The sequence below is a fragment of the Burkholderia sp. LS-044 genome, from assembly GCF_004803625.1.
In the GTDB taxonomy this organism is placed as follows: domain Bacteria; phylum Pseudomonadota; class Gammaproteobacteria; order Burkholderiales; family Burkholderiaceae; genus Burkholderia; species Burkholderia cepacia.
On record NZ_SSWO01000011.1, the window covers coordinates 1 to 114,890 of the forward strand.

Below are 114,890 nucleotides of genomic sequence, written 5' to 3' on the forward strand. Positions count from 1 at the left end.
ACGTGCTCACCCGACTGCCCACGCATCGTGCCAACGACATCGCGTCGCTGCTTCCGCATCGCTGGACGCTCGCCGTGGCTTGATCAGCGGCACCTCCCGAGCCTCGGTGCCTTTACCGGGTGCTTACTCCTTAGTGCTGTATTACCAGAGAAAATTGTATCGACATCTCGATTTTTTGCCAGCGAAGGTAAAAGCGTTGGAGTGTCGAGGGCGCGGTCGTTACTTTCAATGTACTCATTGCCGCTGCTACTGGTCGAGGATGCAGACACATTGGACACAGCTACGACACTTGAGCGTATTGACTTCGTGCGACAGAGCCTATCTTTGGCATCCAGAGGGGCAAAGTTTGATGTTGCCGTTATTGTTCCGGAGCTGGAGGTGATGTTTTTTCAGACCATCGATGTGGCGCGTAAGATTTTTGGGAAAAAAGTAGACGAGAGATTCATCGTGCAAGGTCAGCTGCAACCCAAAGCAACAATGCTAGCAGAGCGTATATCGACTTCTCAGCTAATGCGTAAGAGAAAGGGAACTCTCCGCGAAATCCTGGGAGTCACCCCATTGGTAAAAAGCATAGTCGACCAGATAGCAGTTATTGATGATTAATCTAGGCTTTGAGGCTGAATTGGAGTCTCCTGTGCGTAGTTTTTCTGCTTTAATTATTGCCGTATTTTTTTGAGACTGGGATGGTTAATATGGTTGTGTTCTCGGCTGTAGCGGCCCTCCGCGCTTGATTTTCGAGTATCAGCGTTTCGTTGATGCTGGCTAGCTTTGCAATTTGCCGCCGCATCTCCGCAAGTTCTTTGCGCAGCACCTTATTCGATTCGCGAATTTGTTTGAGTTTCTCGTGCTTCGCATCTCTCTGCTGACGGCTCGAAGCCCCAAGTCTAAGGCGAATCTCCTCCGCGATATCGGGGTAGTGATTGTGGATGAGGGAGGGCGAAACGCCTGCTTCCCTTGCTACCGCGGAGATGCTGAGCTTGTCGGTTTTTGTCTGTGCTCGCCCACGCTCGATGCGCAAAATTGCAAGCCGAAGCTGTTTGATGCGATTGTCCGAGTTCTGGCGCTGGCGTTTCATGTGCGTCTTCCGATAGGGGAATATCCAAGTAACTCCAGGACTTTGGAGCAACGGTCTAAGTCGCGCTGGACTCGAGCTGCGCCGCCTCTGCCGATGTCATCGCAGTCTCTTAATGTTGCGAGTTGGTCGTATAGACCTTGGTAAATCGCGGCATGCTGTCGGCCAATCACCGCATTGTTGCACCCGCCGGCACATCGGGTCCGCTCCAAAGTGTTGCCTACACATAGGGTGTCGTCTGCTGTACACCATGCATGGCCGTTGCTTCTAATCGCCGTGCTTTGAGCAATTGACTTCACCATATGAGCATGGTTCTTGAATATGACGATGCTTTCTGACCGGGCTCGCCAGTCCATGATGCTTCGACCGTACCCTCCCGCCAAGGGCGCGGACGAGTCAAGCCAATTTGTAACAACGGATTCCTTGATATCATCAAATTCATTCTCGATTTCAATGTATAAGCTCATTTCTTGCGACTCGTTAAGAGCATAGCCGAGCGTCATATCCATAGACCAGTGCTTAAAGTGCTCTTTGAGGTAGCGCAGGTCTCCGAATTTGCTGCGGGCTGCATAGTTCGCGAATTTTCGACGGAACTGGTGAGACGCCAAATCCCATTCAAGACCACAGTTTTTGGAGAATGCCCGCAACTGCCCGTTTAATTGCTTAACTGATAGAGTCCTTACCCGGTTTGAATGCTTGCCATCGATGCCGACGAACAACGCATCCAGATGCTCCTCGGCCTCGGCAATCCGGAAGTCTAGTGGGTCATGTGCACGAAGCATCTCTATTTCTTGGCGCAACATTGCTTGGTAAGGTGCAGACCAGCGCTCCATGACTTTTAGGGCGGGTATTGCCGCCTCTGGAATCATCCACTCCGTATTGCCCTCATAGGTCTTTGTAGACTTGGAGCGCATCCACCAATAACGCTCGCCCTCGTCATCTTCGGTGCTGTAGTATGAGTTGGTGCGCAGATACGCGAGTTCGTGATTGCGGCAGCCGCTAACGCTGGCGATGACAATATACGCTGCGCACCTAATTTCTAAGAGCGAGCTGTTGAGTTGTGCTATGCCACCTTCGAATTCAAGTTCACGAAGTCGGTCATTTCTCCACTTCTTCGAGGTTGTTCGAGTAACGTGTGCGCTTCTCGCGGTGATGTATGACATTTCGTCGCGTAATGTCAGAAGTCTGTCCGCTCCTTGTACAACATTCCACGCTCTCATGAAGAGAGATGTGAAAATATTGTCTGGTATCAATGGCGTTTTAATTTTGCTGTAATGATTTCCTATGTTACGTGTCTGGTCAAACCATGGGTACGCCGGCATTGGAGAATCAGTGTATTGGCTTAGTTCATAAATAGCTTCAACTGCTAACAATCGTTTGCGAAGAGTCTCACCGGCGACGGGGCGTCCAGAGCGGGTCTTGCAGGTCTGCGAGTAATTTGCGCACACGAGTTGGGACACTTCCGTTAGGCTTGATATTTTCAGATTCGTTAGATACTCAATAAAGAGGCGAACTGACCACATGCTCGTGCTTAGAGAGACCGCATTCGGCACCCTTCGCCCGGCGCGTCCGCGCCTCATGAGACGATACATCATGGCCTTAGTTACATCCCGAAACGCATCAGGTATTGTTCTGAAGTCGAGCTTTGTATCAGCCTTTTGAGTATTTGTGGTCGCCCCAGTCAGCCACCAGATAGCGTCGCCGTAACGGCTAACAATAACCCAAGTACCATTGACCTTCCGCATAGAGACAATCAATCGATTGCGCTCGTCTACGGTCAGGCCTCTGACGTCACTCGCTTGTTCGAGCATCGAACCCTGAGAGGATAGCTTGGCTTCAGAAGTAGTCATACATTTGTGCCTGCTAATTCCGAAATAATGGTTTCGCTTTGCCAAAACGTATGGGGACTGTGTCGTGCCCGCTCGCGTTCCCTCTCCACAAGGTCCTTTTCGAACACACCTTTTGCCAGGCCGGCGTCAATCACATCTCGGTCAATAAGCCGAACAATGTGATTAAATTGACGATGCCACTGTTTTTTAGGCATACGCGTCCGCTCAGACATAATTCGCCAGTAAAAACTGAAAACGCGGTAAAGGTCATCCCCTGTGACGACATAATTTCTGCAGCGGATGCAGTTGAGGAAACTCATGCATATCGTCCCGTCTCGCTTCGGGGCATGTTCACCGTGTACAGGGTCGGAGCAACGACCCATAGGGGTGCGTTCGGTAGCGCCTATTGTTGCTGTCAATAGTTCAGTCACCAAGGCGATGCCCATGAACTTCCAGTTCTTACGGGCCAATTCCCCCGGTCGAAGATAGTGGACGTCCGTTATAGCAACGCTATCGCCGGCCGCGACTGCAGTTGACACGATGTCTCCATCGAGAATTTCGTATATTCTGTTGACAAACGTCTTGCGCAGCCGACTGACATTGAGGCGCAGCGGCGAACCATCTGTGTCGACCAGTGCGTATCGTTTCACCAATAACTTTATGGCCCTTTCTAGTGTTGAAGTGGTTAGGGCGGTAATCATGCCGGTGTAACCGACTCCACCACCTGGACTGCGCATTTGATACAACCAAAGTCGATTTCGCGCATGTTCGGGAGCGCCGTCGAGCAGAGGTTCGGTAAGTTGTAGCACACGTCTGATTAAACGAGCGACGCTTGGGCGAACAGTAGGCATGGAGCCGATGCTCAAGTCCGAATCGTCCTCAGCCCGTAGCGGGACCTTATTGGTTGAATGCCCTCTGCGTTTGTAGAGAACTAGGAAAAGCATACCGTCCCTCGGGTGCGGGTGCAGGCAATCTCTGCCGAGCTCCAACAGTGGCCAAGTGTTACGACCGGTGTGCAGTGCAATGCATAGCAGTGCATATGCTAGCAATTCAGAAGTTGGCGCGATGTTGTCTGAGAATAGAGGCATCGTCGCTGCCCGGATTGCGGCTACAAACGCTTGTCGCTGAGCCTTGGGTAGCGGACGCTCGCCCTTTATCCCTTTGTGCACCCCTGGAAACGGATTTCTTGGAAACGTCGCCGCATCTCCGGTGCGGACTTCCTGAATAACACCTCGACTGCACAAAGCTTTCAGCACGGACTTTGTGTTGGAATACTGGTCTTTCTGCGCGCGCCTTGAAATTCCAGTGTCTCGCAAAGCCATCAGATAACCGTCGATGGTCTCCCGACAGATATCCGTCAAGGTGAGGTCCCGGTTGAGTGCGATAGCAAGTTGCATCAAATAATCAAGGAAACCGGCCAACCCAGATTGACATAGGGTGCGAATCGTCAAATCAGTTAGCTCCTTGTCCTGACCGTCGAGAAATCGTTCAATCTGGCGTTGGCAGGAGTAAGCGACCGAGTCGATGCCTGCCCCATACCATCGCCGAAAGTCGAATCGCTTCGAGCCGCCACCAACCCCGCGATGGAATTCGACTTCAGTCTCCGCCGGCGGGATAACGTCGGGTGGCACCATTGCCGCACCGGCCGAGTCGCGTATGTACCCAATGACAGGTGTCGTAAGGTCGGTCTTTATGAACGATTTACGTTTGCCCATCAGCCTTGTTGTTCCATCCAATCGTTGAGCTCGTCGTCGTAGGCGAGCACGGCATCGTCTGCACGCTCATCAACGATGTGCAGGTACTCCATGGTTGTTGCCATGGAGGTATGCCCAAGTTGCAACTTGAGGAAAACCAAAGGCTCTATGCGGTTATCGCCTCGGTGTCGCTGCATAGCCATGAGCGTGTGGGTTGCGTAGGTGTGCCTCAGCATGTGCGGGTAAGTCTTGATACCGACCTTCGCCCCAATCTTCCGCACAACAGCTTCGATACCTTTTCCGTCGTTGGCCCATGGCTGTCCGAACTGATTGAGGAAAAGCGGTGCTAGCTCGTCGGGCGCTTGTGAGGCACGCTCGCCTCGCCAATGCATGGCGTATCGATAAAGCTCCTTCATGAACCTGCGACTCATGGTGATAACACGCGCCTTACTGCCTTTTGTCCTCATCCCCGAACCATCGGTCGGGTCCAGGGTCACTTGGATGTTCCTCCCAGTTGCTCCCGCCTTATCCGGGTCGAAGACATACGCAAGTGGGAACGTGGCCAATTCCTCGCGCCGCAGGCCGGTGTGCAAGGCGAGGCGTATGAGCATTAGATGGTGCGGGTTGTCGGTCGCCGCGAGGAGCGTTTTCACCTGCTCCTTACTTAGGAACTTCTTCAGCGTACGATGCCGACGTGGCATTACTGACGGCGCGGAAACGACACGGCCCGAATTAGTAGGGTTTGCTAAATAACTGTCAGCTGGTGAAGCCGCCATTCTTTCTTCGTATTCGAAGGGAAGGTTCGGGACCCAACCGCGACGCGTCGCGAACTTGTAGAACTCGCACACATAGAGCAGACGCTGCCTCACCGTGTTGCGCTTGAGCTTTGCAACTTCAAAGCAGTAGTCACGGTATGCTGCTATGAGACCTTTCTCTTCGCCACGGTTCGTATCGGTCCAGGAGAGTTCATGCGCTTCGAGAAAGCCGAAATAGTCGTAGAGAGCCTGGCCTGTTTGTCCCCATGATTTTCGAGAGCCAATCGCACCCCGCGTAAGGTAGTAGCGGAGGAATGCGTTTGCCGGTTCGCAGCTGAGCATGTTTTCCCAGAGAATGATGGGAAACCCTTGAACCGACCGAGCCGTGAGTACGAAGTCCTCGGTGGAGGAAATGAGGTGCATTCAATGTCCCCTCGAGTGAAGGAGGGTGGTCGCCCGACTAAAAGCCGCGCCATCGTCCACTCTGTACATGTTGGTTGCGTAAAGCCCCTCGCAGTTGCTTCGCGTACCAGCGCGCTGGGCGAGGACGGTCGAACCGATTACGCTCCAAGAGGCAAAGGCAGGATAGGTGCGGGTCTCGAATAGGCGGGGGGACGAACGACCGGTTCCAGCCGAGTCAACGGGACGCCACACATGCCGGTTCTCGGTCAGCAAACTTAATATGGAGCGGCCGAGCCGGCATGCCAACAACCGGACCAGCCAGTGGGTTTGTTCGGCCGTCAAGCGGCAACCCTCGCTTGATGCCGCCCTATTTAAACCGCTCCGCCGCGCGCATAATGGACCAATGTCGGTCCTCAGGGAGCAAATCAAGTATTTCGGTTCGTACTGCATCGCATCCTCGCCAACGTACCCTCTCATAAATAGGCGAGGCGGGCCTGGTGATGGGGCCGTATGGCATCGTTGAGTGCGATATGGGTCAACCGGGCGTTGCGCCCGATTCTGAATCTAGCAAATGCGCTGCTCCCGTTCAAGTATTTCGCTCGCTCCTTCTAAATGAGCCTGCAATACGGAGCACCTTGGGCCAAGGCAATCAATCTACTTGCGAATTACGCAATAAGAGTTATACATTTTGCAAAACTAAACGATAACTAGATGCTGTGTGCTACGCCAGATTGAACTGCCCCGCCACCTGCTGCTAGTGCCAATGTGTTTCTTGAGTCACCGCGCGCATCAGTGGTGCAGGCACTCGGACGGGGCGGACCAGACAAGATAGTGCGCCGACGAGACAATTCAATCCGTCTGGAGCACGGGGCCTGCTATCCGACTCTAGACGCATGCCAGATAGCATGACGGGCTCCAGTTTCTGCTACGTTCGCTGGCTAAAGAATTCCTCTTGGCAGCCGTTATTTCAGAAAGGCGATGGTTTGCCAATGGTGCAAGGGGAAAGCTTCTTTCTTTGCATTACCGTGTGCCATTTCAACTTGGTGAGGAAATACGGTGACGAGAACCAACATTCTTGCGTGTGGAATCGAGACGATTGGCTTCAGTTTCGGCCGCCTGATGTCCGGTGTCCTTTCGCTCGGACACAAAGTAGTGGGCCGCGTGCTGGACTGGTGGATTTCTACCCCTGTGCAGCGGGTGGCATTCATGGGTTTCGCGCGCGTGAACGCTCTTTACGTCACGCTTGCCTGTATGGCGACCTCTAGCGTATTTGCGTGGCTGAACCCCAGAAGCGACCTTGCAACAGCCCTGCTGCTGGTGACCTTCTTGCCGCTGCAAAGCATGTATTTCCGGCTGCACCCTCGCAAGGCGTCGATGATTGTGACGTCCTGCTATGGTCGCGAGTTGCGCGTGCATCTGCCCGATACGAGCTTGCAGCCCCGCGACGTCGCGGCACTTCGGGCTCAGGTCGACGAGCTGATGCACATCGCCTCGGTTTGCCATGCGCGTACGTTGACCTTCAATTCGCCGCTTCTGGCAGCGAGGTCCACGAGCGCGCTCCTGGCCCGCGCCCTGGCGCGCGCTGCGCAGAGCGTGAACGCGAAGGTGTGTATCGAAGTCGAGGAGCCGAAGGAAGTCGACGCGGTCTCAAACGGAAACCTGTCCATCTATCGGAGCCGGTACGGGTTGCTACGTGATGGTCGCCTCGTGGCAGGCTCACGTGGTCGGCTGATGAGCCGCAAGGTACAGGTCAAATTCCGGTAGTTTTCGAAGCGTTGTCTCAACCCGGACCTTCTCTGAAGGTTGTGTTTTTCATTGCCGCAATGGATGACTACGACGCCGGCTGAGAGTCCACGCTGAATCCGCATTGCCGACGCGGCGAGTAAAATCGGCCCGTGAATTAACGTCCGCACAGTATTCTTGAAAAATCACTACGCGAATCCTATGCCGCTTACAACCGTCTGTGGTCGGTAACACTGCTCATAGAAGCTTCTGTCGCAGGTTTGGCTTTCGACGAATAGTCTTGCGCGGCGGAGTCAGGCGTCTTTTGACTCCGCCCCTTCGGTTTGTCGCCTAGCGTCCACCCATACAAGGCCTACGCTTCGCTATTCTTTTAACCGCGGAGTTGCCCGTTTCGTCGGGGGACGGCCGTCGCAACATAGCCGGAGCGGCATAGCTGGCGGAAGTGATGCGGTAGAATTCTGAAGTGGCGTAACGACCAAGCAAGAAAAATACGACGATAAGAGGCAAATAGATGAAGGACGCCGTAGCAAACCGGCTTCGGGGAGCAGCGCAAAGCCCGACTAGATTCAAACGTACACTTGGGGAAATCCGTGCAAGCATTCCCCCTAGTCGTTACCAGGACCTAATCGCCAAAGCCAGACGGATATATAGCCGGCCAGGGAACGGCTTGATTCCGGGGCGTCCTCAAAGCTGGCAGAACTTACAGGCAACGGGCCTCATGCACCGAGTCGGCGTCGAGCATGAGATTTACTGGGCTGCCTTGCAATTGGTTCCTCTGAGTGTTCAGATAGAAGCACATTTGGAATCAATCGGCAAGCTGACTGCGTTGTTTAATGTCGGCTCCTACGACGCGGCGTTGGATGTGATTGACGACCACCTTAACACGCATGGGCCGTCTCTCTGGAACCTCGAAGCCAAAATCGCGTGCCTATCTAAAATTGCCCCGGATAGCAACATTCTCCCGGACCTAGTGGCTCAGCTTCGTGATGAGGGGGCAGGGCTCGTTTGGTATGTGGGCCATAAATTTTGCGACTTGTACGAGCAGAATTCGACACTCGCAGGCTTCGCCAAGCGTGCGCAGCCTGAGATTGACTCATTCGAAGACACTCCCGCCCTGTGCAACTATCTTCGCGTAAAGTTGCTCGGGAACCACGCCTCTCCCGAAGCCGTATCTGATTTCTTGCGCCGCGAAAGTGCATTCAGCTACATCGACGCTTTCGAAGGTGTATTGGTCGCATTGTACGGTTTGGCTAAATGGCCCCAGTTTGGCCCGGAAAATACGATACTGCGTAATGCAATTGGAATTCTTGGCACAATTCCGAGCGCCAGCATCGAGGCACTGAGAAAGGCATTCGGCTCGCCAAGCAACAGCGCTGTACCTTATCGACTGATTGGAAGCCCGAGGCCGCGATTCGGCGCTGTGACTCTCCGTTGCCTGCACAGACTCTTCCCTGATGAGACATTGTTCCGAAAATCCGATGCTGGACCTTTATCGCTTACAGAACAGCAAATAGAGGCAGAGACGCTGCGTATCCTCACTGGGCAAACGTCTGCGATGCAGTCCCTTTACAATTTGCGGACCTTCGCTGCAAAGCACCAGTTTCTGCCGTGGGCAACTGCATTGGATGCGTGGCTCCAAGGGTTGGTCGTTACCGATGTTGCCGAACGAGGATTTGCGCGATGGGAGGCGGCGTACTACGAGCCTGAGAAAGAGCATGAAAGTGGGGTTGATGCTATGGATGCGGCGTATCCGTGGTTGCAACTCTACGAGCCGGCATCTCGCGAGTACGCGCTCTATAAGACGGCGGTCCAATTAGCTCAGGAGGAACGGTACGAACAAGCGCTCGGGCCGCTTAATGATTTCCTGCAGACATCAGACCAGCTCAATTTGGGGCTGCAAATCCTACGCGTTTCCATTGCTGAGCGCTCGTTCGACGAAAGCGCGGCGCTTCGCGCGAGCGTCGAAGTAGTGCTTAGGTGGCCGGGATTCGCAGAAATCCTGCCTTTCGATAGCCTTGTCGGTAATGAGCGAAGTTGGTCCGATTTGCAGGATTTTGACCTGTTGGACCTTGCTATTGGCCTTCATTACACATCCCGAGGAGAGCGAGAATCCAAGACAAAATTTAATCTTGAGCTGGTTTGCAAAAAGCTGCTTGCTCATTTCAAATGTGAATCACTCGCTGAATTGCTTGAGCGGATACCGGGAGGGGACCGAAGAGTCAGCTTTATCCTATGGCGTGTAATGGTTCCGAAGAATCTGAGGCTCGTTGGTTTTTTGAAGACCTCAGATGCTGTCGATACAGCGCGACTGCAAGTATGCCAAGCCCTGTTAGATGTCGCTGGCACAAACAAAGATGAAATAGTCGCCGAGATTCGCCGAATTACCGAGGGGCAATTTGCTCGCAAGGTAGAGCGCGAGATTGAGACAGCACGAATATTTGCGGATAAGGACGGCCTTCGGCGCTGGGCAGAAAGAGAGTGTCGGGAACAATTCCTTCGTCTGAAAACGAGTCGTGTCGCATTATTGGCGCCGTCGATTGCTCAGATTAAGGCCTCATTGACGGAGGCGCGGTCCGGGTCCGGTAATTCGAGCGATTCCATCGAGCAACATATGAAAGACCCGCTTTTCGCTTTGGGAGCATCGATATTCAGCGAGTGCTTTTGGAAGCAGGACGACGGTCTCGACCACTTTCTCAGTCTTCGTATTCGTCACGGCTCGCTGTCGGGCTATCTGCGAGCGCCGCTAGAGCGAGGGCGGCTAGTGTCGCAAGGAGCTTTCGCGGGTAGCGTGCTCGAAACAGAGTGGAAGGCGACACTAAAGAGCTCGACAACTGAGTCCGTGAATCAATTGCTGACTCATTTGACTCTTTTCCAAGAGCAATTCGATGCGTCTCTTGAGGCACTGCGCAAAGAGTATGTTCAGATAAGGAGCAAGGACAAGCCAAAGGGGATATTCGCAATCGGCATGACCAAGCCTGCCTGGGATGTCTATTACCATCAATGGGAGGGCGCTGAAACATTTGAGCAATTCTTCGAGGCCTGTTGGGCGGCGTTCGAGGACGTACTCGACGTTTCACTGGAAGACGTCAGGAAATTTCTGAGGGGGCAGTTTACTCAAGATTGCGAGAAACTATTTGATACGTTGCGTAGAGCTTTGGACCAGTGCGGATTGGATGCACAAGATAGGGCGAACCTGGTGACATGCATCAACAATAGCGTTAGGGGACTGCAAGATGCGGTTGCTGTCGTAGCAAACTGGTTCGTGCCCTTCGAGCCGCTGCGTGACGAAGTGGAGCTTCGTTTTGAGCAGGTCTTGGAAGTAGCGTTGCGTGTATTTAAGAATGCAAGGCCTGGGTTCACTCTCGATGTCGAACAGCATGGCGAATCGGATGCGGACGTTTTCATCAGTTCCCATTTGCTCCCGCGTATGAGCGACGCGCTCTTCATCATCTTCGATAACGTGTATAGGCACTCTGGGCATGTCAGTGGTGCCAAGGTCAAAATCGTTTGGGCATGGACATTCGAAATCGGAAACCGTGTGACGCTGAACATGCGTGTCGAAAACACGATTGCAGAGACGAAATCCGTTGACGCGGTCCGCGCAGGCTTCGAAGAAGCACGAGCGAAGATTTCAAGCGAGCGTTCAGGCGACGCGCTTGTCGGCGAGGGCGGAACTGGGTTGGTTAAACTGGTTCGCATCGCTCAGTCGGATACTGGGCAGTTCCGCGGCGGAAGAGTGGCTTTTGATATATCGAATGATGGAGTGGTTTCCATCGAATGTGCTCTTACCTTTCTGATAAACACCCTTCGGATGGCGGAGTTGGCAGATGAATCTTAATGTTCTCCTAGTCGAAGATGACGAATACAAGCGCCGGCAAATCGTTTCATTCCTTAACGACGAGGGGTGGTGCGCAGACGTTGTGATAGCGAGCTCGGTCGTGGGAGGAATCAACAAAATTGACGAGCAATCTTTTGACCTAGTGATTCTTGATATGGCTCTTCCAAACTATGATGGCGGGGCAGACGCGGCACAGGGGCTGGGAGGAATCGCTGTGTTTCGATATCTGCAGCAACTTAGTCCCGCGACGCCCGTTCTCGTACTCACACAGTTTGAAGCATTAAGAGAGGGGTCGGCGCTGGTTGATATCAAGACGCTGGACGACCGACTAAAAGCCGAATTTGGCGCCCAATTTGCGGCGCTTGCGCAGTACACGGTGGCGTCTGATGAGTGGCGAAAACAAGTGCGGGAAGTTGCGAATAAGGTGAGAAATTGCGAATAATTGTCCTTGAAGATAGTGACGACAAGTTCGAACGTGTTGCGCGCGTCATTGAAGAAGAAGGACTTCGTCATGAGGATATTGTACGGGCGAAGAATGTCGCTGCCGCAAGAGCATTGATGTCGGACGAGCAATTCGCTTTGCTTGTCTTGGATGTCCAGGTTCCAATGCGGGACGGTGAAAGCGAGAATAGCGACGGAGGAGTCTATCTTCTTAAAGAAATTCTTTTGGATGACGCCTGTAAGCGACCATCATACGTGGTTGGCCTGACCGGCGTTCCTGAAGTGTACGGGAACCAGTCGGCGCTTTTCCAGCGCCAGGGATGGGCCCTTCTTGAATATTCTGCCAGTTCAAACCAGTGGTCTCAGTCGTTACGGGATTTTCTGCGGCACATCCGTAGAGTGGCTCCTGACGTCACACCGTTAGAGACAGCTGATGTGGTCCTACTCACTGCGCTGGCGGACCCAGAATTTACCGCTTTGCGCAGAGTATTTCCGGAGCTGAGCGGACCCCATCCGATAGATGGGCGCACTTTGTCTTGGCGTGGTGATGTGCAATTCAATGGGCGGACCCTTAGGGTCGTGGCTGGATACTCATGGCAGATGGGGCTGACTGCCGCAGGGATTCTCGCGGAGCGATTTATCGCGCGGTTTCGACCGAAGATTCTTGCGATGAGTGGCATTTGTGCCGGGCGGCGCGACAAAGTTGGTCTCGGGGATGTTATCGTCGGCACCCAGAGTTGGGAGTGGCAAGGTGGAAAGATTGCTGAGTCCGACGGAGCCGCAGAATTGCTTCACGCCCCTGAACCGTGTCGAGCCGCGGCCGACTTGGTGTTGTCAACCCGGAATCTGATAGCTAAGCCAGCGTGGCGGGCGCAATTGGATGAGAAGTACATGCAATCTTCTGGGACAGCATGGAACGTTCATCTCGGGCCAATGTTGTCCGGACTAAGCGTAGTAGCGAACGGCGATGTTATGAATTCCATCGTTCGCCAGCATCGCAATGTACTTGGCTTGGAGATGGAGGCGTATGCCATATATGCTGCTGCTACATTCGCCTCGACAGACTGCAAAGCGCTGGTCGTGAAGGGCGTGTGTGATTTTGGTGATGCCGGAAAAGATGATTCAGTTCAGCAAGTCGCCGCGGTCCGGAGCGCTATGGTGCTTCGTGCGATTCTGGAGGAGCATACAGCGAGTTTTGGTTAATGACTCACGCTGTAGTTTCAGAGTCTTGTTTCCGCGTCTAATGTGGTAGGAGCGATTCCGCCGATTGGACGCGGAGCCAAATCTTTACATTTGCACTACGACTAATGACGACTAGTACGAGGTGTAAATGTCTGTATGTCCTTCATCGCAGTGCTAATTCTGCCAGCTCACCGCGGAAGGGGTGACTATCACTTCGACCGTGGTCGGGAACGCAAGATGGGGCTCGGTACCCTTGCGAGCGTGTCGGTCTGGCGCAATAAGTTGGCCCGCAAACGGCTACCAATTGCCGTATCGAGGCGGAACATTGTCCACGGTATCCCAGTAGGAATCGACGGTCGGGTCTAGCCAGTCGGCCGCCCGCAGTATCCACGCTGCATCTACGACATCGCCCATCGCTGTCAGCTTTTTTGACTCGAACTCGGAAGCAAGTGCTCGCAGACGGTTGGCTCGGTCGAGCTTCAATGCCCATTCCTCTACCTGCTTCAAACGGTCCAGCTCTATCCGGCGAATTTCTTCAAGTCTTGCACGTTCCGCCTCCTTGGCCTCCGCAATGACTCGTTGTTCGGCAGCTATCTCTGCATTGACGGAAGCTCGAATGACCAGACAACGCAGCTTGCCAACGAATGCCTGAATCTTTGTCTCAATTGGAGCGCTTCGTGTATCAGCAGTGCTTGCTTCGGCGTAGCTGTGTCCGGGACGGAATACTGATATTTCAAGTTCGTTCGTGGGGTGATAGATGGAGCGCTGGCTGTGCCAGTTGTATCCGAGCCGTTTGTTCTCAGCCGCTTGCTCTCGTGTGAGGGGAGCCTTCTCCTGCCGACTCCGCTCCTTTACGCGGAACGTTAGCTTGGCATCCAAGACAGAAACATAAGCGGAGTCCTCCTCGTTGCCCGCTGTAGAAAGTCGATAGCCTGCCGCCGACAATGTCTCCAGTAGCTGGTTTAGCACGAGGAGCGCGCGCAATGAGTTTTGCTCCGAAACGGAGATACGCATGAGCCCGGCGCCGTCGCAATAGGGCCAGTCTCGAGAATCTCGCTGTTTGCCCCCAAGCTTTTTCGCCATACGCTTGATGAGCGGCAGGCAATCATCGACCGAGGTACGAGGTGCGACAACCGGTACTTCGGGGGCGTGAGCGGCATCCTCATCAATCCTAGCCTGAGTGCGCGTCGAACGTTCATCGTCGAGCGTGTCTTTATATATGGTGCGCTGGTACGTTGTCGGCCCTTTCGTCGGCGCCAAGGATGGCTTCTTAACAATCTGACCGGCGGCGACTTTTGCCCAGTAACCCACGGGGGGAACAGGTATGTTGAGGTTGACGCATATCTTTCGAAGACCGACGTCGGAGATTTGATACCTCTTCGCCACCTTGCTGACAGGTTCGGACCAGATTTCCTCGTAGAGCTTTGCACGTTCGAAGTTTTGCGTTTCAGATGGCATGCCAGTCCCTCAATGTCATTCGGAAAACCGGGCGTCAAGGCCTCTTGCGGAGTGCATCCCCGGACGGTACAAGGAAGGCTACCGGCGTACCCCGTTCACGGCCCTCCCAAACGGCACAGTCCGGCGTCGGCACCGGCCTGCGACTCTGGCCGAGAGGCTTCCGTCGCCCTGCGGGTGTTGACCGTCCTGGCGGACGGGTAGGACCTCGACATTGCTCTGAACGTTCGCGCGTGACGCGATTGAGAGATGGCGTTGCGTTACCCTCGGAACGGCGCGAACTCGCCAGTATGGGGCATTGTGAAAGTTCGTCAATTCGCTGGCAAGTAGGCCTGTGCATGCGGTCGTCTGATGGACAAACCTATTCTTCTGACCTAATAATTCGCGTGGCAGCCACGACGTAGAGAGACGTCTTGATAACCCAAACATCAAAAAGCGATTTTTCGCCCGGGCAGGTGTTTTTCCCTGAGCCATTCCTGTATCTGGTGGCGAACTATGAGCCTCGTCCGGACAATCCGAATTGGGTCAACGTGTTGTGCGAACGGCACGATGGGGGCGACGCAATCTGCGCATACCTCTCGCCGGTGGATGCCATGCTCGACGCAATCTTCGCCTCGAAGCAAGGCAAACGCTACTACGCAATTCCCGCTAGCGGATTCGTTCCGACGACATTCATTGACGACAACAACGGTCGTCTTGCGCTCGACGTGCACCTGGGCTGGCCGGCGCGGAACGGCCAGTTGATTGCCCGGCGCAACGGCAAGCCTGTCTCCTGCGCTTCGCATCACGAGATGCAGGTTCCACCCGAGCACGCTCATCACATCGCGTTCAGACTTGAACAGGGCCCCTCGGCAGTTCTCGACGAGCTATATATGAGCGCCGGCCTGTTTGCGTACCGAGAGACGTTCAACACGATGATGGGCTGGCCTGAAACGCGCCGCAACCGAGTCGTTACGGCGGCCGTGCAAAAGATGGGCGGCCTCGCGCCGGCGGAGAGCGAGTACAACCAGATGGCGCTCTACGACGCTGAGTTCGAGCAGTGGCATTTTGTATCCCCCGCGCCACTGGCAAAGCTTTGACTCGACGACTGAAGTTGTTGGTTTCCCGGCAAGAACGGATTTGCGGGAAGCCAGGATGGTTCTACGGCCACTAGCCTGTTCAACGTTTTTAAAGGTATCACCAGCATGAGGCGCAGCTACTTGATGGTGGGCGACAAGTCGTCTGCCAACGGAACGGTGATTGAAGGGGTGCCTATGACGACCCATCACGGCACCGAACCGACCTTTCTCGGTGCGCAGGTGACTTGTCCGGCCTGCAAATCCGTCGGCCGTATTGTCCCGACGGGGCCACGCTGGCCGGGTTCAATGATGGGTAAGGAGCCAGCGCTGGAAGGTGACATCTGCGCCTGTAAATGCGACCCGCCCCCGGTGATGATTGCCTCTCAAACCGACATGTACATGACCTTCGAGAGTAATCATTTGGCCGACCTCGGTTTTGCGCCAAGCGGCGAGCTGATTGAGCACGCGTTCAAGACGCACGACCAGCACTTTCGGATTATCAACAGCGACGGGGAGCCAGTGGAAGGGTTGCCTTACATGCTCAAGAGCGCGGATGGAAAAACCGTGCAAGGCATTACATCAGCGAACGGGAAAACCGAACTCATCTCGGCCGACCAAGCGCATGATGTCCAGTTCTTTCTTCACTTGGCGGGAGGGAGTGAGTAATGCAACTGGCCAACGCGCTGATGACCCCCAAGGACGAACGTAAGGCCGTCACGGTTCAACACAAAATCTACTGGATTCACCGGCATGAATGGAATGCCCAGTGGATAGCTCAATACCATGCTGCAGTACCCGCACTGGCCAAGGAAATACAGGCTCGAAAGGTCGATATGTCGAAGCTGGAGAGCGAACCCATCGACGGGTCACCTACCGGTGGAAATGACACGAACCGATTTACCTGTGAGGATTTCGCCTTCGAAATTCTCATTGAGTTTGCCTCCCGCAACAAGTTGCCCTTGAAAATCAAGACCGGCTCCGCGGTCTTTAAAAACATCGACATGGACTATCAGTCCGGAAACAAGACGGCTCCGCCGACACCGGCTGGATTTGCTCTTGATGTTGCTTATGCCAGCGGGGCGCCCGACGTGCTGAAAAACTCGCTTCCCGTAGCTGACAGCAACCTGTTGCCGGGCGACCTCTTCGTCGAATTTAACGGCGGGCATATCCAGGTCGTAACCGGGGTGGGTCCAGGGCACGTAGAAATCATGCAGGGCAACTTCCCTGGACCGGGCGAGACACCTCGCCGAAAGTGGACAAGCTATCTGGAACTCGGTCCCTGGATTCGCGCGACGAATACTGGCAACCGGGAAAGCTCGAACTACCTGGGCTCCCCTGTTCAGAATGCCGTGTACGAGCAGCGCAATGGCAAGTGGATGTATCAGCGTCTCTACGGCGACTATCGAGACTGGGACGCCGATGTCTGGAGAGGCATGAACAAGCACGTGCGCTGGAACTTCGCCGAGTTCAACAACCTATGAAACTGAGACTTACCATCGCGGTGCTTGCTGCGCTCATGCTGTGCTACGTCGTAGCTGGTGCCCCCTCTATCGGATTGCTCTTTAAGCCTTCCGTAATAGGAGGGGGCCTCGCATTGAAGCCAATCACCTATCACTGGGCTAACCGACTGGACCGCGCGATACCCGACGCGGAACTGCTGGCGAGCCGTTTTTATGTCTTGGTGTTGGCCGCCATCAGCTTGGCAGCGGGTGGATTGGTGTTCCGCGGCGCGCGCGACGGCAAGGGCTTCGCATTTGTGCTCGGGTGGGCCGTTGCATTGCTCGTCATCCTGCTCTATGCGCAAACCGAAGCTTTCTATACGGTCGGCTAACCTATGAAGAAGTGGACGCAAATCGTGCTTGCGACAGCGGCATCCATTCTCTCCCTGACGGGCATGGTCTTCAGCGTTGGTGCGCTGCTCTCCCTCAAGAGCGTGGACCAACTCCATCGCCTACTGAGCTACGACTACCTCAGCTTTGTGGATGGTCAGACCGCCGGCGGCCTGGCGACCGACTTCTTCACGGGTATCGCGTTGGTGCTCATCGGGAGCATTCTGTTCACCAAAACGCAGCGGGCCGGCGACGTGGGCAAGGCGGTAGCCACCTTCCTGCTCGTGTTCATTGCCTGTACTCTCATCTACGCCTGCCTGAACCCTCGCATCGGTGTTCGGCCGTATTGAGGGGGCTGATACTGCGTTCGCGTCATTCTCGCGTTTATAGCGTGATGCCTACTGACGCCCGTGATACGACGTGTTGTCACGGCCACGGGGAGCCACGACAGCAACGTTGTGTTCACTCGCCTTCGGGAAATGGCCATAGAAGAGGAAGTACCACTGAATGGTGTGGACGACGACGGCGCGCTGTTGTGGACCGATGCGAGCGGCTCAAAAAAGAAGCTGACCAGAAGGGCACTGGCGGAACGCCTGCGCTCTCTGAGCAAGCGGGGTAAGGCAGGTTAGGGCAGGCTAAGGCAGGGCTGGGCAGGCTGAGGCAGGCGTCTATCGGAAAACGCAGCGACATGCAAAAAAATCCGTATCACCTTCAACAAGCGCCAAGAGGCGGGACTGTGATACGAGATGAGCGAGCAGCAACCGAGGGGTAGTTCGGTAAAGGCGGTGCGGGGAGCGTGCCCAATACGACGGCGTATGTTCTCTGTCATGGAAATCGCAGCGCTCATCGACGCGTGCAGCAACTTTATTGCGCAGCTCGACGCGCACCGGTGCGGTGCCGCTATCGTCCTGGCGACCGTCGGCGTGGCAATCGTTGCAGTAGCAGTAACGCTGTGCGAAGGACGGTCATGTCGGCAAAGGCGGTCAAATTTTTCCTCGGAAACACGCCGGAAGCGGCGATAGACTGAGGCATCCGCATGCGACCCGAGAGCCGCGTATGACCGCGGATGCCTGCGCCGGCTGGTCCTGCGTCTCCGTGCGCGGCACGCTATGATTAGCGCCCAGGTTACAAGCTCGATTGGCTTTGTCTGTCTTCCCCTAGCGGAGCACGCAGTGACTCGCCACAAGAAGAAACGTACGGCGCCTCAACCTCTCAAACTCGCCAGGCCGGTAAACGAGCGGGGCGCGACAAGCGAAACCTCGATTACCGTCGATGAGTTCACCCGGGAAGCAGAACTGCGGCGCAGTGAGGGCAACTGGGCGGGGTTGCTCGAGCTGGGGGCGATGCCGATTTCGGCCTTTGCCGGGCAAGACCAGGAGCATGCGCATGTGCCGCTGCTTCTTTGCAAACTGCGTGGGCTGACCCAGCAGAAGGAATGGTATTCGGTCAGTCGGGACGTTTCGCCAGTCGAGTTGCTCGAGATACTGGAAGAACTGCGGCGACGTGTGCCGGACTTCCACCTGAAGCCCGAATTCGAGTTCTACTATAGCCTTGACCCGTATGAGGTGAAGGGGTTGACCCGGGCGCTGGATGTCACGGTGCAGGCCTTTGCGCGGCACCCGAGTGCAACCTTGCTGCGGCATCTGCGGCGAGTGGTATTGCGCCTGCACGCAATGCAGGGCGATGACTGGGAGCAGGACTACACCGAAGAGGAGCGGGTCGCGCTTGACGGGGTGCCGGCTTTACTGCCGATTTTTCAAGACGCCTGTCGCGTGCTCGAGCAAACTGGCACGTCCGAGGAGGCTTTGCTTGCCCGGATATACCGACTCGATGCGACGTCGCTGGATGTGGCGCCCGACGAAGTCGAAGCCCTTGTCGCGGAAATCCGTGCGCTTCCAACGCCGGAAATTGCACGGCTCGATGCGCCGCACATGGATTCCGGCCCAAACGGCTCGCTCACGGCGCTCGCGTGGGCCTTTCTGGTTGACCTAGCTCATACCGGACGAGACGGCTGGGGCGGGTTGGATGCCCGCTATCCGGATAGATTGGGCTTCGGTCTGTGCGACGGCCTGAAACTGTTGGTCAAGGCTGCCATTTCCACTGGGGAGGAAGCTGACCGGTTGTTGATTGCGGGCGTAACGCGGCTCTGTGCACAACCGGATGACATCCGGGACGAAAGCGTTCCCCCGTACTTGTACGTCTCGGGCGACGCCACCGAGGTGCTCGAGTGTGGCTTCAGCCTCGCGTCGATTCCCGACTTTGTTCTCCGGCTTATCGAGCACGCCCCTGCTACATTGCAACGCGGCGACGCGCTCTTGACGCTTTATCACGTACTGGTGGCGAATAATCAGTACTCGCTCATTGGCGAATATGCAGACACCCCTTTCGCGCTACCCGAGCTGGACTGGTTGGCAGAGCAGTCGTCGTCCTTTGCCTGCTTGCTGGCCAGCGTCGCGCCGACTGACGGCCAGCGCGCGTTTTTCGCCGTCCAGTCGTTGCGTCGGTATATCGAGCGCGGTGAAGCCTATCCAAGGCCTCCGGTGCTTGACTGGAAAACCACCGAACGCGAGCTGTCGGTCGACGAGCCTTCCGCCAACCAGATTCTCGCGGAGATGGAACGCGTGCTTGAATTGCGCGCGCTGATGGATGACAGTCACCGCAAGCGCTGGCACGACCTCATGGCACCGGTGCTTGCCGCGGCGGCCGAAGCCTACGCAGACCTAGGTGCCTCACCTGCGTACCAGGTGGCCCAGGCGTTGCGCGATGACCTGCTCGATACGGCTCCTCTAGTGCTGGCCCAGCTCGAATACAAGGTGGGTGACACCGCCCAGGCCTTCATGTCGTATGGCAGCTGTTTTGGTGGCCCGAATCAGGCAACCGCTGCTTCCGCCATGCAGGCGTTGATACAACAGGCGACGACGTCTGAGTCGTTGCGCCACTTCCAGTCAGTGCTCACGGAAGGGCCTTGGGCGAGCACATATGCGGCCGCAACGGCGCCGCTCGTGCAGAGCGTTCGCACGCGGTTGAGCGAAAGCGAGAAGCAGGAGCAATTCGAAAAGACGGCGCTGGCGCGCTGGCCGGCGCTGAGTCCCCAGGCCCGCAAAGTCCTCGCCGTGCTCGATACAGTCAACAGCTTTGCGAACTTCGAAGAGCTGGGCACCTATGCGGGCATGAGCGGGGAATGGGCGGGCCGTCACTACCGCCGGCTGCTTGCCGATGGCATGATATTCGAGACTGGCAACAGCTACCGCCTCAATCTGCATATCCGGCCGCTTGTTGCGCAGGAATCCCGGCACACCGTCATTTCGAAAATTATCCGGTCGGGTGGGACCAGCGCGGCCGTCAAGCAGGTGTTCAACAGCGAACGCGAGCACACCATCTATCGGGCCATGGTACAACTGTGCCCCAACCATCTGGTGTTCCCGAACTGCTCGCTGCAGAGCATTTTCAGCTACGAGCGGATGAAGGAGATGGTCACCTCCGAGGAGTTCTCGTACTACCTGATGGCCAGCGTTGACCTGGTCGTGGTGTCGACCACTACCTACCTGCCGCTGCTCGCTATCGAAGTGGACGGCATCTATCACGACACCGAGAAGCAGCTCGAGCGCGACGGCAAGAAGGACCGCATCTTTGAAGCGGGCGGCGTACCGCTCATGCGTCTCAGGCCGGTGGGCAGCCCGTCGGCCGACACCATTCGCAGTCAGGTGGCCGAACATATGGAGGAGCTGGTGCGAAGCGTCCGGCGGGATATGCCCGGCTACCAGCAGGCCGTTGCGTTGCTGGAGGACCTGACGGGCCTGGGGATTGGCGGTTAGCCGCCCGCGTTAGGCGCCGACGCGCAGCAGCGAATCAGCACGGAGAAAGCACAATGCTGGAAAACAGACCAAAGATTCTCGTCTACAAAAGAACGCACACGGGCGACCCCAACGAAAGCGGCCTCTTTGGATGCAATGATTGCATGGGACAGGTACGGAACTGGAGCTTCGACCATGTAATCGGTATTGGAGGAACGAGCCCCTGGCGTGGCGACGAAGGAATAGCGAAGAAAGTGAATTGGGTTGGGATGGGCAGGAAAGCTTACGACGTCACTCCAAACGGGCATGCAATATGGGCCTTTGAGCATTTCATTCTGCTCAACGAGAACGGGCCATTGCTTCAGTCAGACTACCCACTGCTTTACGAGCATATGCTGGAAACAAATCGACGCGTCATCAAATCTGACAGCGTGTTCGAAGATATGTTTGCGGAATTAATGACTATCTTGCATCTTGCGAGTGGCGCTCCACCATCGCCGGTGCTTGGTAAGGGAAAAATCGCGACAAAGCAATCTCATTGCCCTCCCCAGGTTCCCTCAACAAAATGCCAGAAGCCAAAATTCTCTTCCTGCGGGTAGGAATCGACCGTGGCTGCGGCGGTCGGCTATCTCCCGTCGAAGCCGACGGCAAATTTGAATACGTGCCTATTCCGGAAGGTGCGCCGGTACACAATGCCCTGAGATACGCCGACATTCCGTCGCGCCGGGGCGGCACTCTCGCGCAAGTTATAGGCATGGATGCATCGGTTGACGCGCCCAATCCGATGAGTGGACAAAGAGTCGCGGCCCAGGACAGCTAAGGCGGCCTACCTTCTGACAGTCGGACATAGCAGAGGGGAGGCCGGGCCGTTGCACCGCGGTCCACGTGTAGCAAGCATCTGACCCGATGTGACGCGCAGCTGAGGGATTGGATTTGGGAACCCAAGTGGGGGCTCCGTCGACTGCGCGGGCATAGTGATACCTACCTGCGTGTGTTTATGGAGAAAGCGGTCGCGCCAAGACGGCCAGCCAGCCGGCGAGGCTCGAGCATGCGTGTTCAATTTGGGGAAGGTCGTCTCGATGCAAAGTTAGCTTTTTGAGCCGGAGAGCGAGAATGAACTCGGGCGCTGCGCTACCCGCTGGCGATTTGTGCAGCTCGATGAATTTGGCAATCAGACGTGCCATATCACGGCTGGCTGCTCTATCAGCTGCGTAATCCAATTCTGACGGGTAGGCGGCGCGCAACAATGCGGACTGAATGGCCCCATCGTTGAAACGAGTGAATGTTCCCGGCTCAATCAGTGTTTGCTGAAACACACCGCTCCGAAGCGATGTTTCCGGGTCGCCCGAGCGGGCACGCCGCGAAGCCTCAAGAAATGTGGCGACTGTAAGCAGAACGCCCGCACCAAAGTTGCTTCCTTCCTGCGGATGGTCAACCTCCCACAGTAAAAAGCCGGCCGAAAGCGGCTGCGGTTCCCCGCCCGCTGATGGCATGAATGCCAATTCGTCCGACAGTCCGTTTGGCGCGCGCATCGCCTCTATGCGTTCGAGCAATCGCGGAGGGACATCAACATTCTCGGATTCGCAGGACTCGATGAATTCGTCAAGCAGTGCGGTCTCCTTGTCCCACTTGACGGCCTTGTCAATACGACCAACCGGCAAGGTGAAACCGTGCTTAAACCGGTAAGCGCTGTCGGCAGAATTGGACCCTATGTCGCTGGCAAGCTCCTTCAGCCTCGCGTCCGACTCTGGCAGTACAGCTAGGGCGATATATAGCCGGGGTCCGGAGCGCTGTACGATGCGGAGCATGGCACTTATCTGCTTGAAGACGAAACCATCGGAGACGATGGGGCTTGCGACAATCGCTGCCGCATTTCCCAGGAACGCGCGGAGGTCTTCGTCAGGGTTCTCCAATTTCATGTGGTCGACAACCCGAGTGTCAGTTCCCGGCGCACGCTCTTTCAACAATTCATCAATGCGCTTCGCTAAACGCTCATTGTGACGTTCCCCGCTCCCCAAGTCCTCTGGGTAGATGATGACAGTCGGTCCGGGCGCTGCATAGTTGCATATCCATTCTCGGAGTTTGCAACTGCCGTCGGCGCCCGGTGCTGCGTAGCGAGCAATCAATGCGGGAATGTTCAGTGATAACGACCACCATTTGCTACCAACAGCCTTTCGACGTCCGGCCAGTACGATGTGGGCGTCCGCGAGTTCAGCCAGGGTGCGCTTGTCCTTCTGAGCAAGCGACTTATGGGCCATGCGGACCACCTTCGGTCTGTTGTTGTGGCTCAGAAATCGCTCACCAATTACTCGAACGCTCTCCGCCCCGGCAGGCAAGCTTTTGACGTCCGGCTGAAAATCCGCGCGGAGGCCGTCAAGCGTGGGCTCACCAACGAGTTGTCGCGGTACACGGAACAGACAGGTCGACTGGGATTCGTCGGCGATACACTCGTCAACTTGACCATCGGATTGCAAGCCTATGAGGGTGACGACTGGAACCTTCTTTGATAGACCGAGCTTCGTTCGTACCTTTGTTTCGAGTCCGCCCGAAGTCGACGCCGAGATGAGAACGAATGCCGCATCTGGGAGTGGTTCCCATTCGGCTAGCCCTTCGTATCCGTGAAAGCTTTCGATTGAATATCTTCGGACGCCAGTCGCCGTTGTGCAATGCAGCTGCGTAAGCATTTGCGCCACGGGCCAAATCGCCATCGAATCGATGAAGATGCGGACGGTGGGTGAAGACTGCTCCTGCTCGCAGAAGCTAGAAAACTTCGGCAGAATGGCCATCGAAAGCAGTTCAATTTCGCTCGTACCGCTTAGCAAGGACTCTGCGCGCAGGAAGTGGCTTGCATAGCGCTCGGATTGTTTAGCGAAGAAGAACCCTGGCGGCGCCGCGACCACAACATCTCCACGTTGGCTTGCTTGCCTCATAAACTCTTCGGTTGCGCAAGCAAAGCATGAAGTTAGGTCGAGTCCATCGCCGGTATCGTCTTCTCCTGCTTCGACAATGCGCCCGGAGCAATCGAATCCAGCGATTGTTAGCTTTCCTTTGGCGAGAATGTCGGTATGGCCCGTTGCGGTTTTGTCCTTGACGGCCTTCCAAAGGGATTGTGCATGAGCACGCGACGCGACCAGCAACGTGCGAGGAAGCACGACGTTCGACTTGGACCAATCGCTGAACTTCGAACTTATTTCTGGCCAATTAGCCAGCTCTTGGCCAAGAAAGATGAGAACGCAATGCCGAAAAGCGCCCGCATAGCGCGCGCCAGAAAATGGAAAAATCAGCATCGTCGTTCCCCTTCAGGCCGGCAAGAGGATTGAGAAAGATGTGCCCTCGACGGCGCCGAGGGCTTCCTCAGTCCATGGTCGGAGGAAGAACAGCATTTTGCCGTCCTCCAAAAAGACGTGCGTCTTGTCTTCAAGCTGGAGATACGGCAACGAGATGTCCTTTTTTTCGGAAGTTAGCCTTCGCTCGATGTCTGAAATTGCTGAGCGCGTGCCGAACAGGAAGGAAAGTCTGCCAGTGCGCAATCGCATGAAGCCGTTGCGCTTGCGCAGCAAGCGGGCAACGGCGAAGAGACCTACTCCGCGATTCGTGTCGCCTGACGATGTTGCCCACTTGCGAAAGCAGGCGACGACGGCCTCTTCTTCCTCTGAGATGGGCAGCTTTCGAACGTCGGAAACCTCCCGTCTATCTTTTGCTCCGCTAGATAGCCAGCGGCGGGCGAGGCCGGGCCCTGAGTCAACAATCGAAAGCTCGACAAACGACAGTACGCGAAGGTCCTGCTTCCTGTCGCTACCTATGGCCGGGTGACGAACCGAGTCTTCGGCGAGGCTTTGGTGCAGGTAATTTCTGACATGAGTGTTGTCGCCGGAGAACCGCTCAACGCCGTCATCGTCTATGTCAACGTGGCGAAATGTGATTGCTCGGATGCCCTTCGAATAAAACACGCCACGTTCGTCAGTCCGCGCCCACCAGTCGGAGTTCTCGACAAGTTCGCGAGTGAGCTGAGTTGCCGCCTCAGAGATGTCGAGAAGCTTTCTTGCGGACCAGTCCTGTGCGATATGAGCGAGCGCAGCCTGGACGACAACACGAACTTCACCGAACTGCCGAAGCTTTCGGTCGCCATCGCTGCCTTCGTACAGTGGACGGATGAATTCTCGCGATGAGCCTTGCACGCAGAGCAAGTTGACACCCCCGCTCGAAGGATGAGTCCGCGGGAAATCGAACTCGTCCATCGCATCGAGATAGCTGCTGTAGACCTTCCCTTCGGAGCGTCCCATCCGCTGCCCATTGGTGTCGAGCAGTAGCTTTGCCATAACCCACGCGGCGAGTGCATATGGCCTTCCCAGGAGTTTTTCCAGGTTAGCTTTGAAGCCCGGTGCTTTGCAGTCGATGTCATCGAAGGTGGCTTTGCTGCCTGCACTTCTTCTCGCCCAAGTGATGACCAACTGCAGTAGGCCGGCGTCGGCAAAGAAGGACATGAAGGCGGCGGGTGCGGGTACTCGAAGTTCGTCCGCGTCCGGGCCGGCCAACTTCCGTATGGCTGCTTCTATGTTTTCAACGGTTGCTTCAGGAATTTCCATTTCAACCGCTCTCGCTCGTTGGACTGCGATGCGCCGTGCAAAGACCTCACCCGTCCAGGGTAACGCCACGATTGACTCAAGGTGCTACAGATTCGACGAGCGCCATTGCAAGTCGCCATTCTGGCATGTATTTTTACGTCACCGAACATGCGCGTCCCTTGCAACTTTTACCACGTTTCCTTAACGAGCCCAGACGAAGGGCGTGAGGCGAGAAAACACGTTGCGACTGTAGCTAGATTTCTGCATTGCGGACTGGCCGAATTTACCGTATGTTGTAATTTCTTTCTGGCGGCAAGTCAAATCGCACTACATGCTGACAGCTTATGCATGTAAAGCGTGAGAACGAATACGGGCTAGGGGGGCGTCTCAATGCGACCTCCATAGAATGAGAAAGGTAGCGCACGTCGAGCGTGTCGTATTCTCAGAGACCACCATGCCGATGGATTACGGGCGGTATCAGGAAGAAGTAAGGGCAGACATTGCGAATGTGCTGAAGCTTGCGGGCTGTCAGCCAATACTGTTTGTCGGGTCTGGGTTTTCGCGGCGATACGCCGACGCGCCGACTTGGAACGAGCTCCTGAAGAAGCTGGCCGAGAACTGTCCGAGAATTGACCATCCTTACGCTTACTACAAGCAGAAATTCCAGGACCAACCGCGTATCGCGAGCATGTTCGCGGAGGCATATCGGGACTGGGCGTGGGACAAGGGGCGCGCGAACTTCCCTCCGAAATATTTCAACGAGGCGTTCCCGACGGAAGTGTTCTTGAAGCATGCGACAGCCGCTATGCTTCACAACCTCAAACCGGTGCACGCGAGCCTAAAGGCGGAGCTCAGGGCGCTGCAGGCGATTAATCCGCACGCTATCGTTACGACTAACTACGACGAGTTGCTGGAACCGCTGTTTCCACAGTACGAGGCGGTCGTCGGCCAGACGATTCTGAAGCAGCCGTATCTTTCCATCGGCGAAATCTTCAAGATTCATGGCTCGGTCGCGGACCCGCTTTCGCTTGTGCTAACGCACGAGGATTACGAAGCCTTCGAAACGGACAAGAAATACCTGAGCGCGAAGCTGCTGACGTACTTCGCAGAGCATCCGCTGCTGTTTATTGGCTACGGCGCGAGCGACCCTAATATCCGCAGCGTGCTCTACGACGTTGACCGGATGATTCGCGCGGATTTCGCACTCGTCCCGAACATCTACATTCTCGAGTGGGACCCCGCAATTGACGAAAACTCATACCCTGCGCGAGACAGGGTGCTCGCGGTCGGCGAGAACCGGGAGATTCGGATTAAGAGTATCTCCGCGTCGTCGTTCGAGTGGGTCTACGAGGCATTCAGCAGCGGTGGCGCGCTCGAGAAGGTGAACATGAAGCTGCTGCGGTCACTGCTCGCACGCACGATTGACCTAGTCCGCAAGGACGTGCCGACCAAGAAGGTGGAAATCGATTTCCAGACGCTCGAACACAAGCTACAGGAAGGCGAGGGTGTTGCGACGTTGCTCGGCATTACAGCAATCGGGGACCCGGCGAAGGTCAACCTGCAGTTTCCGTTCACGCTGACCGAAGTTGCCGAGCAACTCGGTTTTAAGGGCTGGAATGCAGCACATCGCCTTATAGCGCTGGTGGACGAGCAGACAGGCTTCGACCTGAAGTCCTCCGACAACACGTATCACATCACGATGCGGACGGGGAAATCGAGCAGCACAAACAAGTATTCGCAGGCATGTGTCGACTTGTTGAGAGCAGTGCTAAACGGAGAGCCATATAAGCTGGCGGAGGATTGCGTCGTGGCGGCACAGAAGGCGGCATAGGCGGTTGTTGCCCGCGTACCAGTGGGCTCGGTCAGCGTGATTCCGGAGGCGCCCGTCAGCGTCGTTGACGGCTCGTGCACGTTGCTCCGCACGAGGTCAGGGTTGCAGGTGTTGTAGAGCAGTTCTCATGTTCAAAACCACAAGGAGCGCTACCATGAAGCAACCAGGGCTCGATGGTCGCCATCGTGACAAGGATGGGAAGATTGACCTGAAGCATGGCAACACGATGAACAAGAACTTGCCGAATCCCATTCCGGGCTTCGGGCCGAATACGACCCTGAAGGTGATGCGCGACAAGACTGGCAAGGTCAGCGAGAAGGACATCAGGGCGGTTATGGCGAAGAAGCGCGGGGGATGATAGAGCACGTCACGCGGCGGTCTGCCGTACGCGTAGCTTGTGATGACATGCATGCGCTCAGTGCCGTCGTGCACATAGCTGCGCCACGGCTTGGTGCTGGGGGTCGGGCCGACTACACGCGGACGCAATTCGGGTGGCAGATAGCTGATGACCGCTCGTCTGGCAATTGGCTCGCCCACGATGTCGTGGCCACCATCTCCACATCGGGGTAAGGTGCGAGCAACTCTGCTAATAGTAGCGCGAACTCCAGTAACGGGCGGCTAGTGTCGAGCATTATTTCGTCATCCTCGCCGATGTATGTGTTGCCGACGTGGAGCGTTCCGTCGAAATCGACGAATAGTGTCGGCGCCAAGTTGTTCATGACCAATTGAACGGGTACTTCGGTCAACCAGTCCCGAATCCGCTGGTGTGCTTCTGCATCAGCAATACTTCGCTGGTCGTCGAGCAAGATGAGATGTGGCTCGAGGTTGAGAACGCTCATGTTCAGTTGACACAGGCCGTAAGTCGAATCTCTAATCGCTTGCCAGTTATCGAGACGTTGCCCTGCTTCATTTCCGAGGGGCAGACCGTCGCAGCGATTTGCGGAATTTTCTTTCGGACCGTGGGCCGCCTGCGAGCGCGTCCTTGAGTCTCTTCTCTGCGTCATCCGACATGGCCAGCTGGCCGTGCTCTGCGTGACTGCGGTCGATGCTGTCGTCCCCGGTCATCACGCGAAGTATTGAGGAGTTCGCATGAGCGAGATGCTCCTTTTCCACGTTGTACCCATATAGCCGATGAAGTCCGAGTGCTACGGCGCACGACCGCGAGTAGCCGCCCTCACAGTGAACGACGATTGCGTTGATTTCGTCCGGCAGGCATTCGACGAATGAGCGAATCATGTCAGCGTGTCCGGGGGTGAATGCATGAGTGAGGCTCTTTGTTGCCTTTCTGGATAGGTCTGGTTTCAGGAAGTCCACGTCAGCGAAGCTCAGGCGTAGCACGTGGCCGAAGCCGTCGAGATTGGCTGTCGAGCGTTCCGGAGCGGTGATTGAGATGACGGCCACCGACGGTAGACGGGGCAGTCTTTCCGCTTCGCTTCGCGACACCGCGAATACCTGACGTGCGTGGTCCACTGGTGACCGATACAGCTTACTAACGACGTCCTGAAGGCGTTGCGTCATACCACTTCCCGAGAAGTTGATTCAGTGCAATGCAGCGGCGTCGGGCGAGTCAACTCGCAGCGAACTGCAGCATTACCCAGGTTCTCGAGCGACCGCAATTTCCTTCGAGAGTCCAGTGGCGCCGGTGCGTCACCGTTGAGGAGCGGCCCAGATTCCCGGCAATGCTGCGGCTGATATCTCGAGGTCGATGTCCAGCGGATAGTGCCGGAGGAGTAATAGCGCGGCGTCCCTAACTGTGTCGCGCGTGGCGGTACCGGTGGGGGAGCCAAGCAGTTGCAGAAGCTCTCGCGTTTCGATGACTGCTTTCGTGCGCTCATACGCTGTAGTCATGGAAGATTGCTCCATTTATGTTGTCGTCGTGTGCAGTTAGCCATCTCGCGCGGAATGCGCTTCGGTAAGCCACCTTGCAACACGGCGCAGTGCTTTGCTGTCGCTGATTCCACTGGACGAATCGAGCAGCAGGAAGTGGTCCACGAGTTCACCTGGCTCACGGCCGAACCGCGCGGTGCCGAATACTGCGTCGTCGATAGCGAGCCAGTGCCTGAGCCGCTTTCCATAGGCGTAGCTGCTGATGACGTAGGTGCGCTCGGTGCCGTCCTGCACATAGCTGAGCCGGGGTTTGATATCCCGGGTGGTTCCGACGACGCGCCGGCGCAGTTCGGGCGGCAGGTACTCGATGACGCGCTCCTCGGGCAACCGCCGCACCCACGACGTCGTGAGGACAATTTCTACATTGGGATATGGCTCCAGAAGCTCGGCGAGTATGGGCGCGAACTCCAGCAGAGGACGGCCGGTATCGAGTGTTATTTCTTCATCTTCGTCGATGTAAGCATTGCCAATGTGGAGCGTCCCGTCGAAGTCGACGAATAGCGTTGGAGTGGCGCAGTCAAGAATATAGGGAGCAGGCGGGGGCCGTTCTCGCCGAGGCGAACGCTGCTCCAACACTTTATGCCAGTTGACTGTGTGGCCCACTGCCTTGAGTGCGTCGCCAGCGTTATCCCTTTTCATAACGAGCATCTCTAGTCCGAACCCAGCGAGTACCTTGAACAGGGGCTCGGTATCGACGGACAATCCATCTTCGATGCGGCTCAATTCAGCGACCTCGACGTAGAGATAGTCGGCGGCGTCGAGGAGGCTGAGTTCGCATTGTTGCCGGTGGTAACTAATCAGGTGGCCGAGCGCCCGAAGGTCCGGTACCAGTGGGCTGAGTGTCGGGTTCGGCGTGGATGAGGCTGGAGACATTTGGTCGATAGAGGGTGGGGAAAGGTGCGTTAAATCATCAGGAACGCCGGAATACTGAGAGGTTGTCTGCATTCCTGGCTCGCTCAATCGCACGACTCCCCTTGCCCCAGGTTGCCCTTCGGCGTGATGCAGACATCGCAATAGACGCGGCGCCAATAGGCTTCCCGAAACTTACCCTGATTGCCGCAGCTCTCGCAGATGCATTGAGCACTCGCCTCTGCAATTTCAACGTACGCGCGGATGCGCGCCCACGCATCTGTGGGACACATATTCCCGTGCACGAGCGAGATGACGAGTTTGCCTGCAACTTGTCCGATGTCGGTGCAGATGGGAAGAATCGGGTATGTGGCGCGGCCCGACACCAGCGCGCTATCCAGTTCTGCGAGTTTCTCCGGAAACTGGAGCTGCTCGTGCCACAACGTTCGTAGCTCAAGCTCAACGTCGCGTGCCAGCGCTTCAATGATGGGGTACCAACCGACTCCGCATTGAATGCCGAAGTGCGAGATGTTCGCAGGGTATGAATCGGGATGATGCACCGCGCGAAAGAAGAGCGGGAACCGCGAGAACAGGTCGTTTTGCCAAGCGTTCAGCATCCACAAGCGCGGCTTGGGATGCAACTCGGTGTCCACGGGTTGAACCAACTTGACCTGTCGGCGCACTGCCGGCGAGTTTTCAACCAACCGCGTACGACGCTGGGCTCGAGGAGCAGTCACCAATAATTCTCCGTCATCGACCTGCGGCGGGACGAGCATGCCCTTCGCAACGAGCGACTGTGAAAGTGAAGTTTGCCACCTGCACTTGACGTTGACATTCAACGGTAGCGCGGCATACCAACGGGCTCGCCGGCCCGCTGCGCGTGCGCTAAGTCGTGAAAATATGACAACGGCGTTGACGACCATTGCGGCCTTCACGGGCACGGCCAATTCTACGAATTACGTAGAGAAACAACAAGCGAATTCTACGACATTCGTAGAATGAAAAAGAAGTCATCAACCTTGTTCGGCCGTCGCTTGCGGGAAGCGCGCTTACGCTTCGGAATTCCGCAAGACAAGCTAGGCGTACGAATTGGCCTCGATGAACATACTGCAAGCGCGCGGATAAGCAGGTACGAAACCGGCGAGAACGAGCCGCCGTTTGGTACGGCAGTGAACTTGGCGGAGGTTCTTTGCTTGCCGGCGGCGTATTTCTACTGTGAGGACGATGAACTTGCGGAACTGGTACTCGCGTGGCCGCATTTGTCGCCGGCAGTGCGGAAAAAAATTAAAGCGCTGATTCCGACCGGTCTAGTAGACCAGTGATACACATCGCTCACTCGCACGCGGAATGAGCGAGACAGTAACTGGGGTCCGAGCATCCAAACTTCTGTTCGAGCTTTGCCGCCAGGCTGCCCCCCGAATTCCCGTGTGCACAACTCTGCTGTCCACACCACACGGGTGTGGACAGCCGCCCTGCGGGCGGTACCAGAGTTGCACACACTCGAACGTCTGACGCGCCGGCTTTGCCGGCTTGCCCCATTTAATAATGAACGGCAAAGCACACGTTGCCCCTAATTCCCCGCCGAGAATCGACCACAGTCACAGAACCACCTCCGTGTGCAGGTAACTCACTTGACCCTACTATGGTCAGCTCCTAACAGATAACAGGCACCTAAACGAACCGCCCCGACTCCTTCGGCAGGTCGGCCGGCGCGAGGTTGACGGTGATGCGGCGCACGGGGAATTCGAAACCGCAGTTCTGCAGCGCGGCACGCACGCGCTCGCGGCTTTCGCGGACCTCGAGATCGGGCAGGCCGACGATCGAGAACGACGGCAGCCCGTTGGCGAGATGGACTTCGACGGTGACGTCCGGCGCACGGCCGGAGGCGGGCGCGCGACTGCGCACCACGGCGAGCGACATGGCGAGGCTCCTGTAAACAAGACGGACGGGCGACGGCCGTTCGTGGCCGCATGCCGCGGGAATCGGAGGAATCGGTGCGCGCTTGCCGGCGTGGCGCGGGAAAAGAGCGAGAGACTGCGAAGAACGGGGTGCTGCGAAGAGCGAGGGGCAGCGAAGAGCGAGGGACAGCGAAGAGCGAGGGACAGCGAAGAGCGGTGGGCTGCGGAGAACGACTTACGACGAAGCGCGGTAGCGCGACTTCAGGGTTTCAGGTTTTCGGGGCTGGCGGGCGCGGGCCGCACGAGGCGGCCCGCGCCCGGACCTTGAGGCCGGGTGGGGCGTCAGGCTTACGGCGCGGCGAGCTTCTGCTCGAGTTCGGCGACGCGCTTTTCGAGTTCCTCGAGGCGCACGCGGGTGCGGGCGAGCACTTGCGCCTGCGTGTCGAATTCCTCGCGCGTGACGAGGTCGAGTTTCGAAAAGCCTTGCGACAGCATGGCCTTCACGTTGCGCTCGACGTCCTTGGCCGGCGAGTTTTTCAGCAGATCGCTGACGCGCGACTGCAGATCGTTGAAAACGTCGCTGGGTTGCTTCATGTGATTCCCCTTCTTTGCACAAAAAATGTGCATCTTCAGTTGCGTACGTGCCCATGATGCACGCATGACCGGAAATGGTGCGCCGGGGGCGCGAATTCCGGGCATGGCGCCGGCATGGGTGAATGGCCCGGTGACCCGGGACGTGCGTGCACTCTAGCAACGTTCCTTTCGCCGCGCCAGCAAAGCGGCCCGCGTTGGCCATTCGGCCGGGCTTGCGCACCTTACATCGCGGGATGCGACCCCTTGATGAAGCCCTTCGAAACGGTGCTCGAACCGACATGGCATGCGAGTTGCTGAGGAGAGTCCGTTACAACATTCCAACCAATTCGACGGGACAACTCAGCGAGAGGACTTCATGAAACTCATTACCGCAATCATCAAGCCGTTCAAGCTCGATGAGACGCGCGAGGCGCTGTCGGCGCTTGGCGTCTCGGGAATCACGGTGACCGAGGTAAAAGGGTTCGGCCGCCAGAAGGGGCACACCGAGCTGTATCGCGGCGCCGAATACGTGGTCGATTTCCTGCCGAAGATGAAGATCGAGGCAGCGGTGTCCGACGATCTCGTCGACCAGGCGGTCGAGGCGATCGAGCGGGCCGCGCGCACCGGCAAGATCGGCGACGGCAAGATCTTCGTCACGGCGATCGAACAGGTGATCCGGATTCGCACCGGGGAGACGGGCGCAGACGCGCTGTAACAGAACAGACAAGACAAGCGACAAGAGGAAACCCAAGATGCGCAAACTTCTGATGTCCCTGCTGATGGCCGGCTCGCTGATCGCGGCAGGCGTCGGCTCCGCGCTCGCCGACGACGCGGCGTCCGCCGCCGCTGCGTCCGCGCCCGCCGCAACGGCTTCCGACGCCTCGGCTGCCGCCGCGCCGGCCGCTTCGGCACCGGCTGCAACCGATGCATCTGCACCGGCCGCTGCCGCCGCACCGGCTTCGGGCGCCGCCGACGCATCGGCCGCCGCCGCCGCGTCCGCGCCGGCCGCACCGGCTGCGCCGACCGCACCGTTCTCGGTCGATTCGTCGAAGATCAGCGCGGGCGACACCGCGTGGATGCTGACGTCGACCGCGCTCGTGCTGTTCATGACGATCCCGGGCCTCGCGCTGTTCTACGCGGGCATGGTCCGCAAGAAGAACGTGCTCGCGACCGTGATGCAGAGCTTCGCGATCACCGCGGTGATCACGGTGCTGTGGACGGTGGTCGGCTACAGCCTCGCGTTCACGCCGGGCAACGGCTTCATCGGCGGCCTGTCGCGCGCATTCCTGCACGGCATGAACTACATCAAGGGCGACAAGGCGACGACGCTGACCGTCAGCCATCTCGCGACGACGATTCCGGAATCGGTCTACTTCGTCTACCAGATGACGTTCGCGATCATCACGCCGGCGCTGATCTGCGGCGCGTTCGCGGATCGCATGAAGTTCTCGGCGATGCTCGTGTTCATGACGCTCTGGTCGCTGATCGTCTACGTGCCGGTCGCGCACATGGTGTGGGAGCCGACCGGCTGGCTGTCGGCCGACGGCGTACTCGACTTCGCGGGCGGCACGGTGGTGCACATCAACGCCGGTATCGCGGGCCTCGTGTCGTGCCTCGTGCTCGGCAAGCGCGTCGGCTACGGCCGCGAATCGATGGCGCCGCACAACCTCGTGCTGACGATGATCGGCGGCTCGATGCTGTGGGTCGGCTGGTTCGGCTTCAACGCGGGCTCCGCGGTCGCCGCTGACGGCCGTGCCGGCTTCGCGATGCTGACCACGCAAGTGGCGACCGCCTGCGCGGCGCTCGGCTGGATGTTTGCCGAGTGGATCGCGAAGGGCAAGCCGTCGGTGCTCGGCATCGTGTCGGGTGCGGTCGCGGGTCTCGTGGCGATCACGCCGGCTGCCGGTTTCGTCGGCGTGGCGGGTGCACTGGTGATCGGCATCGCCGCCGGCGTCGTCTGCTTCTGGTCGGCGACCTGGCTCAAGTCGAAGCTCGGCTACGACGATTCGCTCGACGCGTTCGGCGTGCACGGCATCGGCGGGATTCTCGGCGCGCTGCTGACGGGTGTGTTCGCGGTCAAGGACATCGGCGGCGCCGACGGCAGCCTGCTGCTGCAGGCGAAGGGCGTGCTGATCACGCTGGTCTACAGCGGCGTGCTGAGCTTCGTGCTGCTGAAGCTGATCGACCTGACGATGGGCCTGCGCGTGACCGAAGAGGAAGAGCGCGAAGGTCTCGACGTGATCCTGCACGGCGAGCACGTGGAATAAGTCACACGAATCAACGGCGGGCCGCCGCGACGACGGCGCCCGCCCCGAATGAGCGCAGCGACTTCGGCCCGCCTACCCGGCGGGCTTTTTTTCTCCTGTCACGCACTGACGTAGCGGATAACCCTTCACTCTATCGGGTCAATAGCCGAAAACTTCCTGCATATCCTTGTGAAGCCGGGAACAATCCCCAAATGGGCAAGGCAATTGCTCTACAATCTTCATTCTCCCGCTCGCGAGTGATTCATGGTTCCCCACCTCGTTACGGCGTTGAACGGTCCGCTGCTCGAACTCGAGCAGAAGATCCTCGACGCGACGCCTGCGATCGAACGCTGGTTCAGGCTCGAATGGCAGGAACACACCCCGCCGTTCTATTGTTCGGTGGACCTGCGCAATGCCGGCTTCAAGCTGGCGCCCGTCGACGCGAACCTGTTTCCCGGCGCGTTCAACAACCTGCCGTCCGAAGTGCTGCCGCTCGCCGTGCAGGCCGCGATGGCCGCGATCGAGAAGATCTGCCCGGACGCGAAGAACCTGCTCGTGATTCCCGAGCTGCCGACCCGCAACGCGTTCTACCTCGAAAACGTCGCGCGCCTCGCGACGATCATGCGCCAGGCCGGCCTGAACGTGCGCTTCGGCTCGCTCGACCCGAGCATCACCGACATGACGCCGATCACGCTGGCCGACGGCCAGAAGATCGTGCTCGAACCGCTCGAGCGTTCGCAGCGCCGCCTCGGCCTGAAGAATTTCGACCCGTGCTCGATCCTGCTGAACAACGACCTGTCGGCCGGCATCCCGGCCGTGCTGGAAAACCTGCACGAGCAGTACCTGCTGCCGCCGCTGCACGCGGGCTGGGCCGTGCGCCGCAAGTCGACGCACTTCTCGTGCTACGACGACGTCGCGAAGAAGTTCGCGAAGATGGTCGGCGTCGATCCGTGGATGGTGAATCCGTATTTCGCGCACGTGGAAGGCGTCGACTGGCAGGCGCATGAAGGCGAGCAGGCGCTCGCCGACGCGATCGACGGCGTGCTGAAGAAGATCGCGCGCAAGTACCGCGAATACGGGATCAGCGAGAAGCCGTACGTCGTCGTGAAAGCCGACGCGGGCACGGCGGGGCGCGGCGTGATGACCGTGCACGACGCGGCCGAGATCGGCCGGATGTCGAAGGCCGAGCGCGCGCAGATGGCCGAGTCGAAGGCCGGCCTCGCGGTGCGCGACGTGATCGTGCAGGAAGGCGTGTATACGTTCGAGCGCGTCGGCGACGAAGTGGCCGAGCCCGTTGTATACATGATCGACCGCTACGTGGTCGGCGGCTTCTACCGCACGCACGCCGGCCGCGAGCGCGACCAGAACCTGAACGCGCCCGGCATGCACTACGTGCCGCTCGGCTTCGAGCACACCGCGCTGCCGGATGCCGGCGCGAAGCCGGGTGCCGCGCCGCCGAACCGTTTCTACATGTACGGCGTCGTCGCGCGGCTGTCGCTGATCGCGTCGTCGATCGAACTGGAAAAGACCGACCCCGAAGCCATCCAGGTATAACGGACCTTCGCCAAGTACAGGACCTCATGGACATTCTCTTTATCGCCGACCCGCTCGAGCGCTTCAAGATCTACAAGGATTCGACCTACGCGATGATGGCCGAGGCCGCGCGGCGCGGGCATGCGGTGTACGCGTGCCAGCCGCACCAGCTCGCATGGACGGGGAGCGGTGTCGAGGCGGACGTGCAGCGCGTGACGATCGTCGGCGACACGGCCGACCTGCACCGCGAACCGTGGTACGAGGCGGCCGCTCACGAGTCGCGTGCGCTGACGTCGTTCGGCGCGGTGCTGATGCGCAAGGATCCGCCGTTCGACATGGAATACGTAACGGCCACGTGGATGCTCGAGCTTGCCGAACGGGCGGGCGCGCGCGTATTCAACAAGCCGCAGTCGATTCGCGATCACTCGGAAAAGCTCGCGATCGGCGAGTTTCCGCAATTCGTCGCGCCGACGCTCGTCACGCGCGATGCGGCGCGCCTGCGCGCCTTCCACGCCGAGCACGGCGACGTGATCGTGAAGCCGCTCGACGGGATGGGCGGGATGGGCGTGTTCCGCGTGAAGGCCGACGGCATGAACCTCGGTGCGATCATCGAGATGCTCGGCCATGACGGCACGCGCTCGCTGATGATCCAGAAGTTCATTCCCGAGATCAAGGCCGGCGACAAACGCATCCTGCTGATCGCGGGCGAGCCGGTGCCGTATTCGCTCGCGCGGATTCCGCAGGGCAGCGAGGTGCGCGGCAATCTCGCGGCGGGCGGGCTCGGGGTCGCGCAGCCGCTGACCGCGCGCGATCGCGAGATCGCCGACACGCTCGGGCCCGTGCTCGCGGCGCGCGGGCTGCTGCTGGTCGGCCTCGATGCGATCGGCGACTGGCTGACCGAGGTGAACGTCACGAGCCCGACGTGCTTCCGCGAGATCATGGAGCAGACGGGCTTCGACGTCGCCGCGATGTTCATCGACGCGCTGGAGCGTGCGGCCGCGTAGGCCGTCTCCCGCGCAACCCCGGCGGCGGCCGCGCAGGTCCCCCGTCGCCGGAGCAGCTCGACCGGCCTGCTACAATGCCCGCTTGCCCGGTGCCGCGATCGCGCACCAAAGGCCCGGCGGTCGGGCCGAAACTGTTGCAAGGCTGACCATGAAACGTTTCCCACACTCGCTACGCTCATTGCCCCGCCGCGGGGTATCGGCCCGCCAGGGGCGGCCGGGAGCGATCTGACATGGCCGGGATCCTGATCATCGCGCACGCCCCGCTCGCCACCGCGCTGCGGGACTGCATCGCGCACATCTATGGCGGCGTGCCCGCCCGCATCGGCTGTATCGACGTGATGGCGGACAGCGATCCGGCCCAGGTGATGGCGTTCGCGCACGCGGAGCTCGCGCGGCTCCGCGAAGAGAACGGCGTGGTCGTGCTGACCGACATGTACGGCGCGACGCCGGCGAACATCGCCGGCCAGCTTGCGAAGCTCGACAACGTGCGCGTGCTGGCGGGCGTGAACCTGCCGATGCTCGTGCGGGCCGTCTGCTACCGCACCGTGCCGCTCGACAAGCTCGTCGACAAGGCGCTGTCCGGCGGGGCGAAGGGCGTCCACGAGGTGTCGGCCGGCACGCCGCCGCCGCCGACGGAAACCGGCTGCGGCCAATGCGCGCCGATTCCGCCGGAACCGCAACCGCGCACCGAGTCGCACTGATTTCCCGTTTTCCGTTTTAGACAGCACCGCCGGCGCGCGCCGCCGGCGGTCCCGACCGACCCGACCGAGAATCATGCTTCAACAAGAAACCACCATCGTCAATAAATTGGGGCTCCATGCGCGCGCATCGGCCAAGCTTACGCAACTGGCCGGTAACTTCCAGTCGGAAGTCTGGATGACGCGCAACGGGCGCAAGATCAACGCGAAGAGCATCATGGGCGTGATGATGCTGGCGGCGGGCATCGGCAGCACCGTGACGATCGAGACCGAAGGGCCCGACGAGCGGGAAGCGATGGACGCACTGCTGAAACTGATCGCGGACAAGTTCGGCGAAGGGCAGTGATCCGCGCGCGCCGCGCACGGGATCGTTGCCGTTTCCAGTCAGAATGCCGCGGATTCCGCGGCATTTTTTTCGTCGGAAGCATTGATGCGGAATGCGCAATGCTGCGGTGCATGCAGTCAGCGGGGAGTCGCGGAATTTATAATCGCTAACCGGGGTCATAAGCGCATCGCAGCAGTGTGCCGCGGCTTTACTTGTACAGAGGAGGTGCGCGTGTCCTTCACGCTGCATGGCATTCCCGTCTCACGAGGTATCGCGATCGGGCGAGCGTACCTGATCGCGCCGGCGGCGCTCGACGTCGCCCATTACCTGATCGACGCAAACCAGATCGATGCCGAGGTCGAGCGCTTCCGCACGGCGCTCGATGTCGTGCATCACGAACTCGAGGCGCTGCGCGCCGACCTGACCGACGACACCCCGAGCGAGGTCGGTGCATTCATCGACGTCCACGCGATGATCCTGAGCGACGAGATGCTCGTGCAGGAAACCATCGACCTGATCCGCACGCGCCGCTACAACGTCGAGTGGGCGCTGACCGAGCAGCTCGAGCTGCTCACGCGTCACTTCGACGACATCGAGGACGAATACCTGCGCGAGCGCAAGGCCGACATCGAGCAGGTGGTCGAGCGCGTGCTGAAGGCGCTCGCCGGCGCACCGTCCGCGTCGCAGGCGCTCGACCGCGCGGCCGCGAACGGCACGAACGAGATGATCGTCGTCGCGCACGACATCGCGCCGGCCGACATGATGCAGTTCAAGTCGCAGTCGTTCCAGGCGTTCGTCACCGACCTCGGCGGGCGCACGTCGCACACGGCGATCGTCGCGCGCAGCCTCGGCATTCCGGCCGCGGTCGGCGTGCAGCACGCGAGCGCGCTGATCCGCCAGGACGACCTGATCATCGTCGACGGCGACCAGGGCATCGTGATCGTCGATCCGGCGCCGATCGTCCTCGAGGAGTATTCGTACCGGCAGTCCGAGAAGCTGCTGGAGCAACGCAAGCTGCAGCGTCTGAAGTTCTCGCCGACGCAAACGTTGTGCGGCACCAAGATCGATCTGTACGCGAACATCGAGCTGCCCGACGACGCGAAGGCGGCCGTCGAGGCCGGCGCGGTCGGCGTCGGGCTGTTCCGTTCCGAGTTCCTGTTCATGCATCAGAAGGAGATGCCGGAAGAGGAGGAGCAGTTCGCCGCCTACAAGCGGGCCGTCGAGTGGATGAAGGGCATGCCGGTGACGATCCGCACGATCGACGTCGGCGCGGACAAGCCGCTCGAGGCACTCGACGAGGGCTACGAGACGGCGCCGAACCCCGCGCTCGGCCTGCGCGCGATCCGCTGGAGCCTGTCCGAGCCGCAGATGTTCCTCACGCAGTTGCGTGCGATCCTGCGTGCGTCCGCGTTCGGCCAGGTGAAGATCCTGATTCCGATGCTCGCGCACGCGCAGGAGATCGACCAGACGCTCGACCTGATCCGCGAGGCGAAGCGCCAGCTCGACGACGCGGGGCTCGCGTACGATCCGAACGTGCGCATCGGCGCGATGATCGAGATCCCGGCCGCGGCGATCGCGCTGCCGCTGTTCCTGAAGCGGTTCGATTTCCTGTCGATCGGCACGAACGACCTGATCCAGTACACGCTCGCGATCGACCGTGCCGACAACGCGGTCGCGCACCTGTACGACCCGCTGCACCCGGCCGTGCTGCACCTGATCGCCTATACGTTGCGCGAAGCGAAGCGCGCGGGGGTATCCGTGTCGGTGTGCGGGGAGATGGCGGGCGACCCGGCGCTTACGCGCCTGCTGCTCGGGATGGGGCTCACCGAGTTCTCGATGCACCCGAGCCAGCTGCTCGTCGTGAAGCAGGAGATCCTGCGCGCACACCTGAAGGCGCTCGAAAAGCCGACGGCCGACGTGCTCGCCGCGTTCGAGCCGGAGGAAGTGCAGGCGGCGCTGCAGCGCCTGTCGGTCGCCGAGCCGCGCGCGGATGCGGCCGCATAGGCGCCACGTTGCCGCTCAAAAAGTAGCGAAGTGTCACCAAGCATGCGCCGCCTGGCGCATGCCCGTCGCGCGTCAGTGCCGGCCCCCGCACACGGGGCAGTCGGCCTGGCGCGCGATTTTCATCGTCGTCCATTCCATCCGCAGCGAATCGAGCATCATCAGCCGCCCGTTGAGCGTCTTGCCGATGTCGCCGATCACGCGCAGCGCCTCGGCGGCCTGCATCGCACCGATGATCCCGACCGTCGGCGCGAACACGCCCATCGTCGCGCACGCGACCTCCTCGAACGGCTGGTCTTCCGGAAACACGCACGCATAGCAGGGCGCGGCCGGGTCGCGGAAATCGAACGTGCTGATCTGGCCGTCGAAGCGCAGCGCGGCGCCCGACACGAGCGGCACGCCGTGCGCGACGCACGCGCGGTTGATCGCGTGCCGCGTCGCGAAGTTGTCGGTGCAGTCGAGCACGACGGTCGCGCTCGGCACGTGCGCGTCGAGCCATGCGTCGTCGACGCGCGCGGCGACCGCGTCCACCTTCACCTCGGGGTTCAGTTGCGCGAGCGTGTCGCGCCCCGATTCGACCTTGCTGCGGCCGACCGAGGCCGTCACGTGCAGGATCTGCCGCTGCAGGTTCGTGAGATCGACCGTATCGGCGTCGACGAGCGTGATCGTGCCGACGCCCGATGCCGCGAGGTACATTGCGGCGGGCGAGCCGAGGCCGCCCGCGCCGACGACGATCGCATGCGCATCGAGAAAGCGCTGCTGCGCCTCGATGCCGATTTCGTCGACGAGGATGTGGCGGGAGTAGCGAAGGAGTTGATCGTCGTTCATGGGGGGAGTCGTGGGCGAAGCGGCGGACGTGTCGTTATTTTAGGCGCGCATGAAAAACGGGCCATCGCGGTCTTCCCGCGATGGCCCGTCGGATGCCGGCCGGCGCTTACTTCGGCGCCGACGCGGGCTTCGGTGCGGAAGCCGGCTTCGCGCTTGCGCCCGATGCCTTCGGGGCCGTGGCGGCCTTGCCGGCCGTGCCCTTCGTGCTTTCGGCGAGCAGCGACTTCGATTCCTGCACCGGCTTGCCTTCGAGCTTGTTGAGCGCCTGCTGCATCATGAAGTCGTCGGCGCTGCCGAACTCGATCGGCTTGCGATCGCGATCCTTCTGGCGCTGTTCCGGCGTCTTCTTGTCGTTCTGCTCTTCGAGGACGCGCAGTTGATCCATCCGGCGCTGCTCGCGCTCTTCCTGTTCCTTCTTCTCGTTCGGATCCTGCGTGTTCGCGAGGTGGTTCGTGTAGTCGACCTCGCGCGTCACGAGCACGTCGTCCGGATCGCCGTCCGCGTACTGATCGACCGGCACGTCCGGCGTGATGCCCTTGTTCTGGATCGAACGGCCGCTCGGCGTGTAGTAGTACGCGGTGGTCAGGCGCAGTGCGGTGTCGGCCGTCATCGGGCGGACCGTCTGCACCGAACCCTTGCCGAACGTCGTCTTGCCCATGATCTGCGCGCGCTTCGAATCCTGCAGCGCACCGGCGACGATTTCCGACGCGGACGCCGAATAGGCGTTCGTCAGCACGATCATCGGCACCGTCTTGAAGACCGGCGGCAGGTTCTTCAGCGGATCGCCGTCGAAGGACGGCAGGCGATAGTTGTCGTACGTATCGCGGTAGACCTGCTTCGAATCGGGGATCTGGCCGTTGGTCGACACGACGACGGAGTCGGGCGGCAGGAACGCGCCGGCCACGCCGACCGCGCTCTGCAGCAGGCCGCCGCCGTTGTTGCGCAGGTCGAGGACGAGGCCCTTCAAGTTCGGCTGCTGGCGTGCGATGTCCTGCAGCTTCTGCGCGAGATCGGGCGTCGTGCGCTCCTGGAAGCTCGTGATGCGGACATACGCATAGCCCGGATCGAGGATCTTCATCTTCACGCTCTGGACCTTGATGATCGCGCGCGTGACGGTGACCGGGAACGTGCGGTCGTCGCTCTTGCGGAAGATCGTCAGCGTGACCTTGGTGCCCGGCTCGCCGCGCATCTGCTTCACGGCCTTGTCGAGCGTCATGCCGCGCACCGGCTTGTCGTTGATGCGCGTGATCAGGTCGCCCGGACGGATGCCGGCGCGGAACGCGGGCGTATCTTCGATCGGCGAGATCACCTTGACGAGGCCGTCTTCCTGCGAGATCTCGATGCCGAGACCCGCGAAGCGGCCCTTCGTCTGCTCCTGCAGCTCGTCATAGTCGGTCTTGTCGAGGAACGACGAGTGCGGGTCGAGGCTCGACACCATGCCCTTGATCGCGGCCGTCAGCAGCTTCTTGTCGTCGACCGGTTCGACGTACTCGCGCTTGATCTGTCCGAAGACTTCCGCGAACAGGCGGAGCTGGTCGAGGGGAAGCGGCGCCGTGGCGGTCTGCTCGGCCGATGCGGAAACCTGCAGCGTGGCGAACACGCCCGTGGCGAGGCCCGCGGCAATCAGGCCGATGTTCTTCAATTTCATTCGCATAGAGATCTGGTGCGGTCGGGAAGCGCGTGGCGGTAGCGGGGATGTAGCGGACAAGTATAACTGTTCGTCCGAAGACTCAGTGGAACGGCGCGAATTGCGTCGCAGCGGGCGTCGCGGCGGGCCCGGAAGGCGGCCCGGCCGGGCACCGCCGGGCGCGCCGCGGGTTCGAAAGCGGATTCGACAGCGCCGGGGGCGCGAAGGTTCGCGCGGTGCGCGGGCAAGGGGCGGGGCCGGGCATGCCGCGCCGGACGCGGCCCGCCCGGCCTGGCCGGCTCACCCGGCCGACGGGCGTCAGCCCGCCTTGCCCTGCTTCGCGACGGCGGCCTGCGCCTGCGCGATCGCGTCCTGGTCGCCGAGGTAATAGTGCTTGATCGGCTTCAGGTTCTCGTCGAGTTCATACACGAGCGGCACGCCGTTCGGGATGTTCAGGCCGACGATGTCGCTGTCCGAGATGCCGTCGAGGTACTTGATCAGCGCGCGCAGCGAGTTGCCGTGCGCGGCGATCAGCACCTGCTTGCCGGCGCGGACCGCCGGGGCGATCGACTCGTTCCACAGCGGCAGCACGCGCGCGACCGTGTCCTTCAGGCACTCGGTGAGCGGCAGCTGCTCGCGCGGCACCTTCGCGTAGCGCGGGTCGTTGAACGGCGCGCGTTCGTCGGTCGGCTCGAGCGCGGGCGGCGGCGTGTCGTAGCTGCGGCGCCACACGAGCACCTGGTCGTCGCCGAACTTCGCGGCCGTTTCCGCCTTGTTCAGTCCCGACAGCGCGCCGTAGTGGCGCTCGTTCAGGCGCCACGAGTGGACGACCGGCAGGTACATCAGGTCCATCTTGTCCTGCACGTGCCACAGCGTGCGGATCGCGCGCTTGAGTACCGACGTGTACGCGATGTCGAACGTGTAGCCGGCCTCCTTGAGCAATTCGCCGGCCTGGTAGGCCTCGTTGCGACCCTGTTCGGTCAGGTCGACGTCGACCCAGCCGGTGAAGCGGTTTTCCTTGTTCCACGTCGATTCGCCGTGGCGGATGAGAACGAGTTTGTACATGGATCTTGCGGTCGGTAGTGATAGGGAAGCGGGGCGCGTCGTACGGGACCCGACCGGGGCCCGCCATCGCGCAAGACGGTTATTTTATAATGGCGGGATTGTCCTTATCCGATTTCTCTTTTTCCGGCGGAATTCCGTGACGTTCTTTACCGATTACACCAACCTGGCCCTTATCGCGATCCTGGTGGTATCCGGCGGCCTGCTGGCCTGGCCCGCGCTGCGCCGCGGTCGCGGCGGCCTGTCGGCCGCGGAGGCGACGCAACTCATCAACCGCCGCAACGCGGTCGTGATCGACGTGCGCGCCGCGTCCGATTTCGCGGCCGGCCACCTGCCGTCGGCCCGTCAGGTCGCGGCGGGCGAGATCGGCGCGAAGATCGCGCAGGTCGCGAAGAACAAGAGCACGCCGGTGCTGCTCGTCTGCCAGAACGGCCAGCAGTCGCAGAAGGCGGCGCGCGAGGTCGAGGCGGCGGGCTACGCCGAGGTGCACGTGCTCGAGGGCGGCGTGGCTGCCTGGCAGCAGGCCGGGATGCCGGTCGTCAAACAAGGAGTGGCGAAGTGAACAAGGTTTTGATGTACAGCACGCAGGTGTGTCCGTATTGCATCCAGGCCGAGCGCCTGCTGAAGCTGCGCGGTGTCGAGCAGATCGAGAAGGTGCTGATCGACCGCGATCCGGCCCGCCGCGACGAAATGATGTCGCGCACGGGGCGCCGCACGGTGCCGCAGATCTATATCGGCGACACGCACGTCGGCGGCTACGACGATCTGTCGAAGCTCGACCGCGAAGGCGGGCTCGTTCCGCTTCTGCAAGCGGCCTGAATAGGGCAGAATGGCCGCCGGCCGCGCCGCGGCTTGGGCGCGCAGGATTCATCCGTGGCGGCCGGCGCGAAGCCGGGCCGCCCCGTCACCACTTTTAGGGAAACACCATGTCCGACGTCGAAAACCAACCGTTCTTCAACATCCAGCGCGTCTACCTGAAGGATATGTCGCTCGAGCAGCCGAATTCGCCGGCGATCTTCCTCGAGCAGGACATGCCGTCGGTTGAAGTCGAAGTCGACGTGAAGGCCGACCGCCTCGCGGAAAGCGTGTTCGAAGTCGTCGTGTCGGGCACCGTCACCGCGAAGGTGAAGGACAAGGTCGCGTTCCTGATCGAAGCGAAGCAGGCCGGCATTTTCGACATCCGCAACATTCCGGACGAACAGCTCGACCCGCTCGTCGGCATCGCGTGCCCGACGATCCTGTTCCCGTACCTGCGTTCGAACATCGCCGACGCGATCACGCGCGCGGGCTTCCCGCCGATCCACCTGGCGGAAATCAACTTCCAGGCGCTGTACGAACAGCGTCTCGCGCAGCTTCAGCAGCAGGCCGGCGACGCAGCAGGCGCGCCGAACGGCACGACGCTGAACTGACGTTTTACTCGGAGGACCGGTGCTGGGTATGAAAGTAGCCGTTCTCGGCGCCGGTGCCTGGGGCACCGCGCTCGCGGGCCATCTGGCCGCGCGGCACGATACGCTTCTGTGGGCGCGCGATGCCGCGCTCATCGCCGGGCTGCAGGCCCGGCACGAAAATTCCCGCTACCTGGACGGCATCGCGCTGCCTGACGCGTTGCGCTACGACGCCGATCTCGGCGCCGCGCTCGCGCACGGCGCCGCGGACGACGCTCTGTGCGTGATCGCCGCGCCGGTGGCCGGGCTGCGCACGCTGTGTCACGCGATGCGCGCCGCGGGCTGCGTGCCCGCGCACATCGTCTGGGTCTGCAAGGGCTTCGAGGCCGACACGCATCTGCTGCCGCACCAGGTGATCGCGGCCGAGCTGCCCGAACAGCACAGCAACGGCGTGCTGTCGGGGCCGAGCTTCGCACGCGAGGTCGGGCAGTCGCTGCCCGTCGCGCTGACGGTGGCGAGTACGTCCGCCGAATGCCGCGAGCGCACGCTCGCCGCGTTCCATCACGGCGCGATGCGGATCTATACGGGTGACGACGTGGTCGGCGTCGAAGTCGGCGGCGCGGTGAAGAACGTGCTCGCGATCGCGACCGGTATCGCCGACGGCCTCGGCCTCGGGCTGAACGCGCGTGCCGCGCTGATCACGCGCGGCCTCGCCGAAATGTCGCGGCTGGGCGTCGCGCTCGGCGGCCGTGCGGAAACCTTCACGGGCCTGACCGGCCTCGGCGACCTGATCCTCACCGCGACGGGCGACCTGTCGCGCAACCGCACGGTCGGCCTGCAACTGGCGGCCGGCCGCACGCTGAACGATATCCTCGGCGCGCTCGGCCACGTGGCCGAAGGCGTGCGCTGTGCGCAGGCCGTGCTGGCCATCGCGCGCGCGCAGTCGATCGAAATGCCGATCACCGAAGCCGTGTGCGGCGTGCTGTTCGACGGCATCGCGCCGCGCGACGCCGTCAGCGGCCTGCTGCGGCGCGACGCGCGCGCCGAGTAGCGCGGCCCGGCGCCGCCCGGTGCCGTGTTCGCCGCGGGCGCACGGCGTCAAAGCGCGCTACGCTTGAACAGTCTCCGGCGCTCCGGGAGGTTGTCATGCTGCAGATCCATTCCACCACGCTCGATGCGCAGATCGTCGACATCACGACGCTCGATGTCGACGCGATCGTCAACGCCGCGAACGGCTCGCTGCTCGGCGGGGGCGGCGTCGACGGCGCGATCCACCGCGCGGCCGGCCCCGGCCTGCTCGCCGAGTGCCGCACGCTCGGCGGCTGCGACACGGGCGACGCCAGGCTCACGCGCGGCCACGGGCTGCCGGCGCGCTACGTGATCCATGCAGTCGGGCCCGTGTGGCATGGCGGCGGGCGCGGCGAGGCCGACCTGCTCGCGTCGTGCTACCGCCGCGCGATCGAGCTGGCCGAGGAGGTCGCGGCGACGTCGATCGCGTTCCCGGCGATCAGCTGCGGAATCTATCGCTATCCGGCCGAAGAAGCCGTCGACATCGCCGTGGGCACCGTCGCCGAAATGCTGCCGCAGGCGCCGAACCTCGCACGCGTGGTGTTCGCGTGCTTTTCCCCCGACATCTACGACCTGTACCGCGCGCGGCTCGCGCGGACGTGACGCCTTCCGCGGGGCGGGAGGCGCCGTCCCGGCGTCATGCGCCGCCTTCGAACCCGGCCTGGCGCCACGCCTCGAACACGACCACCGCGACCGTGTTCGACAGGTTCAGGCTGCGGTTGTCCGGCCGCATCGGCAGGCGCACGCGCTGTTCGTTCGGGAAGCGCTCGAGCAGCTCGGCGGGCAGGCCGCGCGTCTCCGAGCCGAACACGAACCAGTCGCCGGGCAGGAATGCATGATCGTGGAAGCGGCCCGAGCCGCGTGTCGTGAACGCGAACATTCGCGCCGGATCGGGCGTTTCCGCCGCGATGAACGCGTCCCAGTCGCGGTGCACGCGCATCTGCGCATACTCGTGATAGTCGAGGCCCGCGCGGCGCATCCGCGCGTCGTCGAGCGGGAAGCCGAGCGGCTCGATCAGGTGCAGGCGCGCGCCCGTGTTGGCGCACAGGCGGATCACGTTGCCGGTGTTCGGCGGGATTTCGGGGGCGACGAGGACGACGTTGAACATGTTTCGGTTTGGCTGGGCCGGCCGGGGCGGCGCTACGCGCGCGTTCCCGGCCGGCCGGTTCGTGACGGCCGCCGCCGTGTCCGGTCGGTCGGCCTCTCTATCTAATTAATCCCTGGCGGTGCGCAGCGCAACCAGATTCGTCACGCGTGCGGCGCCCGCCGCCTTCAGTGCGTGCGCGGCGGCCGCGAGCGTCGCGCCGGACGTCATCACGTCGTCGACGAGCGCAACGTGGCGACCGGCGACGCCGCCCGCCACCGCGAATGCCGCGATCACGTTGTCGCGCCGTGCGTGCCGGTCGAGCCGCGACTGCGGCGCGGTGTCGGCGACGCGTGCGAGCAGCGCCGCATCCGCGCGCACCCCGAGCCGACACGCGAGCGGGCGCGCGATCGCCCACGCCTGGTTGTAGCCGCGCGCGACGAGCCGCCGGTGCGACAGCGGCACCGGCGCCACCAGGTCGAAGCCGCTGGCGCCGGGCGTATCGTCGATCAGCCGCGCGAGCCGTGCCGCGAATTCGGCGCCGAGCGCGAGTTGCCGGTGAAACTTCAGGCCGCGCGCGAGCCCGTCGAGCGGCGCGCGGTAATCCGCCAGCGCGAGCGTCGAATCGAACGGCGGCGGTGCCGCACGGCACGCGTCGCAACGGTACGCGTCCGCACTGCCGGCGCGAGCGCCGCGGGACCGGTGCGAACGCGGTTGCCCGATGCCCAGCGGTATCGCGCAGACGCCGCAGCGTAGCCGCGCTTCGTTCCAGTACGCGGCGTCGCAGGCGACGCAAATCATCGTGTGTGACAAATTGCCGCACAGTGCGCAGCGATTCGGCAGCGCGACCGCGGCGACGCGCGCGGCCAGCGCGCGAACCTGCGACAAAGCGACGCGCATCGTGCGCCGGGCGGAACTGCGGATCATCGCAACACTCCTGACACCCCGCCTCAATGAAGCCCGCGGGGCGAGCGAGTATACTTCGGGCTCTTCGCCAGTGTGCCCGACATGTCCCCAGCTTCGACTTCAACCGGCCGTCCGGCCAATGACGCAAGGCGCCTGCGGCGGATCTTCGACCGCCGCGCCGCCACGTTCGACGCGGTCGCGTTCCTGCCGCGCGAGATCGCGCAGCGGATGAACGAGCGCCTCGAATACATCAAGGTAAGCCCCGCGGCCGTGCTGGACGCGGGCTGCGGCCCGGGGGACGACCTGCCGGCGCTGCGCGCGCGCTTTCCGGAGGCACCCGTATTCGGCGTCGACCTGTCCGGCGCGATGCTCGCGCGAGCCGGTCAGCGCGAGGTCGAGCAGACGAGCTGGCGCCGCTGGCTGCCGGCCTCGCTCGGCCGTGCGCTGGGCCAGCGCGGTCCCCGCGTCGCCCAGGCCGATTTCGCCGCGCTGCCGTTCCCGGGCGGCGCGTTCGACCTGATCTGGTCGAATCTCGCGCTCCACTGGCATTCGCGTCCGGACACGGTGCTGCCCGAATGGCAGCGCGTGCTGCGCGTGAACGGGCTGCTGATGTTCAGCACGCTCGGCCCCGACACGCTGCGCGAACTGCGCGCGGCCTGCGCGGATGCGGAAGCGGCGCTCGGCATCGCGCCGCCCGCCGCGCGCGTGATCGATTTCGTCGACATGCACGACCTCGGCGACATGCTCGTCGAGAGCGGCTTCGAGATTCCCGTGATGGATCAGGAAGTGCTGACCGTCACCTACAAGACCCCCGACTCCCTGCTGGCCGACGTGCGCCGCTGGGGCGCCTATCCGTTCGAGCGCGAGGCGCCGCAGCGCGCGACCCGGCGCTTTCGCGCGGCGCTCGGCGACGCGCTGGAGGCGCGCCGGCGCGCGGACGGCACGATCGCCCTGACGTTCGAAGTGATCTACGGCCACGCGTGGAAGGCCGTGCCGCGCACGACCGCCGAGGGGCACGGGATCGTGCGCATCGAGGACATCGGAAAGGGGCGTCCGAAGAATCGGTAGAGCGGTAAAGAGGGGTTTTGTTATGTCTGAAATTAGCGGCGCAAAGCGGGGTCGAATTGGCGCCTGAAATGGCCGGAAAGCTTGTCGCGCTTGGCTTGCGGGGCGATAGCCGCTTGCTTGTGGATGCCATTGAACCCGCCTATAATGCGTCAGCTTGTCGTCCCGGGGTCCCCGCAATACGGGGCGACGAGTCCGATGCAGGCATGCATCGCATGCCATTCGCGTGAGGCGGCGATGGAAGCAGCGAGGGTTTTGACGGAGACGACGAACGGCGAGCCGGTCCTCGAAGACTGGCTGATGAAACGCAACTGTTCGGCGTCGCCGCGCCAGTTCGTGCTGTTTTACGCGTCGCTCGCGGGCTTCTCGCTGGTGATCGCGACATTGCTGATGTGGCGGGGGGCCTGGCTCGTCATGCCCTTCACCGGAATCGAGTTGCTGGCGGTGGGTGTCGCATTTGCGATCTATGCTCGCCATGCGGTCGATTACGAACGCATCAGGCTGTATCCGCACCGGCTCGTGATCGAGCGGATGGATGCGGAGCGGCTCACGCAGATCGAATTCAACCCGCGCTGGGTGCGGGTCGAGCCGGGTGCGACGCCACGCGATCCGATTCGGCTGGTATCGCGCGGGCAGACCGTCGTAATCGGGCAGCATCTCGCGCAGTACAAGCGTGCGCAGTTCGCGGACGAACTGCGCGCATCGCTCAGGCGCTGCGGCTGACGAGGCGCGGGCACTGGCCGGAAACGGGCCGGAGGCTTGCGACGGGGGAGGGTTTGAATGGAAATTTTGGGTAAGGATGCTATGAAAACAATCAAGCGAGCCCTCACGGGCGTGCTGGCATGCAGCGGATTGCTCTTTGCCGGTGCCGCCCTGGCGGTCGGTGATAGCCCGGGCGGCCCCCGCGTCAACGAGATCAACTTTCAGCCGCCGGTCACGAAAATCGCCGAGGAGCTCTACGATCTCCACACGATGATGCTGATCCTGTGTACGGTGATCTTCGTCGGCGTGTTCGGCGTGATGTTCTATTCGATCTTCGCGCACCGCAAATCCAAGGGCCACAAGGCCGCCAATTTCCATGAAAGCACGACCGTCGAGATCATCTGGACGATCGTGCCGTTCGTCATCGTCGTGCTGATGGCGCTGCCGGCGACGAAGGCCGTCGTCGCGATGAAGGACACGACCAACGCCGATCTCACGATCAAGGTCACCGGCTACCAGTGGAAGTGGGGCTACGACTACGTGAAGGGCCCGGGCGAGGGCATCGGCTTCCTGTCGACGCTCAGCACCCCGCGTGACGAAGTGATGGGCAAGAAGCCGATCACCGACACCTACCTGCAGGAAGTCGACAACCCGCTCGTCGTGCCGGTCAACAAGAAGATCCGCATCATCACGACCGCGAACGACGTCGTCCACTCGTGGTACGTGCCCGCGTTCGGCGTGAAGCAGGATGCGATCCCCGGCTTCGTGCGCGACACGTGGTTCAAGGCCGACAAGGTCGGTACGTTCCGCGGTTTCTGTACCGAGCTGTGCGGCAAGGAACACGCGTACATGCCGGTCGTCGTCGAAGTCCTGTCGGACGAAGACTACGCGAAGTGGGTCACCGCGCAGAAGGCCAAGCTGGCCGGCGCCGCAGTCGATCCGAACAAGGTCTACACGATGGCCGAACTCGTCGCGCACGGCGAGGAAGTCTACAAGGCGAACTGCGCGGCCTGCCACCAGGTGAGCGGCAAGGGCCTCGGCGCATTCCCGGCCATGGACGGCAGCCCGATCGTGAACGGCCCGATCGCCGGCCACGTCGAGCGCGTGCTGCACGGCAAGGGCGCGATGCCGTCGTGGGCATCGCTGTCGGATCTCGACATCGCTTCGGTCATCACGTACGAACGCAACTCGTGGGGCAACCACAAGAACGACCTGCTGCAGCCGAAGCAAGTGGCCGACGCGCGTAACGGCAAGATGCCGGAAGACACCGCAGGCGCCGCAGCACCGGCCGACGCGGCTTCGGCGCCGGCGCAAGCCGCGTCGGGCGCAGCCGAACAGCCGGCGGCAGCGTCGGCATCGGCCGCACTGTCGACGATCTACTTCGAAACGGGCAAGAGCGTGCTGCCGGCCGACGCGAAAGCGGCGATCGCCGCCGCGGCCGACTATGCGAAGGCACATCCGGACGCGAAGCTCGCGCTGTCGGGCTTTACCGACAAGACGGGCTCGGCCGACGCGAACGCCGAACTGGCAAAGCATCGCGCGCAAGCCGTGCGCGACGCGCTGAAGGCAGCAGGCGTGGCGGAAGACCACATTATTCTCAAAAAGCCGGAAACGATCACGGGCGGGGCGGACGCGAAGGAAGCCCGGCGTGTCGAGATCGGGCCGGCGGCTTGACGTGTCGCTGAGTTAGTCGACGTATTCGCATTAGGAGATTCTCATGTCTAGCATCGGGCACGACGTAGCCGCGGACCACGCGCACGACGACCACGCGCACGAAATGCCGCACGGCTGGCGGCGCTGGCTGTTCGCCACCAACCACAAGGACATCGGTACGCTGTACCTGCTGTTCTCGTTCATCATGTTCCTGTCGGGCGGCGTGATGGCCCTCGGCATCCGGGCCGAGCTGTTCGAGCCGGGCCTGCAGATCATGCGTCCGGAGTTCTTCAACGAACTCACGACGATGCACGGCCTGATCATGGTGTTCGGCGCGATCATGCCGGCGTTCGTCGGCTTCGCGAACTGGATGATTCCGCTGCAGATCGGCGCATCCGACATGGCGTTCGCGCGGATGAACAACTTCAGCTTCTGGCTGCTGCCGGTCGCTGCCGTGCTGCTGGTCGGTTCGTTCTTCGCGCCGGGCGGCGCGACGGCCGCCGGCTGGACGCTCTACGCGCCGCTGTCGACGCAGATGGGCCCGGGCATGGACTTCGCGATCTTCGCGGTGCACATCATGGGTGCGTCGTCGATCATGGGCGGGATCAACATCGTCGTGACGATCCTGAACATGCGCGCACCGGGCATGACGCTGATGAAGATGCCGATGTTCGCATGGACGTGGCTGATCACGGCGTACCTGCTGATCGCGGTGATGCCGGTTCTGGCGGGCGCGATCACGATGGTGCTGTTCGACCGTCACTTCGGCACGTCGTTCTTCAACGCGGCAGGCGGCGGCGACCCGGTGATGTACCAGCACATCTTCTGGTTCTTCGGCCACCCCGAGGTGTACATCATGATTCTGCCGGCGTTCGGGATCGTGTCGCAGGTGATCCCGGCGTTCGCACGCAAGACGCTGTTCGGCTATAGCTCGATGGTGTACGCGACGGCTTCGATCGCGATCCTGTCGTTCATGGTCTGGGCGCACCACATGTTCGCAACGGGCATGCCGGTCACCGGCCAGCTGTTCTTCATGTACGCGACGATGCTGATCGCGGTGCCGACGGGCGTGAAGGTGTTCAACTGGCTCGCGACGATGTGGCGCGGCTCGATGACCTTCGAAACCCCGATGCTGTTCGCGATCGGCTTCCTGTTCGTGTTCACGTTTGGCGGTCTCACGGGCCTGATGCTCGCGATGGCGCCGCTCGACATCCAGTATCACGGCACCTACTTCGTGGTGGCGCACTTCCACTACGTGCTGGTGGCCGGCTCGCTGTTCGCGCTGTTCTCGGGCTGGTACTACTGGGCGCCGAAGTGGACGGGCTGGATGTACAACGAGACGCGCGGCAAGATCCACTTCTGGTCGTCGATGATCTTCTTCAACCTGACGTTCTTCCCGATGCACTTCGTCGGTCTCGCCGGCATGCCGCGTCGTTATGCGGACTACCCGGCGCAGTTCACGGACTTCAACCAGGTCGCGACGATCGGCGCATTCGGCTTCGGCCTCGCGCAGGTGTACTTCCTGTTCGCGGTCGCGCTGCCGGCCTACCGTGGCGGCGGCGAGCTGGAAAAGGCGTCGGACAAGCCGTGGGACGGCGCGACGGGCCTCGAGTGGACGGTGCCGAGCCCGGCTCCCTTCCATACGTTCGAGCAACCGCCGCACGTCGAATAAGTTTCACCCCGCGCTCCGCCGTTGCCTGCCGCGCAGGCAGGCGCGGCGGGCGCGGAATTGAAATGTCAGCGAAGTTTCAGATGAACCGGAATCCACAACAAAGACGAACGCCCGAGCAGATCCGCGCGGGCAACAAGCGGCTCGGCCTCATCCTGCTCGTCATCGCCGCCGTTTTTTTTGTGGGTGTCGTGATCAAGCAGTGGTGGCTGTCCACTCACTGATGCAGCAACAGACGCAGTAGCGAGGAAGTTGTCGTATGTCGAAGCCGGAAGAGGGCGCCGTCGATCGCGCGTTCAATCGTTCGATGCTGGTGAAGCTCTTCGTCGTGGCCGGGCTGATGTTCGGTTTCGGCTTCGCGCTGATCCCGATGTACCGGGCGATCTGCCAGATCACCGGCATCAACAACCTGGTGCAGCGCGATGTGAGCGAGCGCGAGGTGAAGAATTCGCAGGTCGACACCAGCCGCACGGTGTCGGTCGAGTTCGACGCGAATGCGCGCGGCCCGCTCGGTTTCAAGCCGGAGCACAACAGCCTCGACGTGCATCCGGGTGAGCTGACGACGATCGTGTACGACGTGACGAACGGGCAGGGCAGGCCGGTCGTTGCACAGGCGATTCCGAGCTACGCGCCGAAGCAGGCGACGGAGTTCTTCAAGAAGATCGAGTGCTTTTGCTTTACGCAGCAGACGCTGGCCGCGAACGAATCGCGCAAGATGCCGGTGGTGTTCGTGATCGATCCGAAACTGCCGAAGGACGTGAAGACGATCACGCTGTCGTACACGTTCTTCGAGCTGAATACGCCGGCCACGCCGGCGCCGGCGCCGGGCAAGACCGCGGCGCAGGGCGCGGCGAAGCCGGACGCATGACGACGGAGGCGGGGCGATGACGGAGGTCAAGCGGGGCGGGTCGTTCGGTCAGGCGCTGAAGGCCGTGCTGTGGTCGTTCTTCGGGGTGCGCAAGCGGCGCGACCTGGAGGCCGACGCGACGCAGCTGAATCCGCTGCACGTGCTGATTGTCGCGTTGCTGGCGGCCGGTGTGTTCATCGGCGTGCTGATCCTGATCGTGCGTGCCGTCGTGGGCTGAGGCGCGCGGCCACGAAAGAATGCAGTGCGCGGCGCCACGGCGCCGCGTGCAGGAAAGAGCGGTGGCGGTCACGCCGCGCAAGAAATAAAGCCGGAGCGGTTTCCGGTACACAAATTGGACAGAAGTGGAGAATCAAGCATGAGCGGTCAAAACCAGACCCCGTACTATTTCGTGCCGCATCCGTCGCACCATCCGATCAGTGCGGCCATCGGCCTGCTGGTCATGCTCGGATCGGCGGCGCTGTGGATCAACGGTCACGACTGGGCGCCGTTTACGGCACTGCTCGGCCTGCTGTGGTTGCTCTTCACGCTGTATCACTGGTTCGGCGACGCGATCGCCGAGTCGGAAGGCGGTCATTACGGCAAGAACGTCGACAAGTCGTACCGCTGGAGCATGAGCTGGTTCATCTTCTCGGAAGTCATGTTCTTCGGCGCGTTCTTCGGCGCGCTGTTCTATGCACGTGAAATCGCGCTGCACCAGCTCGGCAGCCTCGACTACAAGCTGATCTGGCCGGATTTCTCCGCCGTGTGGCCGAACGAAGGCCCGGCAGCACTCGCCGGTCACTTCAAGACGATGGGCCCGTGGCCGATCCCGACGCTGAACACCGCGTTCCTGCTGTCGTCGGGCGTGACGCTGACGATCTCGCACCACGCGCTGCGTGACGACCATCGCAAGAAGGCGATCGCATGGCTGGCCGCGACGCTCGTGTTCGGTATCTGCTTCCTGTTCCTGCAGGGCTTCGAGTACTACCACGCGTACAACGAACTGAACCTGACGCTGAACTCGGGCGTGTACGGTTCGACGTTCTTCCTGCTGACGGGCTTCCACGGCTTCCACGTGTTCCTCGGCGGCACGATGCTCGCGGTGGTGCTGGTGCGGATGATCCGCGGCCACTTCAAGCCCGATCACCACTTCGCATTCGAAGGCGCCGCGTGGTACTGGCACTTCGTCGACGTCGTCTGGCTCGGCCTGTACGTCGTCGTCTACTGGCTGTAAATGGAAAAACGGCCCGCGCAGCAATGCGCGGGCCGTTTTCATTGGTGTCGTGGGCGCGGCAGCGAGGCTGCGAGCGACACCACCCTGGCGCCGCCGCGACTCAGTCAGGCGGCGCTTTTGCTTGGTGGCGCGGCCATGCGGCGAAATGTCACAGCGGCGACCACGGCAACGGCATCAACGTCCGATCGGCAGGCCGGTCGAATGGATCCAGCCCATCCAGTTCGCGATCAGGATGAGCAGGAACAGCGAGACCGACAGCCCGACGCGGGTGGCGAGCGACCAGACCATGCGTTTCGTGTGGCCGCGGTCGTGCATCATGAAGTAGAGCGCCGAGCCCATGCTGGCAATGATGAGGACGAAGGCGATGGGAACGAGTATGTGCATGACACGAACCGGACGGCGGCAATTCGGAAGGAAGAGGATAATTATCGCACTTCGCGTTCCGGCACCAGCCGGGCGGGCTGCATGATGAAGATTCGCTGGCTGCCTGCGCTGCTGATTCTCGTCGTCGTCGCGGTCACGATCCGTCTCGGTTTCTGGCAGCGCGACCGCGCGCACCAGAAGGAAGCGCTGCAGGCGAGCATCGAGCGCTACGAGCAGGCGGCGCCCGTCGACGTCGGCGCGCAGCCGATGCCGCTCGCGTCGATCGAGTTTCACCGTGTGCGGGCGAAGGGCCGTTTCCTGCCTGAACAGGCGGTGTTCCTCGACAATCGGCCGTATAACGACCAGCCGGGTTTTTACGTCGTGATGCCGTTTAAACTCACGGGCGGCGGCGTCGTGCTCGTGAACCGCGGCTGGCTGCCGCGCAATATCGCCGATCGCACGGCGATCGAGCCGTTCGCGACGCCCGCGGGCGACGTCGAGATCGTGGGCATCGCGCGCGCCGACGCGTCGCGTGCGTTCGAGCTCGGCGAAGGCGGGTCGGCGGCGCACCAGAAGATCCGGCAGAACCTGGACGTCGCCGCGTATGCGAAGGAAACGGGGCTGCCGCTGCAGCCGTTCGTGATCCAGCAGACGAGCGACGACGGCGACAAGCTCGTGCGCGACTGGCCGGCGGCGACGACCGGCGTCGAGCGCAATTACGGTTACATGTTTCAGTGGTGGGCGATGGCGGCGGCCGCGCTCGGCTTCGGCCTGTACGCCGCGCGGCGTGCGGCGAAGAAGTCGGCCGGCGCGTGAGCGCCATGCCAGGACGCGGCGCCGGCGCCGCGGGTTCGTTTCGAGAGGTCTGATTTGTCCATGCAATCTTCCCGTCAGGGTTCGGCCGCTGCGCCGATGTCGCCGGCGGCCCGCAAGCGCGGCCGCTGGATGCTCGTGCTGCTGGGTCTCGTGTGCGCGGCACCGATGATCGCGTCGTACTTCACCTATTACGTGATCAAGCCGAAGGGCGGCTCGACGAACTACGGCACGCTGATCGAGCCGCAGCGGCCGATCCCCGCGGATCTGCAGGTGACCGACGAAACCGGCAAGACCGTGCCGCTGTCGTCGCTGCGCGGCGTGTGGCTGTTCGTGATGACCGACCGCAGCGCGTGTGACGACGCATGCGCGCAGAAGCTCTATTTCATGCGCCAGATCCGCGTGACGCAGGCGGGCGAGCGGCACCGGATCACGATGGTGTGGCTGCGCAGCGATGCGGGCGCGATGCCGCAGAAGGTGCTGGATGCCTATCCCGACACGCGCCGGCTCGTCGCCGATCCGGCCGCGGTGGCCGCATGGCTGCCGGCCGATGCCGGCACGAAGGACAGCGACCACCTCTACATGGTCGACCCGAACGGCAACCTGATGATGCGTTTCCCGAAGGATCCGAACCCCAGCAAGATCAAGTCGGACGTGACGAAGCTGCTGAAGTGGTCGAGCATCGGCTAAGGCAAGACGAGAGGCAAAGAACCGATGTCGTATCTACTGCAACTCGGCCTGATCGGCCTGTGCATCGCGCTGCTGCCGCTGTCGTACGTGTGGGTGAAGGCCGACGACAACAAGTTTCGCAAGCTGGTGTGGATCACCACCTTCCTGACGCTCGACCTCGTGATGTTCGGCGGCTTCACGCGGCTGACCGACTCGGGGCTCGGCTGCCCTGACTGGCCCGGCTGCTACGGCACGTCGTCGCCGTTCATCGCGCACGCCGCGATCACGGCCGCGCACCAGGCGATGCCGACGGGCCCCGTCAGCATGACCAAGGCGTGGATCGAGATGATCCACCGCTATTTCGCGATGGCGATCGGCGTGCTGATCATCGCGCAGGTCGTGATCGCGTGGTCCGCGAGGCTGCGCCGCCGCCCGCTGCACGTATCGCCGTGGTGGCCGACGAGCCTGCTGCTGCTGATCCTCGTGCAGGGCGCGTTCGGCGCGTGGACGGTCACCATGAAGCTGCAGCCGGTGATCGTCACGATCCACCTGCTGCTCGGCCTCACGCTGCTCGGCACGCTCGGGTGGCTTGCGGCGCGGCAGACGCCGCTGCCGTCGTACGATCCGGAAGCCGGCCGCTATCGCGCGGCCGCGCTCGCGGCGCTCGTGCTGCTGGTCGTGCAGATCGCGCTCGGCGGCTGGGTGAGCACCAACTACGCGGTGCTCGCATGCACCGACTTCCCGACCTGCAACGGCCAGTGGATTCCGCCGATGGACTTCCAGCACGGCTTCCACCTGTGGCGCGCGCTCGGAATGACGAAGGACGGCGACGCGATCACGCAGGACGCGCTGGTGGCGATCCACTGGACGCACCGCACGTTCGCGTTCGTCGTGGTCGCGTATCTGGTCGCGTTCGCGCTGAAGATGCGCCGCTTCGAATCGCTGCGGCGCCCCGCGAACGGCGTGCTGCTGGTCGTCCTGCTGCAGTTCGTGACGGGCCTGACCAACATCGTGCTGCAGTGGCCGCTGCCGGTCGCCGTCGCGCACAACGGCGGGGCCGCGATCCTGCTGCTGCTCGTCGTCATGTTAAACTTTCGCATCCTTTCAAGCCGCCCCGGCCGTGTCGCGCAGCCTGCGCGCGACGCCGCCCCGGCGTGACCGCCCCCATGCAAAGCACCCTCTCCCAATCGCCCGGTAGCCGCTTTTCCCAGTACATGGCGCTGACGAAGCCGCGTGTCACGCAGCTCGCGGTGTTCTGCGCGGTGATCGGCATGTTCCTCGCGACGCCGGGCATGGTGCCGTGGCACGTGCTGATCGGCGGTACGGTCGGCATCTGGCTGCTGGCCGGCGCGGCGTTCGCGATCAACTGCCTCGTCGAACAGAAGATCGACGCGATGATGCGCCGTACCGCGTGGCGCCCGTCCGCGCGCGGCGAGATCACGACGCCGCAGATCCTGCTGTTCTCGGCCGTGCTCGGCAGCGTCGGCGCATGGACGCTCTATACGTTCACGAACCCGCTGACGATGTGGCTGACGATCGCCACCTTCGTCGGTTATGCGGTGATCTACACGCTGCTGCTCAAGCCGATGACGCCGCAGAACATCGTGATCGGCGGCGCGTCGGGCGCGATGCCGCCGGCGCTCGGGTGGGCCGCGGTCACCGGCGCGGTGCCGGGCGACGCGTGGATCCTCGTGCTGATCATCTTCGTGTGGACGCCGCCGCATTTCTGGGTGCTCGCGCTGTATCGCCGCAAGGATTACGAGAACGCGGGGCTGCCGATGCTGCCCGTCACGCACGGCGAGAAGTTCACGCGGCTGCATATCCTGCTGTACACGGTGATCCTGTTCGCGGTCACGCTGATGCCGTTCATCTCCGGGATGAGCGGGGCCGTCTACCTGACGAGCGCGGTGCTGCTCGGCGCGGTGTTCCTCGCGTATGCGTGGAAGATCCATCGCGACTATTCGGACGAACTCGCCCGCAAGGCCTTCCGCTACTCGATCGTCTACCTGTCGCTGCTGTTTGCCGCGCTGCTCGTCGATCACTATGCACGCCCGCTGCTCGGCGTGTAACCGCACGGTTTGAACGCAATGCTCCAATCACGGTTCGGGCGCCGCGCGCGCCAAGGCTGGATGCTCGCATGCGCATTCACGGCAGCGCTGCTGCTCGCCGGATGCGACAACGCGCCGAAATTCCAGAATCTCGACATCACCGGCAACACGCAGTTCGGCAGCGACTTCTCGCTGCCCGATACGGCCGGCAAGGTGCGCACGCTCGGCGATTTCAAGGGCAAGGCCGTCGTGATGTTCTTCGGCTATACGCATTGCCCGGACGTGTGCCCGACGACGATGGCCGAGCTGTCCGAAGCGTTGAAACAGCTCGGGCCCGATGCCGCGAAACGCGTGCAGGTGCTGTTCGTCACCGTCGACCCGGAGCGTGACACGCCGGCGCTGCTCGGCCAGTACGTGCCCGCGTTCGATCCGTCGTTCATCGGCCTGCGGCCGGCCGACGAAGCCGCGCTGAAGAAGGTCACGAAGGATTTCCGCGTGTACTACGCGAAGGTGCCCGGCAAGACGCCCGGCAGCTACACGATGGATCACACCGCCGCGAGCTACGTGTTCGACCGCGACGGCAAGCTGCGCCTGTTCGTGCGCGACGGCCAGGGCCCCGGCCCGTGGGTCCACGACCTGAAGCTGCTGGTCGACTGACCGGCAGCCGCCGGGCGCCCGGCCCGGCGTTGCGCGTGACGGCCGCCACGCGCCGTCACCCTGGTTCTCTCCTCGTTGTTGGCATGCGCTGCCCGTCGGGCGGCGTGTCGGCGCGCGTGCATCGCGCACGCGTCGCATGTCGCGTTACGGCAGCGCGGGTACGTTGAAGCCGGATGCGGCGCGCGTGATCCGGAATTCCGTCACGCGATACGTGGCAAGCCCCTCGGTGACGAACGGATCGGTCTTCAGGATCGCGTCGAGCTCGTCGCGATCGATGCGGGCCGCGAGGATCACGCCGCCTTCGCGCGGCACCTTCGGCCCGGCCGCGATGAAGATGCCCTTGTCGAACTGCGGCTGCAGAAATGCGCGATGGCGTTCGAGCGCATCGTCGATGTGTTCGAGCGATGCGGTGTAGTGGATGTCGATGACGTACATGGATGGCCCCCGGAATGGTGCCGGCTCCTCGTGTGCCGGCCAGCCGGTCTTTTTAGCACAGCGGATGCGGGCTGTCGCGCCGCGGGCGGCCGACCGACCGGCGGTTCGCCGCACCCGCGCGTATTCAAGTTGTAAGCCTCGGTGCCGTAAATAAAAAGGCAAGCGTTTGCGCGGGGCGGGCCGTTCGCGCGCAGCGTGCGCATCGACATCGACAAAGGCACGGCAGATGAGCAGAATGAGTTTGAACCGCAAGCTGTGGCTCGCGCTTGCGCTGGTATGGATCGGTCTCCTGGGCGTCGGCGCATGGAGCGCGTACGAGACGCGCGCGACGATGCTCGCCGAACGCAAGGCAGGCATCGTGAATCTCGTCGACTCGGCGGCCGGCATCGTGAAGGCGTATCACGCACTCGCGCAGGGCGGCACGCTGCCCGAGGCCGACGCGAAGCGCGACGCGCTCGCGAGCCTGGCCGCGATGCGCTATGGCGATTCGGGCTACGTGTTCGTGATGGATTCGAAGCCGGTCGTGCTGATGCATCCGACGCTGCCGAAGCTGGTCGGCACGCAGGTCGGCGACTATCTCGACCCGGACGGCAAGCCGCTGTTCGTCACGATCCTGAACGCCGCGAAGGAAACCGGCAGCGGCTTCGCCGAGTACCGCGGGCGCCTGCCGCACAGCGAAACCGCCGCGCCGAAGATCAGCTACGTCACGCGTTTCACGCCGTGGGACTGGAACATCTCGAGCGGCGTCTTCCTGAAGGACATCGACACCATCTATTACCGGACGCTGCTCGGCCACCTCGCGGTCGTGCTCGTGATCGGCTTCGTGATCAGCGCGGCGATGCTGGTGATCATCCGCAACGTGCGCGGCAGCCTCGGCGGCGAGCCCGACGAAGCGGCCGCGCTCGCGGCACGCATCGCGCAGGGCGACCTGACGCAGCCGGTGCCCGTGCGCGCGGGCGACCGTACGAGCATGATGGCCGCGATGCACGACATGCAGGCCCGCCTGCAGGCGACGATCGGCGGAATTCGCCAGTCGGCCGGATCGATCGCGTCGGCGAGCCGCCAGATCTCGGCCGGCAACGACGACCTGTCGCAGCGCACCGAGGAGCAGGCCGCGTCGCTGGAGGAAACCGCCGCGAGCATGGAGCAGCTGACCGCGACGGTGAAGCAGAACGCCGACAACGCGCGACAGGCGAGCGGGCTCGCGAACAACGCATCGGAGATCGCGCGCACGGGGAGCGACGTCGTGAACCGCGTGATCGGCACGATGGGCGAGATCGACGACAGCTCGCGCAAGATCGCCGACATCATCGGCGTGATCGAGGGCATCGCGTTCCAGACCAACATCCTCGCGCTGAACGCGGCGGTCGAAGCCGCGCGCGCGGGCGAGCAGGGCCGCGGCTTCGCGGTGGTCGCGGGCGAAGTGCGCTCGCTCGCGCAGCGCAGCGCGACGGCCGCGAAGGAGATCCGCGAGCTGATCGTCGATTCGGTCGAGCGCGTGCGCAACGGCTCGACGCTGGTCGGCCAGGCCGGCACGACGATGGGCGAGATCCTCCAGGCCGTCGCGCGCGTGACCGACATCATGGGCGAGATCGCGGCCGCGTCCGAGGAGCAGGCGAGCGGCATCACGCAGGTCGGGCGCGCGGTCACGCAGATGGATCAGGTGACGCAGCAGAACGCGGCGCTCGTCGAGGAAGCGGCGGCGGCCGCCGCGTCGCTGCAGGAACAGGCCGCGCGGCTGCGCGATGCGGTCGGCGCGTTCCGGGTTGTCGATGCTGACGGCCTGTCGCCGCGCCGGGCCGGCGGGCAGAGGGGCGAGCCTGCATTCGGCACGAAGGCGGCCGACCGTGCGGTGGCGTGACGCGCACCGGCTGACGCGCACGTCGCTCAGACGCAACTAACGGCCGAGTCGCGCAGCCTCTGCCGGCACCGCTGCGGTGCATACCCATATGAGCGGGATGTATTTCACTTCCCGTCGATCCTGTGACACCATTTGCCCCTTCCTGCGAGTCGGGGCATACCCGTATCGCGCCCCATTTCCAGTAAGCAAGAAAGCGAGAAACAGATGAAGCGTCGCAGTCTCCTGAAGGTATTTTCCGTGCTGGCCACCGGCGCAGCGCTGACGCTGTCGGCAGGCGCGCATGCCGAAGACAAGGTGATCAAGGTCGGCACAGTGGCCGGCCCGGATGCGGAAGTGTGGCAGCTTGTGCAGAAGGTCGCGAAGGAGAAGGAAGGCCTGAACGTGAAGGTCATCGAGTTCAACGACTACGTGCAGCCGAACGCGGCGCTCGATTCGGGCGACCTCGACGCGAACAGCTTCCAGCACCAGCCCTACCTCGACAGCCAGGTGAAGCAGCGCGGCTACAAGATCGTCAGCGCGGGCCTGACCTACATCTCGCCGATCGGCGTGTACTCGAAGAAGTTCAAGACGCTGAAGGACCTGCCGCAAGGCGCGAAGCTCGCGGTGCCGAACGATCCGTCGAACGAGAACCGCGCGCTGCTGCTGCTGCAGACGCAAGGCGTGATCAAGCTGAAGGCGGGCGCCGGCACGGGCGGCAACAACGCGACGGTGCTCGACATCGCCGAGAACCCGAAGAAGCTGAAGATCTCCGAACTCGACGCCGCGCAACTGCCGCGCGTGCTGTCGGACGTCGATGCGGCCGTGATCAACACGAACTACGCGCTCGCCGCGAACCTGCAGCCGACCAAGGACGCGATCGCGCTCGAATCGCTGACGAGCCCGTACGCGAACCTGATCGCCGTGCGCGCGAAGGACAAGGACCAGCCGTGGGTGAAGAAGCTGGTCAAGGCGTACCAGTCGCAGGAAGTGCGGGAATTCATCAAGAAGCAGTTCAAGGGCTCGATGGTCGCGTCGTTCTGAACGCCGCACACCGGCCGGACCGCTGAACGAAAGGGCCTGCATCGCGCAGGCCCTTTTTCATTGGCGCGGCCGGTCGGGGGCCGCGGGATGCCGCGTTCGGCGCCGTCTCACATCTCGCCGCGCCGCGAGCAGATAGACATGATCTGCTGGATCGCATAGTTGTCGCGCACGCCCGGCAGCGACTGCACGACGCACTCGTGAAAGCGCCGCTCGCGCGGCAGCAGCATCGCGTTGTTGCGGTACAGCGCGTCGCACGAGCGCTGGATCAACTGGGCCGCCGCACCGTTGCGGCTCTCGCGCAGCGCATTGAGCATGCAGTCGTCGTATTGCGCGCTGCCGTCGGTCAGCGCGAACGCCGCCCCCGGCAACGCCAGCGCGACAGTCGCGAATGCGATGGCTCGGATCCCCCGTTTCATGTCGCCTCCGATGGCGTGGACTGGGTCGGCCGACAGCATAACGTAAAGCCGCGAGCACGGCTGACGCGTTGCGCCGGGGCCGGCCGAAACCGCCGCCGGCCGGGCTTCGCGCGCGGTGGCGGCGCCCCGGCGGGCGCCGCGGCCCGGCCTCTTCAAGAAAGCTCGGAGTCAGGCGGTGGTCTGCGGAAATGGTATCCTCGTGCGTTCGCCGCTGCGCGCCTTCCCGGGGCGCGCACGGGCCGGCCGCCACCGCGTCGCACGCGTGGCGGCGCCCGCATGACGGCGGCGGGAATCCATCATCCAGAACCGACACAATACGGGGGAGACACACCCATGAAGCGTTTCAAGACTTTCGCGATCCGTTCGATCACGGCCGGCGTGGCCGCGCTCGCGCTGGCCGGTGCCGCGCACGCACAGACCGTCAAGGTGCTGTCGATCGTCGACCACCCGGCGCTCGATGCGATCCGCGACGGCGTGCGCGCCGAACTGAAGGCGGAAGGCTACGGCGACGACAAGCTCAAGTGGGAATACCAGAGCGCGCAGGGCAACACGGGCACGGCCGCGCAGATCGCGCGCAAGTTCGTCGGTGACCAGCCCGACGTGATCGTCGCGATCGCGACGCCGGCCGCGCAGGCGGTGGTCGCGTCGACGAAGAGCGTGCCGGTCGTCTATTCGGGCGTGACCGATCCGGTCGCCGCGCAGCTCGTGAAGGGCTGGGGCCCGTCGGGCACCAACGTGACGGGCGTGTCCGACAAGCTGCCGCTCGATCGCCAGGTCGCGCTGATCAAGCGCGTCGTGCCCAACGCGAAGACGGTCGGCATGGTCTACAACCCGGGCGAGGCGAATTCGGTCGTCGTCGTGAAGGAGCTGAAGGAAATCCTCGCGAAGCAGGGGATGACGCTGAAGGAAGCGGCCGCGCCGCGCACCGTCGACATCGGCCCGGCCGCGAAGAGCCTGATCGGCAAGGTCGACGTGATCTACACGAACACCGACAACAACGTCGTGTCCGCGTACGAAGCGCTCGTGAAGGTCGCGAACGAAGCGAAGATCCCGCTCGTCGCCGGCGACACCGACAGCGTGAAGCGCGGCGGCATCGCGGCGCTCGGCATCAACTACGGCGACCTCGGCCGCCAGACGGGCAAGGTCGTCGCGCGCATCCTGAAGGGCGAGAAGCCGGGCGCGATCGCGTCGGAAACGAGCAGCAACCTCGAGCTGTTCGCGAACACGGGTGCGGCCGCGAAGCAGGGCGTGACGCTCGCGCCGGATCTGCTCAAGGACGCGAAGACGGTCATCAAGTAAGCCGCGGCCCGACCGCCGCGCCTGCAGGCCCGATCCGGGCCTGAACGACACCGCCGGACGGGCGGCTCCCACCCGGGGCCGCCCGTTCGCTTCGCCCGGCCGTACACGTCCGGCCGGGAAGCAACAGGATTTCCCCATCATGTCTCTGTTCTCGTTTCTGGGCGCCCTGGAGATCGGCCTGATCTTCAGCCTCGTCGCCCTCGGGGTGCTGATCTCGTTTCGCATCCTCAACTTCCCCGACCTCACCGTCGACGGCAGCTTTCCGCTCGGCGGCGCCGTCGCCGCGACGCTGATCTCCGCCGGCTACGACCCGTTCAGCTCGACCTGCATCGCGATCGTCGCGGGCGCGGCGGCCGGCTTCATCACCGGCTGGCTCAACGTGCGCCTGAAGATCATGGACCTGCTCGCCAGCATCCTGATGATGATCGCGCTCTATTCGGTGAACCTGCGGATCATGGGCCGGCCGAACGTGCCGCTCATCACCGAGCCGACCGTCTTCACCGTGCTGCAGCCCGACTGGATGCCCGATTACGTGCTGCGCCCCGCGCTGCTCGCGATCGTCGTCGTGGTCGCGAAGCTCGGCCTCGACTGGTTCTTCTCGTCGCAACTCGGCCTCGCGATGCGCGCGACCGGCGCGAACCCGCGGATGGCGCGCGCGCAGGGCATCGCGACCGGCCGCGCGACGCTCGCCGGGATGGCGCTGTCGAACGCGCTCGTCGCGCTCGCCGGTGCGTTGTTCGCGCAGACGCAGGGCGGCGCGGACATCTCGATGGGGATCGGCACGATCGTGATCGGGCTGGCCGCGGTGATCATCGGCGAGACGCTGCTGCCGGCGCGCCGGCTCGTGCTGACGACGCTCGCCGTCGTGCTCGGCGCGATCGTCTACCGCTTCTTCATCGCGCTTGCGCTGAACAGCGAATTCATCGGGCTGAAGGCGCAGGACCTGAACCTCGTGACGGCCGCGCTCGTCACGATCGCGCTGGTGCTGCCGGCAACGCGCAAGAAGCTGTTCGCGCGCAAGAACGGAGGGGCCTGACATGCTGTCCGCACAAGACCTGAAACTGACGTTCAATCCCGGCACGCCGATCGAGACGCGCGCGCTGCGCGGGCTGTCGCTCGAGATTCCCGACGGCCAGTTCGTCGCGGTGATCGGCTCGAACGGCGCCGGCAAATCGACCTTCCTCAATGCGATCAGCGGCGACCAGGCCGTCGATGCGGGACGCATCTCGATCGACGGCACGGACGTCACGCGCAAGGCCGCGTGGGACCGCGCGCACCTCGTCGCGCGCGTGTTCCAGGATCCGATGGCCGGCACCTGCGAGGCGCTGACGATCGAGGAGAACATGGCGCTCGCGATGGCGCGCGGCGCGCGGCGCGGTTTTCGCGCGGCGCTCGACCGGCCGTCGCGCGAGCTGTTCCGCGACAAGCTGCGGCTGCTGAACCTCGGGCTGGAAAACCGGTTGACCGACCGGATCGGTCTGCTGTCGGGCGGCCAGCGGCAGGCGGTGAGCCTGTTGATGGCGTCGCTGCGGCCGTCGCGAATCCTGCTGCTCGACGAGCACACGGCCGCGCTCGACCCGAAGACGGCCGCGTTCGTGCTGGAGCTGACCGCGCGCATCGTCGCCGAGAGCAAGCTGACGACGATGATGGTCACGCACAGCATGCGGCAGGCGCTCGACTACGGCGACCGCACGGTGATGCTGCACCAGGGGCAGGTCGTGCTCGACGTGTCGGGCGACGCGCGCAAGGGGCTCGACGTGCCGGACCTGCTGCAGATGTTCGAGAAGGTGCGTCACGAGCAGCTCGACGACGACGCGCTGCTGCTTGGCTGACAGGCGGCTGGCGGGCCGGCGCGGCGCGGGGTGTTGCATCGTGCCGGTTCGCGTGAGGGTTGGCGTGCCGGCCCGGCGAGTCGGGTTGACAAAATCGGCCCGACGAATTGGGGTGGCGCGGCGGGTCGGCAATTCGGCCCGGATGACGGTGGCGCGCGTTCGGGCGGCACGATCCGGCCACACCCGCTCCGGTGCGGCGTAACATGACGACCGCGCCGGCTTTCCCGTCGTTTTTCCTCTGACGAAAACCGGTTTCGCGCCGGTGCTGTGCGACGCGAGCGCATTGCCATATACTGTATATCCATACAGTTGTGGGTGGCGTCATGCTCGCATCCTCCATTTCTCCCGAATCCCTTCATCCGTCCCTGTGGCGCGGTTCCCAGCTCGCGCGCGGCGGCCCGCGCACGATCGATACCGGCTTCGCCCCGCTGTCGGCCGAGCTGCCGGGCGGCGGCTGGCCGGTCGGCGGGCTCGTCGAACTGCTGGCCGCGCAGCCGGGCTGCGGCGAGATGCGGCTGCTCGCGCCCGCGCTCGCACGCACCGTCAGCGCGCGCCGTCCGCTTGCGCTCGTCGCGCCGCCTCAATCGCCGCATGCAACCGCGCTCGCCAGCCTCGGCGTACCGTCCGACGCGCTGCTGTGGCTGCGCGCCGGCAGCCGCACCGATGCGCTGTGGGCCGCCGAGCAGGCGCTCAAGACGGGGTGCTGCGGCGCGCTGCTGCTCTGGCAGGATGCGCGGCCCGATGCGCTGCGGCGCCTGCATCTCGCGGCCGCGCGCACGGGCGACACGCTGTTCGTGATGCTGCGTCCGCTGTCGGCCGCGCGGCAACCGTCGCCGGCCGTGCTGCGTGTCGCGCTGTATCCGGTGCCGGGCGGCGTGTCGCTCGACATCGTCAAGCGTCGCGGCCCCGCACGCGGCGAGCCGCTCGTGCTCGACCTGCCGTCGCCCATCGTGGAGAGCCGCTATGCGCGTCTTGCTCGGCATCCATCTGCCGCGCCTGCCGCTCGACGTGTGCGCCCCGCCGCCGTCTGACGGCGCGGCGCAACGCGTAGACGAAGTGGACGAAGCAGGCTGCGCGGTGCTCGAGCAGGGTGTCGTGCTGATCGCCGATGCGCCCGCGCGCCGGCAGGGCGTGCGCGCGGGCATGAAGCGCGGCGGCGTGCTCACGCTCGCGCCGCACACGCGGCTCGTCGAACGCGACCCCGCGCGCGAGGCCGATGCGCTGCGCGCGGTCGCGCTCGCGTTGCTGCGCTTTTCGCCGTGCGTCGCGCTCGACGACGAAGCCACGCTGATCGTCGACGTCGGCCCGAGCCTGCGCCTGTTCGGCGGCCTGCCGTCGCTGTGCCGACAGGTGCGCGCGACGCTCGCGGCGCTCGGCTATGCGGCGCGCCTGTCCGCCGCACCGACCGGGCGGGGCGCGTGGCTGCTCGCGCGCGTGTCGGCCCGTGCACGCATCCGGCGCCGCGTCGCCGGCCAGGTGTCGCTCGTGCGTTCGCTCGACAGGCTGCCGTGCGTGCTGCTGCCCGATGCGCGTCCGTATGCGGGCTGGTTCGACGGCCTCGGCTGCCGCACGCTCGCCGACCTGCGCAACCTGCCGCGCGCGGGGCTGCAGCGCCGCTGCGGTCCCGCGTTGCTGGCCGCGCTCGATCGCGCGTACGGCGATGCGGTCGAGCCGCTCGCGTGGATGGCGGTGCCGCCCGTGTTCGACGTGCGGCTCGAATTGCCGGAGCGTGTCGAATACGCGGAAGCCGTGCTGTTCGCCGCGCGGCGGCTCGTCGTGCAGCTGTGCGGCTGGCTGGCCGCGCGGCAGCTGTCGCTGGCCGCGATGACGTTCGATCTCGAACACGAGCGCGGCCGCCAGGCCGTGCCGCCGACGCCGCTCGAACTCGCGTTCGCCGCACCCGTGCGCGACGAGACGCACTTCATGCGGCTGCTCGGCGAGCGGCTCGCGCGCGTCGAGTTGCCGGCCGCGGTGATTGCGGTGCGTCTGAAGGCCACGCGCGTCGAATCGGTCGCGCCGCCGGCCGACGATCTTTTCCCCGAGCCGGGCGGCACGAAAGAGACGCGCGCGCGGTTGTTCGAGCTGCTGGTCGCACGGCTCGGCGCGGAGAACGTGCTGCGCGCGGCACCCGTCGCCGATCACCGGCCCGAGGCCGCGAACCGCTGGCTGCCGCTCGATGCGCAGGCCGGCAAGCCGGCCGGCGGGCCGCCGGCCGTGCCGCCGAGGCCCGCGTGGTTGCTGGACGAGCCGCTGCCGCTGTTGATGCGGGGGGAGCGGCCGGTGTTTCATACGCCGCTCAGGATGATGTCGTCGGTGGAACGGATCGAGGCCGGGTGGTTCGATGGCCAGCTCGCCGCACGCGATTACCACGTCGCGCAGGACGAAACCGGTGCGTGCTACTGGGTGTTCAAGGAGCGGGCAGCGAGCGAGGCCGAGCCGCGCTGGTTCCTGCACGGCCTGTTCGGGTGAACGGTCATGGTTGCGGAATTCAGCTGGCTGCCCGATTACGCGGAGTTGTTCTGCCGTTCGAACTTTTCGTTCCTGCATGGCGCGTCGCATGCGGAAGAACTGGTCGAGCGTGCGGCGGAACTCGGCTATCGCGGGATCGCGATCACCGACGAATGCTCGCTCGCCGGCGCACCGCGCATGCACGTCGCGGCGAAGGCGAAAGGGTTGCCGCTCGTCATCGGTTCGTACTTCGAAGTCACACCGGATGAAGTCGCACCGGGCCACGATCCGGGGCCCGGCGCGTTCGGGCTCGTGCTGCTCGCGCAGAATCGGGAAGGCTACGGCAACCTGTCCGAGCTGATTTCGTGGCGGCGGATGGAAGCGCCGAAGGGGACTTACACGCTGACGTCGCACATGCTGTCGAGGCCGCCCGAGGCATTCGCACACCTGCGCGGCATGCCCGACTGCTTCGCGATTCTCGTGCCCGCGTACCCGGTGCGGGCGGACGTGCTCGATGCACAGGTCGCGTGGTTTCGCGCGACGTTCGGCGAGCGTGCGCGGCTCGGGCTCGTGCAGTTGCAGCGCGCGCTGGACGGTGCGCAGCGCGAGGAGATTCGTGCGGCGGGCGAGCGGCGCGGCGTGCGCATCGTCGCACTCGGCGACGTGACGATGCACCGGCGCTCGTGCAAGGAACTGCAGGACGTGATGACGGCGATTCGTGTCGGGATGCCTGTCGCGGAATGCGGTTATGCGCTCGCGCCGAATGCGGAGCAGCATCTGCGTGCGCGCGGGCGGATCGGGAAGCTGTTTTCGCCGGAGGAGATCGCGGAAACGTGCGCGATGCTCGACGGCTGCAATTTCTCCCTCGATGACCTGAAGTATGAATACCCGCTCGAACTCGTCCCGCGCGGGCATACGCCGACGAGCTACCTGAAGCAGGAGACCTGGGCGGGTGTGGCCCGGCGTTACTGGAATGGTGTGCCGGAGAAAGTAGCCAGGCAGATCCGGTATGAACTCGCCCTGATCGCGAAACTGAAATACGAGCCGTTCTTCCTGACCGTCTACGACATCGTCAAATTCGCGCGCAGCCAGAACATCCTGTGCCAGGGACGCGGCTCGGCGGCGAACTCGGTGGTCTGCTATTGCCTCGGCATTACCGAGGTCGATCCCGATCAGAGCACGATGCTGTTCGAGCGCTTCATCAGCGCGGAGCGCGGCGAGCCGCCCGATATCGACGTCGACTTCGAGCATCAGCGTCGGGAAGAAGTGATCCAGCATATCTACGAGAAGTACGGGCATGATCGCGCCGCACTGGCGGCCGCCGTATCGACCTATCGCCCGCGCGGCGTGCTGCGCGAGACCGGCAAGGCGCTCGGTGTCGATCCGGTGCTGGTCGATCGCGTCGCGAAAGCGCATCGCTGGTTCGACGGCAGTCGCGACCTGCTGCAGCAATTCTCGACGACCGGGCTCGATCCCGAGACGCCGCTCATCCAGGCGTGGGCCCGGCTCGCCGCGCGGCTGCTGAACTTCCCGCGCCATCTGTCGCAGCACTCGGGCGGCTTCGTGATCAGCCGCGGCAAGCTCACGCGGCTCGTGCCGGTCGAGAACGCGGCGATGGACGGGCGGCGCGTGATCCAGTGGGACAAGGACGATCTCGAAGCGCTCGGGCTGATGAAGGTCGACGTGCTCGCGCTCGGCATGCTGTCGGCGCTGCATCGCGCGTTCGACATGCGCACCGCATGGCGAGGCCCGCCGAAGGCAGACGGCAAGCCGTTCACGTTGAAGCACATTCCGAAGGATGACGACGCAACTTACGACATGATCTGCCGCGCCGACACGGTCGGCGTGTTCCAGATCGAATCGCGCGCGCAGATGTCGATGCTGCCGCGCCTGCGGCCGCGCACTTATTACGACCTGGTGATCGAGGTGGCGATCGTGCGGCCGGGGCCGATCCAGGGCGGGGCAGTGCACCCTTATCTGAAACGACGCCAGGGCATCGAAAAGGTCAGTTATCCAAAGGAGGACCTGAAGCCCGCGCTCGAACGGACGTACGGCGTGCCGATCTTCCAGGAACAGGTGATGCAGATCGCGATGATCGCGGCCGGCTTCACGGCCGGTGAGGCCGACCAGTTGCGTCGCGCGATGGCCGCGTGGAAGCGCAAGGGCAATCTGGAGCAATATCACGGCAAGATCGTCGACGGGATGCGCGAGCGCGATTACCCGCCCGAGTTCGCCGAACAGATCTTCGAGCAGATCAAGGGCTTCGGCGATTACGGTTTCCCCGAGAGCCACGCGGCGAGCTTCGCGAAGCTCGCCTACGCCAGCAGCTGGCTCAAATGCCACGAACCGGCGATCTTCCTCGCCGCATTGCTGAACAGCCAGCCGATGGGTTTCTATCCGCCGTCGCAACTCGTGCAGGACGCGAAGCGTCACGGCGTGCAGGTCCTGCCGATCGACGTCACGCAAAGCGGCTGGGAGGCATCGCTCGAAGCGCTGCCCGGCCAGCCGCCTCCGCACGGACAGCCGGCCGTCCGGCTCGGGCTGTCGCTCGTGAGCGGTCTGGGAGAAGCCGCTGTCCGCAGGATCGAAGCCGCACGCGCGGCGGGCCCCTTCGACAACGTCGACACCCTCGCGCGTCGCGCGCAGCTCGAGCGCCGCGATCTCGAGGCGCTCGCCGCCGCGAACGCACTCGCGACCCTCGCCGGCCACCGCCGCGATGCGCTGTGGCAAGCGGTTGCCGCAGCACCCGAGCGCGACCTGCTCGCGACCGCCCCGATCGACGAAGCGGAGAAGCCGGCACTCGGCGCGCCGTCGGAGGCCGACGACATCCTCGCCGACTATCGCACCACCGGCCTCACGCTGAACCGTCACCCCGTCGCGCTGCTGCGGCCTGAGCTGCGTGCGCGGCGGCTGTCGTCCGCGGCCGAATTGCACGACCGCCCCGACGGCCGGCTCGCGCGCGCGTGCGGGCTCGTGACCGCGCGGCAGATGCCGGGCACCGCGAAAGGCGTGATGTTCATGACGCTCGAGGACGAAACCGGCTGCGTGAACCTGATCGTCCGGCCCGAGCTGCTCGCGCGGCAGCGCCGCGAAACCCTCGATTCGCGGCTGCTCGCCGTATCCGGCGTGTGGCAGGTCGCGAGCGACGTGAGGCACCTCGTCGCGCAGCATTTCGAGGATCTGACGCCGCTGCTCGGCGGCCTGCGCACGTCGAGCCGCGAGTTCCACTGATGCCAGGTGCACCGCGCGCGGCACGACCGGCGTGAAGCCGATCGATCGTCGTGATGCCGTGAGCGCGTCGCGCGTTACGGCATGACGGGCGGATGGTAGGCGAGTGTGCCCGCGAGTGCCCAGAGCATGAAGATCACGAGCGGCAGGTGAACCGCGAGTTGCGTGAACGTGAAACCGACAATGTCGCGGGCACGCAACCCGAGCACCCCGAGTAGCGGCAGCATCCAGAACGGATTGATCAGGTTCGGCAATGCCTCGGCAGCGTTGTAGACCGTCACGGCCCAGCCCAGATGAACCTGCAGCAGTTTCGCCGCCTCGATGACATACGGCGCCTCGATGATCCACTTTCCGCCGCCGGACGGCACGAAGAACCCGAGCACGGCCGAATACACGCCCATCACTGCGGGAAACGACGCATGCGACGACATCGCAACGAAGAAATGGGCGAGGTGATCGGATAGCGGCAGTCCGGCGGGCGCCACCGCCTTTGTCAGGATGTAGGCGATCCCGCCGTACAGCGGAAACTGGATCAGCACGCCCGCAACAGACGGCACCGAACGCGCGACGGCATTGAGGAATCGTCTCGGCCGCCAGTTCAGCAGCATGCCCAGCAGCAGGAACAGAAAGTTGTACGTGTTCAGATTCGAGATCGCGATCAGCGGATTCTTCGTCGTGAACTCGTGCCAGGCCCAGATCGCGCCGATCGCCACGATGGCAATGGTGACGAGCGGACTGTACTCGAGCCAGTCCCCCGGGCGGGTCGGACGTGCGAGCGTCGCATGGCTTTCGTCGAGATGAATGCCCAGCTCCGCCGCGGTTTTTGCCCGTGTGTCGTTGGGCGCGGACAGATACGCGATCAGCAGCGACGCGCCGGTCAACACGGCGGCCATCAGCATCGACTGCGGGAGAAAGATCGTCTCGGTGAAGGGAATGACGCCGGAGATGGCCAGCAGCGCCTTGGGCAGGCTGTCCGGATTTGCCTGCAATTGCGAGGCGGATGAACTCAAGCCCAGCGCCCACGTCGCACCCATCCCGAGATAGGCCGCCGCGCCCGCTGCCCGGTAATCCATGCGCAGATCGGTGCGGCGGGCCAGCGCACGGACCAGAAGGCCGCTGAAGATCAGGCTGATCGCCCAGTTGAACAGCGATGCGACGATACTGACGAGCGCAACGAACGTTACCGATGCGCGCCCGGACGACGGCAGGCGCGCGAGCGCATCGATCAGCCTCGACGCGGGCGGCGACACCGCGACGACATAGCCCGAGATGGCGACGATCGCCATCTGCATCGTGAACGGGATAAGACTCCAGAAGCCATCGCCGAACGCAACGCCGATCCGCGTGACCGGCGCACCGGCTGCCAGTGCGCCCACCGCCACGATCACCACGGCGAGCGCGGCGAAGATATAGGCGTCCGGGAACCACTTTTCCGACCAGCGTGCCATGCCCGCGGCCATCCGCTCCAGCATGCGTTCACGGTCGACCGCCGGTGCATCGCAGTCCTGCACGTCCATCAGCTCTTTCATTTCGATCTCCTTGCCCGTCACGGCTTCAGTTTGTCTTTTCAACTATTTGAACGGCCGCGGCCAGATCCTCGAGTGCAGTGCCGACCGCCTTGAACACGGTGCGCTGGCTGTCGTTCGTCCGCCCCTGTGCTTCGCCCCGGCACAGCGCCGTCAGTGTCCGGTTCAGGCGGTCGGGCGCAATGACGTTGCGTGCGAGCGGCCCCAGAAGGTCGCCCGATTTCTGCGGTGCCTCGTCCGTATCGACATAAATCTCCGCCTGCCGGAAGCAATCGTCGTCGGCTTCGCGCATGCGCGGCGTAAAGCTGCCGATCAGGTCCAGGTGCGACCCCGGTGCGAGCCACGCGCCGCGGACAATCGGTTCCGTCGCAAGCGTCGCGCACGTGACGACGTCCGCGCGACGGATGCTTGCCTCGAGGTTCGTGACGGGTGAGGCATCGAAACCGAGCCGGGTCAGCCCGTCGACCAGTCGTGCAACCGCGTCGCGATCCCTGTCCCAGACCTCGACGACCGAGATCGGCAACTGGCTGCGATAGGCGGGCGGAACCAGGCTGCCGACCCGGCCGGCCCCCCATCAGCACGAGGCGCGACGCATCCGGGCGGGCCAGATAGGTCGCGGCCAGCGCAGACGCAGCCGCGGTGCGGCGCGACGTGATTTCGTTTCCGTCCAGCTGCGCAAGCGGATGGCCTGTCCGCCCGTCATAGAGCACGTAGGTCGAGTGCAGTCCGGGCAGGCCGTGTCTCGCATTGCCCGGGAAGATGTTGACCGTCTTGATGCCCAGGTAGCCGTTGTCTTCCCACGCGGGCATGATGAGCACCGTGCCTTCGTCTTCGCCGTCGGCATGGAGTGTGTGCGCGTGGCGAAGGGGTACGTGGCAGCCGTCGATGAATGCCTGTCGCAGGCGTGCGACCAGCGATTCGAAATCCAGTGCGTCGCGTGTCGCGACGGCGTCGAAAAATTTCATGGTGAACCTTTCCTCGAACGGGGGTTATGCGTCGATGCTGACGTCGGTGGCCGGAATGGCCTGGCAGGCGAGGCACATGTCCGGTTCGTCCGGTCCATGCCCGCTCAAATGCGTGACTTCGCCAGACATGACCTTGACCGCGCAGCTCTCGCATTGCCCGACCCGGCAACCGCTCGGCAATGCGATGCCGAGACGTTCCGCGAACGACAGCAGGCTGCCGTCGCGAGCTGTCCAGGTGGCCGTGCGACGCGATCGCGCGAACTGCACCGCGTATTGCTTCGACGGGTCGGGCGTCGGCCTGGACGGCGATCTGAACGCCTCCTTGAAGATGTCGAACGGCGGTACGCCGCGCTCGATCAGTCCCGACGCAATCGCCTGCATCATCGGTTCGGGGCCGCACAGAAAAAAACGCGCGCGCCGCCGGATCAGGTCGTCGTCGACCACGTCGGCCGACAGGTAGCCGAGCATCTGATAGTCGTGTCCCGGCGTTTCGTCGTGCGGCTGGTTGTAGCAGTTGACGACCTCGAGCGTCGGCAGCCGCCGCTTCAATGTCTCGATGCGTTCGCGGAACGCGTGGGTCGTGCTGTTCAGGTTCGCATAGAAGAGTCTCGACTCCGGCGCACGGTCCGCCTGGTCCCGGATCGATTCCAGGTACGAGATGAAGGGCGTGATGCCGATGCCGCCGGCGAACATCACGACCGGCTGCCGCGACGCCGGCGGCACGACGAACGTCCCGCCGGGCGCACCGAGCAACACGGGGTCGCCGACCTTGAGCGTGCCGTGGATGTACGACGACATCGCGCCTTCGAACGCCGTGCCGTCGCGGGTCCGGCCTTTCTGGTGGCGTACCGAGATGGAATACGTGCGGCGATCGTCTTCGCGGGCGGCGCCCGTCAGCGAATAGGCGCGCGTCGTCCCGCCATCGCCGAGCGACGGGACATGCAAGCTCACGTGCTGGCCGGGCAGATAGTCCGGCAGTGCGCCGCCGTCCGCGGCGCGAAACGTGACGGTTCGCACGCCGCTCGCTTCTTCGTGCATGGCGGATACGACAAAATCCCGCAGGCCTTTCCACGACCGGCGCGTCGGATCGACCGACGGGTCGAGCCTGATGCGGCAACGCACGGAACGCAGCGGCGACGATCCGCTGACCGGATCGAGTTTCGTCGCCGAGACGAGGCGGTTGAAATTGCTGTTGTCGCGCCCGTCCACCGGGAGCGCATCCTGGCCGACCTCGTCGCAGGCTTGCCACCAGCCGTATTCGGCCACGATCACGTCGCGGGCGAGTTCCGGGACGACGCGTGCCTTGAAGCGTGCCGAGCCGTTCGTCGTTTCGATCAGGCACCAGTCGCCGTCGACGATGCCGTGTTCCGCCGCCCGTTCGTCATTGAGTTCCGCCACCGGGTACGGCGCGCGGCGACGCAGGCTTGGCAGGCCGCGATGCTGGCTGTGGCAGTAGTACCCGTTCTTCATCGAGGTCAACGTACAGGGGAAGCGACGGCGATTGTCCGCCCGCGCATCTTCGCCGTGCTGCGGCGGTACGTACCGTGGAACGGGCGGGTAGCCGTGACGATGCAGTTTCTCGGAGTACAGTTCGACACGCCGCGTCTCCGTGTTGAAACCGCGCACGCCGTCGGGTGTCGCCGCCGCGTACTGCCGCTCGTTTTGAGGCAACGGCCTGACGATGCCTTCCGGATGGGCGCGCAGCGACGCAACGTCCAGCCCGAGCGGTTCGAGCACGTGATTCCATCCCGCCTCGATGCTGCCGCCGAAGAATGTGTCCCGCATGCCGAGTCGTACGGCGAGGTCGAAGACGATGTCGTAGTCCGCGCGGCTCTCTCCTCTCGGCGGCACCATGCGCTGCCTGAGCTGCACGAGTTCGACCGCGCGCTCGTCGATCTCGAAGCCGAGACGCAGGCCTTCCCGTTCCCACGGTGTGTTCACGGGCAGCAGGATGTCCGCATAGCGTGACGACGGTGTTTCGAAGAGATCGCAGTGAACATGAAAGTCGAGCGCGCGGAGCGCGTCGTGCGCGACGCCGCCATCCGCCTGGGACAGCACCATGTTCGTACCGAATGCGACCAGCGCACGGACGCGGTAGGGCTCGCCGTCGAGGATGGCGCGATAGACGTCGCGCGCCGTGACCCAGCCTTGCGACGGCGGGCCGAGCGGTCGATCCGCGAGGCCGAGCGCTTTTGCGCGTTGCTGCGGGTTCAGCATCGCGTAGCGGCTGACCGGGTTGGCCGGCTGCTTCGTCCATTCCCGATTCGAGCCGCGCGTGTCGAACGCACCCGTCAACGCGTACAGCGTCGCAATCGCGCGCTCGGTCTGGGTGGCGTTGGTGTGCATGCCGACGCCCGACCACGCGTGATAGGCGATTGCCTGATGCGGCCGCAGCATTCGGGCGGCTTCGACGATGTCGGCTGCGTCGACCCCGGTGATCGTAGCCGCATGTTCCGGCGTATAGGCGTCGAGCGCTGCCGAATAGAGGTCGAAGGCCGGTGTGCATGCCACGTGCATGTTGTGCCCGGCCGAATCCCGGACCGCCACATGGCGGACGCCGGCCATCGACAGATCGGAAGGTCGGGTCGCGGTTTCCTCTCCGGCCGGTTCCAGCCGGTCGAGCGTCGCGTTCCAGAGCACGTACCGGTTGCCCGGCGCATTGCCGTCGATGTCGCGCTCGCGCAGAAACCGTCCGGTGTCGGCACGCACGAGCAATGGGCCGTTCGTCCATTCCCGGACGAACGCATCGTCGACGTTGCCGGTCGCGATCATCTGCCGTGCGATCGCCATCGCGAGCGCGCCGTCCGTCCCGGGATTCACGCGCAGCCACAGATCGGCCTCGCGTGCGAGTGCGGTCGGCCGCGGATCGACGACGATCAGCCTGGCCCCGTTGCGGCGGCCCTTCGCGATGGCGTCGGCCTGCGCCAGCCAGGTGTTGGCGGGATTGTTTCCCCACAGCACGATGAGCTCGGCATTCCGGTAATCCGCGGCTGGAATGCCGCAGCCGAACGTAAAGGCATGCGCGCTGTCCTTGTGCCAGTTGCAGATCTCGGTCGCATAGCAGATGTTCGGGCTCCCGAATGACCAGACGAATCGCTCGACCCAGTCGATGCTGTCGCTCATCGGCGTTCCGCTTGGCGTGGTGACGCCAAACGCGACCGACTCGGCACCGTTTTCCCGTTTGAAATGAGCAAGACGTTCCGCGATCTCGGAGAGCGCTTCATCCCAGCCGATGCGTTGCCAGCCGGGGTCGGCGGCATCCTTCGGGCGCGTGCGCCGCATGGGATGCAACACCCGATCCGGGTGATGTACGAGTTCGGGCGCGGCCTTTCCCTTCATGCACATCGCGTGGCCGGTCGGATGCGTGTCGTCGGGGCGGACCTTGATCATCGTGTCGCCGCGCACGACGTTGATCGTGCCGCAGCGCGACCGGCACAACGTGCAATAGCCTTTCTTTTCCTGCGTCTCCATCGGTTCGCATCGTCCACGTCATGTTTGCGACTATGCTAGGAAGCGGAGGCAGCCATGACAAATTCATCCTTTCGATGGTCCGATATATATTGAATCAATACCTCGGCCGTCGATCCGATGTACCGTCCGCCCCTTCGGGGCAACGCCGATCCTGCGCTGCCCGCACTTCCCGGATCCTTTCCCGTGAACACGCACATCACCCTGCGCCAGATCGAATACTTCGTCTCCGTTGCCGATACGGGGCAAATTTCGAAGTCGGCGAATCTCTGTTCGGTGTCTCAATCGTCGATGACGATCGCATTGAGGAAACTCGAGGATTCGGTCGGCGTCACGCTGCTGCTGCGTCATGCGAAAGGCGTCCGCCTGACACCGGCCGGCGAGCGATTCCTGCGTCATGTGCAGCACGCGACGATGTCCATCGACCGCGCCGTTTCAGCCGCGCAGGAGGACCCCGAGCAGATCTCGGGGCATGTCCGTATCGGGATGACCGAAACCATCTCGGCGTATCTGATGCCGTCGCTGATGTCCGCCATTTCGCGGCGGTTCGGCAACCTGGGCGTGAGCATCGTCGAAAACGAACGCGAAGCTATCGAGGAGATGCTGGCCGACGATCGCCTCGATATTGCGCTGCTGCTGGTGTCGAACACCGCGGAAGTCGACGACCTGAAATACGAGACGATTCTTCGTTCGCCGCGCCGGTTGTGGACCCATCCGGATCATCCGCTGCAGGACGCCCGTCGCGTCACCCTCGAAGACGTCGCGCGCGAGAACTATCTGCTGCTGGACATGGACGAGCACCTGCGAACCGTCGGCAAGTACTGGGGAAGCTACGGGATCACGCCGAACGTCTGGATGCAGAGCAAATCGATCGAGGCCGTGAGAAGCCTCGTCGCACTCGGGCACGGGGTGACCATCCTCTCGGACCTCGTGTACCGGCCCTGGTCCCTGGAAGGCAACCGGATCAGCCGCCGCAATCTCAGCGTGACCGTGCCGACGATGGACGTCGGCGCGGTGTGGCGACGGGGCGGGGCGACGTCGACGCCATGCCGTGCGCTGCTGGATCTGTTCCGCTCGTGGAAAAGGACGGTCGAGTAGGGCAGGGCCTTCGGGTATCACGGTCGTGCCGGATGCGGATCTCGAGCCGGCGGACGACCGCGCGAAAGTCGGCTGCGGTAAACGTTCGCCCCGTCCGCGATCGCATGGTGTGTGCCCGCGGCCTTTCCGGTGCCGGCCGGTCCACGTGTCCCCGTCGTACCGGCACCCCGACGCCGATGCATACCAGTCGGCCGAACTGGTTCTATTTCGGTATCGTTTCCATCCCTCCAAACCCGGCAAACCCGGCGCTTGAACTGTCCCCTTGCATACCAATCCGGGTAAATCCCTATCCCGCATCGCGTTGTAAACAAAGGATTTCTCGCTACTAAAACGCTTGCCGGGCAAGGCTTTCGGCGATTTCCGCGTCGCTAATACCAGTTCGTTGACTGGTATTATGGTGGTTATATAATGCCCTCACTTTCGACGGCCCGAGGTCGTCGTCCGACACCCGGAGGCACATGGAAACCGGCTGGTCCGAACTGGCGCCCGATCCCCTCAGCGATACGCCGCTCTATCTGCAGCTCGCCCGCAACCTGGCGAGCGCGATCCACGCCGGCGCGTGGCGGGCCGGCGAGGCGCTGCCGTCGGAGCGGCTGCTGTCGGTGTCGGTCGGCGTATCGCGGATCACGGCCCGTCGCGCACTCGCGCTGCTGGTCGAGCAGGGGCTGATCAAGCGGGCGCGCGGGGCGGGCAGCTTCATCACGCCGCGCGTCGCCGATCCGCTGTCGCGCCTCGTCGGCTTCACCGCGAAGATGAAGCAGCGCGGCTTCGTGCCCGATTCGGTGTGGCTGTCGCGCACGCTGCGCGCCGCGAGCCGCGACGAGATCACGCATCTCGGCCTCGCCCCCGGCGCGACGGTGGCGCGGCTCGAACGGCTGCGCCGCGCGGACGGCATCGTGATGGCGGTCGAGCACTCGACGCTGCCGGCCGCGGTGGTGCCCGATCCGCAGGCGCTCGGTGCGTCGCTGTACGAGTACCTCGACGCGCGCGGGATGACCGTCGTGCGCGCGCTGCAGCACTTTCGCGCGGCGAACGCGACCCACGCGATCGCGAAATGGATGGCGGTGAAGCCGGGCTCGGCGCTGCTGGTGATCACGCGGATCGGCTACGGTGCCGACCAGCGCGCGATCGAAGTGAGCGAAACGTATTGCCGCGACGATTACTACGACTTCGTCGCCGAACTGAAACGCTGACGCGCGAGACTCGCCCGCGCGCGACAGCCGTGAAGCAACGACACGGAATTGCAAATCACGACGCGGATACCCGCGTCACCAGATCATCAAGAGAACGTCATGCTGACTGGAAACATCCTTACCCCCGACGGCTGGATTCACGGTTCGCTCGATAGCGAGAACGGCCGCATCACGACACTCGACGGCACGCCCGTCGATCCCGCGAAGAACGACGCGCCTTACATCCTGCCCGGCTTCATCGACCTGCACGTGCACGGCGGCGGCGGCGCCGACGTGATGGAAGGCGGCGACGCGATCGAGACGATCGCCCGCACGCACGCGCAATTCGGCACGACGAGCCTGCTCGCGACGACGATGACCGCGCCGCGCGACGAACTGATGAAAGTCGTCGGCAATCTCGGCAGCGTCGCGCGTACCCGCACGCCGGGCGGCGCGCGCGTGCTCGGCGTGCACCTCGAAGGCCCGTACATCAACCCCGGCAAGCTCGGCGCGCAGCCCGACGCGGCCGTCTCGGCCGTGCTCGACGAAGTGCTGAAGTACCTGTCGATCGCGCCGATCCGCGTCGTCACGCTCGCGCCGGAAATCGCCGGCCACATCGAGATCATCGGCGAGATGGCCGCGCGCGGCGTGCGCGTGCAGCTCGGCCATTCGCTCGCGACCTACGACGACGCGGTGGCCGCGCTCAAGCACGGCGCGTGCGGCTTCACGCACCTGTTCAACGCGATGTCGCCGCTGCATCACCGCAACCCCGGCCTGGTGGGCGCGGCGCTTGCTCATGCCGAATACGCGGAAATCATTCCCGATCTGCTGCACGTGCACCCGGGCGCGATTCGTGCGGCGCTGCGCGCGATCCCGCGCCTGTACGTCGTGACCGACAGCACGTCCGCAACGGGCATGCCCGACGGTGAATACCGGCTCGGCAGCCAGCACGTGACGAAGTGCCTCGGCGGCGTGCGTCTCGCCGACGGCACGCTCGCCGGCAGCACGCTGACGATGGACCAGGCGCTGCGCAACCTCGTGTCGCTCGGCCTGCCGATCGCCGATGTGTCGAACCGGATGTCGCGTTATGCGGCCGACTACCTCGGCATCGCCGATCGCGGCCGCCTCGAGCGCGGCGCATGGGCCGACCTCGCGGTGTTCGATCGCGACCTGAACCTCACCGCGACCTACGTCGAAGGAGAATCGATTGTCGAATATGCTTAAGGAAGCGCGCGAGTCCGCCCAGGTCGTCGCCGCGCAGATTGCCGACACCACGCGCGTCGAAGCGCTCGCCGGCCAATTGCTGGATCACCCGCCGGCCGTCGCGCTGACGGTCGCGCGCGGCAGCTCGGATCACGCCGCGAGCTATTTCGCGAGCCTGACGATGAGCCGCCTCGGCGTGCCGGTCGCGTCGCTGCCGATGTCGGTCGCCACGCTGCAGCAGGCGCCGCTGAAGGTGCAGGACCAGCTCGCGATCGCCTTCTCCCAGTCGGGCAAGAGCCCCGATCTCGTCAACACGATGGCCGCGCTGCGCGAAGCCGGCGCGCGCACCGTCGCGGCCGTGAACGTGCTGCCGTCGCCGCTCGCCGACGCGTGCGAGCACCAGTTGCCGCTGCTCGCCGGCCCCGAATTGTCGGTCGCCGCGACGAAGAGCTATATCGCGATGCTGTCGCTGTCCGCGCAGATCGTCGCGTACTGGCAGCGCGATGCCGCGCTGATGACCGCATTGCGCGGCCTGCCCGACGTGCTCGCGCAGGCCGGCCGGCTCGACTGGTCGCAGGCCGTCGCCGCGCTGGCGGGGGTCGAGCGGATGATCGTGATCGGCCGCGGCCTGGGCCTCGCGATCGCGCAGGAAGCCGCGCTGAAGCTGAAGGAAACCTCCGGTATCCAGGCCGAGGCGTTCTCGAGCGCCGAAGTCCGTCACGGCCCGATGGAGCTGATCGACCGCGACTATCCGCTGCTCGTGTTCGCCCCGCCGGGGCCCGAGCAGGCCGGCCTGCTGCAGCTCGCGCAAGACATGCGCGCACGCGGCGCCGCGGTGCTGCTCGCGGCGCCCGCCGGCACGCCCGGCGCGACCTTGCCGCTCGCGCAGTCCGCCCATTCGGCGCTCGACCCGATCGCCGCCATTCTTTCGTTCTACGTGATGGCGGCGGATCTCGCCGTCGCGCGCGGCCGCAACCCCGACACGCCGCGCCACCTGAACAAAGTCACCGAAACGCACTGATAGCCGAGACAGCCGATGAGACGCGCCGAGGAGTCCCAGTTGAAGAGTTCCACCCATGATCAGATCGTCCTGCTCAGTCCCTTGACCGGGCCGATCGTCGCGCTGGCCGACGTGCCCGATCCGGTGTTCTCCGGCGGGATGTTCGGCGACGGCATCGGCATCGACCCGCTCGCGGGCCAGCTCGTCGCGCCGTGCGCGGGCGTCGTGTCGCATCTCGCGCGCACCGGCCACGCGGTGACGATCACGACGCCGCAAGGCGCGGAAGTGCTGCTGCACATCGGCATCGACACCGTCGAGCTGAACGGGCAGGGCTTCACCGCGCACGTCGAGGCCGGCGCGCGTGTCGAGGCGGGCGCGCTGCTGATCGAGTTCGACCAGGATGCGGTGGCGCGCAGCGCGCATTCGCTCGTGTCGGTGATCGCGATCGCGAACTCGGATGCGTTCGAGGTCGTCGATCGTGCCAGCGGCTTCGCGACGGCCGGCAAGACGCCGCTGCTCGCGCTGCGCGGCAAGGGCGAAGCGGCTGCGCAGGCGGCACAAACCGGCGCAGCGGCGCATCACGAAGTGCGCCGTGAAATCGTGCTGGCCCAGCCGGGTGGCCTGCACGCACGGCCGGCCGCGCGTGCGCGCGAAGCCGTGCGCGGGTTCGACGCGACCGTCGACGTGCTGTTCGACGGCCGCAAGGCGTCGATCGCGAGCGTCGTCGGCCTGCTCGGCCTCGGTGCGGGCGAAGGCGCGACGGTCGAACTGGTCGGCCGTGGCGCGCACGCGCAGCAGGCCGTCGATGCGGTCGAGCACGAGCTGCTGCGCGAAGCACACGGCGAAGTCGAGGAAAAGCCGGCACGGCTGAGGTCGCCCGCGCCGCAGACGGTTGCGCGCAACGTCGGCGCACCAATCGACCCGAACACGCTCGCGGGCGTGTGCGCGGCACCCGGCATCGCGGTCGGCACGCTGGTGCGTCTCGACGATGCGGAGATCGTGCCGCCCGAGCAGGCCGCCGGCACGCCCGCGTCGGAAAGCCGCCAACTCGACCAGGCGCTGAAGGCCGTCGACGCCGAACTCGACGAAACGGTGCGCAACGCATCGGCGCGCGGCGCGGTCGGTGAAGCGGGCATCTTCGCGGTGCACCGCGTGCTGCTGGAAGACCCGACACTGATCGACGCGGCGCGCGACCTGATCAGTCTCGGCAAGAGCGCGGGTTTCGCATGGCGCGCGACGATCCGCACGCAGATCGACACGCTGTCGAAGCTCGACGACGCGCTGCTCGCCGAACGCGCGGCCGACCTGCGCGACATCGAGAAGCGCGTGCTGCGCGCGCTCGGTCATGCGAACGGTGCCGCGCGTGCGCTGCCCGACGAAGCGGTGCTCGCGGCCGAGGAATTCACGCCGTCCGACCTGTCGTCGCTCGATCGCCAACGCGTGACCGCGCTCGTGATGGCGCGCGGCGGCGCGACGTCGCACGCGGCGATCATCGCGCGCCAGCTCGGCATTCCGGCGCTGGTGGCGGTCGGCGATGCGCTGTACGCGATCCCGGACGGCACGCAGGTCGTCGTCGATGCGAGCGCGGGCCGGCTCGAACACGCACCGACCGCGCTCGACGTCGAGCGCGCGCGGCACGAGCGCCAGCGCCTGGACGGCGTGCGCGAGGCGAACCGGAAACTGGCGGGGGCTGCGGCCGCCACCGTCGACGGGCGCGCGATCGAGGTCGCCGCGAACATCGCGACGCTCGACGACGCGAACACCGCGGTCGACAACGGCGCCGACGCGGTCGGCCTGCTGCGTACCGAGCTGATGTTCATCCATCGCCAGGCCGCGCCGACGGTCGTCGAGCACCAGCAGAGCTACCAGTCGATCGTCGACGCGCTGCAGGGCCGCACGGCGATCATCCGCACGCTCGACGTCGGCGCCGACAAGGAAGTCGATTACCTGACGCTGCCGCCCGAACCGAACCCGGCGCTCGGCCTGCGCGGCATCCGTCTCGCGCAGGTGCGCCCCGACCTGCTCGACGATCAGTTGCAGGGCCTGCTCGCGGTGAAGCCGTTCGGCGCGGTGCGCATCCTGCTGCCGATGGTGACCGACGCGGGCGAGCTCGTGCGCCTGAAAAAGCGCATCGACGAATTCGCGCGCGCCCAGGGCCGCACCGAGCCGGTCGAGGTCGGCGTGATGATCGAGGTGCCGTCGGCCGCGCTGCTGGCCGACCAGCTCGCGCAGCACGCGGATTTCCTGTCGATCGGCACCAACGACCTGACGCAGTACACGCTCGCGATGGACCGCTGCCAGGCCGATCTGGCCGCGCAATCCGACGGCCTGCATCCGGCCGTGCTGCGCCTGATCGACATCGCGGTGCGCGGTGCCGCGAAGCACGGCAAGTGGGTTGGCGTGTGCGGCGCGCTCGGCGGCGATCCGCTCGCGGTGCCGATCCTGGTGGGCCTCGGCGTGACCGAGCTGTCGGTCGACCCCGTATCGGTGCCGGGCATCAAGGCGCGTGTGCGCCGTCTCGATTACCAGTTGTGCCGTCAGCGCGCGCAGGATCTGCTCGCGCTCGACTCGGCACAGGCGGTAAGGGCAGCAAGTCGCGAGGTCTGGCCGCTCGACTGAGCGTCGACGGCAGGTTCGCGACCCGTATTACGACGAAGGCAATCAGCTCAACGACGATTAACGACGCTTAACGACGAGACAAGGATTGGAGGACTGAATGAACGGGAATCCGTTTCTGAAAATACAGGGCCTGGGCCGGGCGCTGATGCTGCCGATCGCGGTATTGCCGGTCGCCGGCATCCTGCTGCGACTCGGCCAGCCGGACGTGTTCAACATCAAGATGATCGCCGACGCCGGCGGCGCGATCTTCGACAACCTGCCGCTGCTGTTCGCGATCGGCGTGGCGGTCGGTTTCGCGAAAGACAACAACGGCGTGGCGGCACTCGCGGGCGCGATCGGCTACCTGATCGAAACCGCGATCATGAAGGACATCGATCCCAAGCTGAACATGGGCGTGCTGTCCGGGATCATCGCGGGTGTCGTCGCGGGCCTGCTGTACAACCGCTACAAGGACATCAAGCTGCCGGACTACCTTGCGTTCTTCGGCGGCAAGCGGTTCGTGCCGATCATCACGGGGCTGGTGTGCGTGGTACTCGGCATCGCGTTCGGGTACGTGTGGCAGCCGGTCCAGCATGCGATCGACGCGGCCGGCCAGTGGCTGACGACGGCGGGCGCGATCGGTGCGTTCGTGTTCGGCTTCCTGAACCGCCTGCTGCTCGTCACGGGCCTGCACCACATCATCAACTCGCTGGCGTGGTTCGTGTTCGGCAACTTCACGCCGCCCGCCGGCGGCGAGATCGTGCACGGCGACCTGCACCGCTTCTTCGCGGGCGACCCGACCGCGGGCACCTTCATGGCCGGCTTCTTCCCGATCATGATGTTCGGCCTGCCGGCCGCGTGTCTCGCGATGCTGCACGAGGCACCGAAGGAGCGCCGCGCGATGGTCGGCGGCCTGCTGTTCTCGATGGCGCTCACGTCGTTCCTGACCGGCGTGACCGAGCCGATCGAATTCAGCTTCATGTTCCTCGCACCGGTGCTGTACGTGATCCACGCGGTGCTGACGGGGCTGTCGCTCGCGATCTGCCAGATCCTCGGCGTGAAGCTCGGTTTCACGTTCTCGGCCGGCGCGATCGACTACGTGCTGAACTACGGGCTGTCGACGAAGGGCTGGATCGCGATCCCGCTCGGCATCGCGTACGGCGCCGCGTATTACGGGCTGTTCCGCTTCTTCATCCGCAAGTTCAACATGGCCACGCCGGGCCGTGAGCCGGCATCGGCCGACGCGGCCGCGGAATCGTACGCATCGGGTGGCTTCGTCGCGCCGGCGGCGGGCGCCGCTGCGGCTGCGCCGCGTGCGCAGCGCTACATTGCCGCGCTGGGCGGGGCCGGCAACCTGTCGGTCGTCGACGCATGCACGACGCGCCTGCGCCTGACCGTCGTCGATCCGGAGAAGATCTCGGAGCCGGAACTGAAGTCGATCGGCGCGCGCGGCGTGCTCAAGCGCGGCGGCAACAGCGTGCAGGTGATCATCGGGCCCGAGGCGGACATCATTGCCGACGAGATGCGTGCCGCGATCGGCAGCGGCGCGACCGGTGCCGCGTCGACGGCGACGGCCGCCGCGGCGCAGCCCGTCACGGGGGCGGCCGCCGGTCCGCTCGATCCGGAGCCGGCGCGCTGGCTCGCGGTGTTCGGCGGCGCGACCAACGTCGTGTCGCTCGACGCGGTCGCGACCACGCGCCTGCGTGTGGTCGTGCGCGATCCGTCGGCGGTCGATCGCGATCGTCTCGGTGCGCTCGACGTCGCATGGGTGTCGCTCGACACGTTCCACATCGTCTGCGGCAATGCGGCGGCGCGTTATGCCGAACAGCTCGGCGCGCGCCTGCCGCCGTCGGGCAGCGGAGCGGCCGCGCAGCCGGCCTGATGTGATCGGGCCGGCCCGATCCGCGACGCGGATTCGGCCCGGCCGGCAAAACGAAAACGGTTTGCGATCCTTGCGTCGCAAGCCGTTTTTTTTGGTGCGGGCGATGGCGCGATGCACGTGTTTGCATCGCGCGTCGCCCGGGCGTTCAGCCGATCACGGATTCGTCAGCGTGAAGGTCGGCTTCCGGTAGCCGACACCGGCCCGGTCGAGCTTCGGCAATTCGCGTTGCGTGAGCAGCGTCGCGAAACCGGCCCAGTCGCGCTGCAGCGCGGCCGTGTCGACGTGATGCGTGTCGCCGCGCTTGAAGCGCACGCCGGCCGCATACGGCAGCTCCCAGTCGGCGCGGTGCCAGGCGCGCTCGGCGAGCGCGAGCAGCCGCGGATAGGCCATGTATTCGAGGAAGGTGTCGTTGCGCATCACCTCGCCCCATGCCTGCCCCTGCATGCCTTCGATGCGCGGCGCGGGGCCTGTTCCCGTGACCTCGAACGGGTTGCCGTCACGGTCGCCCATCACTTCGGCGTTCTGCGGCAGGTTCTCCGGTGCGAGCGAGAACACCTTGTACTCGTCCGTCGCGTGCGAGCCCCAGTAGTAGCCGCGCTCGCGTGGGTTGAGCGTGTACGGGAAGTCGAAGTACAGGTAGTCGGGCAGCGCGAGCACCGTCAGATAGCCCTTGCCGCTCAGGTCGCGCGCGCTGTCCGACGCCCCCCAGAAGATCGTGTCCCACAGCGACACCATCACGTGGCGCGTGCTGAAGTCCTGCGGCCCGTTCGCATGCTTGATGCCGTCCTGCCACGCGGCCATCGTGTCGATCCCGTTCGCGCCGACCGCCGCGCTCACCTGCTGAGCGAAACGCGTCGGCAGCTCGTCGATCGACTTGATCTCGCCGCGCTGGAGCAACGCCGTGCATGCGGGCGAACGCGCCCACGGCTTGTCCTGCGCGGCGAGATCGATGCGCCCCTTGTTCGGATCGGTGCCGTTCAGCGGCTGGAAGCCCGCGCCGAGGAAGATGTTCTTCGCCTCGTCGCCGCCGTAATGCCAGATGTGCAGCGGCGCCTGCGCATCCGCATGCATCGCCGCGATCTCGCGGATCACCTTCGATGCGAAATTGAGCGCGCCCGGCACGCACGGGTTCAGGTCGCTGCGGCGGTCGTAGAACTGCACCGTCGTCAGGTTCGACGTGTCCTGCGGATCGAGCAGCCGGTATGCGTTCGCTTCCTGCTCGCGCCCGGCCGCATGCAGCCGCCGGTAACGTGCCTCCATCGTCACGACGGCCGCGCGCGCATGCGCGGGCATGTCGATCTCGGGGACGATCTCGACGAAATGCGCGGCCGCGTAGCGCACGAGCGCCACGTAGTCGTCGCGGGTCAGGTAGCCGCCGCCCGAGCGGTTGTCCGGGCCGGAGCCGAGCTGTGGCAGCAGGCAGCGCGTCTCGCTCGGGTCGTGGCAGCGGCGCGAGCCGATCCCGGTCAGTTCGGGCAGGCCGGGAATCTCGATGCGCCAGCCTTCGTCGTCCGACAGGTGCAGGTGCAGGCGATTGAGCTTGTACGCGCTCATCTGGTCGATCAGGCGGCGCAGCGTCGCCGGGTGCTTGAAGTTGCGTGCGAGATCGACGTGCATCCCGCGATGCGTGAAGCGCGGCGCATCCTCGACGAGCATCGCCGGGATCGGGCCGCCGCCGGCCGGTGCGAGCGAGTAGAGCGTCTGCACGCCGTAGTAGAGGCCGGCGCGATCGTAGCCCTCGATCAGCACGCCGCGCGGCCCGATCGCGAGCCGGTAGCCGCCCGGCGTCGCGATGTCGGCCGGCAGCCGGCGCGGCGCGACGGCGCCCCGCACCGGCACGCGCGCGCCGTCGAGCCCGAGCGTCGTCGCGCGTTCGCGCAGCGCCGCGACCTGCGCGTCCGGCAGATCGGGCAGGGCGAGCTCGACACCGCGCAATTCGAGCGTGCCGGGCAGCGGCTGCTCGCGCTTCACGCTCGGCAGCGCGCGGCTCGGGTCGGGCCGTGCGGCCACGGGCGGCGCGTTGCCTGTCGAGTTGTTCTGCGCGTCAGCCGGCAGCGATTCGACGTAGCGCAGCTCGTCGTCGGTGTCGTCGTAGCGGAGCACGGCGGGCGGCGCGCCCTCGACGACCACGTACGGGCGCGGGATCACGTCGCTGTAGCGCAGCAGCCAGTATTCGGCGACGAACGGCAGGTCGATGCGTTCGCCCGGTGCCAGCCGCACCGAGCCGAGTTGCGGTGTCAGTTCGTACAGGTCGCCGGTGAGCCGCCGCAGCGCGAAGCCGGGGCGATCGATTCGCAGCAGGCGGCGGATGCTGTGCAGGTAGAGCTTCCAGCCGCCGTCGGCGATCGCCTGGTGGCCGCGGTTCTGCAGGATCAGGCGGCCCGTCGCGCAGGCCGCGCCGTCGGCGCCGAGGTCGGCGCACGGCACGCCGGCCGAGGCCGCGTGATTGTTGTCGACGGCGACGCGCAGCGCGAGGCCGTTCGACAGCCGTGCCGCGAGATCGGCCGGCGGCACGGGGGGACGGACGGCACCGGCCGCCGCGACCGCCGCACTCGACGCGGGCAGCGCGCCAAGCGCGACCGGCGGCAGTGCCGCGATCAGCACGCCGGCAAACAGGGTGGACAAGGTTCGGCTCATGCGGACTCCTGAGAAAAAAGGGGGCGTAGCGGCGTCACGGGACGACGTCGCTGCGGGCGGGTCTTTCAACGGAGCTGCGGGGACAACAATGTGCGCGGGCGATGCGGCTGCCCTGCGCGCAGTCGGCACGCGGATGCGTGCGTTACGGAACGGGTGGCGGGCAGGCGTGCCGGTCGGATCGGCGCGGGCGGGTGCGTGTCCTCATCGGCCGGGCACGATGGCGGCCGCGGATGACGCTGACCCTGACGCGGTGGCGACGCGCCCGGTGATAACGGCGCGCGCGTGACCGGCGCGCACGACGGCGGCGCAGGTCGCGGACGAAGCGCGACCGGCCGCCGCGCGGCGACGGCGAGACGGCGCGCACGCGCGCGCCGTATACGGGATTCGCATGTCTCCCCCACCCAGATGGATTCGGCCTGTCAGCGGCCGTGTCCAAAGATCTTATGAAACCTTTTATTGGTATTCAAGTGGTATCAATCTGGCGCTAAATTGGCATCGGCGTGTCCGACTTGTCCGGCGTGCCGGAGCGAAAAAAACCTCGCGCGAGGCGAGGTTCCTTCCGGGCGGCGGCCGGCCGATCGGCCGAACGCGTCAGTTGCGGGTTACGCGTGCTTCCTGCGTTTTCTGCCGTGCTTCGAGCCACATCGCATTGACGATGCCGAACGACAGCGCGACGCCGATACCGAGAATCCAGCTGAAATACCACATGATCCGACTCCTTGCGAAACGGGGGGCGGCGGGGCGCTTGCGCGCCCCGGCCGGGTTCAATACATCGAATGCGTGTTCTCTTCGAGCACCTCGCGCGTGACCTTGCCGCGCATCACGCGATACACCCAGCTCGTGTAGAGCAGGATGAGCGGCAGGAACACGATTACCGCGAACAGCATCACCTGCAGCGTCATGTGGCTCGACGTCGAATCCCACACGGTCAGGCTGCTCTTCGGGTCGAGCGACGACGGCATGATGAACGGGAACATCGAGAAGCCGGCGGTCAGGATCACGCCGACGATCATCAGCCCCGTGCAGAAGAAGGCTGTCTTCTCCTGCTTCGAGCCGGCGAGCAGCATCGCCAGCAGGCCGCCCGCGATCCCGACGACGGGCGCCGCGATCATCCACGGGAATTCGCCGTAGTTCGCGAGCCACAGGCCCGAGCCCGCGGCGACGTCCTTGAGCAGCGGGTTCGCGACCGTATCGGTCGGCGCGGCGTGCGTGATGTGGAAGCCGCCGATGGTCGACGCGATCAGCACGCCGGCCAGCACGAACAGCACGACCGCGAGGAACGACGCCACGCGCAGCGCGACCGACGCGCGGCGTGCGATCACGCCTTCCGTCTTCATCTTGATGAAGGCCGCACCGTGCGCGACGAGCATCGTGAGGCTGACGAGCCCGCACAGCAGCGCGAACGGGTTCAGCAACGCCCAGAAGCCGCCGTAGTAGGTCACGCGCAGGTCGCTGTCGAACTTGAACGGCACGCCTTGCAGCAGGTTGCCGAACGCGACGCCGAACACGAGCGCCGGCACGAAGCCGCCGACGAACAGGCCCCAGTCCCAGCCCGCGCGCCAGCGCGGGTCAGGGCGCTTGCTGCGGTAGTCGAAGCCCACCGGCCGGAAGAACAACGCGAACAGCACGAGCAGCATCGCGAAGTAGAAGCCGGAGAACGACGCCGCGTAGACGAGCGGCCAGGCCGCGAACATCGCGCCGCCGGCCGTGATCAGCCACACCTGGTTGCCTTCCCACGTCGCACCGACGGTGTTGACGATGATGCGGCGTTCCTCGTCGGTCTTGCCGAGGAACGGCAGCAGCGCGGTCGCGCCCATGTCGAAGCCGTCGGTGACGGCGAAGCCGATCAGCAGCACGCCGACGAGCAGCCACCAGATCAGCTTGAGAGTTGCATAGTCCATAGCGATTCCTTGTTCCGTTTCGGGTGCGTGCTCAGGCCGTGGCGCGCTCGCTGGCGGCCGCGAGTTCGTGGTGATAGCGGCCGGTGTGCAGCGACGACGGGCCGAGGCGCGCGTACTTGAACATCAGCTTGATCTCGATGACGAACAGCGCGGTGTAGAACGCGATGAAACCGGCGAGGCTCAGGTACAGGTCCGTCGACGTCAGGCTGGACGCGGACAGATGCGTCGGCAGGATGCCCGCGATCGTCCACGGCTGGCGGCCGAGCTCGGCGACGACCCAGCCGAATTCCGCGGCGAGCCACGGCAGCGGGATCGCCCAGACCGCATAACGCAGGAACCAGCGGCGGTTGTCCTGCAGCAGCTGCCGGCGCGCGCAGAGCCAGAACGCGGCGACGAAGGTCGCGAGGAACAGGAAGCCGAGGAACACCATGATCCGGAACGAGAAGAACACGGGCGCGACCGGCGGGATCGTCTTCTTCGCGGCGGCCTTGATCTGCTCCGGCGTCGCATCGACCACGTTCGGCGTGAACTGCTTGAGCATCAACCCGTAGCCGAGATACTGCTTGTGCTGGTCGAACAGTGCGCGGGTCGCATCGCTCGTGTCGCCTTCCTTGATCTTCTGCAATGCGCCGTACGCGACCATCCCGCTCTGGATGTGCTCCTCGCTGCGCTTCGCGAGTTCGCGCAGGCCGATCACCGGCTCGTCGATCGAGCGCGTCGCGATCAGGCCGAGCGCGTACGGGATCTTGATCGCGTAGTCGGTGCGCTCTTCCTTCTGGTTCGGGATGCCGATCAGCGTGAACGAGGCCGGCGCCGGCTGGGTTTCCCATTCCGATTCGATCGCGGCGAGCTTCATCTTCTGCACTTCGCCGGTCGTATAGCCCGACTCGTCGCCGAGCACGATCACGCAAAGCGTCGACGCGAGACCGAAGCCGGCTGCGACCGCGAACGAGCGCAGCGCGAAGTCGGTGTCGCGCTTCTTCAGCAGGTACCACGACGAGATGCCGAGCACGAACATCGCGGCCGTCACGTAGCCGGCCGACACGGTGTGCACGAACTTCACCTGCGCGACCGGGTTGAACAGCACGTCGAACAGGTTCGTCAGCTCCATGCGCATCGTCTGGTAGTTGAACTCGGCGCCGACCGGGTTGTTCATCCAGCCGTTCGCGACGAGGATCCACAGCGCGGACAGGTTCGAGCCCAGCGCGACGAGGAACGTGACCATCAGGTGCTTGACCTTCGACAGGCGGTTCCAGCCGAAGAAGAACAGGCCGACGAACGTCGATTCGAGGAAGAACGCCATCAGGCCTTCGACCGCGAGCGGCACGCCGAAGATGTCGCCGACATAGTGCGAGTAGTACGACCAGTTCGTGCCGAACTGGAATTCGAGCGTGATGCCGGTCGTCACGCCCATCGCGAAGTTGATCCCGAACAGCTTGCCCCAGAACTGGGTCATGTCCTTGTAGACCTGTTTGCCGGTCATCACGTAGACGGCTTCCATGATGACGAGCAGCCAGGACAGGCCGAGCGTCAGCGGCACGAACAGGAAGTGGTAGAGCGCCGTGATGCCGAACTGCAGACGCGACAGATCGACGACTTCGCTACTTATCATGGTGGTCTCCCTCGGTGGGTGCAGGCGCCGGCACCGAGAGCAGCTTCTCGGCGACGGCGGCAGGCGGAAGCGACATGTGCTCGGCCTGCGGATGATTGAAGAATGCGTATTTGAGCGACATCAGGAGGATCAGCTTGACGATCAGCACCAGGCTGATGTCGCGGGCGAGGGTCGGGCCGCGTGCCCATGCGGCGATGCGCGCACGCCAGCCGATCGTGCCGGCCGGCCGCGGGGGAGGCGGCGCAGGCTCTTTATTGATCGAGATCAAGGCGATTATCCTGAATCGATTTACGTCGGATTGGGGGCGACTTTACGTCGGATTTATGACGGCCGTGAAGCTGTTTTAATCCTTTTGCGCCTGACATGCCAATTTTAAAAGGACTGCTTTCCGATGCCGAGTGCTGCGCTGCGGCAGACCGTCGCGAAACACGGGCCGAAACTTGAGGCAGATCAAGGTTATGCGGAAGGGGCCCGCGAACCGTCCAATACCTGATTAAACAGGTCAATTGATCGACGGAGAAATGAGCGAAGAAGCGGGCGGAGAGGCGAGGGATAAACCGGCTAAAAACCGGTGAAAAAGTCGGGCGAAAAAAAACCGCTGCCGGTCAGGCAGCGGTTTTCGATGAAGCTTTCCGAATCGCCGGTATTTATGCGTATTCGGCGAGGGCGGTGCGCATCTTCTTCATCGCGCTCGCCTCGATCTGGCGGATGCGTTCCGCCGACACGCCGAACTCGGCGGCGAGATCGTGCAGCGTCGAGCCGCCCGAGCCGTCGTCGTCGACGTGCAGCCAGCGTGCCTCGATGATGCGGCGGCTGCGCGCGTCGAGCGCGTCGAGTGCCTGCGCGATGCCGTCCGTCTGCAGCGAGTCGCGCTGACGCGCGGCGAGCACGGCGGTCGGTTCGTTGTGCGAGTCGGCCAGGTAGGCGATCGGTGCGTACGACTCCTCGCCGTCTTCGACCTGCCCTTCGAGCGCGATATCGCCGCCCGACAGGCGCGTTTCCATTTCGGTCACGTCTTCGCGCTTGACGTTGAGCTCTTGTGCGAGGCCGTCGATTTCCTCGGGCGTCATCGCCTGCATGCTCTTCTTGTGGCTGCGCAGGTTGAAGAACAGCTTGCGCTGCGCCTTCGTCGTCGCGACCTTCACCATGCGCCAGTTGCGCAGGATGTACTCGTGGATCTCGGCCTTGATCCAGTGGATCGCGTACGACACGAGACGAACGTTCTGGGCCGGATCGAAGCGCTTCACGGCCTTCATCAGGCCGATGTTGCCTTCCTGGATCAGGTCGCCGTGCGGCAGGCCGTACCCGAGATAGTTGCGCGCGATCGACACGACGAGCCGCAGGTGCGACAGCACGAGGCGGCGTGCCGAGTCGAGATTGTTGCTTTCGCGGAATTCGGTCGCGTACTGGCGTTCCTCTTCTGCCGTCAGCAGCGGAATGCGATTGACGGCCTGGATATACGCGTCGATGTTGCCAAGCTGGCCCGGCAACATCGATTGAGCTGCGAGCGCCAGCGAGCCTGCCGATTCGGCCTTGGCCGGCGCCGGGCTCAGGGTGTTCGGGAGGGTCAGGGCGTTGCTCACTAAAAACTCCTTTGGAATCAGGGACAAACCCCCGGTCTCGAATGAGATTCCGTGGGGCATCTTAGCACTCCCGCAAGCTGAGTGCTAATTCCTTAGAGCAAGCGTGGGCATCGGAGTTCCCGTTTTTCTATCGAGTTAGTCGAGTCGATAGTCTATTCTGCGACAGGGGAGGCGACGCGAAGTTCCGTAAGCCGTTGTTTCAGATGGTAATCAGTAGACGATTTCAATTTTTGTTGTTTTGGAAGGAAGCCATTTCGCTTCGTGATGCCGATCCGAAAAGTCCTTTACCATACCATTCACTTCGCTCGAGCCGGCCGAAGCGGCAGGTTCCATTCAACCCACAAAGTTGGAGTGTCAGATGAACAATAAGAAGAATCGCCGGCCCCGCAGCCGGCTTGTCCTGCACGCGATGCTGGCGGCGTCCCTTCTGGGAGGATCGGGTGCGGCATTCGCGGATCGATGGGGGATTCAGGCGGGCGGCGGTTTTTCGGATCGCCACGGGGTCGACAAGGGCGATCTCGGCGTGGTGTGGGATCCGGGCTGGAACTGGTGGGAAATGGGCGGTTGGCACTTCGCGTTCGTCGTGGAAGGGCACGCCGGCTACTGGCACACGGGCGGCAACGTTCACGGCAGCATCGGCGAATTCGGCGTGACGCCGTTGTTCCGCTTCATCAAGAGCGCCGGGGAGATTCGCCCGTTCATCGAGGCTGGCGGCGGCGTCCGGCTGCTGACGCACCCGACGATCTCGGATCATTTCTCGCTGGGAACCGCGTTCCAGTTCTCGCCGACCGCGGGGGTGGGCGTGCAGTTCGGCCAACGACAACAGTATCAGGTCGGCTACCGTTTTGAACATGTGTCTAACGCGGGTATCAAAGAGCCGAATCCTGGTATAAATTTCCACCAGTTCTACGTGCAGTACAACTTCTGATCCGCACGCCCGCGCACGGCGTGCGCGTTGCCGAGGAGTCAGGCGATGGCGAAGGTGATCGATGCGATCCGCGCGCTCGAGCGCGATCGGTTCCGGGCGATGGTGGACGGCGACGGCGAGGCGCTCGGCGCGCTTTTGTCGGACAAGGTGTTCTTCGTGCACACCAACGGCAAACGCGAAACCAAGCAGCAGTTCATCGACGCCATCGTCGCCGGCCGCCGCCGCTATCGCCAGATCGAAATCCAGTCGCAGGACGTGCTGCCCGTCGGCGATGAAACCTGCGTCGTCACCGGGCGTGCGTTGATCGAGATGGAAACGAACAACGGCGGCCTGGTCTTCCCGATTGCGTATACCTCCGTCCACACCCACGAACAGGGCCGCTGGAGCCTGTTCGCGTGGCAGGCGACGCGGTGCGCGACCGAGACATGAGCGCGCGTGGCGCCCGTTTTCATGTCCCGATCGAAGCGGCCTTCTGGGCCGCTTTTTGCTGCCTCGTGCGGCGCGGATCGCGCGGCGCACGAGCGGTCACGCACCGCTCGCTGACGTTTGAACCCTGAAGCGGAACCGTCCGTCAGGCCGCCGCGCGGCGATCCGCGCAGTGCCAGGCCGAGCGGTTGATCGCGCTGACGAGCGCATCGAGCGCGGCGCCCGCCGCATCGGCGTGCAGGCCGACGCCGTGCCGCAGCGGCGCATCGCCGACCCGGCAACCCACCGATACCGCGATCCGCCCGTCCGTCGTGCGCGCGTGTTCGCACGAAGCGATGTCGATCGCGACGCCGGCGGCGGCCGCGAATGCCGCGGCCAAACGTCGCACGGCATCGTCGGGTGCGATATCCGCCGCGGGCGCCGTCGCGATCTCGCGGTTCTGCCAGCGCGCGCCGTTGCCATGGCGCGCGGCCGGGCCGTCGGTGTCGAAGAATTCGCGCGCGAACAGCGCGCAGATCGCGTCGCCCGTCACTTCCTCTCCCGACGCGTCGGCAAGCGTCTGCACCGCGTGGCTGAATTCGATCTGCACGCGCCGCGTCGGCGTGAAGCCCATCCCGCGTTCGAGCAGGAACGTCGCGCCGCCCTTGCCGGACTGGCTGTTGACACGGATCACCGCGTCGTAGCTGCGGCCGAGGTCGGCCGGGTCGATCGGCAGGTACGGCACTTCCCACGGCGCGTCGGGGCGCTGCTGCGCGAAGCCCTTGCGGATCGCGTCCTGGTGCGAACCGGAGAACGCGGTGAACACGAGGTCGCCCGCGTACGGGTGGCGCGGATGCACCGGAATCTGGTTGCAGCGTTCGACGACGCGGCGCACCGCGTCGATGTCGGAGAAATCGAGGCCCGGATCGATGCCCTGCGTGTAGAGATTCAGCGCGAGCGTGACGAGATCGACGTTGCCGGTACGCTCGCCGTTGCCGAACAGGCAACCCTCGATGCGGTCGGCGCCCGCGAGCAGCGCGAGCTCGGCCGCCGCGACCGCCGTGCCGCGGTCGTTGTGCGGATGCACGGACAGCACGATGCTGTCGCGATACGCGAGGTTGCGGTCCATCCATTCGATCTGGTCGGCGAACACGTTCGGGCTCGCGGCTTCGACGGTGGCCGGCAGGTTGACGATCATCTTGTGGTCGCGGGTCGGGCGCCAGGTTTGCGCGACCGCGTCGCAGATCTCGCGTGCGAACGTCAACTCGGTCATGCTGAAGGTTTCCGGCGAGTACTGGAAGGTCCACTGCGTGTCGGGGCGCGCGGCAGCGTGCTCCTTGATGATGCGCGTGCCGTCGACCGCGAGCGCCTTCACGTCGGCCTTCGACATCCCGAACACGATGCGGCGGAACGACGGGCAGACCGCGTTGTACAGGTGCACGATCGCGCGCGGCACGCCTTCGAGCGCGTCGAACGTGCGAGCGATCAGGTCTTCGCGCGCCTGCACGAGCACTTCGATCGTCACGTCATCGGGAATCCGCTTGTCGTCGATCAGCTTGCGGACGAAATCGAAGTCGGTTTGCGACGCCGACGGAAAACCGACCTCGATCTCCTTGAACCCGATCGCGACCAGCATCTCGAAGAATTCGAGCTTCTGCTCGATGCTCATCGGCTCGATCAGCGACTGGTTGCCGTCGCGCAGGTCGGTGCTCATCCAGACGGGCGCGCGCTCGATGGTGCGCGACGGCCATTTGCGGCCATTGAGGCGGACGGGCTCGAACGGACGGTACTTGTCTTGCGGATTGCGCTGCATCTTCTGGACCTCGGGTCTCAAGTCGCGAGCGAAGACGGGCGGCATGGGCGACGGTTGGCGCTGCCTCGCTCCGCGGCACGCGAGCGCGCTGCGGATGCGGATGATCTTCGCGAATCGGCCGACGGATAGACGGACGAATGCTGACGACTTCGGGTTGTAAAAACTGCGAGAGGGGTACTGCGAGGAACTGCTGGGAGGGACCGTGCGGACAGCACACGGCGCTACGACAGCCTTAGGCTAGTCGTAGCGATAGCGGCCGCGCTAGGCGGCCGGAGGTAATTCGGAGGGTGTTCGGAAAGGAACGCATGACGGCAACTCTATGCCAGGATGCGCCCGCGTGTCAAATGCCCGGCGCGCGGGGCCGGTTCGCGGGCGTGCCGTCAGCGCGCGATGCGGGTGATCTGCACGATCGTCGCGACCTGGCGGGCGACGGTGTCGGGCACCGGCACCTCGCCGCGCAATACGGCGTCCGTCCACGCGGCCGTCGTGGCTGCATCGCGCGATTCGGGCAGGGCGACGGGGGGCGCATCGGTCGACGAGCGCTCGGCCTCGATCAGCGTGTCGCACACGCCGTCGTGCAGCCAGTCGACCTGTACCTGGCGCCGCGTGTCGGCAACGGCTTCGCCCTCGGTGCCGCGCGCGAGCAGCGCGCCGCCGAGCGCGGCGTCGGGATGGTCGCGGAACAGCTGCGCGAGGCTGTCGCGGTACGGCGGGTGCGTGTAGTTGACGAGCCGCAGGCCGGCCGGTGCGAACGGCTGCAGGATCTTCACGAGCGTGTGCGTCGAATTGCGCACACCGAGCACGCGGCGCATCGACAGCAGGCGCGCGATGCGCGGCGCCAGCACCTCGATCGACGCGAACGCGACGCGGCGCTCGGCAAGCGTGTCCTCGATCGCATCGTGCGACGCCGACGGAGCAAGCGACAGCGCCGAGAAGATCTCGGCGCTCGTCACGCGGCCCGGATCCTGCTCGACACCATGCACGAGCACCGGCACGCCTTCGCGCGCGAGCAGCAGTGCGAGCAGCGGCACGAGGTTCGGCTGCTTGCGCGCGCCGTTGTAGCTCGGGATCGCGACGGGACGGAACGCCGCGTCCTGTACGTGCACGGGCTCGAACGACGCCTGCGCGGCGGCGAGCATCGCGGCCAGCTCGTCGGCGGATTCGCCCTTCAGCCGATAGGCGATCAGGATCGCGCCGAGTTCGACATCCGACACGCGCGCGTCGAGCATCGCGCGATAGAGCTCGAACGTGTCCTCGGCGGACAGCGCGCGTGCGCCGTTCGGGCCGCGGCCGATTTCCTTGATGAAGCGGGCGCACGGGAACGGAACGGCGGCGGGATCGTGGGAAGCGGTCATCGGGGCGTGGGGCGGGCGGCCGGCATCGGGCCGCGCTGTGAGCGGTGAGGAATGCCCGAGTATCGCACGGGCGCGGACGACGCAAGCAAGGGGGGCGCATCGCGGCGCGCTACACTCTGCTTCCCGGCGGTGCGCGCGCCGGCTGCGCCGCGCCCGTGCCGTTGCCGGCCGAATACGACTACGAGAGACATCCCATGAAGCTTTACAGCTATTTCCGCAGTTCCGCGTCGTACCGCGTGCGGATCGCCCTGAACCTGAAGCAGCTGTCGTTCGACTATGTTCCCGTGCACATGCTGCGTGACGGCGGCGAGCAACTGAAGGACGCGTACCGCGCGCTGAATCCGGACGCGGTCGTGCCGACGCTGACCGACGGCGACGCGACGCTGCAGCAGTCGCTCGCGATCATCGAATATCTCGAGGAAACCCATCCGGAACCGGCGCTGCTGCCGAAGCAGCCGGTCGATCGCGCCTATGTGCGTGCGGTCGCGCTGCAGATCGCGTGCGAAATCCATCCGCTCAACAACCTGCGCGTGCTGAAGTACCTGAAGCACACGCTGAAGGTGCCCGAAGAAGCGAAGAACGCGTGGTACCGGCACTGGATCGAGGCGGGCTTCGAATCGCTCGAGACCCGTCTCGCGAGCGATCCGCGCACCGGCAAGCTGTGTTTCGGCGACACGCCGACACTCGCCGACGTGTGCCTCGTGCCGCAGGTGTTCAACGCGAACCGCTTCTCGATCGACACGACGCGTTATCCGACGATCCAGCGGATCGTCGACCATGCGTCGACGCTCGATGCGTTCAAGGCCGCCGAGCCCGGCGCGCAGCCCGACGCCGAATGAGCGCGGTGCGCCCGGCATGCATGACCGGGCGCGCATGAAAAAGGGCGCCCGAAGGCGCCCCGTGCGATGCGTGCCGGCGGTGTTCAGCCGAGCAGCGCGTCCGCGAATTCGACCGCGCTGAACGGCTGCAGATCCTCGACCTTCTCGCCGACGCCGATGAAGTAGACCGGCACCGGGCGCTGCCGCGCGATCGCGGCGAGAATCCCGCCCTTCGCGGTACCGTCGAGCTTCGTGACGATGAGGCCGGTGAGGCCGAGCGCGTCGTCGAATGCCTTGACCTGCGTGAGCGCGTTCTGGCCGGTGTTCGCGTCGATCACCAGCAGCACTTCGTGCGGCGCGCCGTCGTGCGCCTTCGAGATCACGCGCTTCACCTTCTTCAGCTCTTCCATCAGGTGGAGCTGCGTCGGCAGGCGGCCGGCCGTGTCGGCCATCATCACGTCGATCTTGCGCGCGCGCGCGGCGCTGACCGCGTCGAAGATCACCGCGGCCGGATCGCCGCTTTCCTGCTGCACGACCGTCACGTTGTTGCGCTCGCCCCAGACCGCCAGCTGTTCGCGCGCAGCCGCGCGGAACGTGTCGCCTGCGGCCAGCAGCACCGACTGGTCGAAGCTCTGCAGATGCTTTGCGAGCTTGCCGATGCTGGTCGTCTTGCCCGCACCGTTCACGCCGGTAATCATCATCACGAGCGGTTGCGCGCGGCCGAGCATCAGCGACTTCTCGAGCGGCGTCAGCAACTCGACGAGCAGGTCGTGCAGCGCGGCCTTCACCTGCTGCGGGTCGGTCAGGCGACCCGCGCGCACCTTTTCGCGTAGCGCGCCGAGCAGGTACTCGGTCGCGTCGACGCCCGCGTCGGACATCAGCAGCGCGGTTTCGAGCTCCTCGTACAGATCCTCGTCGATCTTCGTGTTGACGAAGACGCCGGTGATGCTCGAGCCCGTCTTGGCGAGCCCCGTTTTCAGGCGGGCGAGCCACGATTTCTTCGCGGTGGCGTCCTGCAGCGGCGGCGGAACGATTTCGACCGTCTCGACGACTTCGTCGCGGCCGTCGTTGGTCGGCGTGACCGTCATCACGACGGCCGGCGCGGCCGGTTGCGCGGCCGCTTGCGGCACCTCGGCCGCAGGCGGGGCCTCGACCGCGGGCGCATCGGACGGTTCGTCCGTTTGCTGCGCGTCGGCCGATTGCGATTCCGCCGGATCGGGCTCCTGCGTTTTCTTGAATCGTTTGAAGAAGCTGAACATGGTCTGACGTCGGGAAGAGGGCGGGCCGCCGCCGGAAGCGGGGCACCGGACGGGCCGTCCTGCGTTCGCGCGGGCGCGGCGCACGGCGGCCGAAACCGTGCATTTTATCAGTGCGGCGTGGCGCTCGCGTCAGTGCGCGCCGCCGCTGTGGTAACGTGCGCCTGTTTGGCGGTGCGCCCCTGCGCGCGCCCGGTCCCTCCGTCGTCGATATTCCGTATGTCCCGTTCCTCTTCCGGCCGCCCGGCGGCCCCCTCCAGCCGCGGCAAGCCGCACACGATCCGCATCATCGGCGGCGACTGGAAACGCACGCCGCTCGCGGTGCTCGATCTCGACGGCCTGCGGCCGACGCCCGATCGCGTGCGCGAAACGCTGTTCAACTGGCTCGGCCAGGATCTCGAAGGCCGGCGTTGCCTCGACCTGTTCGCGGGCACGGGCGCGCTCGGTTTCGAGGCCGCGTCGCGTGGCGCGGCGAGCGTCGTGATGGTCGAGCGCCACCCGCGCGCCGCGCAGCAGCTGCGTGCGATCAAGGACAAGCTCGGCGCGCGTGCGGTCGAGGTCGCGGAGGCGGACGCGTTGCGGCTCGCGGCCGGGCTCACGCCGGGCGCGTTCGACGTCGTGTTTCTCGATCCGCCGTTCGGCGAACCGGCTGTGCTCGATCGCGCGGTCGCACTGGCGGCGCCGCTCGTCGCGGCGGGCGGCGCGCTGTACGTCGAAACGGGGGCGGAGCTCGACCCGGCCGCGCACGATGCGCTCGCGGGCTGGGAGGTGGTGAAGCACGGCAAGGCCGGTGCGGTTCACTATCATTTGCTGCGGCGCGAAAATGATGAATAATGCGCGTTCCATACGAGGCGGCGCGCTGCAAAGGCGACGCATGCCCATCTCGGCAGTCGCGTGCGCATGGCACCGCTGCCATCCCGTTTGCGTGATGACAGGAGGAGCGACATGGTAGTCGCCGTGTATCCCGGTACGTTCGATCCGCTGACGCGCGGGCACGAAGACCTCGTGCGGCGTGCGTCGAGCATTTTTGATACGCTGGTGGTCGGTGTGGCCGACAGCCGCGCGAAAAAGCCGTTCTTCTCGCTGGAAGAACGTCTGACGATTGCGAACGAGGTGCTCGGCCATTACCCGAACGTGAAGGTGATGAGTTTCACCGGCCTCCTGAAGGACTTCGTCCGCACCAACAACGCACGCGTGATCGTGCGCGGCCTGCGAGCCGTGTCCGATTTCGAATATGAGTTCCAGATGGCGGGGATGAACCGCTATCTGTTGCCCGACGTCGAGACGATGTTCATGACGCCGTCCGACCAGTACCAGTTCATCTCGGGCACGATCGTGCGCGAAATCGCGCAGTTGGGCGGTGATGTCAGCAAGTTCGTGTTCCCGTCCGTCGAGAAGTGGCTGACCGAGAAAGTGACGGCGATGGGAGGCCCTGCCGCGTGACGCGGCGCCGGCCGGTTTCGTCGCGAAGCCGGCCGCCGGCCTGAAGAAGTGAGATCAGTATGGCTTTGATGATTACCGACGAGTGCATCAATTGCGACGTATGCGAGCCCGAGTGCCCGAACGGCGCGATTTCGATGGGCCCGGACATCTACGTGATCGACCCGAACAAGTGCACCGAGTGCGTCGGCCATTTCGACGAACCGCAGTGCCAGCAGGTGTGTCCGGTCGAATGCATTCCGCGCGATCCGCAGCATGACGAATCGCACGCGCAATTGATGGAGAAGTATCACGCGTTGATCGCCGTGAAAGGCGACGACGCGTCGTGACCCCGCGGTGACGCGCGCGCCCGGGGTCTTCGGCACGCACGTCACGCATCCGGATCGGCGCCGCCTGGCGCCGATTCCTTCATGTCAGGCCAGCAGCTCGCGCAACGCCGCGACGAGCGCATCGCATTCGGCATCGGTGCCGACGGTGATGCGCAGGTGCTGGTCGATTCGCGGCAGCCCGAAGTGCCGCACGAAAATTTCCCGTTCCTTCAGTTTGGCCGCGATGGCGCCCGCGTCGTGCGCGGGATGGCGCGCGAACACGAAATTCGCGGCCGACGGCACGACGTCGAAGCCGAGCGTGTCGAGCGCGTGCGTGAGCCGCGTCCGGCTATCGATCACGCGCCGGCAGGTTGCGCTGAAATAATCGGTGTCTTCGTACGCCGCCTGCGCGGCGACTTGCGCGAGCCGGTCGAGCGGGTACGAGTTGAAGCTGTCCTTCACGCGGTTCAGCGCGTCGATCAGCGCGGCATCGCCGAATGCGAAACCGACGCGCATGCCCGCGAGCGAGCGCGCCTTCGACGTCGTGTGCACGACGAGCAGGTTCGGGTAGCGATCGATCAGCGCAATCGCGGACTGCGCGCCGAAGTCGACATAGGCTTCGTCGATCACGACGACCGACGACGGATTCGCGGCTGCGATCCGCTCGACATCCGCGAGCGGCAGCGCGCGCCCGGTCGGCGCGTTCGGGTTCGGAAACAGCACGCCGCCGGCGTCGTCGAGATAGTCGTCGACGCGGATCGAGAAGTCATCCGCGAGCGGCACGACCGTCGTCTCGACGCCGTACAGGCGTGCATAGGTCGGATAGAAGCTGTACGTGATGTCGGGGAAGCGCAGCGGCCGGTCATGCTTGAGCAGCGCCTGGAATGCGTGCGCGAGCACCTCGTCGGAGCCGTTGCCGACGAACACCTGCTCGGGCTGGATGCGGTGATGGGCCGCGACCGTCTCGCGCAGCGCGCGTGCAACCGGGTCCGGATAGCGGCGCAGCGTGTCGCCGGTCGCGCCGAGTTCGCGTGCGATCGCCGCGACGACGCGCGGCGACGGCGGATAGGGATTCTCGTTGGTGTTCAGCTTGACCGGGTGTGCGAGCGCGGGCTGCTCGCCCGGCACGTAAGGCACGAGTTGCTGAACGACGTCGCTCCAGTAACGGCTCACCGCTTGGCTCCTGTCGGGCAAAGCGACCAGATTACCCCAAGTATGCGCAGGATGGGGCGGGCGGGGCCGCCCGGCGACGCCGGGCGGCGCGATGGATCGTCGCGGGGCGCTGCGGTCAATTGCGATGCAGCTGCATCGTCGCGCGGTCGAGTTCGCCCTTGACGACCATCGGCATCACGGCGAGCGCGCGCTCGATCGACGCGTCGATCACGTCCTGTTCCTCGCGGCGCGGCGGCTTCAGCACGAAGTTCGCGACATCGGGCTTCGCGCCGGCGCGGGCGCTTTCCGGAATCAGGTCGCGCGGATGGCCGATGCCGATCCGCAGCCGCCAATACTGTTGCGACGACAGGTGTGCGGTGATGTCCTTCAGGCCGTTGTGGCCGCCGCTGCCGCCGCCGAGCTTCAGCTTCACGGTGCCGGGCGGCAGGTCGAGCTCGTCGTGTGCGACGAGGATCTGGTCGGGCAGGATCTTGAAGAACTGCGCGAGCGCGACGACCGACTGGCCGGAGCGGTTCATGTAGGTTTGCGGCTCGAGCAGGTGGACTTCCTCACCGTGCAGGCGCGCTTTCGCGTAGAAGCCATGGAAGCGGCGTTCGTCGCGCAGCGTCGCGCCTGCTTCGCGGGCGAGCTGGTCGATCAGCCAGAAGCCGGCGTTGTGGCGCGTCGCGGTGTATTCCGCCCCGGGATTGCCGAGGCCGACGATCAATTTGATCATGACGTTTCGAAGGCGGCAGCCGCCGCCTGGGCGCAGAAAAAGAAAAACCCGCCGGGCAAGCCGCGGCGGGTTGCGTCGACCGTTTCGTGAAACGGATCGATGAGAGGCGCGTAGGCGGCCGCTTAGGCAGCCGGCGTTTCGCCTTCGGCTGCGTCCGACACGGCACCAGCCGGGACCGTCGCCGATGCGACAACCGGGTTTTCCGCGTCGACGTGCGCGACCAGCGCGACGCCCTTCGGCAGTGCGATGTCCTTCGCGTGCAGCGATTGACCGGCTTCGATCTTCGACAGGTCGACTTCGAGGAACTCCGGCAGGTCAGCCGGCAGGCACTCGATTTCGATTTCCGTCGCGACGTGCGAAACGACCGCGCTCGACAGCTTCACGGCCGGGCTGATTTCAGCGTTCAGGAAGTGCAGCGGAGCCTTCGTGTGCAGCTTCTTCTTCGCGTCAACGCGCTGGAAGTCCACGTGCAGCACCAGTTGCTTGAACGGGTGGTATTGCACGTCGCGCAGCAGAACCTGTTGCGACTGGCCAGCCACTTCGAGGTCGAGGATCGACGAGTGGAAAGCTTCCTTCTTCAGGGCGTGCCACAGGGCGTTGTGATCGAGTTCGATCTTTTGCGGGGCTGCTTCGCCACCGTAAACGATACCCGTGGTCTTACCGGCGTTGCGCAGGCGGCGGCTCGCACCCGTACCTTGCTGTTGGCGCTCGAAAGCGACGACTTTCATATGATTCTCCAATGGCTGCCCGCGACCAGGCAGTAAAACGGGGCCGTCAAATGTCGGCCCCCGATGAAGCGGACGGGGTTTCGTCTATCCCGTCCGATTGTGCAAAAAGCGAAGCGTTGCCGCTTCGCTTTCTGCGCATACTTTGTTCAGTCGATTCGCGATCAGGATTCCGCGAACAGCGACATCACCGAATCGCCGCGGCGGATCCGCGAGAACGTTTCGGCCAGCAGGCTCGCGCTCGTCAGTGCACGGATCTTCGAGCAGCCGAGCGATTCGGCGGACAGCGGGATCGTGTCGGTGACCACCAGCTCGTCGAGTGCCGACGCGGCGATGCGATCACCCGCGCCACCCGACAGCACCGGGTGCGTCGCGTAGGCGAAAACCTGTTTCGCGCCGCGCTCCTTCAGCACTTGCGCGGCCTTGCAGAGCGTGCCTGCCGTATCGACCATGTCGTCCATGATCACGCAGGTGCGGCCTTCGACTTCACCGATGATGTTCATCACTTCGGAGACGTTCGCCTTCGGGCGACGCTTGTCGATGATCGCGAGATCGCAGTTGAGCTGCTTCGCGAGTGCCCGGGCACGCACCACGCCGCCGACGTCCGGCGACACGACGAGCAGATCCGGGTAGTTCTGCTTGCGCAGGTCACCCAGCAGGATCGGCGTTGCGTAGATGTTGTCGACCGGGATGTCGAAGAAGCCTTGAATCTGGTCGGCGTGCAGATCCATCGTGATGATCCGTTCGACGCCGGCGATTTCCAGCATGTTCGCGACGACCTTCGCCGAGATCGCAACACGCGCCGAACGCGGGCGGCGATCCTGACGGGCGTAGCCGAAGTAGGGGATGGCTGCAGTGATCCGGCCGGCGGATGCGCGCTTGAGCGCATCGACCATGATCATCAGTTCCATCAGGTTGTCGTTCGTCGGTGCGCACGTGGATTGCAGGACAAAGACGTCCTTGCCGCGCACGTTTTCCTGGATCTCGACCTGGATCTCGCCGTCGGAGAAACGGCTGACCATTGCTTTGCCGAGGGGGATACCAAGGATATTGACGACTTCCTGGGCGAGCGCGGGATTCGCGTTGCCAGTAAAGACCATCAGGCCATCATGGCTGTGGCTGCTCATCGTGCACCTGCTTCAGGCTTGGGCGGGAAATGCGGGAAAATTTTTTGGCAGGGGAGGAAGGACTCGAACCCTCGCATGCCGGAATCAAAATCCGGTGCCTTGACCAACTTGGCGACTCCCCTACACTTAACTGACTGCTTTACCGAACTCGTGTAGGCCGTTCGGCAAAGTAAAACTTCATGACGCGAAAGCGAAGAGCGGATGCTCGTCCAGACTCTCGGCAACTGCACCATTCCAACTGGCGGGCAGCTTGGCTTTCGCCGCTTCTGCCTCGTGCTTGCTGTGAAACGCTGCAAACACGCTTGCTCCGGAGCCGGTCATCCTCGCGGGGGTCAAATCATACAACCATTTAACCGCCTGCGCAACTTCCGCGTACTTCCTTGTTACAACTTCCTGCATGTCGTTCCGGCCGAAACTGTCTGGCCATCCCGCATCGCTGGTTTGCTGTGCAAGAAAGTCAGCAATTGTGACGGGCTTCGTATCTCTTGTCAACAACTCATCTGAAAATATTTCAGCGGTCGGGACATGAACGCTTGGCGTCACAACCAAGAACCAGCGAGTCGGCAATTGTACCTCAGCTAATTCTTCTCCGATACCCTCTGCGAACGCATTTTTTCCAAAAATAAAAAACGGGACGTCTGCGCCGAGTTTGACCGCGAGCGACTGAAGCTCGGCGCGCGGCAGGTCGAGTCGCCACAGGCGGTTCAGTGCGAGCAGCGTCGTTGCGGCGTCGGAGCTGCCGCCGCCAAGGCCGGCCCCCATCGGCAGGCACTTGTCGATCTCGATGTCGACGCCGTGCGCGGTGCCCGTATGTGCTTTCAGCAGGTTGGCTGCGCGCACGACGAGGTCGCTTTCCTCTGGCACGCCGGGCACGTCGGTGACGCGCGCGACGCGACCGTCGTCGCGCAGCGTGAAATGCAGCGTGTCGCCCCAGTTCAGCAACTGGAACACGCTCTGCAGATCGTGATAGCCGTTCGGGCGGCGGCCGGTGATGTGCAGGAACAGGTTGAGTTTCGCGGGCGCAAGGCAATTGCGCAGCGAGCGGGTCGAATCGGTCATGCGTATGTCTGGGCTGGGCCGGTGCTCACTGGTCGAGCACGAGCTTGATGTCGAGCGGCGGGGTCGCGCGCACGAGGTTGACGCGTTTGACGCCCGTGGCCGGGGCATCCGCGTAGGCAAGGTAGTCGATCGTCCAGCCGTCCTGGCGGATCTGCTTGACGCGCGTGCCGTCGGCCGGGTCGCGCACCGTTTCCGCAGGGGTCGCGGGCGCGGCCGTGGGCAGCAGCCAGTAGCGCAGGCCCGCGAGCGGCAGTTCGAAGCCGAGCGTTTTCTGCATCAGGTCGCCGACGTCCGGCGCATATTGCGTCGGACGGTTCGGCAATTCGAGCGATGCCGCCTGCGGCGTCGATTTCACGACCGCGAGCGTCTGGCCGAGCGGGCTGCGCAGCTCGAGCGACACGTCGTCGCCGTGCTCCTGCCAGTCGAAGTTGCCGTACACGTTCTGCTGCTTGCCGAGACGGTCGTCGTACTGCACCGCAAAGCGGCCATGGTAAGCGTGCGCTGCGGCGGTCTGCAGCGGCGCGCCCGTCGGCACGCCGGCCGACGGCGGCGTGCTCGCGCAGCCGGCGAGCGCAAGCGCCGCGCCGGCTGCGGCCAGCGTGCGCTGCGCGCGGGAGGACAGGGAAAACGTCGGGAACATCTGCATCAGAGGCCGTTGATCTGGAGGCGTTTCAGCGTCTGCACGAGCGTGTCGTTGTCCGGCTCGAGCTTCTGCGCGTCACGCCACGCGGAACGCGCGTCGTCCTGCGCGCCGCTCTTCCACAGCACTTCGCCGAGATGCGCGCCGATTTCGGCGTTCGGCTGCAGTTCGTACGCGCGCCGTAGCACCTTCGCCGCGCCGGCCGTATCGCCCATCCGGTACTTCACCCAGCCGAGACTGTCCATGATGTAGGCGTCGTTCGGCGCGAGCGTCATCGCCTTGTCGATCAGCTTGCTGGCTTCGGGCAGCCGCTGGTTGCGGTCGGCGAGCGAATAGCCGAGCGCGTTGTACGCCTGCGGATTGTCGGGCTGCGTGCGGATCAGCTCGCGCAGCTGCTTTTCCATCGTCGTGTAATGACCGGTTTTTTCGGCCGCCATCGCGTAGTCGTAGCGCAGGTCGGGATCGTCCGGGAAGTCCTGGACCGCCTGCCCGAGCCGGGCCTCGGCTTCCGGGTAGCGCTTCGCGGTGAACAGGATCGACGCGTCGGTGCGAGCGACCACGGCGGCATCACGCGGATCCGTGATCGGCAGGTTGTCGAGCACCTTGCGCGCCTCGTCGGTCTTGCCCTGTTTCTGCAGCAGTTGCGCGCGCGTGATCTGCGCGGGGAGATAGTGCTGGCTCGTCTGGTCGACCTTGTCGAGCCATTGCGACGCCAGCGCGTCGTTGCTCTGGTCGATCGCGATCTGCGCGAGGTAGATGTAGCCCTGGCCGACGTCGAGGTTCGGCTGCTTGTCGCCGAGCTGTACGTACTGCTTCAGGTAGGCGGTGGCTTCGTCGAGCTTCTTCTGCTGGATCTTGATCAGCGCGAGCGCCATCAGCGGCGTCGGATCCTTCGAGTCGAGCTTGCGCATCGTCTCGAACTGCTTCTGCGCGTCGTCGAGGCGATCGTCGGCGAGATAGAGCTGCGACAGCGCGAGCCGCGCATCGCGCGACTTCGGATTCTGCTGAACATACTTCTCGAACGACGCGATGCCCGCCGCGCGTTCCGCAGGCCCCATCTGCGACAGCATCAGGGCCGCCGGCAGGTAGTCGGGGCGGATCTGCAGCGCCTGCTTCAGCGACTGCGCGGCGCCGTCCTTGTCGTCGACCGCAAGCTGCTGGCGCGCGATCGCGAGCTGAGCCTCGGGCCGGTTCAGGTCGTTCTTCAGCATGTCCTTCAGCACCGCGAGGCCGCCGACGCGGTCGGGGCCGCGCACGAGCAGCGCCTGCAGCGCGAGGATCGCCGGGCCGCGCGTCTCGCCGGTCGCCCGGGCCAGCTCGCGCGCGAGCATCGGCTGCGCGTCGGCCGGCTTGCCGGCGAGCACCAGCAGCGCGGCGTCGACTTGCGACGCCCGGTTCGATTCCGGTGCGTACTGGCGCCACAGGTTCGCGGCGGACAGCGCGTCGGCCGGGCTCTGCGCACCGAGCGCGATCTCGGTCGCGCGCTGGGCCATGCGCGGATCGCGCGTGTCGCGGGCAAGCGCGAGGTAGGTCTGGTAGGCCGGCGCGGGCTGGTTGCGCTGGAGCGCGACCTCGGCGGCGAGCACCTGGTAGACGATCTGGCTCGTCAGCGGAACGCCGGGGAGATTCTTCTGCTCGTCCGGCATCACGTGCTCGAACGCGCCCTGCGGTTCCGCGTCGTCCGATGCCGGATCCTGCGCGTGAGCCGGGAAGGCGGTGAGGGTCCAGGCGGCGAACAGCGCGGCGCCGAGCGCACGGCGGACCGGGAAGGCACGCGCGCCGCGCACGGCGGCGGGGCGCTTCAGAAGCAGCTTCGAGGGCAGGGTCATGGAAATCCGTTCGATGTTTCAACCGATTGTAACGCGCTCGCTACAATACACGCACGATCGTGAATCCAGCCTCAGACCCGTAAAACATGCCAGAGTTGCCAGAAGTCGAAGTCACGCGCCGGGGCATCGAGCCCTTTGTCGCAGGCCGCCGCGTCGAGCGAGTCGACGTCCGTACCGAGATGTTGCGCTGGCCCGTGCCGGCAGGGCTCGCCGAGCAGTTGCGCGCGCGCGAGGTGCTCGCCGTCGAGCGTCGCGGCAAGTACCTGCTGTTCGAGGTCGACGCAGGCTGGTTCATCGTCCATCTCGGCATGACGGGCACGCTGCGCGTGCTGCCCGCCGACGGCGTGCCGGTCGCCGCCAAGCATGACCACATCGACTGGATCTTCGACGAATTCGTGCTGCGGTTCCGCGATCCGCGCCGCTTCGGCGCGGTGCTGTGGCACCCGCGCGAAGCAGGCGACGTGCATGCACATCCGCTGCTCGCGAGCCTCGGCGTCGAGCCGTTCTCGCCGGCGTTTACCGGCGCGCTGCTGCACGCGCGCACGCGCGGCCGCACCGTGTCGGTCAAGCAGGCGCTGCTCGCGGGCGACATGGTCGTCGGCGTCGGCAACATCTATGCGTCGGAGAGCCTGTTTCGCGCGGGCATCCGGCCGACGACGGCCGCCGGCAAGGTCTCGCTGCCGCGCTACGAGCGGCTGGCCGACGCGGTGCGCGCGACGCTCGCCGACGCGATCGAGCGTGGCGGCAGCACGTTGCGCGATTTTGTCGGCAGCAACGGCGAAAGCGGCTATTTCCAGCTCGACTGCTTTGTCTACGACCGTGCCGGCCAACCCTGCCGCGTATGCGGCACACCGATTCGCCAGATCGTGCAGGGCCAACGGTCGACTTATTTTTGCCCGACCTGCCAGCGTTGAAACCTCAGCGTTGAAACCTTATTCCCCGATCAGATAACTTGAAGCCGCCCCGCATCGCCCCCGCTCCGTTCCCCGTCACGCCGCTGCATCGCACGTTCGCCACGCGCCTGGTCGCATGGCAGCGCGAGCATGGCCGCCACGACCTGCCGTGGCAGAACACGCGAGATCCGTACCGGATCTGGCTGTCGGAAATCATGCTGCAGCAGACGCAGGTATCGACCGTCATCCCGTATTACACGCGCTTTCTCGAACGCTACCCGGACGTCGCCGCGCTCGCGGCTGCGCCGACCGACGACGTGATGGCGCTGTGGGCGGGGCTCGGTTACTACTCGCGCGCGCGCAATCTGCACCGCTGCGCGCAGGCCGTCGTCGCCGAGCACGGCGGCGCGTTTCCGGCGACGCCCGACGCGTTGGCCGAACTGCCGGGCATCGGCCGTTCGACGGCCGCGGCGATTGCGTCGTTCGCGTACGGCGCGCGCGCGACGATCCTCGACGGCAATGTGAAGCGCGTACTTGCGCGGGTTTTCGGCGTCGAGGGCTTTCCGGGCGAGAAGCGTGTCGAGAACGACATGTGGGCGCTCGCCGAATCGCTGTTGCCCGACGCCGCGAATGCGGCCGACGTGAGCGCGTATACGCAGGGGCTGATGGATCTCGGCGCGACACTGTGCGTGCGCGGCAAGCCCGATTGCGCGCGTTGCCCGTTCGCGGGCGATTGCGTTGCGCAATCGACGGGCCGCCAGCGCGAGCTGCCGGCCGCGCGGCCGAAGAAGGCGGTGCCGACACGCAAGACCTGGATGCTCGTGCTGCGCCACGGTGATGCCGTGCTGCTCGAGCGCCGGCCGCCGACCGGCATCTGGGGCGGGCTGTGGAGCCTGCCGCAAGCGGACGGCGACGCCGCGCTCGCGGAACTCGCGCGCGGCTTCGGCGGCGGCGGCACGGTGCCGCTCGCGCCGCTCACGCACACGTTTACGCATTTCCGGCTCGAGATCGAGCCTCGGCTGAGCGACACGGCCGACGGTGGCGGCCTGCCTTCGGGGGCGCGGGATGCGGATACCGCGTGGGTCCCGCTGAGCAGGCTCGACGCGTACGGCGTGCCGGCGCCCGTGCGCAAGCTGCTCGATGCGCTGAGCGGGCCGCTGTTGTAACGAACGGGAAGGGCGCGGCGCGGGCTGCGTTCGGGAAGGCGCCGGGATACCGCTTGCGGGAAAGGTCTTCCGGCGGGTGCGACGCGCGACGGAATCGGCCGCGGTAGTTACAGCCAGCCGTGCCGGTCGAGCACGTGGTGCACGGCATCGATGCGCGCGCCGACGTCCGGAAACTCCATCAGCTTCTGCCGCGCGCGCAGGTCGAGCGGCAGCAGTTCCGCGAGGCGGTTCGACACCCAGCTCGGATCGTCGAGGCGGAACGGTTCGCCGAACGGCATTTTCTCCGGATCGGACTTCTTCAGCGCGTTGATGATGCGCTCGAGCACCTCGGCGCACGAGCCGAATTGAGCGAGCGCCTGCTCGCCTTCGAGCGGGATGTCGTCGGGCAGCGGCTCAGCGATGCCGACCAGCAGCCCGTTGCCTTCGACGCGATACGACAGCAGCTCGAAACGCTGCGTGCCGACGGCCTGCAGATAAAGCATGCCGAATTCGCCGGTATCGCACTCGGTGATGCGCGCCATGCAGCCGATGGTCTCGGGCACCGACACGGCGCCGTCCTGTGCGACTTCGGGCCCGCTCTTCAGCAGGCACACGCCGAACGGCGCGTTGTCGCGCAGGCACGCGCGGGACATGTCGAGATAACGCGCCTCGAACACCTTGAGCGGGAGCAGCCCCCCCGGAAACAGCACCGTGTGCAGCGGAAACAGCGGCAGGTCGATCAGGGTGGTCGATAGGGAGGACATGGCGCGCGGGCGTTGGGGCGTGCGTCGCTAGGGTCGGTCGACCTCGGAGACGAGCCGCGACGACGCGTCGACATCCACTGGCGCGTCACGATGCCGCACGATCACGTTCGCCTCGCGCGCAAGGCGCGCGGCAAGCGTTTCCGCGATGAACACCGAACGATGCTGCCCGCCCGTGCAGCCGATGGCGACGGTCAGGTAGCTGCGGTTGTCATCGCGGAAGTGCGGCAGCCATTTCATCAGGAACGCATGGATGTCGTCGATCATCTGGTGGACGATCGGCAGTGCGTCGAGAAAGGCGATGACCGGTTGGTCGAGCCCGGTGAGCGGGCGCAACTCGTGGTCGTAGTACGGGTTCGGCAGCGCGCGCACGTCGAACATCAGGTCGGCGTCGAGCGGCACGCCGCGCTTGAAACCGAACGATTCGAACATCACCATCAGGTCGTTGTTCTTCTGCTCGATGAAGCGCTTGACCCACGTACGCAGCGCGTTCGCGCGCAGCGTGCTCGTGTCGATCTGGTGGCCGAATTCGGCGAGCGGCGCGACGAGGTGGCGTTCGCGCTCGATCGCTTCCTCGAGCGACGACAGCAGGCCGACGTCCGCATCGTGCGACAGCGAGCCGGACAGCGGATGACGGCGGCGCGTTTCGGAGAAGCGCTGGATCAGCGACTGGGTGCTCGCGTTGAGGAACAGCACGCGCACGTCGTGCTCGCGCGACAGCTCGCGAATCAGGCCGGGCATTTCGTCGAGCGATGCGCTCGAGCGCGCGTCGATCGCGACCGCGAGCCGGTGCTGGCCATCCTCCGCGAGGTAGCGGGCAAGTTCGGGGAGCACGTGCGGCGGCAGGTTGTCGACGCAGTAATAGCCTGCGTCTTCGAGCGCGTTCAGCGCGACGGACTTGCCTGAGCCGGAGATGCCGGTGATGAGGACGATGCGCATGGGAAGCAGAGAATCCTGACGTTTCATCATAGCACCGGCTCGACGCGTCGGCGTTGCGTGGCCGGCGCGTGCGGGTTACACCAGTTTGCCGGGGAATTGACTGTCGGGATCTTGCATCGCGAGTCGTTGCCGATCCATGAAATCGCGCAACGTGTCGATTCCGCGCAACTGCAGGATCGTGTTCCGGACGGCTGC

At 64.1% G+C, this 114,890-nt stretch carries 103 protein-coding genes, 1 tRNA gene and 3 pseudogenes (1 of these 107 running past the window's edge); 62 read left to right on the plus strand and 45 right to left on the minus strand.

Annotated elements, in window-relative coordinates:
* The coding region (locus tag E9536_RS41905) for a hypothetical protein (RefSeq protein WP_211097494.1) at positions 1–603 on the plus strand (603 nt) is incomplete at its 5' end.
* A 49-nt stretch (positions 604–652) separates the two neighbouring features.
* On the opposite strand, the gene E9536_RS25900 is transcribed toward E9536_RS41905, so the two are convergent.
* Genes E9536_RS25900 through E9536_RS25915 form a run of 4 tightly spaced genes read right to left on the minus strand, consistent with a single transcriptional unit; the run spans position 653 to position 5,773 of the window.
* Positions 653–1,075, minus strand: a complete 423-nt coding sequence (locus E9536_RS25900; protein WP_136471125.1) for a TetR family transcriptional regulator — start codon at positions 1,073–1,075, stop codon at positions 653–655.
* Entirely contained in the window at positions 1,072–2,922 is a 1,851-nt protein-coding gene (locus E9536_RS25905) for an integrase (RefSeq protein ID WP_136471126.1), read from the minus strand. Before E9536_RS25905 ends, E9536_RS25900 begins: the two co-directional genes overlap by 4 nt.
* A complete protein-coding gene (locus E9536_RS25910; RefSeq protein WP_136471128.1) occupies positions 2,919–4,616 on the minus strand; it encodes a hypothetical protein in 1,698 nt (565 codons plus the stop codon). Before E9536_RS25910 ends, E9536_RS25905 begins: the two co-directional genes overlap by 4 nt.
* Complete coding sequence (locus E9536_RS25915) at positions 4,616–5,773, minus strand: site-specific integrase (protein WP_136471130.1); 1,158 nt, start codon at positions 5,771–5,773, stop codon at positions 4,616–4,618. Before E9536_RS25915 ends, E9536_RS25910 begins: the two co-directional genes overlap by 1 nt.
* Positions 5,774–6,808: 1,035 nt before the next feature.
* Here E9536_RS25915 and E9536_RS25920 point away from each other — a divergent pair.
* From E9536_RS25920 to E9536_RS25935, 4 genes are all read left to right on the plus strand, one after another.
* Positions 6,809–7,516, plus strand: a complete 708-nt coding sequence (locus tag E9536_RS25920) for a hypothetical protein (protein WP_136471132.1) — start codon at positions 6,809–6,811, stop codon at positions 7,514–7,516.
* Between the two features lie 697 nt (positions 7,517–8,213).
* Positions 8,214–11,333 carry a hypothetical protein gene (locus E9536_RS25925; RefSeq protein ID WP_136471135.1) on the plus strand — a complete coding sequence of 1,040 codons (3,120 nt, stop codon included), beginning with the start codon at positions 8,214–8,216 and terminating at the stop codon, positions 11,331–11,333.
* Positions 11,323–11,775, plus strand: a complete 453-nt coding sequence (locus tag E9536_RS25930; RefSeq protein WP_136471138.1) for a response regulator — start codon at positions 11,323–11,325, stop codon at positions 11,773–11,775. The genes E9536_RS25925 and E9536_RS25930 overlap by 11 nt, the downstream gene beginning before the upstream one ends.
* Positions 11,766–12,977 (plus strand): hypothetical protein, encoded by a 1,212-nt coding sequence (locus E9536_RS25935; RefSeq protein ID WP_136471141.1) that lies wholly within the window; start codon positions 11,766–11,768, stop codon positions 12,975–12,977. The genes E9536_RS25930 and E9536_RS25935 overlap by 10 nt, the downstream gene beginning before the upstream one ends.
* Positions 12,978–13,253: 276 nt before the next feature.
* Here the strand turns inward: E9536_RS25935 and E9536_RS25940 are convergent, their stop codons facing one another.
* Positions 13,254–14,414, minus strand: a complete 1,161-nt coding sequence (locus E9536_RS25940; protein WP_136471143.1) for a hypothetical protein — start codon at positions 14,412–14,414, stop codon at positions 13,254–13,256.
* A gap of 410 nt (positions 14,415–14,824) precedes the next feature.
* Between E9536_RS25940 and E9536_RS25945 the strand changes: the two genes are divergently transcribed.
* From E9536_RS25945 to E9536_RS25975, 7 genes are all read left to right on the plus strand, one after another.
* Positions 14,825–15,490 carry a hypothetical protein gene (locus E9536_RS25945; RefSeq protein WP_247873506.1) on the plus strand — a complete coding sequence of 222 codons (666 nt, stop codon included), beginning with the start codon at positions 14,825–14,827 and terminating at the stop codon, positions 15,488–15,490.
* Between the two features lie 105 nt (positions 15,491–15,595).
* Positions 15,596–16,135: a PAAR domain-containing protein gene (locus tag E9536_RS25950; protein ID WP_059689124.1), complete on the plus strand. Its 540-nt coding sequence runs from the start codon at positions 15,596–15,598 to the stop codon at positions 16,133–16,135.
* The gene (locus E9536_RS25955) at positions 16,135–16,950 is read left to right on the plus strand and encodes a hypothetical protein (RefSeq protein WP_136471145.1); all 816 of its coding nucleotides are present in this window, start codon (positions 16,135–16,137) and stop codon (positions 16,948–16,950) included. The genes E9536_RS25950 and E9536_RS25955 overlap by 1 nt, the downstream gene beginning before the upstream one ends.
* A 113-nt stretch (positions 16,951–17,063) precedes the next feature.
* Entirely contained in the window at positions 17,064–17,300 is a 237-nt protein-coding gene (locus E9536_RS25960; RefSeq protein WP_168799571.1) for a hypothetical protein, read from the plus strand.
* Between the two features lie 3 nt (positions 17,301–17,303).
* A complete protein-coding gene (locus E9536_RS25965; RefSeq protein ID WP_136471150.1) occupies positions 17,304–17,648 on the plus strand; it encodes a hypothetical protein in 345 nt (114 codons plus the stop codon).
* A gap of 822 nt (positions 17,649–18,470) precedes the next feature.
* The gene (locus E9536_RS25970) at positions 18,471–21,113 is read left to right on the plus strand and encodes a DUF2726 domain-containing protein (protein ID WP_168799572.1); all 2,643 of its coding nucleotides are present in this window, start codon (positions 18,471–18,473) and stop codon (positions 21,111–21,113) included.
* A 53-nt stretch (positions 21,114–21,166) separates the two neighbouring features.
* Entirely contained in the window at positions 21,167–21,691 is a 525-nt protein-coding gene (locus E9536_RS25975; RefSeq protein WP_136471156.1) for a hypothetical protein, read from the plus strand.
* Positions 21,692–22,087: 396 nt separating this feature from the next.
* Here the strand turns inward: E9536_RS25975 and E9536_RS25980 are convergent, their stop codons facing one another.
* Both E9536_RS25980 and E9536_RS25985 read right to left on the minus strand, forming a co-directional pair.
* Entirely contained in the window at positions 22,088–24,379 is a 2,292-nt protein-coding gene (locus E9536_RS25980; protein ID WP_136471158.1) for a hypothetical protein, read from the minus strand.
* A gap of 12 nt (positions 24,380–24,391) precedes the next feature.
* Positions 24,392–25,678, minus strand: a complete 1,287-nt coding sequence (locus E9536_RS25985; protein WP_136471160.1) for a hypothetical protein — start codon at positions 25,676–25,678, stop codon at positions 24,392–24,394.
* Positions 25,679–26,111: 433 nt separating this feature from the next.
* Between E9536_RS25985 and E9536_RS25990 the strand changes: the two genes are divergently transcribed.
* Positions 26,112–27,488: an SIR2 family protein gene (locus E9536_RS25990; RefSeq protein ID WP_136471163.1), complete on the plus strand. Its 1,377-nt coding sequence runs from the start codon at positions 26,112–26,114 to the stop codon at positions 27,486–27,488.
* A 154-nt stretch (positions 27,489–27,642) separates the two neighbouring features.
* Positions 27,643–27,846: a hypothetical protein gene (locus tag E9536_RS41575; RefSeq protein ID WP_119566610.1), complete on the plus strand. Its 204-nt coding sequence runs from the start codon at positions 27,643–27,645 to the stop codon at positions 27,844–27,846.
* A 112-nt stretch (positions 27,847–27,958) separates the two neighbouring features.
* On the opposite strand, the gene E9536_RS25995 is transcribed toward E9536_RS41575, so the two are convergent.
* From E9536_RS25995 to E9536_RS42190, 5 genes are all read right to left on the minus strand, one after another.
* A complete protein-coding gene (locus E9536_RS25995) occupies positions 27,959–28,327 on the minus strand; it encodes a hypothetical protein (protein WP_211097495.1) in 369 nt (122 codons plus the stop codon).
* A gap of 67 nt (positions 28,328–28,394) precedes the next feature.
* Positions 28,395–29,006 (minus strand): hypothetical protein, encoded by a 612-nt coding sequence (locus E9536_RS26000; RefSeq protein WP_136471165.1) that lies wholly within the window; start codon positions 29,004–29,006, stop codon positions 28,395–28,397.
* Positions 29,007–29,135: 129 nt separating this feature from the next.
* Positions 29,136–29,351 carry a BPSL0761 family protein gene (locus E9536_RS42675; RefSeq protein WP_348772172.1) on the minus strand — a complete coding sequence of 72 codons (216 nt, stop codon included), beginning with the start codon at positions 29,349–29,351 and terminating at the stop codon, positions 29,136–29,138.
* A gap of 21 nt (positions 29,352–29,372) precedes the next feature.
* The gene (locus E9536_RS26010) at positions 29,373–30,320 is read right to left on the minus strand and encodes an HAD domain-containing protein (protein ID WP_247873507.1); all 948 of its coding nucleotides are present in this window, start codon (positions 30,318–30,320) and stop codon (positions 29,373–29,375) included.
* A gap of 11 nt (positions 30,321–30,331) precedes the next feature.
* Positions 30,332–31,063: a hypothetical protein gene (locus tag E9536_RS42190; protein ID WP_247873508.1), complete on the minus strand. Its 732-nt coding sequence runs from the start codon at positions 31,061–31,063 to the stop codon at positions 30,332–30,334.
* A 159-nt stretch (positions 31,064–31,222) separates the two neighbouring features.
* Between E9536_RS42190 and E9536_RS26020 the strand changes: the two genes are divergently transcribed.
* Positions 31,223–31,546 (plus strand): helix-turn-helix transcriptional regulator, encoded by a 324-nt coding sequence (locus tag E9536_RS26020; RefSeq protein WP_136471167.1) that lies wholly within the window; start codon positions 31,223–31,225, stop codon positions 31,544–31,546.
* A 355-nt stretch (positions 31,547–31,901) separates the two neighbouring features.
* Here E9536_RS26020 and E9536_RS26025 read toward each other — a convergent pair.
* Positions 31,902–32,144, minus strand: a pseudogene (locus tag E9536_RS26025) (magnesium chelatase domain-containing protein); the annotation flags it as partial.
* Positions 32,145–32,470: 326 nt separating this feature from the next.
* Positions 32,471–32,716 (minus strand): accessory factor UbiK family protein, encoded by a 246-nt coding sequence (locus E9536_RS26030; protein WP_136471170.1) that lies wholly within the window; start codon positions 32,714–32,716, stop codon positions 32,471–32,473.
* A 355-nt stretch (positions 32,717–33,071) separates the two neighbouring features.
* On the opposite strand from E9536_RS26030, the gene E9536_RS26035 reads away from it, so the two are divergent.
* The 7 genes from E9536_RS26035 to ptsP (E9536_RS26065) all read left to right on the plus strand — a co-directional run bounded on the left by E9536_RS26035 (position 33,072) and on the right by ptsP (E9536_RS26065) (position 40,505).
* Positions 33,072–33,410 (plus strand): P-II family nitrogen regulator, encoded by a 339-nt coding sequence (locus E9536_RS26035; RefSeq protein ID WP_027789049.1) that lies wholly within the window; start codon positions 33,072–33,074, stop codon positions 33,408–33,410.
* Between the two features lie 37 nt (positions 33,411–33,447).
* Entirely contained in the window at positions 33,448–34,962 is a 1,515-nt protein-coding gene (locus E9536_RS26040; protein WP_027789050.1) for an ammonium transporter, read from the plus strand.
* 243 nt (positions 34,963–35,205) lie between these two features.
* The gene (gshA, locus tag E9536_RS26045; protein ID WP_011353295.1) at positions 35,206–36,495 is read left to right on the plus strand and encodes a glutamate--cysteine ligase; all 1,290 of its coding nucleotides are present in this window, start codon (positions 35,206–35,208) and stop codon (positions 36,493–36,495) included.
* A 26-nt stretch (positions 36,496–36,521) separates the two neighbouring features.
* Positions 36,522–37,478, plus strand: coding sequence for a glutathione synthase (gshB, locus tag E9536_RS26050; protein WP_027789051.1), 957 nt, complete (start codon positions 36,522–36,524; stop codon positions 37,476–37,478).
* A gap of 230 nt (positions 37,479–37,708) precedes the next feature.
* Positions 37,709–38,179 carry a PTS fructose transporter subunit IIA gene (locus tag E9536_RS26055; protein WP_027789052.1) on the plus strand — a complete coding sequence of 157 codons (471 nt, stop codon included), beginning with the start codon at positions 37,709–37,711 and terminating at the stop codon, positions 38,177–38,179.
* A gap of 73 nt (positions 38,180–38,252) precedes the next feature.
* The gene (locus E9536_RS26060; RefSeq protein ID WP_006477716.1) at positions 38,253–38,522 is read left to right on the plus strand and encodes an HPr family phosphocarrier protein; all 270 of its coding nucleotides are present in this window, start codon (positions 38,253–38,255) and stop codon (positions 38,520–38,522) included.
* A gap of 210 nt (positions 38,523–38,732) precedes the next feature.
* Positions 38,733–40,505: a phosphoenolpyruvate--protein phosphotransferase gene (gene ptsP, locus E9536_RS26065; protein ID WP_059688699.1), complete on the plus strand. Its 1,773-nt coding sequence runs from the start codon at positions 38,733–38,735 to the stop codon at positions 40,503–40,505.
* A gap of 72 nt (positions 40,506–40,577) precedes the next feature.
* On the opposite strand, the gene moeB is transcribed toward ptsP (E9536_RS26065), so the two are convergent.
* The 3 genes from moeB to gpmA form a co-directional block, all read right to left on the minus strand.
* A complete protein-coding gene (gene moeB, locus E9536_RS26070) occupies positions 40,578–41,330 on the minus strand; it encodes a molybdopterin-synthase adenylyltransferase MoeB (RefSeq protein WP_027789054.1) in 753 nt (250 codons plus the stop codon).
* Positions 41,331–41,436: 106 nt separating this feature from the next.
* A complete protein-coding gene (locus E9536_RS26075; RefSeq protein ID WP_027789055.1) occupies positions 41,437–42,984 on the minus strand; it encodes a S41 family peptidase in 1,548 nt (515 codons plus the stop codon).
* A 291-nt stretch (positions 42,985–43,275) separates the two neighbouring features.
* Positions 43,276–44,022, minus strand: a complete 747-nt coding sequence (gene gpmA / locus E9536_RS26080; protein WP_027789056.1) for a 2,3-diphosphoglycerate-dependent phosphoglycerate mutase — start codon at positions 44,020–44,022, stop codon at positions 43,276–43,278.
* A gap of 136 nt (positions 44,023–44,158) precedes the next feature.
* On the opposite strand from gpmA, the gene E9536_RS26085 reads away from it, so the two are divergent.
* From E9536_RS26085 to E9536_RS26105, 5 genes are all read left to right on the plus strand, one after another.
* Positions 44,159–44,581, plus strand: coding sequence for a rhodanese-like domain-containing protein (locus E9536_RS26085; RefSeq protein WP_021164238.1), 423 nt, complete (start codon positions 44,159–44,161; stop codon positions 44,579–44,581).
* Entirely contained in the window at positions 44,578–44,838 is a 261-nt protein-coding gene (gene grxC / locus E9536_RS26090) for a glutaredoxin 3 (protein WP_021164237.1), read from the plus strand. The genes E9536_RS26085 and grxC overlap by 4 nt, the downstream gene beginning before the upstream one ends.
* Before the next feature lie 107 nt (positions 44,839–44,945).
* On the plus strand, positions 44,946–45,428 hold the full coding sequence (gene secB / locus E9536_RS26095) for a protein-export chaperone SecB (protein WP_136471172.1): 483 nt from the start codon (positions 44,946–44,948) through the stop codon (positions 45,426–45,428).
* A 28-nt stretch (positions 45,429–45,456) separates the two neighbouring features.
* Entirely contained in the window at positions 45,457–46,455 is a 999-nt protein-coding gene (locus E9536_RS26100) for an NAD(P)H-dependent glycerol-3-phosphate dehydrogenase (RefSeq protein WP_027789057.1), read from the plus strand.
* Positions 46,456–46,550: 95 nt separating this feature from the next.
* Positions 46,551–47,075: an O-acetyl-ADP-ribose deacetylase gene (locus tag E9536_RS26105; protein ID WP_060084166.1), complete on the plus strand. Its 525-nt coding sequence runs from the start codon at positions 46,551–46,553 to the stop codon at positions 47,073–47,075.
* Positions 47,076–47,109: 34 nt separating this feature from the next.
* Here E9536_RS26105 and trmL read toward each other — a convergent pair whose 3' ends face one another.
* Together trmL and E9536_RS26115 are read right to left on the minus strand one after the other, a co-directional pair.
* Positions 47,110–47,580, minus strand: coding sequence for a tRNA (uridine(34)/cytosine(34)/5-carboxymethylaminomethyluridine(34)-2'-O)-methyltransferase TrmL (gene trmL / locus E9536_RS26110; RefSeq protein WP_021164234.1), 471 nt, complete (start codon positions 47,578–47,580; stop codon positions 47,110–47,112).
* Positions 47,581–47,685: 105 nt separating this feature from the next.
* Positions 47,686–48,483 (minus strand): phosphoribosyltransferase family protein, encoded by a 798-nt coding sequence (locus E9536_RS26115; protein ID WP_136471174.1) that lies wholly within the window; start codon positions 48,481–48,483, stop codon positions 47,686–47,688.
* An 81-nt stretch (positions 48,484–48,564) separates the two neighbouring features.
* On the opposite strand from E9536_RS26115, the gene E9536_RS26120 reads away from it, so the two are divergent.
* The 8 genes from E9536_RS26120 (at position 48,565) to E9536_RS26150 (ending at position 55,632) form a co-directional block, all read left to right on the plus strand.
* Complete coding sequence (locus E9536_RS26120; protein WP_027789060.1) at positions 48,565–49,530, plus strand: methyltransferase domain-containing protein; 966 nt, start codon at positions 48,565–48,567, stop codon at positions 49,528–49,530.
* A gap of 195 nt (positions 49,531–49,725) precedes the next feature.
* On the plus strand, positions 49,726–50,250 hold the full coding sequence (locus E9536_RS26125) for a DUF2244 domain-containing protein (RefSeq protein ID WP_060084168.1): 525 nt from the start codon (positions 49,726–49,728) through the stop codon (positions 50,248–50,250).
* A gap of 57 nt (positions 50,251–50,307) precedes the next feature.
* Entirely contained in the window at positions 50,308–51,903 is a 1,596-nt protein-coding gene (gene coxB / locus E9536_RS26130) for a cytochrome c oxidase subunit II (protein ID WP_059695036.1), read from the plus strand.
* Between the two features lie 43 nt (positions 51,904–51,946).
* Positions 51,947–53,554 carry a cytochrome c oxidase subunit I gene (gene ctaD / locus E9536_RS26135; protein WP_014895962.1) on the plus strand — a complete coding sequence of 536 codons (1,608 nt, stop codon included), beginning with the start codon at positions 51,947–51,949 and terminating at the stop codon, positions 53,552–53,554.
* A gap of 80 nt (positions 53,555–53,634) precedes the next feature.
* Entirely contained in the window at positions 53,635–53,775 is a 141-nt protein-coding gene (locus E9536_RS41580) for a cytochrome oxidase small assembly protein (RefSeq protein ID WP_027789063.1), read from the plus strand.
* Positions 53,776–53,810: 35 nt separating this feature from the next.
* Complete coding sequence (locus tag E9536_RS26140) at positions 53,811–54,419, plus strand: cytochrome c oxidase assembly protein (protein ID WP_011353276.1); 609 nt, start codon at positions 53,811–53,813, stop codon at positions 54,417–54,419.
* A gap of 16 nt (positions 54,420–54,435) precedes the next feature.
* Positions 54,436–54,636 (plus strand): DUF2970 domain-containing protein, encoded by a 201-nt coding sequence (locus E9536_RS26145; protein WP_021163748.1) that lies wholly within the window; start codon positions 54,436–54,438, stop codon positions 54,634–54,636.
* A gap of 138 nt (positions 54,637–54,774) precedes the next feature.
* On the plus strand, positions 54,775–55,632 hold the full coding sequence (locus E9536_RS26150) for a cytochrome c oxidase subunit 3 (protein WP_027789064.1): 858 nt from the start codon (positions 54,775–54,777) through the stop codon (positions 55,630–55,632).
* Between the two features lie 174 nt (positions 55,633–55,806).
* On the opposite strand, the gene E9536_RS26155 is transcribed toward E9536_RS26150, so the two are convergent.
* Entirely contained in the window at positions 55,807–56,016 is a 210-nt protein-coding gene (locus E9536_RS26155) for a twin transmembrane helix small protein (RefSeq protein WP_011353273.1), read from the minus strand.
* Positions 56,017–56,100: 84 nt separating this feature from the next.
* Between E9536_RS26155 and E9536_RS26160 the strand changes: the two genes are divergently transcribed.
* The 5 genes and pseudogenes from E9536_RS26160 (at position 56,101) to E9536_RS26180 (ending at position 60,182) form a co-directional block, all read left to right on the plus strand.
* Positions 56,101–56,811 carry an SURF1 family protein gene (locus E9536_RS26160; protein ID WP_059489878.1) on the plus strand — a complete coding sequence of 237 codons (711 nt, stop codon included), beginning with the start codon at positions 56,101–56,103 and terminating at the stop codon, positions 56,809–56,811.
* A 114-nt stretch (positions 56,812–56,925) separates the two neighbouring features.
* Positions 56,926–57,498: pseudogene (locus E9536_RS26165) on the plus strand (cytochrome C oxidase subunit I); the annotation flags it as partial.
* A 24-nt stretch (positions 57,499–57,522) separates the two neighbouring features.
* A complete protein-coding gene (locus E9536_RS26170) occupies positions 57,523–58,635 on the plus strand; it encodes a COX15/CtaA family protein (RefSeq protein ID WP_021163752.1) in 1,113 nt (370 codons plus the stop codon).
* An 8-nt stretch (positions 58,636–58,643) separates the two neighbouring features.
* On the plus strand, positions 58,644–59,546 hold the full coding sequence (cyoE, locus tag E9536_RS26175) for a heme o synthase (protein WP_006477738.1): 903 nt from the start codon (positions 58,644–58,646) through the stop codon (positions 59,544–59,546).
* Positions 59,547–59,564: 18 nt separating this feature from the next.
* Entirely contained in the window at positions 59,565–60,182 is a 618-nt protein-coding gene (locus E9536_RS26180; RefSeq protein ID WP_042978155.1) for an SCO family protein, read from the plus strand.
* Between the two features lie 144 nt (positions 60,183–60,326).
* Here E9536_RS26180 and E9536_RS26185 read toward each other — a convergent pair whose 3' ends face one another.
* The gene (locus E9536_RS26185) at positions 60,327–60,617 is read right to left on the minus strand and encodes a YciI family protein (protein WP_021163754.1); all 291 of its coding nucleotides are present in this window, start codon (positions 60,615–60,617) and stop codon (positions 60,327–60,329) included.
* Positions 60,618–60,843: 226 nt separating this feature from the next.
* Here E9536_RS26185 and E9536_RS26190 point away from each other — a divergent pair, with 226 nt between their 5' ends.
* Complete coding sequence (locus E9536_RS26190; protein WP_060084191.1) at positions 60,844–62,478, plus strand: methyl-accepting chemotaxis protein; 1,635 nt, start codon at positions 60,844–60,846, stop codon at positions 62,476–62,478.
* Between the two features lie 204 nt (positions 62,479–62,682).
* Positions 62,683–63,498, plus strand: coding sequence for a MetQ/NlpA family ABC transporter substrate-binding protein (locus E9536_RS26195; protein ID WP_027789069.1), 816 nt, complete (start codon positions 62,683–62,685; stop codon positions 63,496–63,498).
* A 107-nt stretch (positions 63,499–63,605) separates the two neighbouring features.
* On the opposite strand, the gene E9536_RS26200 is transcribed toward E9536_RS26195, so the two are convergent.
* Positions 63,606–63,914 (minus strand): VF_A0006 family four-cysteine protein, encoded by a 309-nt coding sequence (locus tag E9536_RS26200; protein ID WP_136471176.1) that lies wholly within the window; start codon positions 63,912–63,914, stop codon positions 63,606–63,608.
* Between the two features lie 333 nt (positions 63,915–64,247).
* Here E9536_RS26200 and E9536_RS26205 point away from each other — a divergent pair, with 333 nt between their 5' ends.
* From E9536_RS26205 to E9536_RS26230, 6 genes are all read left to right on the plus strand, one after another.
* A complete protein-coding gene (locus E9536_RS26205) occupies positions 64,248–65,213 on the plus strand; it encodes an ABC transporter substrate-binding protein (RefSeq protein ID WP_027789070.1) in 966 nt (321 codons plus the stop codon).
* A gap of 139 nt (positions 65,214–65,352) precedes the next feature.
* On the plus strand, positions 65,353–66,249 hold the full coding sequence (locus E9536_RS26210; protein ID WP_027789071.1) for an ABC transporter permease: 897 nt from the start codon (positions 65,353–65,355) through the stop codon (positions 66,247–66,249).
* A 1-nt stretch (position 66,250) separates the two neighbouring features.
* Positions 66,251–67,045: an ABC transporter ATP-binding protein gene (locus tag E9536_RS26215; RefSeq protein WP_021163153.1), complete on the plus strand. Its 795-nt coding sequence runs from the start codon at positions 66,251–66,253 to the stop codon at positions 67,043–67,045.
* A gap of 323 nt (positions 67,046–67,368) precedes the next feature.
* Positions 67,369–68,076: a translesion DNA synthesis-associated protein ImuA gene (gene imuA, locus E9536_RS26220; RefSeq protein ID WP_059695040.1), complete on the plus strand. Its 708-nt coding sequence runs from the start codon at positions 67,369–67,371 to the stop codon at positions 68,074–68,076.
* Positions 68,009–69,514, plus strand: a complete 1,506-nt coding sequence (locus E9536_RS26225; protein ID WP_136471178.1) for a DNA polymerase Y family protein — start codon at positions 68,009–68,011, stop codon at positions 69,512–69,514. The genes imuA and E9536_RS26225 overlap by 68 nt, the downstream gene beginning before the upstream one ends.
* Before the next feature lie 6 nt (positions 69,515–69,520).
* Positions 69,521–72,724: an error-prone DNA polymerase gene (locus E9536_RS26230; RefSeq protein WP_136471180.1), complete on the plus strand. Its 3,204-nt coding sequence runs from the start codon at positions 69,521–69,523 to the stop codon at positions 72,722–72,724.
* Between the two features lie 74 nt (positions 72,725–72,798).
* Here E9536_RS26230 and E9536_RS26235 read toward each other — a convergent pair whose 3' ends face one another.
* From E9536_RS26235 to E9536_RS26245, 3 genes and pseudogenes are all read right to left on the minus strand, one after another.
* Complete coding sequence (locus tag E9536_RS26235) at positions 72,799–74,250, minus strand: TIGR00366 family protein (RefSeq protein WP_136471182.1); 1,452 nt, start codon at positions 74,248–74,250, stop codon at positions 72,799–72,801.
* A gap of 25 nt (positions 74,251–74,275) precedes the next feature.
* A pseudogene (locus E9536_RS26240) lies at positions 74,276–75,212 on the minus strand (ornithine cyclodeaminase family protein).
* Positions 75,213–75,236: 24 nt separating this feature from the next.
* Positions 75,237–78,683, minus strand: a complete 3,447-nt coding sequence (locus E9536_RS26245; protein WP_136471184.1) for a molybdopterin-dependent oxidoreductase — start codon at positions 78,681–78,683, stop codon at positions 75,237–75,239.
* A 183-nt stretch (positions 78,684–78,866) separates the two neighbouring features.
* Here E9536_RS26245 and E9536_RS26250 point away from each other — a divergent pair, with 183 nt between their 5' ends.
* The 6 genes from E9536_RS26250 to nagE all read left to right on the plus strand — a co-directional run bounded on the left by E9536_RS26250 (position 78,867) and on the right by nagE (position 87,633).
* Positions 78,867–79,778: a LysR family transcriptional regulator gene (locus E9536_RS26250; RefSeq protein ID WP_136471186.1), complete on the plus strand. Its 912-nt coding sequence runs from the start codon at positions 78,867–78,869 to the stop codon at positions 79,776–79,778.
* A gap of 458 nt (positions 79,779–80,236) precedes the next feature.
* Positions 80,237–80,971, plus strand: a complete 735-nt coding sequence (locus E9536_RS26255) for a GntR family transcriptional regulator (protein WP_027789079.1) — start codon at positions 80,237–80,239, stop codon at positions 80,969–80,971.
* Between the two features lie 99 nt (positions 80,972–81,070).
* Positions 81,071–82,174: an N-acetylglucosamine-6-phosphate deacetylase gene (gene nagA, locus E9536_RS26260; protein ID WP_059695054.1), complete on the plus strand. Its 1,104-nt coding sequence runs from the start codon at positions 81,071–81,073 to the stop codon at positions 82,172–82,174.
* On the plus strand, positions 82,167–83,174 hold the full coding sequence (locus E9536_RS26265) for an SIS domain-containing protein (RefSeq protein WP_027789081.1): 1,008 nt from the start codon (positions 82,167–82,169) through the stop codon (positions 83,172–83,174). The genes nagA and E9536_RS26265 overlap by 8 nt, the downstream gene beginning before the upstream one ends.
* A gap of 15 nt (positions 83,175–83,189) precedes the next feature.
* Positions 83,190–85,772 (plus strand): phosphoenolpyruvate--protein phosphotransferase, encoded by a 2,583-nt coding sequence (gene ptsP, locus E9536_RS26270; protein WP_059695058.1) that lies wholly within the window; start codon positions 83,190–83,192, stop codon positions 85,770–85,772.
* A 97-nt stretch (positions 85,773–85,869) separates the two neighbouring features.
* Positions 85,870–87,633 (plus strand): N-acetylglucosamine-specific PTS transporter subunit IIBC, encoded by a 1,764-nt coding sequence (nagE, locus tag E9536_RS26275; protein ID WP_060198607.1) that lies wholly within the window; start codon positions 85,870–85,872, stop codon positions 87,631–87,633.
* Between the two features lie 153 nt (positions 87,634–87,786).
* Here nagE and E9536_RS26280 read toward each other — a convergent pair whose 3' ends face one another.
* From E9536_RS26280 to rpoH, 6 genes are all read right to left on the minus strand, one after another.
* Positions 87,787–90,270, minus strand: a complete 2,484-nt coding sequence (locus tag E9536_RS26280; RefSeq protein WP_136471188.1) for a family 20 glycosylhydrolase — start codon at positions 90,268–90,270, stop codon at positions 87,787–87,789.
* Between the two features lie 591 nt (positions 90,271–90,861).
* Positions 90,862–90,978, minus strand: a complete 117-nt coding sequence (gene cydX, locus E9536_RS26290) for a cytochrome bd-I oxidase subunit CydX (RefSeq protein ID WP_021163033.1) — start codon at positions 90,976–90,978, stop codon at positions 90,862–90,864.
* A gap of 56 nt (positions 90,979–91,034) precedes the next feature.
* Positions 91,035–92,171, minus strand: coding sequence for a cytochrome d ubiquinol oxidase subunit II (cydB, locus tag E9536_RS26295; protein ID WP_136471190.1), 1,137 nt, complete (start codon positions 92,169–92,171; stop codon positions 91,035–91,037).
* A gap of 31 nt (positions 92,172–92,202) precedes the next feature.
* Positions 92,203–93,783 carry a cytochrome ubiquinol oxidase subunit I gene (locus E9536_RS26300; RefSeq protein WP_027789086.1) on the minus strand — a complete coding sequence of 527 codons (1,581 nt, stop codon included), beginning with the start codon at positions 93,781–93,783 and terminating at the stop codon, positions 92,203–92,205.
* Positions 93,773–94,057 (minus strand): cytochrome oxidase putative small subunit CydP, encoded by a 285-nt coding sequence (cydP, locus tag E9536_RS26305; protein WP_027789087.1) that lies wholly within the window; start codon positions 94,055–94,057, stop codon positions 93,773–93,775. Before cydP ends, E9536_RS26300 begins: the two co-directional genes overlap by 11 nt.
* A gap of 373 nt (positions 94,058–94,430) precedes the next feature.
* The gene (rpoH, locus tag E9536_RS26310; protein WP_059695066.1) at positions 94,431–95,366 is read right to left on the minus strand and encodes an RNA polymerase sigma factor RpoH; all 936 of its coding nucleotides are present in this window, start codon (positions 95,364–95,366) and stop codon (positions 94,431–94,433) included.
* A gap of 358 nt (positions 95,367–95,724) precedes the next feature.
* Between rpoH and E9536_RS26315 the strand changes: the two genes are divergently transcribed.
* Both E9536_RS26315 and E9536_RS26320 read left to right on the plus strand, forming a co-directional pair.
* Positions 95,725–96,294 (plus strand): acyloxyacyl hydrolase, encoded by a 570-nt coding sequence (locus tag E9536_RS26315; protein ID WP_021163039.1) that lies wholly within the window; start codon positions 95,725–95,727, stop codon positions 96,292–96,294.
* 45 nt (positions 96,295–96,339) lie between these two features.
* Positions 96,340–96,723, plus strand: coding sequence for a nuclear transport factor 2 family protein (locus E9536_RS26320; protein WP_027789089.1), 384 nt, complete (start codon positions 96,340–96,342; stop codon positions 96,721–96,723).
* 142 nt (positions 96,724–96,865) lie between these two features.
* Here E9536_RS26320 and leuA read toward each other — a convergent pair whose 3' ends face one another.
* Positions 96,866–98,512 carry a 2-isopropylmalate synthase gene (gene leuA / locus E9536_RS26325; protein WP_136471192.1) on the minus strand — a complete coding sequence of 549 codons (1,647 nt, stop codon included), beginning with the start codon at positions 98,510–98,512 and terminating at the stop codon, positions 96,866–96,868.
* Positions 98,513–98,892: 380 nt separating this feature from the next.
* A complete protein-coding gene (gene ybiB / locus E9536_RS26330; RefSeq protein WP_021163043.1) occupies positions 98,893–99,867 on the minus strand; it encodes a DNA-binding protein YbiB in 975 nt (324 codons plus the stop codon).
* A gap of 194 nt (positions 99,868–100,061) precedes the next feature.
* Here ybiB and maiA point away from each other — a divergent pair, with 194 nt between their 5' ends.
* A complete protein-coding gene (maiA, locus tag E9536_RS26335; RefSeq protein ID WP_027789092.1) occupies positions 100,062–100,706 on the plus strand; it encodes a maleylacetoacetate isomerase in 645 nt (214 codons plus the stop codon).
* Between the two features lie 83 nt (positions 100,707–100,789).
* Here maiA and ftsY read toward each other — a convergent pair whose 3' ends face one another.
* Complete coding sequence (gene ftsY, locus E9536_RS26340; RefSeq protein ID WP_124840099.1) at positions 100,790–101,944, minus strand: signal recognition particle-docking protein FtsY; 1,155 nt, start codon at positions 101,942–101,944, stop codon at positions 100,790–100,792.
* A gap of 216 nt (positions 101,945–102,160) precedes the next feature.
* Between ftsY and rsmD the strand changes: the two genes are divergently transcribed.
* The 3 genes from rsmD to E9536_RS26355 all read left to right on the plus strand — a co-directional run bounded on the left by rsmD (position 102,161) and on the right by E9536_RS26355 (position 103,710).
* A complete protein-coding gene (gene rsmD, locus E9536_RS26345) occupies positions 102,161–102,775 on the plus strand; it encodes a 16S rRNA (guanine(966)-N(2))-methyltransferase RsmD (RefSeq protein ID WP_027789093.1) in 615 nt (204 codons plus the stop codon).
* Between the two features lie 111 nt (positions 102,776–102,886).
* A complete protein-coding gene (gene coaD, locus E9536_RS26350; RefSeq protein WP_021163047.1) occupies positions 102,887–103,384 on the plus strand; it encodes a pantetheine-phosphate adenylyltransferase in 498 nt (165 codons plus the stop codon).
* Between the two features lie 59 nt (positions 103,385–103,443).
* Entirely contained in the window at positions 103,444–103,710 is a 267-nt protein-coding gene (locus E9536_RS26355) for a YfhL family 4Fe-4S dicluster ferredoxin (RefSeq protein ID WP_006477774.1), read from the plus strand.
* Between the two features lie 84 nt (positions 103,711–103,794).
* On the opposite strand, the gene hisC is transcribed toward E9536_RS26355, so the two are convergent.
* From hisC to E9536_RS26395, 8 genes are all read right to left on the minus strand, one after another.
* Positions 103,795–104,862, minus strand: a complete 1,068-nt coding sequence (gene hisC / locus E9536_RS26360; protein WP_136471194.1) for a histidinol-phosphate transaminase — start codon at positions 104,860–104,862, stop codon at positions 103,795–103,797.
* Positions 104,863–104,977: 115 nt separating this feature from the next.
* A complete protein-coding gene (gene pth, locus E9536_RS26365) occupies positions 104,978–105,577 on the minus strand; it encodes an aminoacyl-tRNA hydrolase (RefSeq protein ID WP_021163050.1) in 600 nt (199 codons plus the stop codon).
* 122 nt (positions 105,578–105,699) lie between these two features.
* Complete coding sequence (locus E9536_RS26370; protein WP_027789095.1) at positions 105,700–106,305, minus strand: 50S ribosomal protein L25/general stress protein Ctc; 606 nt, start codon at positions 106,303–106,305, stop codon at positions 105,700–105,702.
* A gap of 161 nt (positions 106,306–106,466) precedes the next feature.
* The gene (locus E9536_RS26375) at positions 106,467–107,429 is read right to left on the minus strand and encodes a ribose-phosphate pyrophosphokinase (RefSeq protein WP_027789096.1); all 963 of its coding nucleotides are present in this window, start codon (positions 107,427–107,429) and stop codon (positions 106,467–106,469) included.
* Positions 107,430–107,474: 45 nt separating this feature from the next.
* Positions 107,475–107,551, minus strand: a tRNA-Gln gene (locus E9536_RS26380).
* Positions 107,552–107,606: 55 nt separating this feature from the next.
* Complete coding sequence (gene ispE, locus E9536_RS26385; RefSeq protein WP_060084184.1) at positions 107,607–108,488, minus strand: 4-(cytidine 5'-diphospho)-2-C-methyl-D-erythritol kinase; 882 nt, start codon at positions 108,486–108,488, stop codon at positions 107,607–107,609.
* A gap of 25 nt (positions 108,489–108,513) precedes the next feature.
* On the minus strand, positions 108,514–109,134 hold the full coding sequence (gene lolB, locus E9536_RS26390) for a lipoprotein insertase outer membrane protein LolB (RefSeq protein WP_027789098.1): 621 nt from the start codon (positions 109,132–109,134) through the stop codon (positions 108,514–108,516).
* Positions 109,134–110,957: a tetratricopeptide repeat protein gene (locus E9536_RS26395; protein ID WP_124544378.1), complete on the minus strand. Its 1,824-nt coding sequence runs from the start codon at positions 110,955–110,957 to the stop codon at positions 109,134–109,136. The genes lolB and E9536_RS26395 overlap by 1 nt, the downstream gene beginning before the upstream one ends.
* 86 nt (positions 110,958–111,043) lie before the next feature.
* Between E9536_RS26395 and mutM the strand changes: the two genes are divergently transcribed.
* Positions 111,044–111,871 (plus strand): bifunctional DNA-formamidopyrimidine glycosylase/DNA-(apurinic or apyrimidinic site) lyase, encoded by an 828-nt coding sequence (mutM, locus tag E9536_RS26400; protein WP_059688686.1) that lies wholly within the window; start codon positions 111,044–111,046, stop codon positions 111,869–111,871.
* Positions 111,872–111,909: 38 nt separating this feature from the next.
* The gene (gene mutY / locus E9536_RS26405; RefSeq protein ID WP_060198574.1) at positions 111,910–113,016 is read left to right on the plus strand and encodes an A/G-specific adenine glycosylase; all 1,107 of its coding nucleotides are present in this window, start codon (positions 111,910–111,912) and stop codon (positions 113,014–113,016) included.
* Between the two features lie 107 nt (positions 113,017–113,123).
* Here the strand turns inward: mutY and E9536_RS26410 are convergent, their stop codons facing one another.
* The 3 genes from E9536_RS26410 to hprK all read right to left on the minus strand — a co-directional run.
* The gene (locus E9536_RS26410) at positions 113,124–113,759 is read right to left on the minus strand and encodes an LON peptidase substrate-binding domain-containing protein (protein ID WP_027789102.1); all 636 of its coding nucleotides are present in this window, start codon (positions 113,757–113,759) and stop codon (positions 113,124–113,126) included.
* A 27-nt stretch (positions 113,760–113,786) separates the two neighbouring features.
* Positions 113,787–114,695, minus strand: a complete 909-nt coding sequence (gene rapZ, locus E9536_RS26415) for an RNase adapter RapZ (RefSeq protein WP_021162602.1) — start codon at positions 114,693–114,695, stop codon at positions 113,787–113,789.
* Between the two features lie 75 nt (positions 114,696–114,770).
* Positions 114,771–114,890: the final stretch of an HPr(Ser) kinase/phosphatase gene (hprK, locus tag E9536_RS26420; RefSeq protein WP_011353227.1), read on the minus strand. The gene runs 849 nt beyond the window's last position; only the last 120 of its 969 coding nucleotides appear in the window; the start codon falls outside the window, past its right edge — the gene reads right to left on this strand; the stop codon is at positions 114,771–114,773.

Excerpts from the sequence above, each read along its gene's own strand:
- E9536_RS25900 (WP_136471125.1), bottom strand. The coding sequence starts at position 1,075 with ATGAAACGCCAGCGCCAGAACTCGGACAATCGCATCAAACAGCTTCGG.
- E9536_RS25905 (WP_136471126.1), bottom strand. The coding sequence starts at position 2,922 with ATGACTACTTCTGAAGCCAAGCTATCCTCTCAGGGTTCGATGCTCGAA.
- E9536_RS25910 (WP_136471128.1), bottom strand. The coding sequence starts at position 4,616 with ATGGGCAAACGTAAATCGTTCATAAAGACCGACCTTACGACACCTGTC.
- E9536_RS25915 (WP_136471130.1), bottom strand. The coding sequence starts at position 5,773 with ATGCACCTCATTTCCTCCACCGAGGACTTCGTACTCACGGCTCGGTCG.
- E9536_RS25925 (WP_136471135.1), top strand. The coding sequence starts at position 8,214 with ATGCACCGAGTCGGCGTCGAGCATGAGATTTACTGGGCTGCCTTGCAA.
- E9536_RS25930 (WP_136471138.1), top strand. The coding sequence starts at position 11,323 with ATGAATCTTAATGTTCTCCTAGTCGAAGATGACGAATACAAGCGCCGG.
- E9536_RS25940 (WP_136471143.1), bottom strand. The coding sequence starts at position 14,414 with ATGCCATCTGAAACGCAAAACTTCGAACGTGCAAAGCTCTACGAGGAA.
- E9536_RS25950 (WP_059689124.1), top strand. The coding sequence starts at position 15,596 with ATGAGGCGCAGCTACTTGATGGTGGGCGACAAGTCGTCTGCCAACGGA.
- E9536_RS25955 (WP_136471145.1), top strand. The coding sequence starts at position 16,135 with ATGCAACTGGCCAACGCGCTGATGACCCCCAAGGACGAACGTAAGGCC.
- E9536_RS25965 (WP_136471150.1), top strand. The coding sequence starts at position 17,304 with ATGAAGAAGTGGACGCAAATCGTGCTTGCGACAGCGGCATCCATTCTC.
- E9536_RS25975 (WP_136471156.1), top strand. The coding sequence starts at position 21,167 with ATGCTGGAAAACAGACCAAAGATTCTCGTCTACAAAAGAACGCACACG.
- E9536_RS25980 (WP_136471158.1), bottom strand. The coding sequence starts at position 24,379 with ATGCTGATTTTTCCATTTTCTGGCGCGCGCTATGCGGGCGCTTTTCGG.
- E9536_RS25985 (WP_136471160.1), bottom strand. The coding sequence starts at position 25,678 with ATGGAAATTCCTGAAGCAACCGTTGAAAACATAGAAGCAGCCATACGG.
- E9536_RS25990 (WP_136471163.1), top strand. The coding sequence starts at position 26,112 with ATGCCGATGGATTACGGGCGGTATCAGGAAGAAGTAAGGGCAGACATT.
- E9536_RS41575 (WP_119566610.1), top strand. The coding sequence starts at position 27,643 with ATGAAGCAACCAGGGCTCGATGGTCGCCATCGTGACAAGGATGGGAAG.
- E9536_RS25995 (WP_211097495.1), bottom strand. The coding sequence starts at position 28,327 with ATGAGCGTTCTCAACCTCGAGCCACATCTCATCTTGCTCGACGACCAG.
- E9536_RS26000 (WP_136471165.1), bottom strand. The coding sequence starts at position 29,006 with ATGACGCAACGCCTTCAGGACGTCGTTAGTAAGCTGTATCGGTCACCA.
- E9536_RS42675 (WP_348772172.1), bottom strand. The coding sequence starts at position 29,351 with ATGGAGCAATCTTCCATGACTACAGCGTATGAGCGCACGAAAGCAGTC.
- E9536_RS26010 (WP_247873507.1), bottom strand. The coding sequence starts at position 30,320 with ATGCAGACAACCTCTCAGTATTCCGGCGTTCCTGATGATTTAACGCAC.
- E9536_RS26020 (WP_136471167.1), top strand. The coding sequence starts at position 31,223 with ATGAAAAAGAAGTCATCAACCTTGTTCGGCCGTCGCTTGCGGGAAGCG.
- E9536_RS26030 (WP_136471170.1), bottom strand. The coding sequence starts at position 32,716 with ATGAAGCAACCCAGCGACGTTTTCAACGATCTGCAGTCGCGCGTCAGC.
- E9536_RS26035 (WP_027789049.1), top strand. The coding sequence starts at position 33,072 with ATGAAACTCATTACCGCAATCATCAAGCCGTTCAAGCTCGATGAGACG.
- E9536_RS26040 (WP_027789050.1), top strand. The coding sequence starts at position 33,448 with ATGCGCAAACTTCTGATGTCCCTGCTGATGGCCGGCTCGCTGATCGCG.
- gshA (WP_011353295.1), top strand. The coding sequence starts at position 35,206 with ATGGTTCCCCACCTCGTTACGGCGTTGAACGGTCCGCTGCTCGAACTC.
- gshB (WP_027789051.1), top strand. The coding sequence starts at position 36,522 with ATGGACATTCTCTTTATCGCCGACCCGCTCGAGCGCTTCAAGATCTAC.
- E9536_RS26055 (WP_027789052.1), top strand. The coding sequence starts at position 37,709 with ATGGCCGGGATCCTGATCATCGCGCACGCCCCGCTCGCCACCGCGCTG.
- E9536_RS26060 (WP_006477716.1), top strand. The coding sequence starts at position 38,253 with ATGCTTCAACAAGAAACCACCATCGTCAATAAATTGGGGCTCCATGCG.
- moeB (WP_027789054.1), bottom strand. The coding sequence starts at position 41,330 with ATGAACGACGATCAACTCCTTCGCTACTCCCGCCACATCCTCGTCGAC.
- E9536_RS26075 (WP_027789055.1), bottom strand. The coding sequence starts at position 42,984 with ATGCGAATGAAATTGAAGAACATCGGCCTGATTGCCGCGGGCCTCGCC.
- gpmA (WP_027789056.1), bottom strand. The coding sequence starts at position 44,022 with ATGTACAAACTCGTTCTCATCCGCCACGGCGAATCGACGTGGAACAAG.
- secB (WP_136471172.1), top strand. The coding sequence starts at position 44,946 with ATGTCCGACGTCGAAAACCAACCGTTCTTCAACATCCAGCGCGTCTAC.
- E9536_RS26100 (WP_027789057.1), top strand. The coding sequence starts at position 45,457 with ATGAAAGTAGCCGTTCTCGGCGCCGGTGCCTGGGGCACCGCGCTCGCG.
- E9536_RS26105 (WP_060084166.1), top strand. The coding sequence starts at position 46,551 with ATGCTGCAGATCCATTCCACCACGCTCGATGCGCAGATCGTCGACATC.
- trmL (WP_021164234.1), bottom strand. The coding sequence starts at position 47,580 with ATGTTCAACGTCGTCCTCGTCGCCCCCGAAATCCCGCCGAACACCGGC.
- E9536_RS26115 (WP_136471174.1), bottom strand. The coding sequence starts at position 48,483 with ATGATCCGCAGTTCCGCCCGGCGCACGATGCGCGTCGCTTTGTCGCAG.
- E9536_RS26120 (WP_027789060.1), top strand. The coding sequence starts at position 48,565 with ATGTCCCCAGCTTCGACTTCAACCGGCCGTCCGGCCAATGACGCAAGG.
- E9536_RS26125 (WP_060084168.1), top strand. The coding sequence starts at position 49,726 with ATGCAGGCATGCATCGCATGCCATTCGCGTGAGGCGGCGATGGAAGCA.
- coxB (WP_059695036.1), top strand. The coding sequence starts at position 50,308 with ATGGAAATTTTGGGTAAGGATGCTATGAAAACAATCAAGCGAGCCCTC.
- ctaD (WP_014895962.1), top strand. The coding sequence starts at position 51,947 with ATGTCTAGCATCGGGCACGACGTAGCCGCGGACCACGCGCACGACGAC.
- E9536_RS41580 (WP_027789063.1), top strand. The coding sequence starts at position 53,635 with ATGAACCGGAATCCACAACAAAGACGAACGCCCGAGCAGATCCGCGCG.
- E9536_RS26140 (WP_011353276.1), top strand. The coding sequence starts at position 53,811 with ATGTCGAAGCCGGAAGAGGGCGCCGTCGATCGCGCGTTCAATCGTTCG.
- E9536_RS26145 (WP_021163748.1), top strand. The coding sequence starts at position 54,436 with ATGACGGAGGTCAAGCGGGGCGGGTCGTTCGGTCAGGCGCTGAAGGCC.
- E9536_RS26150 (WP_027789064.1), top strand. The coding sequence starts at position 54,775 with ATGAGCGGTCAAAACCAGACCCCGTACTATTTCGTGCCGCATCCGTCG.
- E9536_RS26155 (WP_011353273.1), bottom strand. The coding sequence starts at position 56,016 with ATGCACATACTCGTTCCCATCGCCTTCGTCCTCATCATTGCCAGCATG.
- E9536_RS26160 (WP_059489878.1), top strand. The coding sequence starts at position 56,101 with ATGAAGATTCGCTGGCTGCCTGCGCTGCTGATTCTCGTCGTCGTCGCG.
- E9536_RS26170 (WP_021163752.1), top strand. The coding sequence starts at position 57,523 with ATGTCGTATCTACTGCAACTCGGCCTGATCGGCCTGTGCATCGCGCTG.
- cyoE (WP_006477738.1), top strand. The coding sequence starts at position 58,644 with ATGCAAAGCACCCTCTCCCAATCGCCCGGTAGCCGCTTTTCCCAGTAC.
- E9536_RS26180 (WP_042978155.1), top strand. The coding sequence starts at position 59,565 with ATGCTCCAATCACGGTTCGGGCGCCGCGCGCGCCAAGGCTGGATGCTC.
- E9536_RS26185 (WP_021163754.1), bottom strand. The coding sequence starts at position 60,617 with ATGTACGTCATCGACATCCACTACACCGCATCGCTCGAACACATCGAC.
- E9536_RS26190 (WP_060084191.1), top strand. The coding sequence starts at position 60,844 with ATGAGCAGAATGAGTTTGAACCGCAAGCTGTGGCTCGCGCTTGCGCTG.
- E9536_RS26195 (WP_027789069.1), top strand. The coding sequence starts at position 62,683 with ATGAAGCGTCGCAGTCTCCTGAAGGTATTTTCCGTGCTGGCCACCGGC.
- E9536_RS26200 (WP_136471176.1), bottom strand. The coding sequence starts at position 63,914 with ATGAAACGGGGGATCCGAGCCATCGCATTCGCGACTGTCGCGCTGGCG.
- E9536_RS26205 (WP_027789070.1), top strand. The coding sequence starts at position 64,248 with ATGAAGCGTTTCAAGACTTTCGCGATCCGTTCGATCACGGCCGGCGTG.
- E9536_RS26210 (WP_027789071.1), top strand. The coding sequence starts at position 65,353 with ATGTCTCTGTTCTCGTTTCTGGGCGCCCTGGAGATCGGCCTGATCTTC.
- E9536_RS26215 (WP_021163153.1), top strand. The coding sequence starts at position 66,251 with ATGCTGTCCGCACAAGACCTGAAACTGACGTTCAATCCCGGCACGCCG.
- imuA (WP_059695040.1), top strand. The coding sequence starts at position 67,369 with ATGCTCGCATCCTCCATTTCTCCCGAATCCCTTCATCCGTCCCTGTGG.
- E9536_RS26225 (WP_136471178.1), top strand. The coding sequence starts at position 68,009 with ATGCGCGTCTTGCTCGGCATCCATCTGCCGCGCCTGCCGCTCGACGTG.
- E9536_RS26230 (WP_136471180.1), top strand. The coding sequence starts at position 69,521 with ATGGTTGCGGAATTCAGCTGGCTGCCCGATTACGCGGAGTTGTTCTGC.
- E9536_RS26235 (WP_136471182.1), bottom strand. The coding sequence starts at position 74,250 with ATGAAAGAGCTGATGGACGTGCAGGACTGCGATGCACCGGCGGTCGAC.
- E9536_RS26245 (WP_136471184.1), bottom strand. The coding sequence starts at position 78,683 with ATGGAGACGCAGGAAAAGAAAGGCTATTGCACGTTGTGCCGGTCGCGC.
- E9536_RS26255 (WP_027789079.1), top strand. The coding sequence starts at position 80,237 with ATGGAAACCGGCTGGTCCGAACTGGCGCCCGATCCCCTCAGCGATACG.
- nagA (WP_059695054.1), top strand. The coding sequence starts at position 81,071 with ATGCTGACTGGAAACATCCTTACCCCCGACGGCTGGATTCACGGTTCG.
- E9536_RS26265 (WP_027789081.1), top strand. The coding sequence starts at position 82,167 with ATGCTTAAGGAAGCGCGCGAGTCCGCCCAGGTCGTCGCCGCGCAGATT.
- ptsP (WP_059695058.1), top strand. The coding sequence starts at position 83,190 with ATGAGACGCGCCGAGGAGTCCCAGTTGAAGAGTTCCACCCATGATCAG.
- nagE (WP_060198607.1), top strand. The coding sequence starts at position 85,870 with ATGAACGGGAATCCGTTTCTGAAAATACAGGGCCTGGGCCGGGCGCTG.
- E9536_RS26280 (WP_136471188.1), bottom strand. The coding sequence starts at position 90,270 with ATGAGCCGAACCTTGTCCACCCTGTTTGCCGGCGTGCTGATCGCGGCA.
- cydX (WP_021163033.1), bottom strand. The coding sequence starts at position 90,978 with ATGTGGTATTTCAGCTGGATTCTCGGTATCGGCGTCGCGCTGTCGTTC.
- cydB (WP_136471190.1), bottom strand. The coding sequence starts at position 92,171 with ATGGACTATGCAACTCTCAAGCTGATCTGGTGGCTGCTCGTCGGCGTG.
- E9536_RS26300 (WP_027789086.1), bottom strand. The coding sequence starts at position 93,783 with ATGATAAGTAGCGAAGTCGTCGATCTGTCGCGTCTGCAGTTCGGCATC.
- E9536_RS26315 (WP_021163039.1), top strand. The coding sequence starts at position 95,725 with ATGAACAATAAGAAGAATCGCCGGCCCCGCAGCCGGCTTGTCCTGCAC.
- E9536_RS26320 (WP_027789089.1), top strand. The coding sequence starts at position 96,340 with ATGGCGAAGGTGATCGATGCGATCCGCGCGCTCGAGCGCGATCGGTTC.
- leuA (WP_136471192.1), bottom strand. The coding sequence starts at position 98,512 with ATGCAGCGCAATCCGCAAGACAAGTACCGTCCGTTCGAGCCCGTCCGC.
- ybiB (WP_021163043.1), bottom strand. The coding sequence starts at position 99,867 with ATGACCGCTTCCCACGATCCCGCCGCCGTTCCGTTCCCGTGCGCCCGC.
- maiA (WP_027789092.1), top strand. The coding sequence starts at position 100,062 with ATGAAGCTTTACAGCTATTTCCGCAGTTCCGCGTCGTACCGCGTGCGG.
- ftsY (WP_124840099.1), bottom strand. The coding sequence starts at position 101,944 with ATGTTCAGCTTCTTCAAACGATTCAAGAAAACGCAGGAGCCCGATCCG.
- rsmD (WP_027789093.1), top strand. The coding sequence starts at position 102,161 with ATGTCCCGTTCCTCTTCCGGCCGCCCGGCGGCCCCCTCCAGCCGCGGC.
- coaD (WP_021163047.1), top strand. The coding sequence starts at position 102,887 with ATGGTAGTCGCCGTGTATCCCGGTACGTTCGATCCGCTGACGCGCGGG.
- E9536_RS26355 (WP_006477774.1), top strand. The coding sequence starts at position 103,444 with ATGGCTTTGATGATTACCGACGAGTGCATCAATTGCGACGTATGCGAG.
- pth (WP_021163050.1), bottom strand. The coding sequence starts at position 105,577 with ATGATCAAATTGATCGTCGGCCTCGGCAATCCCGGGGCGGAATACACC.
- E9536_RS26370 (WP_027789095.1), bottom strand. The coding sequence starts at position 106,305 with ATGAAAGTCGTCGCTTTCGAGCGCCAACAGCAAGGTACGGGTGCGAGC.
- E9536_RS26375 (WP_027789096.1), bottom strand. The coding sequence starts at position 107,429 with ATGAGCAGCCACAGCCATGATGGCCTGATGGTCTTTACTGGCAACGCG.
- ispE (WP_060084184.1), bottom strand. The coding sequence starts at position 108,488 with ATGACCGATTCGACCCGCTCGCTGCGCAATTGCCTTGCGCCCGCGAAA.
- lolB (WP_027789098.1), bottom strand. The coding sequence starts at position 109,134 with ATGCAGATGTTCCCGACGTTTTCCCTGTCCTCCCGCGCGCAGCGCACG.
- E9536_RS26395 (WP_124544378.1), bottom strand. The coding sequence starts at position 110,957 with ATGACCCTGCCCTCGAAGCTGCTTCTGAAGCGCCCCGCCGCCGTGCGC.
- mutM (WP_059688686.1), top strand. The coding sequence starts at position 111,044 with ATGCCAGAGTTGCCAGAAGTCGAAGTCACGCGCCGGGGCATCGAGCCC.
- E9536_RS26410 (WP_027789102.1), bottom strand. The coding sequence starts at position 113,759 with ATGTCCTCCCTATCGACCACCCTGATCGACCTGCCGCTGTTTCCGCTG.
- rapZ (WP_021162602.1), bottom strand. The coding sequence starts at position 114,695 with ATGCGCATCGTCCTCATCACCGGCATCTCCGGCTCAGGCAAGTCCGTC.